This is a genomic window from Shewanella sp. Pdp11 (genome assembly GCF_002838165.1).
Lineage (GTDB): Bacteria > Pseudomonadota > Gammaproteobacteria > Enterobacterales > Shewanellaceae > Shewanella > Shewanella hafniensis.
Genome location: NZ_CP015194.1, coordinates 976,180 through 1,091,522, shown reverse-complemented (window position 1 = coordinate 1,091,522; position 115,343 = coordinate 976,180). Strand labels below are relative to the sequence as shown.

The 115,343-nt window shown below is 48.5% G+C and carries 80 protein-coding genes, 4 tRNA genes and 1 pseudogene (2 of these 85 only partly in view); 46 read left to right on the top strand and 39 right to left on the bottom strand.

Annotated features, from left to right (window positions below; translation table 11 throughout):
* The 5 genes from coaE to AYJ58_RS04855 all read left to right on the top strand — a co-directional run.
* A protein-coding gene (gene coaE, locus AYJ58_RS04875; RefSeq protein ID WP_063884698.1) for a dephospho-CoA kinase crosses the window boundary here: on the top strand, positions 1-256 show its 3' end. 362 nt of this gene lie to the left of the window's left edge; only the last 256 of its 618 coding nucleotides appear in the window; its start codon lies off the left edge, out of view; the stop codon is at positions 254-256.
* The gene (gene zapD / locus AYJ58_RS04870; protein ID WP_106649214.1) at positions 249-983 is read left to right on the top strand and encodes a cell division protein ZapD; all 735 of its coding nucleotides are present in this window, start codon (positions 249-251) and stop codon (positions 981-983) included. The genes coaE and zapD overlap by 8 nt, the downstream gene beginning before the upstream one ends.
* Before the next feature lie 73 nt (positions 984-1,056).
* Positions 1,057-1,266, top strand: coding sequence for a DNA gyrase inhibitor YacG (yacG, locus tag AYJ58_RS04865; RefSeq protein WP_006083355.1), 210 nt, complete (start codon positions 1,057-1,059; stop codon positions 1,264-1,266).
* Between the two features lie 79 nt (positions 1,267-1,345).
* The gene (gene mutT / locus AYJ58_RS04860; RefSeq protein ID WP_106649213.1) at positions 1,346-1,738 is read left to right on the top strand and encodes an 8-oxo-dGTP diphosphatase MutT; all 393 of its coding nucleotides are present in this window, start codon (positions 1,346-1,348) and stop codon (positions 1,736-1,738) included.
* Positions 1,739-1,968: 230 nt separating this feature from the next.
* Complete coding sequence (locus tag AYJ58_RS04855; RefSeq protein ID WP_106649212.1) at positions 1,969-2,505, top strand: thioredoxin family protein; 537 nt, start codon at positions 1,969-1,971, stop codon at positions 2,503-2,505.
* Positions 2,506-2,573: 68 nt separating this feature from the next.
* Here the strand turns inward: AYJ58_RS04855 and AYJ58_RS04850 are convergent, their stop codons facing one another.
* Together AYJ58_RS04850 and rhlB are read right to left on the bottom strand one after the other, a co-directional pair.
* On the bottom strand, positions 2,574-3,500 hold the full coding sequence (locus tag AYJ58_RS04850; RefSeq protein ID WP_106649211.1) for a Ppx/GppA phosphatase family protein: 927 nt from the start codon (positions 3,498-3,500) through the stop codon (positions 2,574-2,576).
* Positions 3,501-4,817, bottom strand: a complete 1,317-nt coding sequence (gene rhlB, locus AYJ58_RS04845) for an ATP-dependent RNA helicase RhlB (RefSeq protein ID WP_106649210.1) — start codon at positions 4,815-4,817, stop codon at positions 3,501-3,503. It abuts the gene before it with no gap.
* A gap of 152 nt (positions 4,818-4,969) precedes the next feature.
* On the opposite strand from rhlB, the gene trxA reads away from it, so the two are divergent.
* Both trxA and rho read left to right on the top strand, forming a co-directional pair.
* Entirely contained in the window at positions 4,970-5,296 is a 327-nt protein-coding gene (trxA, locus tag AYJ58_RS04840; RefSeq protein ID WP_006083360.1) for a thioredoxin TrxA, read from the top strand.
* A 209-nt stretch (positions 5,297-5,505) separates the two neighbouring features.
* Positions 5,506-6,771, top strand: coding sequence for a transcription termination factor Rho (rho, locus tag AYJ58_RS04835; protein WP_006083361.1), 1,266 nt, complete (start codon positions 5,506-5,508; stop codon positions 6,769-6,771).
* Between the two features lie 54 nt (positions 6,772-6,825).
* Here rho and AYJ58_RS04830 read toward each other — a convergent pair whose 3' ends face one another.
* Positions 6,826-7,752, bottom strand: a complete 927-nt coding sequence (locus AYJ58_RS04830; RefSeq protein WP_106649209.1) for a LysR family transcriptional regulator — start codon at positions 7,750-7,752, stop codon at positions 6,826-6,828.
* A gap of 134 nt (positions 7,753-7,886) precedes the next feature.
* Between AYJ58_RS04830 and AYJ58_RS04825 the strand changes: the two genes are divergently transcribed.
* Together AYJ58_RS04825 and AYJ58_RS04820 are read left to right on the top strand one after the other, a co-directional pair.
* Positions 7,887-8,909: a zinc-binding alcohol dehydrogenase family protein gene (locus tag AYJ58_RS04825; RefSeq protein WP_106649208.1), complete on the top strand. Its 1,023-nt coding sequence runs from the start codon at positions 7,887-7,889 to the stop codon at positions 8,907-8,909.
* Positions 8,906-9,190 (top strand): putative quinol monooxygenase, encoded by a 285-nt coding sequence (locus AYJ58_RS04820; protein ID WP_106649207.1) that lies wholly within the window; start codon positions 8,906-8,908, stop codon positions 9,188-9,190. Before AYJ58_RS04825 ends, AYJ58_RS04820 begins: the two co-directional genes overlap by 4 nt.
* A gap of 49 nt (positions 9,191-9,239) precedes the next feature.
* Here the strand turns inward: AYJ58_RS04820 and AYJ58_RS04815 are convergent, their stop codons facing one another.
* The 4 genes from AYJ58_RS04815 to AYJ58_RS04800 form a co-directional block, all read right to left on the bottom strand.
* A complete protein-coding gene (locus AYJ58_RS04815; RefSeq protein ID WP_106649206.1) occupies positions 9,240-9,971 on the bottom strand; it encodes a fumarate reductase iron-sulfur subunit in 732 nt (243 codons plus the stop codon).
* The gene (locus AYJ58_RS04810; protein WP_106649205.1) at positions 9,971-11,977 is read right to left on the bottom strand and encodes a fumarate reductase flavoprotein subunit; all 2,007 of its coding nucleotides are present in this window, start codon (positions 11,975-11,977) and stop codon (positions 9,971-9,973) included. Before AYJ58_RS04810 ends, AYJ58_RS04815 begins: the two co-directional genes overlap by 1 nt.
* A gap of 108 nt (positions 11,978-12,085) precedes the next feature.
* Complete coding sequence (locus AYJ58_RS04805; RefSeq protein WP_106649204.1) at positions 12,086-12,757, bottom strand: fumarate reductase cytochrome b subunit; 672 nt, start codon at positions 12,755-12,757, stop codon at positions 12,086-12,088.
* A gap of 172 nt (positions 12,758-12,929) precedes the next feature.
* Positions 12,930-13,652 (bottom strand): fumarate reductase cytochrome b subunit, encoded by a 723-nt coding sequence (locus tag AYJ58_RS04800; RefSeq protein ID WP_106649203.1) that lies wholly within the window; start codon positions 13,650-13,652, stop codon positions 12,930-12,932.
* A 384-nt stretch (positions 13,653-14,036) separates the two neighbouring features.
* Here AYJ58_RS04800 and prmA point away from each other — a divergent pair, with 384 nt between their 5' ends.
* The 6 genes from prmA to AYJ58_RS04770 all read left to right on the top strand — a co-directional run bounded on the left by prmA (position 14,037) and on the right by AYJ58_RS04770 (position 21,379).
* Complete coding sequence (gene prmA / locus AYJ58_RS04795; protein WP_106649202.1) at positions 14,037-14,918, top strand: 50S ribosomal protein L11 methyltransferase; 882 nt, start codon at positions 14,037-14,039, stop codon at positions 14,916-14,918.
* A 174-nt stretch (positions 14,919-15,092) separates the two neighbouring features.
* Positions 15,093-16,061: a tRNA dihydrouridine synthase DusB gene (dusB, locus tag AYJ58_RS04790; protein ID WP_106649201.1), complete on the top strand. Its 969-nt coding sequence runs from the start codon at positions 15,093-15,095 to the stop codon at positions 16,059-16,061.
* A gap of 16 nt (positions 16,062-16,077) precedes the next feature.
* Positions 16,078-16,383, top strand: a complete 306-nt coding sequence (gene fis / locus AYJ58_RS04785) for a DNA-binding transcriptional regulator Fis (protein ID WP_006083371.1) — start codon at positions 16,078-16,080, stop codon at positions 16,381-16,383.
* 331 nt (positions 16,384-16,714) lie between these two features.
* Positions 16,715-19,705, top strand: a complete 2,991-nt coding sequence (locus AYJ58_RS04780) for a UvrD-helicase domain-containing protein (protein WP_106649200.1) — start codon at positions 16,715-16,717, stop codon at positions 19,703-19,705.
* 227 nt (positions 19,706-19,932) lie between these two features.
* Positions 19,933-20,742 carry an iron-sulfur cluster repair di-iron protein gene (gene ric, locus AYJ58_RS04775; protein WP_106649199.1) on the top strand — a complete coding sequence of 270 codons (810 nt, stop codon included), beginning with the start codon at positions 19,933-19,935 and terminating at the stop codon, positions 20,740-20,742.
* 133 nt (positions 20,743-20,875) lie between these two features.
* Positions 20,876-21,379, top strand: a complete 504-nt coding sequence (locus tag AYJ58_RS04770) for an AlbA family DNA-binding domain-containing protein (RefSeq protein WP_063884684.1) — start codon at positions 20,876-20,878, stop codon at positions 21,377-21,379.
* 17 nt (positions 21,380-21,396) lie between these two features.
* Here AYJ58_RS04770 and AYJ58_RS04765 read toward each other — a convergent pair whose 3' ends face one another.
* From AYJ58_RS04765 to lptM, 7 genes are all read right to left on the bottom strand, one after another.
* The gene (locus AYJ58_RS04765; protein ID WP_106649198.1) at positions 21,397-21,975 is read right to left on the bottom strand and encodes a HupE/UreJ family protein; all 579 of its coding nucleotides are present in this window, start codon (positions 21,973-21,975) and stop codon (positions 21,397-21,399) included.
* Between the two features lie 106 nt (positions 21,976-22,081).
* Positions 22,082-22,831 carry an HAD-IA family hydrolase gene (locus AYJ58_RS04760; protein WP_106649197.1) on the bottom strand — a complete coding sequence of 250 codons (750 nt, stop codon included), beginning with the start codon at positions 22,829-22,831 and terminating at the stop codon, positions 22,082-22,084.
* Positions 22,831-23,751 carry a tyrosine recombinase XerC gene (gene xerC / locus AYJ58_RS04755; RefSeq protein ID WP_106649196.1) on the bottom strand — a complete coding sequence of 307 codons (921 nt, stop codon included), beginning with the start codon at positions 23,749-23,751 and terminating at the stop codon, positions 22,831-22,833. The genes AYJ58_RS04760 and xerC overlap by 1 nt, the downstream gene beginning before the upstream one ends.
* 57 nt (positions 23,752-23,808) lie before the next feature.
* Positions 23,809-24,438: a DUF484 family protein gene (locus tag AYJ58_RS04750; RefSeq protein WP_011848049.1), complete on the bottom strand. Its 630-nt coding sequence runs from the start codon at positions 24,436-24,438 to the stop codon at positions 23,809-23,811.
* Positions 24,435-25,262 carry a diaminopimelate epimerase gene (gene dapF / locus AYJ58_RS04745; RefSeq protein ID WP_106649195.1) on the bottom strand — a complete coding sequence of 276 codons (828 nt, stop codon included), beginning with the start codon at positions 25,260-25,262 and terminating at the stop codon, positions 24,435-24,437. The genes AYJ58_RS04750 and dapF overlap by 4 nt, the downstream gene beginning before the upstream one ends.
* A gap of 76 nt (positions 25,263-25,338) precedes the next feature.
* Positions 25,339-26,583, bottom strand: coding sequence for a diaminopimelate decarboxylase (gene lysA, locus AYJ58_RS04740; RefSeq protein WP_106649194.1), 1,245 nt, complete (start codon positions 26,581-26,583; stop codon positions 25,339-25,341).
* A gap of 57 nt (positions 26,584-26,640) precedes the next feature.
* The gene (gene lptM, locus AYJ58_RS04735; RefSeq protein ID WP_168825920.1) at positions 26,641-26,832 is read right to left on the bottom strand and encodes an LPS translocon maturation chaperone LptM; all 192 of its coding nucleotides are present in this window, start codon (positions 26,830-26,832) and stop codon (positions 26,641-26,643) included.
* A gap of 79 nt (positions 26,833-26,911) precedes the next feature.
* Here lptM and cyaY point away from each other — a divergent pair, with 79 nt between their 5' ends.
* The gene (gene cyaY / locus AYJ58_RS04730; protein WP_106649193.1) at positions 26,912-27,241 is read left to right on the top strand and encodes an iron donor protein CyaY; all 330 of its coding nucleotides are present in this window, start codon (positions 26,912-26,914) and stop codon (positions 27,239-27,241) included.
* 83 nt (positions 27,242-27,324) lie between these two features.
* Here cyaY and AYJ58_RS04725 read toward each other — a convergent pair whose 3' ends face one another.
* On the bottom strand, positions 27,325-29,736 hold the full coding sequence (locus AYJ58_RS04725; protein ID WP_106649192.1) for a class I adenylate cyclase: 2,412 nt from the start codon (positions 29,734-29,736) through the stop codon (positions 27,325-27,327).
* A gap of 202 nt (positions 29,737-29,938) precedes the next feature.
* On the opposite strand from AYJ58_RS04725, the gene hemC reads away from it, so the two are divergent.
* The 11 genes from hemC (at position 29,939) to AYJ58_RS04670 (ending at position 67,119) form a co-directional block, all read left to right on the top strand.
* On the top strand, positions 29,939-30,871 hold the full coding sequence (hemC, locus tag AYJ58_RS04720; RefSeq protein ID WP_106649191.1) for a hydroxymethylbilane synthase: 933 nt from the start codon (positions 29,939-29,941) through the stop codon (positions 30,869-30,871).
* Between the two features lie 4 nt (positions 30,872-30,875).
* Positions 30,876-31,616 (top strand): uroporphyrinogen-III synthase, encoded by a 741-nt coding sequence (locus AYJ58_RS04715; protein ID WP_106649190.1) that lies wholly within the window; start codon positions 30,876-30,878, stop codon positions 31,614-31,616.
* 60 nt (positions 31,617-31,676) lie between these two features.
* Positions 31,677-32,858 carry a uroporphyrinogen-III C-methyltransferase gene (locus tag AYJ58_RS04710; RefSeq protein ID WP_106649189.1) on the top strand — a complete coding sequence of 394 codons (1,182 nt, stop codon included), beginning with the start codon at positions 31,677-31,679 and terminating at the stop codon, positions 32,856-32,858.
* Entirely contained in the window at positions 32,855-34,021 is a 1,167-nt protein-coding gene (locus tag AYJ58_RS04705; RefSeq protein WP_106649188.1) for a heme biosynthesis HemY N-terminal domain-containing protein, read from the top strand. The genes AYJ58_RS04710 and AYJ58_RS04705 overlap by 4 nt, the downstream gene beginning before the upstream one ends.
* Positions 34,022-34,456: 435 nt before the next feature.
* Positions 34,457-58,762, top strand: a complete 24,306-nt coding sequence (locus AYJ58_RS04700) for a VCBS domain-containing protein (RefSeq protein ID WP_106649187.1) — start codon at positions 34,457-34,459, stop codon at positions 58,760-58,762.
* 91 nt (positions 58,763-58,853) lie between these two features.
* Positions 58,854-61,031 (top strand): type I secretion system permease/ATPase, encoded by a 2,178-nt coding sequence (locus AYJ58_RS04695; RefSeq protein WP_106649186.1) that lies wholly within the window; start codon positions 58,854-58,856, stop codon positions 61,029-61,031.
* Positions 61,028-62,410 carry an HlyD family type I secretion periplasmic adaptor subunit gene (locus AYJ58_RS04690; RefSeq protein WP_106649185.1) on the top strand — a complete coding sequence of 461 codons (1,383 nt, stop codon included), beginning with the start codon at positions 61,028-61,030 and terminating at the stop codon, positions 62,408-62,410. Before AYJ58_RS04695 ends, AYJ58_RS04690 begins: the two co-directional genes overlap by 4 nt.
* Before the next feature lie 27 nt (positions 62,411-62,437).
* Entirely contained in the window at positions 62,438-63,856 is a 1,419-nt protein-coding gene (locus AYJ58_RS04685; RefSeq protein WP_106649184.1) for a TolC family outer membrane protein, read from the top strand.
* Positions 63,856-64,464 carry an OmpA family protein gene (locus AYJ58_RS04680; RefSeq protein ID WP_106649183.1) on the top strand — a complete coding sequence of 203 codons (609 nt, stop codon included), beginning with the start codon at positions 63,856-63,858 and terminating at the stop codon, positions 64,462-64,464. Before AYJ58_RS04685 ends, AYJ58_RS04680 begins: the two co-directional genes overlap by 1 nt.
* Positions 64,465-64,483: 19 nt before the next feature.
* On the top strand, positions 64,484-65,191 hold the full coding sequence (locus AYJ58_RS04675) for a transglutaminase-like cysteine peptidase (RefSeq protein ID WP_106649182.1): 708 nt from the start codon (positions 64,484-64,486) through the stop codon (positions 65,189-65,191).
* An 8-nt stretch (positions 65,192-65,199) separates the two neighbouring features.
* Positions 65,200-67,119 (top strand): bifunctional diguanylate cyclase/phosphodiesterase, encoded by a 1,920-nt coding sequence (locus tag AYJ58_RS04670; protein ID WP_106649181.1) that lies wholly within the window; start codon positions 65,200-65,202, stop codon positions 67,117-67,119.
* A gap of 370 nt (positions 67,120-67,489) precedes the next feature.
* Here AYJ58_RS04670 and AYJ58_RS04665 read toward each other — a convergent pair.
* From AYJ58_RS04665 to AYJ58_RS04650, 4 genes are all read right to left on the bottom strand, one after another.
* A tRNA-Pro gene (locus tag AYJ58_RS04665) sits at positions 67,490-67,566 on the bottom strand.
* A 56-nt stretch (positions 67,567-67,622) separates the two neighbouring features.
* Positions 67,623-67,699, bottom strand: a tRNA-Pro gene (locus AYJ58_RS04660).
* Positions 67,700-67,731: 32 nt separating this feature from the next.
* A tRNA-His gene (locus AYJ58_RS04655) sits at positions 67,732-67,807 on the bottom strand.
* 53 nt (positions 67,808-67,860) lie between these two features.
* Positions 67,861-67,937: transfer RNA gene (locus AYJ58_RS04650), tRNA-Arg, on the bottom strand.
* A gap of 206 nt (positions 67,938-68,143) precedes the next feature.
* On the opposite strand from AYJ58_RS04650, the gene AYJ58_RS04645 reads away from it, so the two are divergent.
* The gene (locus AYJ58_RS04645; RefSeq protein ID WP_106649180.1) at positions 68,144-70,792 is read left to right on the top strand and encodes a sensor domain-containing phosphodiesterase; all 2,649 of its coding nucleotides are present in this window, start codon (positions 68,144-68,146) and stop codon (positions 70,790-70,792) included.
* 46 nt (positions 70,793-70,838) lie between these two features.
* On the opposite strand, the gene rep is transcribed toward AYJ58_RS04645, so the two are convergent.
* Positions 70,839-72,851: a DNA helicase Rep gene (gene rep / locus AYJ58_RS04640; protein WP_106649179.1), complete on the bottom strand. Its 2,013-nt coding sequence runs from the start codon at positions 72,849-72,851 to the stop codon at positions 70,839-70,841.
* Between the two features lie 235 nt (positions 72,852-73,086).
* Here rep and ubiK point away from each other — a divergent pair, with 235 nt between their 5' ends.
* From ubiK to AYJ58_RS04625, 3 genes are all read left to right on the top strand, one after another.
* A complete protein-coding gene (gene ubiK, locus AYJ58_RS04635) occupies positions 73,087-73,341 on the top strand; it encodes a ubiquinone biosynthesis accessory factor UbiK (protein WP_106649178.1) in 255 nt (84 codons plus the stop codon).
* A gap of 96 nt (positions 73,342-73,437) precedes the next feature.
* Positions 73,438-73,782, top strand: coding sequence for a hypothetical protein (locus AYJ58_RS04630; protein WP_106649177.1), 345 nt, complete (start codon positions 73,438-73,440; stop codon positions 73,780-73,782).
* An 83-nt stretch (positions 73,783-73,865) separates the two neighbouring features.
* Positions 73,866-74,213: a hypothetical protein gene (locus tag AYJ58_RS04625; RefSeq protein ID WP_106649176.1), complete on the top strand. Its 348-nt coding sequence runs from the start codon at positions 73,866-73,868 to the stop codon at positions 74,211-74,213.
* Here AYJ58_RS04625 and AYJ58_RS04620 read toward each other — a convergent pair.
* Positions 74,210-75,382: a winged helix-turn-helix domain-containing protein gene (locus tag AYJ58_RS04620; protein WP_106649175.1), complete on the bottom strand. Its 1,173-nt coding sequence runs from the start codon at positions 75,380-75,382 to the stop codon at positions 74,210-74,212. The two genes, AYJ58_RS04625 and AYJ58_RS04620, sit on opposite strands and share 4 nt — an antisense overlap.
* 480 nt (positions 75,383-75,862) lie before the next feature.
* Here AYJ58_RS04620 and creD point away from each other — a divergent pair, with 480 nt between their 5' ends.
* Both creD and AYJ58_RS04610 read left to right on the top strand, forming a co-directional pair.
* Positions 75,863-77,341, top strand: coding sequence for a cell envelope integrity protein CreD (gene creD, locus AYJ58_RS04615; protein ID WP_106649174.1), 1,479 nt, complete (start codon positions 75,863-75,865; stop codon positions 77,339-77,341).
* A 124-nt stretch (positions 77,342-77,465) separates the two neighbouring features.
* Complete coding sequence (locus tag AYJ58_RS04610) at positions 77,466-78,248, top strand: phosphatase PAP2 family protein (RefSeq protein WP_106649173.1); 783 nt, start codon at positions 77,466-77,468, stop codon at positions 78,246-78,248.
* A gap of 50 nt (positions 78,249-78,298) precedes the next feature.
* Here AYJ58_RS04610 and AYJ58_RS04605 read toward each other — a convergent pair whose 3' ends face one another.
* A complete protein-coding gene (locus tag AYJ58_RS04605) occupies positions 78,299-79,024 on the bottom strand; it encodes a substrate-binding periplasmic protein (protein WP_106649172.1) in 726 nt (241 codons plus the stop codon).
* Positions 79,025-79,214: 190 nt separating this feature from the next.
* On the opposite strand from AYJ58_RS04605, the gene AYJ58_RS04600 reads away from it, so the two are divergent.
* Positions 79,215-79,715: an Lrp/AsnC family transcriptional regulator gene (locus tag AYJ58_RS04600; protein ID WP_006083449.1), complete on the top strand. Its 501-nt coding sequence runs from the start codon at positions 79,215-79,217 to the stop codon at positions 79,713-79,715.
* Positions 79,716-80,083: 368 nt separating this feature from the next.
* Complete coding sequence (locus AYJ58_RS04595; RefSeq protein WP_106649171.1) at positions 80,084-81,448, top strand: sodium-dependent transporter; 1,365 nt, start codon at positions 80,084-80,086, stop codon at positions 81,446-81,448.
* 236 nt (positions 81,449-81,684) lie between these two features.
* Here the strand turns inward: AYJ58_RS04595 and AYJ58_RS04590 are convergent, their stop codons facing one another.
* From AYJ58_RS04590 to AYJ58_RS04570, 5 genes are all read right to left on the bottom strand, one after another.
* Entirely contained in the window at positions 81,685-82,548 is an 864-nt protein-coding gene (locus tag AYJ58_RS04590) for a Tim44 domain-containing protein (RefSeq protein WP_106649170.1), read from the bottom strand.
* Positions 82,549-82,745: 197 nt separating this feature from the next.
* Positions 82,746-83,438, bottom strand: coding sequence for a DUF799 domain-containing protein (locus tag AYJ58_RS04585; RefSeq protein WP_012197725.1), 693 nt, complete (start codon positions 83,436-83,438; stop codon positions 82,746-82,748).
* Positions 83,439-83,443: 5 nt separating this feature from the next.
* Positions 83,444-83,845 (bottom strand): DUF4810 domain-containing protein, encoded by a 402-nt coding sequence (locus AYJ58_RS04580; RefSeq protein ID WP_227257017.1) that lies wholly within the window; start codon positions 83,843-83,845, stop codon positions 83,444-83,446.
* Positions 83,820-84,122 (bottom strand): hypothetical protein, encoded by a 303-nt coding sequence (locus AYJ58_RS04575; RefSeq protein WP_014358111.1) that lies wholly within the window; start codon positions 84,120-84,122, stop codon positions 83,820-83,822. Before AYJ58_RS04575 ends, AYJ58_RS04580 begins: the two co-directional genes overlap by 26 nt.
* A gap of 9 nt (positions 84,123-84,131) precedes the next feature.
* The gene (locus AYJ58_RS04570) at positions 84,132-85,103 is read right to left on the bottom strand and encodes a CsgG/HfaB family protein (protein ID WP_012197728.1); all 972 of its coding nucleotides are present in this window, start codon (positions 85,101-85,103) and stop codon (positions 84,132-84,134) included.
* A gap of 252 nt (positions 85,104-85,355) precedes the next feature.
* Here AYJ58_RS04570 and AYJ58_RS21900 point away from each other — a divergent pair, with 252 nt between their 5' ends.
* Positions 85,356-85,520 carry a hypothetical protein gene (locus AYJ58_RS21900; protein WP_198555594.1) on the top strand — a complete coding sequence of 55 codons (165 nt, stop codon included), beginning with the start codon at positions 85,356-85,358 and terminating at the stop codon, positions 85,518-85,520.
* A gap of 58 nt (positions 85,521-85,578) precedes the next feature.
* Here AYJ58_RS21900 and AYJ58_RS04565 read toward each other — a convergent pair whose 3' ends face one another.
* The 7 genes from AYJ58_RS04565 to ilvC form a co-directional block, all read right to left on the bottom strand.
* Positions 85,579-85,839 (bottom strand): hypothetical protein, encoded by a 261-nt coding sequence (locus AYJ58_RS04565; protein WP_012197730.1) that lies wholly within the window; start codon positions 85,837-85,839, stop codon positions 85,579-85,581.
* A 1-nt stretch (position 85,840) separates the two neighbouring features.
* A complete protein-coding gene (locus tag AYJ58_RS04560; RefSeq protein ID WP_106649169.1) occupies positions 85,841-86,974 on the bottom strand; it encodes a pyridoxal-phosphate-dependent aminotransferase family protein in 1,134 nt (377 codons plus the stop codon).
* A 255-nt stretch (positions 86,975-87,229) separates the two neighbouring features.
* A complete protein-coding gene (gene ilvA, locus AYJ58_RS04555) occupies positions 87,230-88,840 on the bottom strand; it encodes a threonine ammonia-lyase, biosynthetic (RefSeq protein WP_106649168.1) in 1,611 nt (536 codons plus the stop codon).
* 1 nt (position 88,841) lies between these two features.
* On the bottom strand, positions 88,842-90,701 hold the full coding sequence (ilvD, locus tag AYJ58_RS04550; RefSeq protein ID WP_106649167.1) for a dihydroxy-acid dehydratase: 1,860 nt from the start codon (positions 90,699-90,701) through the stop codon (positions 88,842-88,844).
* Between the two features lie 57 nt (positions 90,702-90,758).
* Positions 90,759-91,016: an acetolactate synthase 2 small subunit gene (ilvM, locus tag AYJ58_RS04545; protein WP_006083459.1), complete on the bottom strand. Its 258-nt coding sequence runs from the start codon at positions 91,014-91,016 to the stop codon at positions 90,759-90,761.
* Positions 91,013-92,686 (bottom strand): acetolactate synthase 2 catalytic subunit, encoded by a 1,674-nt coding sequence (ilvG, locus tag AYJ58_RS04540; protein ID WP_198555592.1) that lies wholly within the window; start codon positions 92,684-92,686, stop codon positions 91,013-91,015. The genes ilvM and ilvG overlap by 4 nt, the downstream gene beginning before the upstream one ends.
* 755 nt (positions 92,687-93,441) lie before the next feature.
* Positions 93,442-94,920, bottom strand: coding sequence for a ketol-acid reductoisomerase (gene ilvC, locus AYJ58_RS04530; RefSeq protein WP_106649165.1), 1,479 nt, complete (start codon positions 94,918-94,920; stop codon positions 93,442-93,444).
* 260 nt (positions 94,921-95,180) lie between these two features.
* On the opposite strand from ilvC, the gene ilvY reads away from it, so the two are divergent.
* On the top strand, positions 95,181-96,053 hold the full coding sequence (ilvY, locus tag AYJ58_RS04525; protein ID WP_106649164.1) for an HTH-type transcriptional activator IlvY: 873 nt from the start codon (positions 95,181-95,183) through the stop codon (positions 96,051-96,053).
* Here the strand turns inward: ilvY and AYJ58_RS04520 are convergent.
* The 4 genes from AYJ58_RS04520 to AYJ58_RS04505 all read right to left on the bottom strand — a co-directional run bounded on the left by AYJ58_RS04520 (position 96,050) and on the right by AYJ58_RS04505 (position 102,906).
* On the bottom strand, positions 96,050-97,366 hold the full coding sequence (locus AYJ58_RS04520) for a hemolysin family protein (protein ID WP_006084442.1): 1,317 nt from the start codon (positions 97,364-97,366) through the stop codon (positions 96,050-96,052). The two genes, ilvY and AYJ58_RS04520, sit on opposite strands and share 4 nt — an antisense overlap.
* Positions 97,367-98,204: 838 nt before the next feature.
* Entirely contained in the window at positions 98,205-99,989 is a 1,785-nt protein-coding gene (locus AYJ58_RS04515; RefSeq protein ID WP_106651744.1) for a sensor domain-containing diguanylate cyclase, read from the bottom strand.
* Positions 99,990-100,034: 45 nt separating this feature from the next.
* The gene (locus tag AYJ58_RS04510) at positions 100,035-101,063 is read right to left on the bottom strand and encodes an ABC transporter substrate-binding protein (RefSeq protein WP_106649163.1); all 1,029 of its coding nucleotides are present in this window, start codon (positions 101,061-101,063) and stop codon (positions 100,035-100,037) included.
* A 694-nt stretch (positions 101,064-101,757) separates the two neighbouring features.
* Entirely contained in the window at positions 101,758-102,906 is a 1,149-nt protein-coding gene (locus tag AYJ58_RS04505; RefSeq protein WP_106649162.1) for a DUF1963 domain-containing protein, read from the bottom strand.
* Positions 102,907-103,120: 214 nt separating this feature from the next.
* On the opposite strand from AYJ58_RS04505, the gene AYJ58_RS04500 reads away from it, so the two are divergent.
* The 3 genes from AYJ58_RS04500 (at position 103,121) to AYJ58_RS04490 (ending at position 106,611) form a co-directional block, all read left to right on the top strand.
* A complete protein-coding gene (locus tag AYJ58_RS04500; RefSeq protein WP_106649161.1) occupies positions 103,121-104,647 on the top strand; it encodes a YifB family Mg chelatase-like AAA ATPase in 1,527 nt (508 codons plus the stop codon).
* Between the two features lie 109 nt (positions 104,648-104,756).
* Positions 104,757-105,659 carry an acyltransferase gene (locus tag AYJ58_RS04495; protein ID WP_106649160.1) on the top strand — a complete coding sequence of 301 codons (903 nt, stop codon included), beginning with the start codon at positions 104,757-104,759 and terminating at the stop codon, positions 105,657-105,659.
* A 7-nt stretch (positions 105,660-105,666) separates the two neighbouring features.
* Positions 105,667-106,611, top strand: coding sequence for an acyltransferase (locus AYJ58_RS04490; RefSeq protein WP_106649159.1), 945 nt, complete (start codon positions 105,667-105,669; stop codon positions 106,609-106,611).
* Positions 106,612-106,618: 7 nt separating this feature from the next.
* Here AYJ58_RS04490 and AYJ58_RS04485 read toward each other — a convergent pair.
* A pseudogene (locus tag AYJ58_RS04485) lies at positions 106,619-106,915 on the bottom strand (DUF523 domain-containing protein); the annotation flags it as partial.
* 366 nt (positions 106,916-107,281) lie between these two features.
* Here AYJ58_RS04485 and AYJ58_RS04480 point away from each other — a divergent pair.
* The 6 genes from AYJ58_RS04480 to AYJ58_RS04455 all read left to right on the top strand — a co-directional run.
* Positions 107,282-108,049 (top strand): GntR family transcriptional regulator, encoded by a 768-nt coding sequence (locus AYJ58_RS04480; RefSeq protein WP_006084449.1) that lies wholly within the window; start codon positions 107,282-107,284, stop codon positions 108,047-108,049.
* A gap of 51 nt (positions 108,050-108,100) precedes the next feature.
* The gene (gene prpB / locus AYJ58_RS04475) at positions 108,101-108,979 is read left to right on the top strand and encodes a methylisocitrate lyase (RefSeq protein ID WP_106649158.1); all 879 of its coding nucleotides are present in this window, start codon (positions 108,101-108,103) and stop codon (positions 108,977-108,979) included.
* A gap of 96 nt (positions 108,980-109,075) precedes the next feature.
* Positions 109,076-110,203, top strand: coding sequence for a bifunctional 2-methylcitrate synthase/citrate synthase (prpC, locus tag AYJ58_RS04470; RefSeq protein WP_106649157.1), 1,128 nt, complete (start codon positions 109,076-109,078; stop codon positions 110,201-110,203).
* An 80-nt stretch (positions 110,204-110,283) separates the two neighbouring features.
* Entirely contained in the window at positions 110,284-112,887 is a 2,604-nt protein-coding gene (acnD, locus tag AYJ58_RS04465; protein WP_106649156.1) for a Fe/S-dependent 2-methylisocitrate dehydratase AcnD, read from the top strand.
* A gap of 93 nt (positions 112,888-112,980) precedes the next feature.
* Positions 112,981-114,180: a 2-methylaconitate cis-trans isomerase PrpF gene (prpF, locus tag AYJ58_RS04460; RefSeq protein WP_106649155.1), complete on the top strand. Its 1,200-nt coding sequence runs from the start codon at positions 112,981-112,983 to the stop codon at positions 114,178-114,180.
* A gap of 433 nt (positions 114,181-114,613) precedes the next feature.
* A protein-coding gene (locus AYJ58_RS04455) for an EAL domain-containing protein (RefSeq protein ID WP_106649154.1) crosses the window boundary here: on the top strand, positions 114,614-115,343 show its 5' portion. It continues 3,797 nt past the right edge of the window; only the first 730 of its 4,527 coding nucleotides appear in the window; the start codon lies at positions 114,614-114,616; the stop codon falls past the right edge of the window.

Below are 115,343 nucleotides of genomic sequence, written 5' to 3'. Positions count from 1 at the left end.
AGATAGGTTAGTCAATCGGACTTTAGTGGTGGATATTTCACCTGAGTTGCAAATAAATCGCACCGTAAAACGTGACAATGTTGATGCATCTCAAGTTAATAACATCATTAGTAGCCAATGTAGTCGCAGCGAAAAACTCGCCAGAGCCGACGACATTATTGATAATCAAGGAGAGATATCAACCTTAAAACGAGAGGTGCTAGCATTGCACCAGCGATATTTACAACTTTCTGGTACTGATAACGCCCATGACTGAATTAGTTTACGAACAGCCCCTAAACGAGAAAATTCGCAGCTACTTGCGGCTCGAATACCTCGATAAACAGCTGCAAAGTAACCTAAGCCATGACCACCAACATAGATGTTTTTATCCGCTGTTTTCCCTCTGTGAATTGTCCGAACGCTGTGATTATCGTAATGAAGTATTAAAAGACATTGAACGGCACTTGCTGCAACTCAGCAAATGGCAAGAATTAGATCACGTCGACCACCAGCAAATCGACCTTTTTATCAATGCCCTCACCCAAGCCCGCGAACCGTTGCAAAAGCCCGACCGCTTCGGCAGCCAACTAAAACAAGACAGATTTATTTCCGCGCTACGACAACGCTTTGGCATGCCGGGCGCCTGCTGTAACTTCGATCTGCCGCAACTGCATTATTGGCTAGCTAAACCTTGGGAAGAAAAACAACAAGACTACCGCTCTTGGATAGCACACTTCGAACCTTTGCTCACCCCCATCACCCTATTGCTCCAACTCACCCGCAGCACAGCCCATTACGACAATGCCGTTGCCCATGCAGGTTTTTATCAGGGTGACAGTGCTCAAGCACTTGCTTTGGTGCGAGTCAAAGTCGATGCCTCCCACGGGTGTTATCCTACGATTAGCGGCCATAAAAACCGTTTTGCAATCCATTTTGTGCAGTTTGAACAACAACGCCACTCCGACCGTTCGATTGATTTCTTACTGGCTACCTGTGCATGAAGCCTTTACACTAATGGCCTGAAAGACATTCGTATTGGCGGCCGCTTTATCGCCGTTAACCAAGAGAACAATTATGCCATTGACCGTTAACTGCCCTATTTGCAAAGCCCCTGTCGAATGGGTGCCACAATCTGCATTTAAACCTTTTTGCAGCGAGCGCTGTAAGTTGATCGACCTCGGCGATTGGGCGTCAGAAAAACACGTCATCCCAGTCAAAGCCGAATTTGATCCAGAAGCATTTGATGAATTTGATCTCGATGAAGGCGATTTTTTTAAAGAGTAATTTGTGGGTTTACACACGAATCACTCAGCTCAAGCCTTTAATGCACTTACTTTTACCCACTCATTAATCGATAAATATTATGACTAAACGCATCCATGTTGCCGTCGGCATTATTACTAACTCGGCCGGTGAAATTCTGTTGGCAAAACGCCCAGATCATTTACATCAAGGTGGGAAATGGGAATTTCCTGGTGGTAAAGTTGAGACAGGCGAAACTGTCACTCAGGCATTGATCCGTGAACTCAAAGAGGAAGTCGCGCTCAATGTCACTGATAGTCAGCCATTTATGGCGTTGAGTTTCGACTATCCCGATAAACAAGTGCTACTCGATATCCATTCAGTCACAGAATTTAACGGCACAGCTCAAGGCCTCGAAGGTCAGCTTATCGCTTGGGTCACTAAAGCCGACTTAGTTAATTACGACTTCCCCGACGCTAATAAGCCTATTCTAGAAAAAATTCTCGCCCAGTAATCGAGCCATTTCGCTTATTATTTCAATACGCTCAGTCCCCGAATCGCAATTCGGGGATGTGCTTTTTCAATGTCTTAACTCCGCAAACCATGCAATCCTGTGATCGTTAAGCTTATAGATATTAGCAATGCGTGATCTTGCTTGCAGCAAATCAATTAATCGCTTTAATCGTATCCAGAATAATGTTTGAATCGAATTTCATTCTTTCTCTTCGATTTCGAGGGCGCATCATGCACAATAACGTTAAGGCATTCCTAGCCACTACCGCCTTATTTTTTAGTTGTCAGGTACTAGCCAATGGTGGCTGTGGATTTGAAGAACAACAACAGGGTTTAATTGCGACCTGCAGTGAGGAGAAACAAGAAGTGATTTTAACTGGCATAGTAGAAGCACAACATTTAGTCACAGATCTTAATGAGTTTGCTGAAGGGTATAAAACCTATCAAGTCGATACCACTGCAATCACCCCGCTTAAAAGCATCACTGAACCTACAGAAATTGTAGTGATCATTGGTACTTGGTGCCCAGATTGTCACCGGGAAACGCCGCGCTTTATCCGTATTATGGAAGAAGTCACTAATCCCAATATTAAAGTGACCTATATTGGTGTCGACCGAACGAAAAAAGATCCCGAAGGCTTAGCCGCAAAATACGACTTTACCCGCATTCCAACCTTTATTGTACTGCAGCAAGGTAAAGAAGTTGGCCGCATCGTAGAACGCCCAACGGTTTCCTTAGAAAAAGATCTCGCCGATTTATTGAAATAATCGCCACAGTACAAACATTAAAGGCCGCATCGCGGCCTTTAATGTTTGTATCATGTTTTAATAAAAAATTAGCTGACTTCGTCAATAATCCGCTGAGCTAACATCACTAAAACACCTTCACGTAACGCGCCGCCAGATAAGGCTAAATGCTCGATCCCCAGCAACTCAAACAAGGCCAATAAAATAGCGACACCCGCAGCAAAAGTCGGTGCTCGCTCACTGCAAAGCCCTGCAATCCCCATTAAGCTAATATCTTCTTGAGCGAGGATCTCAGCCTTCAACTGAGTAAGCACATCGAGTGTGATAGTTTCAGATAACCCTCGGTGAAGTAGCACTTCTACCACGGACTGTACAGCGCCGGAGGCACCAACGACACAATGCCAACCGAGATCACGTAGGGTTTGTCTATGCTCTGCTAATGCGATTAGCACTTGCTGCTTAGCATCATCGAAATCTAACTGTTGCAGCGGCAAGCTACTAAAAAATTGGCGATTATAAGTCACGCTACCGAAAGGCAAACTGGTTTTGAACAACACTTGATGCCCATCACCGATAATAAACTCAGTGCTCGCCCCGCCGATATCTATGACTAAACGGCGGCCTTGACCACAGGTGGTCGCCACCATGCCTTGATAGATAAGCTCAGCTTCACGCATGCCTGAGATGATTTCAATTGGATGACCAAGGAGTGGCAATGCACGCCGATTAAACTCATCGGCATTACTGATACTGCGAAGGGTTGCGGTAGCAATCACAGCCACATGATGTGCTTCAATCTTATGTTGCACCAACATCTGGGCAAACATACTCAAACAGTCGAGGCCGCGCTGCATGACATCGGGGCTTAAGTTGCCATCGTTGCCTATGCCTTCGGCGAGCCTCACCTTGCGTTTATATTTCGCAATAATATGTGGCTGACCACCACGCGTTTTGGCAATCAGCATATTAAAACTATTTGAGCCTAATGTTATAGCGGCATAAGCGGGTGTTGGCATTTACGAATGTCTACGTGTCCTATCATGACGAGGAGGGCGAGCACCACTGCGTTGCGCACCAGTTCGGCTTGCACCTGTACGATCACGCAGGTTTCGAGTGCCGCTCGGATGTTTACGGTGGATCTTCGCTGGCGTTGGAATATCGGCCAATAAAGCTTCACTGTCGTAATTACTCACTGGAATCGAATGATTAATATAGCTTTCGATTGCTGGCAAGTTTAGCGCGTACTCTTCACAGGCAAAGCTTATCGACATGCCCTTATTACCCGCACGACCCGTACGACCGATTCGGTGAACATAATCTTCACAATCATCAGGTAAATCATAGTTATACACGTGTGATACGTCAGAAATATGTAAACCACGAGCCGCGACATCGGTAGCAACTAATATATCTAACTCACCACTGGTAAACTGCTCAAGGATACGAATACGCTTTTTCTGTGGCACATCACCCGTTAACAAACCTACGCGATGTCCGTCACCTTCAAGCCAAGACCAAAGCGTTTCACAGCTGTGCTTAGTGTTAGAGAAAACGATGGCTTTTTCTGGCCAATCTTCTTCAATTAAGGTCAGCAGCAAACGCATCTTCTCTTCTTGCGAAGGATAGAAGATTTCTTCTTTGATGTTTTTGGAGGTTTTTTCTTCTGGAGTGATTTCGACTTTAACGGGCTCGTTCATGTGATCGTAAGCCAGCTCTTGTACTTTCATCGACAAGGTTGCCGAAAATAGCATATTAAGACGTTGATTTGCCTCAGGCATACGTCTAAACAAGAAGCGGATATCTTTGATAAAACCTAGATCGAACATACGATCGGCTTCATCTAATACCACTGCCTGAATTGAATTCAAGCCAATAATACCTTGGCGAACGTAGTCGATAATTCGACCCGTAGTACCAATCAAGATATCAACACCTTGATCTAATACTTTACGCTGAATGTCGTAACTTTCGCCGCCATAAACAATACCCACCTTCAAGCGAGTATGCCTAGCAAGTAAAATGGCGTCTTTAGCAATCTGAATCGCCAGCTCACGAGTTGGAGCCATAATGATGGCGCGGGGCTGATTAATCAGTCGACCTTCAGGTATCGGAGTCGATAATAAATGATTAAAAGTAGCAACCAAGAAGGCCATTGTCTTACCAGTGCCCGTTTGAGCTTGGCCTGCAATATCCTTTGACTGAAGTAATACTGGCAATGATAACGCCTGGATCGGCGTACAAAATTCGAAGCCATTCTCGGCAAGGGCCTGTTTAACCTCAGGATGTAGAGGTAGGTCGGCAAACCTTTGGGTAGATAGATGTGTTTCGCTCATAGCGCAAGCTTACCTGTTGAGGTTGCAATAAGATACTCGATCGTTTGAAATAGCCACATTGTAAAAAGGTAACTTGAAAAGCTATTTTTCAGCCCCAATATACATGGTAAGCCATTAACAAACCAGCAATGGCACCCAAACTGGAGAACATCATGAGCGATAAAATTATATACCTGAGCGACGACAGCTTCGAAAACGACGTATTAAAGTCTGATTTGCCAGTATTGGTAGACTTCTGGGCCGAGTGGTGTGGCCCTTGTAAAATGATCGCTCCAATTTTAGACGATGTGTCTGAAGAATATGCAGGCCGCGTAACTATCGCTAAATTAAACGTTGACCAAAACAATGTTTCTCCAGCGAAATATGGCGTTCGTGGCATCCCAACTTTACTGTTATTCAAGAACGGCGAATTAGCCGCAACTAAAGTTGGTGCGCTATCAAAAACGCAATTAAAAGAGTTTATCGACGCGCAAATCTAATTTGATGTCGTAATGAGTGACCTCCGGCACAAGCTATAAATTAATTGTGCCGGAATTTCCCTAAATTTCTGGACGCCCCGCTTTGTTAGTGCTACTTTAATAACCAGATTCTTTCTAATAACCTCTTCTCGCTCGTCAATCACTATCCTGAATTACATCCTTACTGATTGATCGCGGTAAGCTTTGTCGCGTAACACAAGACCCCCAAAATGAACTTAACTGAATTAAAAGACACGCCGATTTCTGACCTAGTCTCGCTAGCTGAAAATATGAAGCTCGAAAATATGGCCCGCGCTCGCAAGCAGGACATTATTTTCTCAATCCTTAAAGCCCACGCAAAAAGTGGAGAAGACATTTTCGGCGGTGGGGTATTAGAAATACTCCAAGACGGTTTCGGCTTCTTACGCAGCTCAGACGGTTCTTATTTAGCTGGTCCAGATGACATCTATGTCTCACCAAGCCAAATTCGCCGCTTCAACATGCGAACGGGTGATACCATTTTTGGTAAAATTCGCCCACCAAAAGAAGGCGAGCGTTATTTTGCCCTATTGAAAGTCAACGAAGTTAACTTCGATAAACCAGAAAACTCCCGTAATAAAATCCTCTTTGAAAACTTAACCCCACTCCACGCAGAAGAACGTATGCGTATGGAGCGCGGCAACGGCTCAACTGAAGATATTACCGCGCGTATTCTGGATTTATGCTCACCAATTGGTAAAGGTCAACGTGGTTTGATCGTTGCACCACCAAAAGCAGGTAAAACGCTATTACTTCAAGGTATTGCTCAAAGCATCAGCTACAACAACCCAGAAGTGGTGTTGATGGTATTGCTGATCGACGAACGCCCAGAAGAAGTAACAGAGATGCAGCGCCTCGTTAAAGGCGAAGTTATCGCATCAACCTTCGATGAGCCAGCCAGCCGCCACGTTCAAGTTGCCGAAATGGTGATTGAAAAAGCAAAACGTTTGGTTGAGCACAAGAAAGACGTCGTGATCTTACTCGATTCGATTACCCGTTTAGCCCGTGCCTATAACACTGTTATCCCATCATCGGGCAAAGTGTTAACTGGTGGTGTGGATGCTAACGCCCTGCACCGTCCAAAACGCTTCTTCGGTGCGGCACGTAACATCGAACACGGCGGCAGCTTGACCATTATCGCCACAGCCTTGGTTGATACGGGTTCTAAGATGGACGAAGTGATCTACGAAGAATTTAAAGGTACAGGTAACCAAGAGCTACATTTGTCACGTAAAGCGGCAGAAAAGCGCGTGTTCCCAGCCATTGACTTCAACCGCAGCGGTACGCGTCGTGAAGAAAAACTCACGACTCAAGAAGAACTGCAAAAAATGTGGATCCTGCGTAAGATCTTAAATCCTATGGATGAAGTCAGCGCAATGGAATTCTTAATCGACAAATTGGCAATGACCAAGACTAACGAAGAATTCTTTACCGCGATGAAACGCGCTAAGTCTTAATCTTCGCGAATCGCTAAAAAAGCCGCATCATGCGGCTTTTTTGTTTTTTGAATCCTAAGATTTTTGCACAGCCAGTATTTTTCCTAAGCTTTTATTCAAAGCCTGTGTACGCTGCCGCAACATTTCCCGCAGCAATAAGACGACAGGCGTGACATGCTCGCGCCCTGGGCACACTAAATACAAATCGACGGGCTCACCTTGATACTCAGGCAACAAACGCACTAATCGCCCTGAGATTAAGTCATCGGCCAGATCTAGACTCGACTTAAAGACCAACCCTTTACCAGCCACAGCCCAACGGCGAGCAATTTCCGCATCGTTAGCACTACGATTGCCCGTGACACGCACTTTGAATTCTTGGCCATCACGCCTAAATTGCCATTGATCGTGCGTTCGCTCATCTAACTTATAAAACAAGCAATTATGCTCAACTAATTGTTCTAGTGAATCAGGTACACCAAACTCGGCCAGATATTCAGGTGAGGCGCACAAGACACGATCAACACTACAGATAGGAAAAGCCACTTGGTTTGAGTCCTGCGGTTTGCCGTAACGCACTGCGACATCAATTTTATCGTGGTAAAAACTGCTGATGTTGTCGCCAAGGTGTAAACGCACTTGCAGCTGCGGGAAATCGAGCAAAAATTCATCGAGCCAAGGCACAAACAGATTACGACCAAAATCCGAAGAAACCGAAAGGCTTAAGGTGCCAGATATCTTACCTTTATCACTGGCGATGGCCTGTTCGCCGAGCGCTAAATCGCTTAGCGCACGTCGGCAATGAATAAGATAACGCTCACCTTGTACAGTCAAACGTAAGCTTCGGGTCGTGCGGATAAATAAGCTAGTATCAAGCTGTTTTTCAAGCCGTTTTATTGCGGCGCTGGCAGATGCCGCGGAGATATCCATCTCGGCCGCAGCGGCAGAAATATTGCCACAATCGGCGACCCGCACGAACAAAGCTAAATCATTAATCAACATGATTATCAAAAATCCTTTGAAAAAATTACAAACTTTATCCTGTTTATCTCTTGGCTAATATTCCACACAATGGCTACTCGATACAAGTAGACTCAAGCAAATAGACTCAAGCCAGTACACCCAGAGGAATTAACATGAAAGCCATTGGTTACCAAACTGCAGGTGCAATCACAGCACCCAATGCATTAGAAGACATCACGTTAGCCGAACCGACGGCAACGGGTTTTGACCTCTTGGTGGAAGTCAAAGCCATTTCCGTCAATCCGGTTGATACAAAAATCCGCGCATCCAGCTCGGCGCCAGCGAGCGAATATAAGATCATCGGCTGGGATGCGGTCGGTGTCGTCAAAGCAGTTGGCGAAAACGTCAGCCTTTTCAAGGTCGGTGATGAAGTGTGGTACGCGGGCGATATTAGTCGCAGCGGAAGTTATGCAGAATATCAATTGGTTGATGAACGAATTGTCGGCCATAAACCTAAGAGTTTAACCTATGCCCAAGCGGCGGCATTACCCTTAACCGGGATTACGGCATGGGAGATTCTATTCGACCGCCTAGGTCTACCCCTAGATGGTTCGGCAACTGACGCCCGCATTTTAATTATCGGCGCGGCCGGTGGTGTGGGCTCTATCATCACTCAACTGGCGGTAAAACTCACAGGGGCAGAGGTGATTGGTACTGCTTCTCGGCCTGAATCTGCCGCTTGGGTGCAAAAACTCGGCGCCGATGCGGTCATAGACCACACTAAATCGCTCTCGGGCGAACTTGCCAATATTGGCATTACTGATGTGACCCATGTGATTAGCTTGACCCAAACCGACCAACACTTCGATGAGATCGTACAAGTGCTTAAGCCACAAGGGAAACTGGCGCTAATCGATGATCCTAAAGGTCCATTAGATGTGATGAAACTCAAGCGTAAGAGCCTGTCATTACATTGGGAGCTGATGTTTACCCGTAGTCTTTATCAAACCGAGGATATGATTGCGCAACATCACTTGCTCAATCGCTTAAGTGCCCTTATCGATACAGGCGAGTTACAGAGTACGTTCGGCGAGCACTACGGCACCATTAATGCCCAAAACTTAATTAAGGCCCACGCTCAGATTGAGTCAGGCAAAGCTATAGGTAAAATTGTTTTAGAAGGTTTTAACCAATGAAAATAACGGTATTTGCCCAAATCATAGCGAATCAAGGCCAAAGCGACGCGCTATTTAAGATACTCAAGCAACTCGTGACGGACACGCATAACGAAGCTGGCTGCATCGAATACAAGCTGCATCACTCATTGGATGATGAAAATATCTTCTGGATGTACGAAATTTGGCAATCCCAAGCAGCATTGGATGAACATATGGCGAGTGCGCATTTCCAAGCATTTGTCGCCCAAACGGCAGACTTAATCAGTCGAGCTGACATCCATAAAAGCTACGCCTGTTAGTCAATAAAAAAGCGCCAAACACGTTGGCGCTTTTCATAATGATCACTTATCAAATCAGCGTCATAGCCATCTTGCGGCGTAAATAGGCGATTTGCTGCATGTGTGGTAAATCCTTAGGACAGTTGTCTTGGCAGCCGAGTAAAGTCATACAACCAAACACCCCATCCTGATTACCAATCACATGGTAAAAATCCTCCGCTGTGCGCGCATCACGGCTATCCATCTCAAAACGGGCAATTTTCATCATACCGACGGCGCCGACAAAGGTTTCACGCATTTGCTTAGTCGCGCAAGCTGAAACACACACGCCGCACTCAACGCAGCGCTCAAGCTCATACAGGCGCGCAGCTTCGTCTGGGTCCATTGGATCTTCGAGGCGATGCACGCTGATATCGTTAGATTTTGGATGCAACCACAGCTTTAAGCGTTCGGCGAGTTCACGCATAAATTTACCGGTATTGACCGAGAGATCGCCAATCAACTCAAAGCCAGGCAGCGGCATTAACGTGATTTCGCCCTTGGGATATTTAGCGGTTAAAGTGCGACAGGCCAGCGTTGGGAAACCGTTAATCACCATAGCGCAACTGCCGCAAATACCGGCACGGCAGACAAAGTCAAACTGCAATGAAGTATCTTGCTCTTCCCTGAGTTTATTAAGGGCGATAAATACCGTCATCCCCGGCGTTTCGGTAAGCTGATAACGCACCATTTTCGGCTTATCGTTTGGCTCCTGCGGATCATAACGAAAGATATTAAAGGTTAACTGGCGACCTTGGCTCATTATGATTTTTCTCCTAACGCATTGGCAGATGGGCTTTTTAAGGTATCACTCAAACGTTCATTATTAGGCTGTAAGCTTTCGGGTAATTCAAAGGGCATAAGCGCCCGCTGCCGTTGATAACGGTCCGCATCCTCACCTAGCTCAGCTAAAATATTGGCAATCTGCTGCTCACGTTTTTCGGTGTCGGGATGCACTATGGCGTTGTTGATGCCATAGCCACGATAGCCCGGCGGGAGTTCCATCTTCATCACATCGAGCGCTTCGTAATTCAGCACAGGTTCGAGCGCATCGGCATCGGGCCAACTGGCCAAGGTGCGATTTAGCCAATCACGGTCATTACGCTGTGGAAAATCCTCACGGGCATGGGCACCGCGACTCTCTGTTCGCGCCGCGGCGCCGCAGGCTACGGTTAGCGCCACTTTCAGCATACGCTTGACCCGCAGGGCTTCGACCAGCTCAGGATTGGCGTGACGTTTTTTACACTTAAGCCCGAGTTTACGAGAACGTTCCAGCAACACTTTAAGTTCAGCGACCGCCTTATCAAGCTCGGGGCCATTACGGAAAATCCCCACATAATCCATCATGATGCGCTGCATTTCACGTTTGAGGGCAAAGGCGCTCTCGTGGCCATCACCTTCGATCAGCAGATCAATTTCACTCTGCACCTGCTGCATAAAGCGTTCTGCAAGCTGAGTGTCAATCTCAAGGCTATTGTTCTCACAAAAATCGGCGACATATTTACCGATAATCATGCCGCCAACCACGGTTTCGGCCAACGAATTACCGCCTAAACGGTTAAAGCCATGCATATCCCAACAGGCAGCCTCACCGACACTGAACAAACCTTTAAGCTGTGGACTTTCACCCGTGGCATTGGTTCGAATGCCACCCATGGAATAATGCTGGGTTGGGCGCACTGGGATCCAATCTTTAGCGGGATCGATACCGAGGAAGTTTTCACAAATTTCCTGCACTTCACGCAGGTTGGTTTCGATATGTTTGCGACCTAACAGAGTGATATCCAGCCACAGATGCGGCCCATAGGGGCTATCGACGCCTTTACCTTTACGTATGTGCTCTGTCATGCGGCGTGATACCACATCCCGCGATGCCAACTCTTTCTTATCGGACTCATAGTCTGGCATAAAGCGGTAACCGTCTTTATCACGCAATAAACCGCCATCTCCACGGCAGCCTTCTGTGGTTAAAATGCCCACGGGCACGATAGCAGTGGGATGGAATTGTACCGCTTCCATATTGCCAAGGGTGGCAACGCCGGTTTCTAGCGCGAGCGCTTGGCCTATCCCTTCGCAGATAATCGCATTGGTCGACACTTCATAAATTCGGCCATATCCACCAGTGGCGATGGTGGTGGACTTAGCCACATAAGCCCTCAGTTCACCGGTTATCAAACAGCGAGCGATTACCCCATGGCAGCGCTTACCATCGTGAATAAGTGCCAACGCTTCGATACGTTCATGGACGGGAATATCCATAGAAATCGCTTTATTATCCATGGCATACAACAGCGAATGACCCGTACCATCGGCCGTATAGCAAGTGCGCCATTTTTTTGTGCCGCCAAAGTCACGGGCGTTAATTAGTCCATGGGCTTCCTGCGCCTCATGCAGCGTCACTTTTTGCGCGTTAACGATCACATCTCTTGGGCCAGCACTCACCCTCGACCAAGGTACGCCCCACGTCGCCAATTCACGCACCGCCTTAGGTGCACAGTGAGCAAACATCCGCGCGACATCTTGATCGCAGCCCCAATCGGAACCTTTTACCGTATCTTGAAAATGCACGTCTTCATCATCGCCCATGCCTTTTACGGCATTGCCTAAGCTCGCCTGCATGCCGCCTTGGGCAGCTGCAGAGTGGGAACGTTTTGCAGGAATGAGTGACAGGACTAAGGTATCGAGTCCACGTTCTTTGGACGCGATGGCGACCCTTAAGCCAGCAAGTCCGGCACCTACCACCAATGAATCGGTATAAATCAGTTTCACGCCTGCTCCTTAATCGGGTCATTTATTCTTATGTAGTTTGCGGTGTTCGACATTCTATTCACGATTAGCTTATTCATTGATTTACTTATTCATTAATTGCCGGCGGAATTAACTCGCATGGGGTAAAAATGCCAGCAGTGAAGCTATGCCTACTGTGATAAATAGCACGCTCACAATGGTCTTGATCTTACGTAATCGACTGCGGCTATTGAGATCCCGCGCCGCGCCCCATTTCAAAGCCACACGGTAAATACCAATTGCTGCATGTAACTCCACAGTAAGCAGCAAAGGCAGGTAAACCATCCACACCCCTTGGTTCCAAATACGGTCGGCGCTCCCTTGGGGGCCAATGGTTTCGGGAGCCGAGCCAATAAGCCACAGATGTACTGGCAACAGCAGTAAAATCACCACACCGGTAATAGCTTGCCAACGCCATAGACGCGTATCACTGTGGTTGATCACTTGCATTTGCTGCCGCAATGCCCTTTGCTGGCGCAAACTCATGGGTAACTTTTGCAGCGCAACTAACACATGCACTAACGCAAGAGCCGCGATACCCATTGCAATACCCGTCACCACCAAGGGATAACCGTGGCCATCGTCAGAAAGAAAGCTCAGCTCCATAGTGCGCGCTACCCAATTCATGGCATCGCTACCCAGTAAAATCGATGAGACTAAGACTAAGTGGGTCCACAGAAAAACCGCGAGGATGACGCCAGACAAGCTCTGACTTAAATCCAGCCAAGCACTCGATTTTTTAATAGTTAGTTTGATCGCCATCCTCTCGCCTCATACCGTTGACCTTATCGAGCCAATCTCATTAAGTCTTACTGCAAATTAATATCGCTCACATATCCACACGAAAACGTGAGCCAGATCAATTGAGTGCTGAATAATTAACCTAACGCTTAAATAATAGCAGTGAAACAAAATCCTGCTGCCGGCTCAAAACCTACTCAGGCACGAAAGGCTGTACAGGAATACCCAGCTCACTGCCGATAAATAGATATGAAACTAGGCTCGCAGTACCAAGGCATAGCAAGTAAATAATCAGCACCTTGGCGAATTTTCGCAGGCCTGAGCGTTTGGTGGTTATGCCCCACTTTACCGCGACGCGATACAGGCCAATCATGGCGTGCACAACCACAGCAGGCAGCAACAGCACATACAGCAACCAAGCATTATCGTGATACACCCGCTCAGCCGATAAATGCGGGCCAATTTCAGGATTCAAAATCATAGTGAAGAGATGAACAGGAACGAGGAAAAATAAGATAAAGCCGGTGATCAGTTGCCAAAACCACGCATGGGTATCCTTGTGGTTGATGCTACCCATGTGCAAGCGCAGGGCGCGCCATTGCCCGAGCTGCGCCGGAAAACGCCGCAGTGCCACCGCCGCATGTACTATCACCATCAATAACATAAACACCGAAAACACTTTAGTAACTATAGGGAAACCATGTCCTGTGCTGCTGAACATGCCACCTTCAAGCAACTGCACTACATGGTAAAAAGCCTCTTTACCCAGCAAAATGCTCGACTCAAAATGCATATGCAGCAATAAAAAGCCGCCGAGCATAATCCCAGTCGCACTCTGTAGCCTATCAGCCTTTGCTGACCAAGGATGACCTTGCGATGTACTCACCCTATTGTGAACTCGAGTTATGCTTGTCATCTTGGATTCACCTATGTCGTTTGTCGTTGGCACCTCTTGGCAAACTACACCATAGCAGTAACGCAGATCCGGCTTCAGCATCACAGATTTAAAGCGTGAGCCAACTCACCTGATTGAGTGCAACTCTTAGAACAAGATCACAAAAAACGCACCAAACCAAACAAAGGTAAAACTAATTAACCAATATATTTCATGGTGTTATACAAAAAATTAAAACTGACAATTCGCTTTCCAGCACCAATCGATGCGTGTTCGCTAACACTTTGTCTACGCAGACAAAAACGCTACACCGCGATAGTCAGTCGCAGAACCTTAAGCCATGGTTTACAATAGCGCGATATTTTGAACCCTTAGCGTTTGCACACTCAGCCACAGGATGCCCCCATGCCTTGGATCCAACTCCGAATCAACACCAATAGCGACGACGCTGAAACCATCAGCGACTTGCTCATGGAAGAAGGCTCAGTCTCTATCACCTTTGAAGACGGTAAAGACACCCCTATTTTTGAACCTAAACTGGGCGAAACCCCACTGTGGCGCGATACCGTTGTCGTTGCCTTATTCGATGCAGAAACCGATCTGACACCGACCATCGCCATGTTGAAAACCTTGCCTTTCCTCGGTGAGCACTTCAGCCATAAAGTCGAACAAATTGAAGATAAAGACTGGGTGCGTGAGTGGATGGATAACTTCCACCCCATCCAATTCGGCACGCGTCTGTGGATCTGCCCAAGCTGGCGCGAGATCCCCGATCCAACTGCAGTCAATGTGATCCTCGATCCCGGTCTTGCCTTCGGCACAGGTACTCACCCTACGACTGCATTGTGTTTAGAATGGTTAGACAGCTTAGATTTAAGCAATGAAGAAGTAATTGATTTTGGCTGTGGCTCTGGCATCTTAGCCGTAGCCGCACTGAAACTGGGCGCGAAAAACGTCACAGGTATCGATATCGACTATCAAGCCATCGACGCTTCACGTGCTAATGCCGAGCGCAATGATGTCGCCGACAAGCTAGCCTTGTACTTACCAGAAGATCAACCCGCCGATCTCAAAGCCGACGTACTGGTCGCCAACATTCTTGCCGGCCCACTGCGTGAATTAGCGCCTTTGATCGCAGAACGCGTAAAAACCGGTGGCAAACTTGCCCTTTCCGGTCTCCTCAAAGAACAAGCCCAAGAAATCTCTGACTTTTATAGCCAATGGTTCGATATGGACGCAGCGGCTCACAAAGAAGATTGGAGCCGCTTGACAGGCAAGCGTAAATAGCGCTAAAGGGTGGCGCAACATGCGCCACCGCTGGCTTCCAACTATTTAGCCTCTGACTTCTCGCCGATTAAAAGTCAAGAAAAAAAATTACCTCTAGGTCATTTATTGACCTTTTCACGGCCAACAAAAAGGGCTACTATAGCGCCCCTTTGAAGAGCTAAGGTGAAACATAAAATGCAGATTGGACCCTATCAACTGAACAATCAGCTGATCGTGGCACCAATGGCAGGTGTCACCGATCAAGCTTTCCGTAATCTTTGTCTTCGTTATGGCGCAGCCCTAGCGGTTTCCGAGATGCTTTCATCCAATCCTGAAGTTTGGGATACAGATAAAAGCCGCCAGCGCATGACGCATTCTGGCGAGGAAGGCATCCGCTCAGTGCAAATTGCTGGAGCCGATCCTGATTTAATGGCGCAAGCCGCATTGTTCAATGTTGAACAAGGCGCTCACATCATTGATATCAATATGGGTTGCCCCGCGAAAAAAGTGAATAAAAAGCTGGCTGGCTCAGCGCTGATGCAAAACCCGCCGCTGGTAAAAGAGATTTTACAAGCCGTGGTCGCCGCAGTGAATGTGCCCGTCACGTTAAAGATTCGCACCGGCTGGGAGCCAGAACACAAGAATGGTGTTCAAATCGCCCAGATTGCAGAGGATTGTGGCATCGCCTCGCTCGCCGTTCACGGCCGCACGAGACAATGTATGTACAGAGGCGATGCTGAGTACGACACGATCAAAGCAATCAAACAGAATGTCTCGATTCCTGTCGTCGCCAATGGGGACATCGACAGTCCGGAGAAAGCCCGCTTTGTGCTGGAATACACCGGTGCCGATGCCTTGATGATAGGACGGGGTGCTCAAGGACGGCCTTGGATTTTCAGAGAAATCCAGCACTACTTGGAAACGGGTAATAAGCTAGCGCCCATTGAGGTTGCCGAACAGCGTCAAGTGATGCTGGAACACCTCACCAAACTGTATGACTTATATGGTGAATACAAGGGTATCCGCTTCGCCAGAAAACATATGGGATGGTACCTAGACCAAGAAGCTCAGCGCCAATTTAGGGCTGACTTTAATCGGCTGGAAACCGCTGCAGAACAGTATTCCCTCGTGGAATGTTATTTTGATGAATTAGTACAGAATTAATAAAGAGCAGAATAGAATGTTTGATCAGACAACTAACACAGAAGTTCACCAGCTTACCGTTGGCAAAATCGAAACCGCAAACGGCACTATCAAGCCCCAGTTATTACGTGACGCAGTAAAGCGTGCCGTAACTAACTTCTTCGCACAGTTGGACGGTCAGGAAGCACAAGAAGTTTATGAAATGGTGCTAAGCGAAGTTGAAGCGCCTCTGCTTGACATCATCATGCAACACACTCGTGGCAACCAAACCCGCGCAGCAAACATGCTAGGTATCAACCGTGGTACTCTGCGTAAGAAATTGAAAAAATACGGCATGAACTAATCCTCAAGGATTAAGCTGTTGTATTGAAAAAGAAAAGGCCTGAAGAGATTCAGGCTTTTTTGCTTTCTGACACACAATCTTCTAATGTACGCCTTTCTAATGCGCGCCCTTCTTATGCACATAGTTACACAGTCACCATCATGCTTGGTTCACGCCAACTAAGACATGATTCACCAACACTATGAGCTTGGCTGCGTTTGATGACCAAAATCAATAGACAATCCACACCGACCCATAGCACAACCTTGACGCGAGCCATCGGGTTTTAAGTTATAATGCATTTAAAAATCAGCCTGTTAATTCTAAAACTTTTTTAGCCGTAGGTTTTACATTGTCATTGACTCACTCTGAACAAGATATCAAACACAGTTGGTTTGGCCATTTCTTTATTGGCAAAGCTGATGCGGTAAAACTCAGCGCCAGTGGTATTAGCATTAATCGCACTAAAGGCGGCTTTTTTGCTCACTCTCGCCGCGCTAACAAAGTTGCCGCTGACGAATGCTTTACCTGGCAGCAGCTCGACTCCCCGCCGGTTTTTACCTTAAGTCCGCTCGGATACTTGCTAGGTTTCACTGTATCTGGCAAAGCCTATCAACTGCCGTTTCTGAGCTATTTTGCGCAGCATCAATTTGGCAACGAAATCGCACTGCTTTGGGCGAATGCCAATGGGGCGCGCATTGCTGAGTTAGTGGCGAAAGTCGATAAAATACTGGCACACACTTATTTACGAGAATCGCGTTTAGCAATGATACAAACCAGAGTTGCGCGCGAATATCAGCGTTGGTTTCCTTGGTGTGAAAACCTGCCCTTGGCGGCAAATCTACACACTTTGTTAGCGAGGCTTAAGCAAATCCACCGCTGGACTCGCGCCGATGTAAAACAGCTGCGTGAAAATTACATTCAGTCTCAGCTCGTTAAATTTGCCGACTATTTTGAGCGTGTAGAATCTAACCCCTTAACCGAAAAACAGCGCCGAGCTTGTATTATCGATGATAACAATAACTTGCTATTGGCAGGTGCAGGCACGGGCAAAACCAGTGTGATGGTCGGGCGAGCGGGATATTTACTTAAGAGTGGTCAAGCAAAACCCGATGAAATACTGCTGTTAGCCTATGGCCGTCAAGCGGCTGACGAGATGGATGAGCGGATTAAAAACAAGCTTGGCACTGAGAATATCAAGGCGAGTACTTTCCACAGTTTAGGCTTAAAAATTATTGCCGATGTTGAGCGCGCTAAACCCAGTTTGTCCCCTTGGGCAGAAGATGACAAAGCCAAAGCGCTGTGGGTGCACAATACCCTTGAGACTTTGATTGAAGATGTGGCTTACCGTAAGCAGCTTTTCGAGTACTTCAGCCGTTTCTATTATGTTGAAAAAAGCCCGTTCGAGTTCGAGGTGGAAGGTGAGTATTTTCAATACTTGAATGATAACGATATTCGCAGTCTTAAAGGTGAGCGAGTCAAAAGCTTTGGTGAGCTCTACATTGCCAACTGGCTATTTAGCAACGGCATCGAATATGTTTATGAAGCTAAGTATGAGCATGATGTGCGCAGTATTGAATTTCGTCAGTATCAACCCGATTTCTATCTGCCTGAATATCAAGTTTATCTTGAATACTATGGTATTGATGAACACCACAATACCGCCCCTTATATCGATAACCAAAAGTACTTGGAATCGATGGCATGGAAACGCCAGCTACATCAACAACATGGTACTAAGTGTATTGAGCTATTTTATTACCAACATAAAAACGGGTCGTTAATCGGTAAGCTTGAGCAAGCTTTACAGATCTTTAAAGTGCAATACGCGCCCTTACCCGATGAAGCCATACTCGCCACCCTGCATGAACTAGGCCGCGTAACCGAATTGGCAAAAATGTTTAGTCAGCTGATTGGCCTATATAAAGCAACTTGCCTTGATGAACATGGTCTTGAGGGAGTATTTGCCCGCGCCGCCGATGCTCAGCAGACCCGTAAGGCATTCGAACTGCTTGAGCCCATCCTCACGCGCTATGAGCAACATTTAGCAATAAATGGCGACATTGATTTTGAGGACATGATTGGCAAAGCGCTGACGTATCTACAACGTGGGCAATTTATTAGCCCGTGGCGTTTTATTATGGTGGATGAGTTCCAAGATATTTCAGAACCACGTGCCCGCTTAGTGCGTGCCTTGAGGGATTCCAGTGCGCCACATTCTAAAGCGCAGGCGTCTTTATTTTGTGTCGGGGATGACTGGCAGGCAATTTATCGCTTTAGCGGTGCAGATGTGAGTTTAACCACGCAGTTTACTCGCTATTTTGGCCCAACCGCCCTAAGCAAACTAGATCTAACTTTTAGGTTTAACAGCAGTATTGGGAAGGTTGCCACCCAGTTTGTCAGCCAAAATCCCACACAATTGAGCAAGGATATTCGCTCCCTCACGCAGGTTACCTCCCCCGCAGTTTCAATAATACGCCGAGGAGAAAACGAACCTGCCAGTAAAGATGAGCCAAGCCCGAATGCACTGGAACAAGCATTAACGGCAATAAGTGCAAGGATAAGCGCCGGAAGTGACAAACTTAGCAGCGTACCGAGTGTCTATTTGCTGGCCCGTTTTAGGTTTCAGTTACCCGATAACAGCCAAGTTAACCAACTTAAAACTAAGTACCCCAACATGAAGATTGAGTGCCAATCTTTTCATGCTTCGAAGGGGAAAGAAGCCGATTATGTGGTGATCATGGGGATGAAGACGGGAATGCATGGCTTTCCGTCGATGAAAATTACGCCGCCGATACTGGATGCTTTTTTACCTAAAACTGAAGCATTTGAATTTGCAGAAGAACGCCGACTATTTTATGTCGCGTTAACGCGGGCAAAACACCGCGCCTATGTGACTGCCGATATGACAGATGTGAGTCCTTTCGTCACTGAACTGCTTACAAAAAGCTACGATATTGAACAAGATGAGTTCAACACCTCGTTAGTGCAAAGGTTATTTGAAGAAGTAAAATGCGTGCGTTGTAGCACGGGAACGCTTAAGCCTAGAACGGGGAATTTTAAATCGTTTTATTCTTGCTCACATTTTCCCTTGTGTGATCACAAGGAGCAAGGCTGTGAACTTTGCGCTAGCCCAATGACCCGCACACGCTTTGCTGGCTTTAAGGTATGTTTGAATGAGAACTGTGGTCATATAGCACCACTTTGTAGCCTCTGTGGCGGCGATATGCTGTTAAAGGATGGTCGATTCGGCCCCTTTTGGGCCTGTCGCAATTACCGCGGGCAAAACCTACCCAGTTGTACGAATACACTAAACAAGGCCAAGTTATCGCTCCCAAATTAAGTGATAAAAAGCGAAACACTTTGGCATTTTCGTCAATCTGTATTTCAAGGTTACGAGAGCCAATTTGCAACTCCAAGCTAAGGCGGCCACCTACTCCTTAAGAGATATTTCGCTCAATTAACTGTGATATCATCAGCAAATCCTGAGTATTTTAGTCGGGTTTAGTTGCTACGCATTAAAGCTGCAAATAATATGAATGTAAATTTATTGCTGCTTTGGAGCTATTTATGTCTGCTACTTCTACCCCAAAAGATGCACAAGCCACTGGCCATAGAGTGGATTCTCAACCTCGCCATGATGCACAACTTGGTCAAGGTTTTCCGCTTAGTGAGAGCACTCAGGATAACCACTGGCTAGAACAAAAAGTCGGTGAGTTGGTTGCCGAAGATTTTCGCCGCGCCCATGTGTTCAGCCAATTTGGTATCGATTTCTGTTGTGGCGGCGGTAAACCGCTGTCGATCGCCTGCGAGCGTGCAGAAATAGATCCCGCAAAAGTGGTTGCTGCACTGAATGCCGTAACACTGACTGGCAGCAAAGAAGATGAATTGAATCAATTACCCTTAGATCAACTTATTGAATATATAGAATCAACGCACCATCAATACGTGCGCGAAAAAGCACCGTTATTGGTCGAATACTCTGAGAAGATGGTCCGCGCCCACGGTGAGCACTATGCCGAAATAGTTCCCTTTGCGGGTTGGGTACGTGCTTTAGTAGAAGACTTGATGCCGCATTTAATGAAAGAAGAAAAAATACTGTTTCCGGCGATACGCGGTTTGAGTCAAGCAGAGCACATTGAAACTTGCTTTGGCCATATTGGTAATCCCATCAATGCGATGCAGCACGAACATGAAGAAGTCGGTTTGATCTTGCAAAAATTACACGAGCTCACGAACGACTTCACGCCACCGGAACATGCTTGCACTACGTGGCGTGTGTGTTATGCCACGCTAGCGGAATTTGAGGCTGATTTACATCAGCATATTCACTTAGAAAACAATATTCTATTTCCTAAGGCATTAGGCCTCGCTCAATAATCGATTGGCTGTTTCTGCTGTGATGTCCCTTCAATTTCGGATCATCCGCAGAATTTTGAGGCTGGACCTAGGTCTGGCCTTTCAATTGTTGGCGTGCTACAACAAGTTATGTGTCGCTGACGGATAAGCTGCCATGACATTTCAATCATTTGCACTCGATGATATTGCCAATTTGCACGAATCGGCCCAAGTAGAGTTTAAACTCGCCGGTGGCCGCGACGGCCTAGGTCAATTACCCGAAGATATTTGGGCGACTTATAGCTCCTTTGCTAACACCTTGGGTGGCGAGATCATCCTAGGCGTACGCGAAGAACGTGGCCATTTCAGCATTGAAGGCATTCCCAATCCGCTTCCTGTTTTACAAGAGTTTTGGGAAATCCTCGATAATCCTAGCCGCACTAGCCATAATATTTTGGCGATATCAGATGTGCAGATTATTGAAATTATGAATAAAAAGCTGATTCGTATCCGCGTACCGCTGGCACCAGAGCAGCTCAAACCTATCTATGTCGGCGGCGATCCTTACACAGGGAGTTATTTTAGGGTGGGAGATGCCGACATGCATGCAAGCCGTCTGCAGGTCAATCTACTGTTACGCCGCGCCCATCTTTGCATGAAGCAACTCAAGGCGCGTTAATCCGACATGTTATTACGTCAAAATCCAGCTAACAAATAACCGCCCATAGCCGCAATTGCTGCGCCCGTAACACGCATTAAGTTACGCTGCCCAGTCATCGGCTGCATTCCAAGGCCTATCATAACGCCGCCTAAATGGATCACTGCAGTGCCAAATAAAAAACCTAGGGCATACAAGACCGGGCTTGCCAATTCAGGCATTTCTGCGCCGTGGGCATGTCCGTGGAAAATCGCAAATACGCCCACAAAGGCCATGGCAAATAACAATGGGATTTGACGATCAAAAGCGATGGCAAGACCGAGTAACAATACCGAGAGGGCAATGCCGATTTCAACGAAGGGAACGGCAATGGCGTATAAGCCTAAAATCCCGCCCACTAACATAAAGGTGACAAACGCTAAGGGGACAGTCCAAATTGCGCGGCCACCCAGCTGGGTGCTCAACATGCCTACGCTCAACATAGCCAGCAAGTGATCGAAGCCCAATACCGGATGATTAAAACCCGACATGAAACCGCCACCCGAATGGATCTCATGGGCCGATACCGGCGCTGTCCAACATAAAGTGAGCAGTAATAACAACCCGATACGCACCATAACACAGCCTTAGTCAGTGACTTCAGTAATATTAGGCTTAACTCTAGTGCAAATTTAGGAGGCAAACCTTGATCTCAATCACCCTTAGATTAGCAAAGATGCAGATTCAACAGTGCTCGCGGGATTCGTTTGCGTCGATAGCCAGCACTTTGATTAACGCGTCGAGAGCATTAATTTCTAAATGGGGCAGCAAAGCAGCGATAGGTAAGGAATCGACTCGGCCAAAACTCGGATTCAACCACACAGACTGACACCCCGCCAGCCGCGCCCCGCGCACATCGGCATTCATGCTGTCGCCAACATGCAGTAAGTGTTGCGGTGCAATCTTTAACCGCGAGCAAGCTAATTCGAACATGTCTTTAGCGGGTTTCATATGCACGCCATTGCCAGGATGCAACACAAACTCAAAGGCATCGCCCAAACCAATTCGCTCGGCATCCACATTGCCATTGGTGATGCCGATTAATCTAAAATGCTGCGATAAGCGTTTAAGTAACAAGAGCACTTCGTCAGATACTTGAAAATGGCTGCGATGAAAATAAAAACACGCTAACCCTTGCTCGGCGCCGCGTTCGGCTTCAGTCGCCGAATACCCTAGCTGTATTAACCCTTGGCGAAGCGTAGCTAAGCGGGCGGCGCTGGTATCGTGGGCAAGCTCGCGATTTTGCTGCAACAGTTGCAGCTTTAGCCTGCGCCAATCATGGGGTTGCCACGCCTGCGACAATGGATAAGTCTGCAACAGAAACGTTGCCAGCTCGGCTTCGGCATTTAAAATATGCGGTAGATTGTCGTACAGGGTATCGTCGAGATCGAAACTGATCGCTTGAATATTTTGAGGTCTTAGATAACAACGCATTATTTATCCTGTGTTTTCTTCGCTCTAGGATGGGCGTTATCATACACCTTAGCTAAGTGTTGGAAATCCAAACTGGTATAAATTTGCGTGGTCGCTAGGTTCGCATGGCCCAATAATTCTTGCACCGCCCGCAGATCGGCGCTCGCTTCTAACATGTGAGTGGCAAAGGAATGGCGCAGTTTATGTGGATGCACGCGCACCGATAATGCCTGTTCTTGCCCCCATTTCGCCATCCGCGCTTGAATACTACGATGGGAGAGTCGCTTACCCTTTTCGGTCACAAATAAGGCGTCATCTTCACAGGGGATCTGCTTTCGGCAATTAAGCCAATTTTGCAGCGCAGTAATCGCTAAACGACCGACAGGGACGATACGTTCCTTATTGCCTTTACCTAAGACTCGCACTTCTTTCAAATCGTATTGCACACTGGATAAATTAAGCGCGGCGAGCTCCGCTAAACGTAAGCCACTAGAATAAAACAATTCCATCATGGCTTTATCCCGCAGACTCAGCGGATCTGTACCTTCAATATCCAGTAAATGACTGATGGCATCGACATCGATATTCTTCGGCAGCGGTTTGGCTTGTTTAGGAGCACTTAAGCCTTTCGCGGGATTAAGCTCAATCACGCCTTCGCGCAGCAAAAATTCACCCCATTGCTTTACCGCCGATAAACACAGGGAAAGCGAGCGTGGGCTTAAGCCTTTGCGGTGCAATTTAGACAATACTTGCTGCCAATGCTCGCGGCTCACATTGAGTAAATGCACGCCTTCAGGCAAGAGATCGCTTCCGCGATTAAGCTCAAAAAGATAATTACGTACTGTATGGGCCGACAACTGCCGCTCGGTACTCAAATAGCGTTCAAAGGTTTGTAACCATTGAGTATTAAGCGCCGACACTTCGCCTGTTTGCCTACTCATATCGGTTTCCTCATGGGTTTTGCTAAGCCTTGAGTGAGCACAATCGCTCGACAGCCATTACAGCTTAGCGAGCATGTGCGCCAGCAAACGCCGCAGTTGTTCCAGCAGCATATTATCCATATCGGGATGAAAATGGGTGGCATCTTGGCTGGCAATAGCAAAAATGACTGGGTTGTCTTCCGACAATTTCGTCAGTGCCACTGACCCCACTTCGCTACCAAATAGGCGTTTAGCCTCTTGCTGCGTGAGCCGACCAAAGTAGTGACCTTTATGCAGCCTTTGATCCCAAATTGCCTTCATATCGGTATCGAGCACACTGATTAAACGCACATGGCTGAAATTAAACTGTAATTTCAAACTGTCGGCCAACACTTCTTTGAGTGACACTAGATCGGCACAATTTAATAACTGAAAGGATAACTCGGTATTGAATTGGTAAATCTTCTCGTTGCGCGCCGCCATGGTTAACAGGCTAGTAATTTCTTCTTCCAACTGACTCACTCGCTGGCGCAGCATTTCTTGACGACGTTCCACCAAAGAGATGGCGCCGCGCTCCATGTGAGGCAAGCGCATCGCCAGCAGCAACTCGGGATAGCGATTAAAAAAGTCAGGATTATCCAGCAGATACTCGCGAATAATCAACTCATCGAAAGGCACATCCGTCTGCGGCATCAAGGGCTCTGTCATAACTGAATTTGTCCATCGTAAACGTGCTGCGCGGGCCCAGTCATCCACAAAGGTTTCCCCTCGCCTTCCCAGTTAATGGTTAAAGTACCGCCGGGTAAATCCACCCGCACTTGCTGGCCGAGCTTCCCTTGCACTTGACCTACAACTACAGCTGCACACGCGCCAGTGCCACAGGCCAAGGTTTCGGCCGCGCCGCGCTCATACACCCGCAGCTTAATGTGACCTGAGTCCACGACCTGCATAAATCCCACATTCACACCACGGGGAAAACGCTCATGCTTAGTGAGCATGGCACCAATTTCAGCAACGGAGGCACTCGCCACATCTTCAACGTCGAGCACGCAATGGGGATTACCCATAGAAGCCGCGCCACATAAAAAGGTTTGCAGCGGTGTTTGCAGTAAATAGGTTTTCTCAGCTTTCTTAGCTTTAAAGGGGATCTGACTCGGTTCGAGGATCGGCACGCCCATATTCACGGTAACTGTACCATCGCGTTCTAAGCGCAGAGTCATCTTACCAGACGAAGTACTAACACGGATTTTACTCTTGTTAGTCAGGCCTTTATTACGCACAAAACGGGCGAAACAGCGGGCGCCATTGCCGCATTGTTCTACTTCAGAGCCATCGGCATTGAAGATGCGATAATGAAAATCTAAATCGGGATCATAGGGCGGCTCAACCAAGAGTAGTTGGTCGAAACCTATGCCAAAGTTACGGTCGGCTAAACGGCGGATTTGCTCAGGCGAAAAGAACACGTTCTGCGTGACCCCATCGACCACCATAAAATCGTTGCCCAGTCCGTGCATCTTAGTGAATTGGATCAAGATACTTATCCTTTAAGCCGAGGCGCCGCTCATAAAGTATGAAACCAAGCGCCTGAATCAATATAATTTTTCTAGTTTACGGCAGGAGTTGCTCACCTTGCCAGAGCTGAGACAATTTTTCTCGCTCACGCACTAAGAAAGCCTGCTCACCATCGACCATCACTTCAGCCGCACGAGGACGAGTGTTGTAGTTAGAGGCCATAGCAAAACCATAGGCACCACTCGAACGCACCGCCAGTAAATCACCCGCTGCTAACGCGAGCTGGCGATTTTTACCTAAAAAGTCTCCGGTTTCGCACACTGGGCCAACAATATCAAACTCATAGACCTCTGAGTTCCTTGGCACGACTGGAATAATATTTTGCCATGCGCTGTAAAGTGCAGGACGAATCAAGTCATTCATCGCGCCATCGACAATCGCAAAACGCTTGTCGCTGTTTTCTTTAAGATACAGCACCTGAGTAACAAAAATCCCCGCATTGGCGGCAATCGCACGGCCCGGCTCGAAGATAAGCTTCAGTTGACGGTCGCCCAAACGCGCTAATATGGCGGCGGCATACACATCCGGATGCGGCGGCGTTTCGGTATCATAGGTCACCCCTAAACCGCCACCCACATCGAAATGTTCAATAATGATACCTTGCTCCGCCAGACGATCGATCAACGCTAGCATACGATCCATAGCATCGAGGAATGGTTTGATTTCAGTTAGTTGTGAGCCGATATGGCAATCGACACCTTTCACTTTTACATGTGGCAACGCATGGGCACGGGCGAAAACGATTTCAGCCTCATCCATAGCGATACCGAATTTGTTTTCTTTAAGGCCAGTCGAAATATAGGGATGGGTGCCCGCATCCACATCGGGATTAATCCGCAGGGACACAGGCGCGACTTTACCTAAACGCCCTGCGACCAGATTTAACTGCTCAAGCTCGGCACTCGATTCGACGTTAAAGCAATAAATGCCCAGATTAAGTGCCTGTTCCATTTCAGCCGCAGTTTTACCCACGCCAGAGAACACCACTTTGGCGGGATCGCCGCCCGCTTCTATCACTCTGGCTAACTCACCGCCCGACACAATATCAAAACCACTGCCTAAACGTGCCAGCACATTCAGTACGGCCAAGTTCGAATTAGCTTTAACCGCGTAACAAATCAAATGTGGATGATCTGCCACGGCGTTATTAAAGGCATGCCAATGGCGCTCTAGCGTGGCGCGGGAATAGATATACAGCGGCGTACCATAGGTTTGAGCTAAGTCGGCGACCTGGCAGCCTTCGGCGTGCAGGGCATTTTGTTGGTAGAGAAAGTGATCCAATGTCTGATTCCTTACTGCGCTTTATCGCTGCGATAGTGATGATAGTTATAGCTGCTATTATTGTTGTGTTTTTTGTACTTCGATGGCTCGAATTTCGGTTTTAATCTCTTCTACTTCAGGCTCAGGTTTAGACGCCTCAACCTTTTTAGGCTGATTCACCTCTGTGGCCGGAGATCGATAGAGGGGGCCCTTCTGGCCGCATGCAGTAATGAATAGGCTACCAAGCAATAACAATAAAAACAGTCTCATTTTTCTCAACATCTGTGCATCTGGTGACTAATGGCCTTATAATCGCACCCATCTTGACGAAAGCAAAGGACAGAAATGCATGGCCATGACAGATACAGAATTTCACCAGCTCGCCGATGACATGTTCCAAGCCATAGAAAATGCGATTGAAACTGCGATTGATGAGCAAGATGCCGATGTTGATATCGATGCCAGTGGCAACGTATTGCAATTAGAATTTGTTGATGGCTCTAAGATAGTGATCAACAAGCAAGAACCTTTGCATGAGATTTGGGTCGCCACGCGCTTTGGTGGATATCACTTTGGTTTTGTTGAAGGTAAATGGATGGACGGACGTAATGGCGGCGAGTTTATGCCATTCGTGCAAGAGTCTATCGCACGCCAAGGCGGAATTGAGCTTAGCTTTTAATCTAAGCCTGTCGTAGTGCAAAACCGTAATAGTACAAAACAATAATGGGAGTCTTGGCTCCCATTATTTATGTTAAAAACCAGCTAAAACTCAGTGTCTTGATCGCTAACATCGATACCAAACGGCGCTACAGTTAACTCCCCCGCCACTCGCACTAGATGGAAAAATTGCGGAATATTAAACCGCGCCCGTGAAGCATAATGCTCATCGAACACATAGTGATGGCTCACTTTATTTACCAACTCGGCCATGTTTGATCCCGCCTGCACGTAATGGCTTAGTTGATTTTCCTCATCGAGGATAAATACATCCAAGTTATCGACCCGTTGGCGTAGAAAATACTGAATCGCGCCTTTAGCCGCATAGTTTTGCACCACTTTAGGCATACTCGAAAAGGGATCGTCACCTAATTCAGGCCGCGGCAATAGTACAAGATGACTGCGGGATAACTGTTGATAAAATGACTTGGCATCGCTCAAGTCCTGATAAGCCATACCTAAAGGATTAAAAAAGATCCCATAGCGAGTACGACTTATCTGCAGTGGCTGCACTAAGGTGCTGGATTGCTGCACTTGTTGGCACAAACGCATGGTTTGTTTTAGTAGATTTTTCACTGCTAATTTAAGCTGTGGGCGTAACTTCTGTGAACAGCTGATCACATCCATATCCACGGGTAAGCTGGCCCGCCTGAGTCCCGGCGTCACAAAAGCTAAGGCTTGCAATACCGCCGTATCGCCTTCGAAACGATGGCACTGCCATTCACCCCAACTATTCAAGCAAATCGCATCTAACGCACCAAGCATATTGGCTTTTTTACGCCCGAGTGAGAACACGTTCGCATTCATCACATCGACCATCATTTCCTGTCCTTGCCATTCAATGGTGGGATCGCAGTCTAGATTAAGCACGAAAATCAGCTTACGAAAATGCCATGGCTGGCATAAGTCACGTTTAGATACCCGCCAATCGTGGTCGATAAAATTCAGTAACCGCTTAGAAGCTTCGGTAAGCCGTTTCGACTTTGCCTTACTCTGACCATATTCATGCCATTGCGTATCAGGGGTCGAAATTCCGTTTAGACATGCCCAGATCATTAAGGCGGATGGCGTTTTACCCTTACATATCGCCGACTCACCCAACAGATTTAGTGGCTGCGGCCCTTGGCGATAAAGATAATATTTCCGCTCGCGAGAGCTTGATACCATAGTCACTTCGGACTCGGCGACCGAGACACTCCACAGTAAATTCAGCTTAGCGATTTGGTCTTCATCTTGGCTAAAATAAGTGTGTAATTTACGAGTCAGCATGCCCAGCTCTTCAATCCGCAAGCCTTCATTAAGCTCATGGGTCGATGCAAAGCGCAGTAAAGTTTGGTAGCTTGCCAACAAAAGCTCATTCAACTGCTCGTTAAACCAATTGAGCTGACCACTGTGCCAATGCTCGCAATCGTCTAGGGTGCTGATCAAACTATCGGGCCATTGCCAATCCTGCACCAATTTTTGCAGTTTAGGATAACGCCAATCTTTGCCCTCTTGGGTTCGGCTCAAGTGCACGCCACATTTGAGATAAAAGCAGCGCCGTGCAATCTCAAGTCGACGGGTATCATTCTGCTTAAGCAAATAGGTTTCGATAATCTCGTAGATAGAGTAATAGGCATCATTCGATGTCGAAAAATCGCCAGCTAAAGTTTTCTGCCAGAGGCGATCACAAAGCACAGTTGAATGTGGATAATCGCTGGCATAAGCCTCGAGCAGCAATACTTTAATCAGCGCCTTATGGGGCTTTTCTAAGCCTTTATAGAGCTGCCATAACGAAGCGCCAAAGTACTCACTCGCAGGTAATTCATGTACATCGCCTAAAAACAAGAGGGCGGGATTAAGTTTAGCGTCTGGCCACCATGCAATCGTTTTACCCGCCAGACGAATTTGACTACGATAAAATTCTTCCAGTAATAACCAGTGCTGAGTACTACCACTGTGCTCATGGGCCATGGCAGACTGGCAACCACGCTGCGTTTGATCACCACAAAACTGTTGCGGATGAACTAAGTAAAAGTTCACCTCAAACTGATACTCGGCAAACCAAGCCGTCAATCTATCGGTTTTAATCCTGATCAGCGCTAACTCTTCAGGGCTTAAATCGGCTCTATGCACTAACCAAACATCGACATCACTCTTGGTATTTTGGCCAAAACTGCCAGTACTGCCCATGGCATATACGCCATCAAAGGCATTGATGTCCGCTTCTTGGATAATAAAAGGCAGCGAGAACACATCACAGGCTTGGGACTCTATCTCACCTTGTTGATACTCGTTAATACCACAAGGTGTATTGGCGGCATGATAGCCAGGATACTGAACGCTGTTCTGATGAATTAAAAAGGGGATCAAATGGAATAAGTGTTTTTGCAGCGGCGATAGTAAAGCCAAAGCGCGCGCAATGCGGACCTTGTTAAGTCTTTCAGCTATATCAGGAAACTGTATTTGCCGATCCATTCAAAAACACAACACTTAAGCACTTATGAGAAGTGTGCTCATGTTAACACTTTTGCAAACACGAGCAACTATATGTGAAGTGCATCACACTTTTATACTGTTGAGAACATCGCCGACTTCAAAGAATCGATACGGCTTCCTTACATAAACGATTTGCCAATGTTAGCATTGGCGTAACTAAGATCTTTGATGGAAACTAGGCATGTCTGAGAACCGCATCCGTATCGCAACCCGCAAGAGTCCGCTGGCCATGTGGCAAGCTGAATTTGTTAAAGCCGAATTAGAACGCATTCACCCAGGTATTGTGGTGGAATTGCTGCCAATGAGTACCAAAGGCGACGTTATCTTAGACACGCCGCTAGCCAAAGTGGGCGGTAAAGGGTTGTTCGTCAAAGAGCTTGAAGTCGCTATGTTAGACGATCTTGCCGATATCGCAGTGCACTCAATGAAAGACGTGCCCGTCGACTTCCCTGAAGGCTTGGGCCTTGAAGTCATTTGCGAGCGCGAAGATCCCCGCGATGCCTTTGTATCGAATTTATATAAATCGATCAGCGAATTACCATTAGGCGCAACTGTGGGCACCTCGAGCCTACGCCGCCAATGCCAACTGCGCGCATCACGCCCCGACCTCATCATCAAAGATTTACGCGGTAACGTGGGTACGCGTTTAGCTAAGCTGGATAACGGTGAATACGATGCCATTATTCTTGCTGCTGCAGGCTTAATTCGCCTGAAATTATCTGAGCGGATTGCTAGCTTTATCTCTGCTGAAGAATCCTTGCCCGCCAACGGCCAAGGCGCTGTGGGTATCGAATGTCGCACCAACGACGAACGCGTTAAGGCCCTACTGGCACCATTAGAACATTTAGAAACGCGCTACCGTGTGATTGCCGAGCGCGCGATGAACACGCGCCTAGAAGGTGGATGCCAAGTGCCGATTGGCGCATTTGCTGAAATCGATGGTGATGAGATGACATTACGCGGCCTAGTCGGTAACCCTGATGGTAGTGAAATCATCGAAGGCGTGATCACAGGTCCAAAAACCGAAGCGACACAATTAGGTGTTGCCCTTGCTGAAGAGTTACTCAGCAAAGGTGCCAAAAGCATTCTCGACGCCGTTTACGCTAAAGCCTAAGTCAATGAAAGTCTTACTGACGCGCCCCGAGGGGCGCAATCAGTCCATGGTCGATGCCTTGAATGAACGAGGCATTGCTCACTGGGTCACACCTCTGCTGTGTGTCGAAGCAACGCCTCCAATCGCAATGAATACCCCGCATCCCTTGGCACACGCCGATATGATTATCTGCATCAGCGCCAATGCAGTGACTTTTGCTGATAACGCCTTAACTAATGCGGATCCACACACCAAAGCTTGGCCTCAAGCTCAATACTTCGCCGTAGGACATGCGACTTGGGAAGCATTAGATCTGCTCGGTATTTCGGCACTCGAAGCCCCAGATGATTGCCAGCAAACCGAAGGGCTACTCACGCTCGCGCAGCTGCAAGAGATTAAAGATAAGCAGATTACTATCATACGTGGCGTCGGTGGGCGCGAAGCCTTAGCCGAACAATTGACTGAGCGCGGCGCAACAGTACGCTATTGGGAAGTGTATCAACGAGCTTGCCCGCCACTTGATGGACGACAGTTAGCACTACAATGGCAAGCCTTTGGGATAGACACTATTGTGGTGACCAGCGGTGAAGTACTGGATAACCTGATTAATTTAGTGCCAAAAGAGTTATTTGCATGGCTGCGCTCATGTCATATCATAGTCCCAAGTAACCGAGTAGAAGCTCAAGCTCACGCCTTTGGTATAACCCAAGTCACCAATGCCAATGCCGCCAACAGCAAAGCCGTGCTAAACGCCCTTAAACTCTAAGCGCTATTTAGCCCGATTTTACTCGAATTTCGGCAGTAGCATGTTTTCAAGGACTGTTAAATGGATAACAACAAGCACGACGCAAAGAGCCCAGAATCAGAGGCTACCGCTATTATTGTGTCACCGGAAACGACCGATGACATATCCGCAACATCGGCGTCATCCACAGAATCCCAAACAGCCAAAGCCACAACTTCAACTGCACCAAGCCAAACGCCAGCCTCCAATAGAAGCTCGTGGGCAATTCGCTTTGGAGTGTTATTAGCGCTAGGTTTAACCGCTTGCACTCTTGGTGGCGGTTTTATGCTGTACCAACAGATGCAACAGCAACTGCTAGCGCAGGATGCGAAAAATATCGCCCTGCAGGACCAATTACAGCAAGCACTATTGCAGCCAAATCAACGTATTGGCCAGCTTGAACAGCAGCAACTGAATGATGCTAAGACTTACCAAGAATTAACAAAATTAGCAGAAGACCAAAATCAGCTGCAGGACAGGGTCAATAAACTTGCCCAGCGCAGCCCAACACATTGGATGGCCTCTGAAGCCGAATATCTAGTGAATATGGCAGGCCGTAAACTTTGGTTAGAGAAAGATCCCCGCACCGCCACCGATCTATTAAAGTCGGCGGATGAAACCATCGCCGCGATGAATAATCCGGCGTTACTGCCGATTCGTAAGGCGCTGGCAAAGGACATCGCCGCCACGGCCAGCATTAAAACCACAGATATTGATGGCAGTGTGTTGGCGCTCGATGCCTTAATTGAACAACTCGATAAGCTGCCGCTCAATCGCGCCGACGCAGAAACCGATGCCCCAGAAGATACAACGATTACTGGCGATTTGAATGATTGGCAGAGCAATCTGGGCAAAACGTGGAAAGCGTTAACCCAGGACTTTATTACCATACGCCACAAAACCGCCGATGCGCCCGCTTTACTCGCACCAGAACAGCAATGGTATATGGTGGAGAATATTCGCCATAAACTGCTGCAATCCCAACTTGCGTTATATCGCTACGACAGAGCGACTTATCACCAATCATTGATGATGGCGCGCAAGTGGATCCAAAGCTATTTTGATACGCAAGATCACAAGACAGCTGAGGCCATCGCCGAAATCGATAGATTAGCAACCTTAGAACTTAATCCTATTACCCTGAAATCTTTTGCAGCTAAACCTCTGTTATTACAGCTGACGAGTTATGGCGAGCTGACCTCATCAGAGGATGCGCCGCTATGATCAAGATATTAATTTACTTAGGAATTGTGCTAATAGGACTCTGCATCAGCCCTTGGCTAGTTGGCAATACAGGTTATGTCTATATTGCTGCGGGTGACTACCAGATTGAGACCAGCTTAGTCTTTGGGATCATTGCGTTAATTGTATTTTATGCGGTGTTCCAAGTACTCGAATGGCTAGTGATTAGCGCCATCAATCTGATGCTGCGCAGCCGTTTTATTCCCCATCACTGGCGCCGCCGCTCGGCAAAAAAGCATACCTTAATGGGTGCACTGGCTCTGGCTGAAGAAGATTGGCCTGCAGCAGAACGCGCCATGATAAAAGGCGCTGACAATGGCGAACTCCCTGCGCTTAACTTACTGGCAGCGGCCCGTGCAGCTCAGTATCAACAAAAAATAGCCGAGCGAGATCAATATCTTGATCGTGCGGCAACACAACCCCTTGCCGCGAATGCCGTCGCAACCACTCGTACTCGATACCTCCTAAAACAAGGGGAATTAGCCCTAGCCCGCGCTGAGCTGGATAAGCTAGCACCGACGAGCAAGAGTAAAGCGCCAGTACTCAAACTTGCTCTCGAGTTATACCGAGCTCAAGAGGATTGGGATGCGCTCAAGCTGTTAATACCTATTTTAAAGAAACGTCAGATCCTCGGTGATGCTCAGTTGAATGAGCTCAATATCGCGACTAATTGCGCGTTACTCAAAGCCGCAGCCATCAAAGGCGAAGAAGCTTTAGAACAGTGCTGGCAGTGGTTATCCCGCAGTGAACGCAATCAATCTGAGTTTTTAGCGATTTACGCCATGGGTTTATGCCGCTTTAATCGCAAAGACCAAGCGCTGAAACTACTCGCGAAAAAATTACGCACCGCTCCCGAGCCAGCACTTTTACATGCAATTCCTGAAATCGCGACAGCCCAAGACACAGAGATCCGTAAACAGTTACTCAAACATGAAGTCACCCATGAGAATAATGCGGACTACCAGATGTGTTTGGCTAAGCTTTATCAGCAAACGCGGGATATGAAAGAAGCCAAAAGCTGTTGGCAGAATGTGTGCCGACTCGAACCAACAAAAGCCTCATGGCTGGCGCTTGCACGGATTCAAGAACAGTTAGGCGAGCAAGGTAACGCCAATCAAAGCTATCGCCAGGCGGTTAACCTATAGTTCAGCGACCCTAATAAAGATAACGCCGTGATTTGCACCGTGATGTAAATCGCGGCAGTTGTTATTCAAGAAAGTTCTTGCCTGATTTTGGCTCAAAAATGTGGTTTGCAAGCTCAGATTGCATCCTTTTCATAAAAAATTAACCTTCCAATCCCAATTAATTTGTTATAAATATACTTAAGTACAGAGTTGCAAAATACTAAATGCAGCCCTTTTTTTAAATATATCTACTACATCTAGTTACAAATCTGAATCCTGTCTTTTTTACTGCCAACATACCGCAAACCCCAGTCAGAGCAAGCAATGCAGACATGTCAAAAAATTGACTTGCGTTACTTTGTTAGCTAAAATTCGACCACTTGTATCACAATCCAGCACATATGTTGGATTTGTGCGTCTGTGGAATTAACACACTTTGGCTGTTGGGAGCTAATTATGGGATCGGTAATTACATCAAAGAAAGGTTTGCTTAAGTTAGTAAAAGGGCAAATCAATGTCGAAGTTGATGGTTCAAATCAACCCGCTAAGGATGGCGAACAACTCCCAAAAGGTGCTGTGCTCCATATTGACGAAAACGCGACCTATGAGATCACCTTCGACGATGGCACTAAGCTATCGAACGAAGTTGCCCCCAACGAACCCGCAGTAGCCACCAACGCCACTGACGCGGCCGCCTTAGATGAAATCCAAGCATTACAAGATCTTATTGCATCCGGTGAAGACCCAACTCAGAATCTTCCAGAAACCGCAGCAGGGAACACTCCAGGCCGTGACGGTAACTCTGGCTATGTCACTCTCGCTCGCAGTGGTAGCGAAGTCTTAGCCACATCAGGATATTCAACTACAGGTCAAGCACTAACAGGCACTACGGCCAATGATCCACAACTGACCATTGCTGCAGATTCCCCATCGGCACTCGCCAATGACAGCAATACGACCGATGAAGATTCCGTTGCCACAGGTAACGTACTCGATAATGACAGTGATGTAGACTCAAGCTTAAGTGTTGTGAGTTTTGAGGTCGACGGTACCACTTACGCAGCAGGTACCGAAGTGACACTCGAAGGCGGCACTTTAGTCTTGAACGCCGATGGTTCATATACCTTTACGCCCAATGAAAACTGGAATGGCCAAGTACCTGTTATTACTTACACCACCAACACTGGCTCTTCAGCAACATTAACCATCAATGTCACACCTGTCGCCGATGGGGGGCCTAGTGTCACTATCAATACAGATACAAACAATGATGGTTTTATTAGTAACGAAGAGCTAGCTGGCAATACTGAAATCAATGTCACTATTGGCTTAGATGGCACAGGTGCAAATGTAGGCGATACACTTACTGTTAATGGTGTTGACTACACATTGACTCAGGAAGATATCAACAATGGCTTTGTGAATCTCAACCTTCCAGCTCCTGGGGAAGGCGAAACGATTACAGTTGTCGCGACTATTACTGATAGTGCAGGTAACGTATCTCCAGAAGGCAGTGATTCAGCAATACTTGATACAACGGGACCAACAATTACTGTTGATGCGCCTGATGATACCCAAGATACTACACCGACTATCACAGGTTCGACTGATGCCCCACCGGGTAGCACTATTACGATTGTAGTGACAGATAGCACAGGTGCAGAGCAAACTATCACCACCACAGTAAACCCTGATGGCATCTATTCCGTAGATGTCACTAATCCACTCGCTGAAGGCGGCTATACCGCTGTAGCAACAGTGACAGATCCAGCAGGCAATACAGGTGAAGCCACAGATAATGGTAATGTTGATAACACAGCACCAAATATTACCGTTGATGTTCCCGATGTAACCAATGACACGACCCCTACAATCACGGGCACTACAGATGCCCCTCCAGGTAGCACCATAACAATTGTTGTCACCGACAGCACTGGTACTGAGCAGACGCTAACCACCACGGTTAACCCTGACGGTACTTATACTGTGGATGTTACCAATCCTGTCGCCGAAGGCCCTATTACAGCAACAGCGACAGTTACAGATCCTGCAGGTAATACCGGCACAGCCACCGATGACGGTAACGTGGATATCACAGCACCTAACATCACTGTAGATGCACCGGATAATACACAAGATACCACCCCTACTATTACTGGTTCGTCAGATGCAACGCCAGGTAGCACAATTACGATTGTTGTCACAGATAGCACAGGTGCAGAACAGACATTAACAACGACTGTTAATGAAGATGGCGCCTACGCAGTGGACGTCGCAACCCCTCTGGCTGAAGGTGATTATACCGCTGTAGCAACAGTAACAGATCCTGCTGGCAATACAGGTAAAGCCACTGATAATGGCAATGTAGACACCCAGATTGACCAAGATGGCGACGGCAACACCGTGGCGATCACCAGCATTACCGATGACACCGGCGCCTCGGGCAGCGACTTCATCACCAATGACAACACCTTAGTCTTCAACGGCACCGTCGATTTGGGTGACAACAGCATCTTGGCCGTCACCATCAATGGCGTGGTCTACACCACCGCCAACGGCTTGGTGATTGATGCCAGCGGTAACTGGAGTGTTGACCTGACTGGTACCACCTTGGCCGATGGCACTTACCCTGTCAGCGCCACCGTCACTGACCTGGCTGGCAACAGCAAGACCGTCACCCAAGACGTGGTGATTGATACTAAGATTGACCAAGATGGCGACGGCAACACCGTGGCGATCACCAGCATTACCGATGACACCGGCGCCTCGGGCAGCGACTTCATCACCAATGACAACACCTTAGTCTTCAACGGCACGGTCGATTTGGGCGATGACAGCACCTTGGCCGTCACCATCAATGGCGTGGTCTACACCACCGCCAACGGCTTGGTGATTGATGCCAGCGGTAACTGGAGTGTTGACTTAACCGGCACCACCTTGGCCGATGGCACTTACCCTGTCAGCGCCACCGTCACTGACCTGGCTGGCAACAGCAAGACCGTCACCCAAGACGTAGTGATTGATACAAGCTCTGCCAATTCATCGCCAACAGTAATCATTTCAGAAGACATCAACAATGATGGCTTTATTAACAATGACGAACTCAATGGCCAAATAAACATCGCAGTCACCTTAAGTGCAGGTACAGAAGTTGGCGACTCTCTAGTAGTAACGGACCAAGCAGGTAATGAGTTGTTCAACGGGATAATAACCCAAGCTATGTTAGACAATGGTTTAGCGCTAGCGATTGATGCCCCTGCGATTGGAACCAACTTAGTTATAAGCGCCGAAGTCACAGATAAGGCAGGAAATACTTCATCCGGACAAGATCAGGCTAGCTTAACCAATACTCAGAGTGACACTCTGGAAATAGCCGAAGACAGTATTGGTACTGGAAATGTGCTCACTAATGATGTTGGCAATACTTCCGTTGTAAGTTTCAGCCTTGATACGAACAAAGATGGAATCCAAGAAAACTTCACTGTTGGCCAAACAGCAGTGATTCTTGGAGTGGGTAGCATTACACTAAATGCCGATGGTAATTATAGCTTTACACCAGCGGCAAATTACGATGGTCCAGTACCAGACCTCACCTATGTCACTAACACTGGAGAGTCGAATACATTAACAATCAAGATCTCCCCAGTAGATGACTTACCTGTGATTGCTGGCGACGATGTTGGCGCGGTCACTGAAGATGCCACCGATCCAGTTCTGACTGACAGCGGCACCTTAACCATTACCGATGCCGACAGCGGCCAGGCGGTATTCCAAGCGGGCAACGGCACTCCAAGTGTTGGCGCGCTCGGCAGCCTGACTATCGATGCGGCGGGCAACTGGACTTACAACGTCGATAACGCCGACGTGCAATATCTGGCTGAAGGCGAAACTAAGGTCGAAACCTTTGTGGTGTTGAGCCAAGACGGCACTGAGCACACGGTCACCATCACCATTACCGGCACCAACGATGTGCCTGTGATTGCTGGTGACGATGTCGGCGCGGTCACTGAAGATGCCACCGATCCAGTTCTGACTGACAGCGGCACCTTAACCATTACCGATGCCGACAGCGGCCAGGCGGTATTCCAAGCGGGCAACGGCGTTGCTAGCAATGGCGCGCTCGGCAGCCTGACTATCGATGCGGCGGGCAACTGGACTTACAACGTCGATAACGCCGACGTGCAATATCTGGCTGAAGGCGAAACCAAGGTCGAAACCTTTGTGGTCTTGAGTGACGATGGCACTGAGCACACGGTCACCATCACCATTACCGGTACCAACGATGTGCCTGTGATTGCTGGCGACGATGTCGGCGCGGTCACTGAAGATGCCACCGATCCAGTTCTGACTGACAGCGGCACCTTAACCATTACCGATGCCGACAGCGGCCAAGCGGTATTCCAAGCGGGCAACGGCGTTGCTAGCAATGGCGCGCTCGGCAGCCTGACTATCGATGCGGCGGGCAACTGGACTTACAACGTCGATAACGCCGACGTGCAATATCTGGCTGAAGGCGAAACTAAGGTCGAAACCTTTGTGGTGTTGAGCCAAGACGGCACTGAGCACACGGTCACCATCACCATTACCGGCACCAACGATGTGCCTGTGATTGCTGGTGACGATGTTGGCGCGGTCACTGAAGATGCCACCGATCCAGTTCTGACTGACAGCGGCACCTTAACCATTACCGATGCCGACAGCGGCCAGGCGGTATTCCAAGCGGGCAACGGCACTCCAAGTGTTGGCGCGCTCGGCAGCCTGACTATCGATGCCGACGGCAACTGGACTTACAACGTCGATAACGCCGACGTGCAATATCTGGCTGAAGGCGAAACCAAGGTCGAAACCTTTGTGGTCTTGAGTGACGATGGCACTGAGCACACGGTCACCATCACCATTACCGGCACCAACGATGTGCCTGTGATTGCTGGTGACGATGTTGGCGCGGTCACTGAAGATGCCACCGATCCAGTTCTGACTGACAGCGGCACCTTAACCATTACCGATGCCGACAGCGGCCAGGCGGTATTCCAAGCGGGCAACGGCGTTGCTAGCAATGGCGCGCTCGGCAGCCTGACTATCGATGCGGCGGGCAACTGGACTTACAACGTCGATAACGCCGACGTGCAATATCTGGCTGAAGGCGAAACCAAGGTCGAAACCTTTGTGGTCTTGAGTGACGATGGCACTGAGCACACGGTCACCATCACCATTACCGGTACCAACGATGTGCCTGTGATTGCTGGCGACGATGTCGGCGCGGTCACTGAAGATGCCACCGATCCAGTTCTGACTGACAGCGGCACCTTAACCATTACCGATGCCGACAGCGGCCAAGCGGTATTCCAAGCGGGCAACGGCGTTGCTAGCAATGGCGCGCTCGGTAGCCTGACTATCGATCCGGCGGGCAACTGGACTTACAACGTCGATAACGCCGACGTGCAATATCTGGCTGAAGGCGAAACTAAGGTCGAAACCTTTGTGGTGTTGAGCCAAGACGGCACTGAGCACACGGTCACCATCACCATTACCGGCACCAACGATGTGCCTGTGATTGCTGGTGACGATGTCGGCGCGGTCACTGAAGATGCCACCGATCCAGTTCTGACTGACAGCGGCACCTTAACCATTACCGATGCCGACAGCGGCCAGGCGGTATTCCAAGCGGGCAACGGCGTTGCTAGCAATGGCGCACTCGGCAGTCTGACTATCGATGCCGACGGCAACTGGACTTACAACGTCGATAACGCCGACGTGCAATATCTGGCTGAAGGCGAAACTAAGGTCGAAACCTTTGTGGTCTTGAGTGACGATGGCACTGAGCACACGGTCACCATCACCATTACCGGCACCAACGATGTGCCTGTGATTGCTGGCGACGATGTCGGCGCGGTCACTGAAGATGCCACCGATCCAGTTCTGACTGACAGCGGCACCTTAACCATTACCGATGCCGACAGCGGCCAGGCGGTATTCCAAGCGGGCAACGGCACTCCAAGTGTTGGCGCGCTCGGCAGCCTGACTATCGATGCCGACGGCAACTGGACTTACAACGTCGATAACGCCGACGTGCAATATCTGGCTGAAGGCGAAACCAAGGTCGAAACCTTTGTGGTCTTGAGTGACGATGGCACTGAGCACACGGTCACCATCACCATTACCGGCACCAACGATGTGCCTGTGATTGCTGGCGACGATGTCGGCGCGGTCACTGAAGATGCCACCGATCCAGTTCTGACTGACAGCGGCACCTTAACCATTACCGATGCCGACAGCGGCCAGGCGGTATTCCAAGCGGGCAACGGCGTTGCTAGCAATGGCGCGCTCGGCAGCCTGACTATCGATGCGGCGGGCAACTGGACTTACAACGTCGATAACGCCGACGTGCAATATCTGGCTGAAGGCGAAACTAAGGTCGAAACCTTTGTGGTGTTGAGCCAAGACGGCACTGAGCACACGGTCACCATCACCATTACCGGCACCAACGATGTGCCTGTGATTGCTGGCGACGATGTCGGCGCAGTCACTGAAGATGCCACCGATCCAGTTCTGACTGACAGCGGCACCTTAACCATTACCGATGCCGACAGCGGCCAGGCGGTATTCCAAGCGGGCAACGGCACTCCAAGTGTTGGCGCGCTCGGCAGCCTGACTATCGATGCGGCGGGCAACTGGACTTACAACGTCGATAACGCCGACGTGCAATATCTGGCTGAAGGCGAAACCAAGGTCGAAACCTTTGTGGTGTTGAGCCAAGACGGCACTGAGCACACGGTCACCATCACCATTACCGGCACCAACGATGTGCCTGTGATTGCTGGTGACGATGTTGGCGCGGTCACTGAAGATGCCACCGATCCAGTTCTGACTGACAGCGGCACCTTAACCATTACCGATGCCGACAGCGGCCAGGCGGTATTCCAAGCGGGCAACGGCGTTGCTAGCAATGGCGCACTCGGCAGCCTGACTATCGATGCGGCGGGCAACTGGACTTACAACGTCGATAACGCCGACGTGCAATATCTGGCTGAAGGCGAAACCAAGGTCGAAACCTTTGTGGTGTTGAGCCAAGACGGCACTGAGCACACAGTCACCATCACCATTACCGGCACCAACGATGTGCCTGTGATTGCTGGTGACGATGTTGGCGCGGTCACTGAAGATGCCACCGATCCAGTTCTGACTGACAGCGGCACCTTAACCATTACCGATGCCGACAGCGGCCAGGCGGTATTCCAAGCGGGCAACGGCGTTGCTAGCAATGGCGCGCTCGGCAGCCTGACTATCGATGCGGCGGGCAACTGGACTTACAACGTCGATAACGCCGACGTGCAATATCTGGCTGAAGGCGAAACTAAGGTCGAAACCTTTGTGGTCTTGAGTGACGATGGCACTGAGCACACGGTCACCATCACCATTACCGGCACCAACGATGTGCCTGTGATTGCTGGCGACGATGTCGGCGCGGTCACTGAAGATGCCACCGATCCAGTTCTGACTGACAGCGGCACCTTAACCATTACCGATGCCGACAGCGGCCAAGCGGTATTCCAAGCGGGCAACGGCACTCCAAGTGTTGGCGCGCTCGGCAGCCTGACTATCGATGCGGCGGGCAACTGGACTTACAACGTCGATAACGCCGACGTGCAATATCTGGCTGAAGGCGAAACCAAGGTCGAAACCTTTGTGGTGTTGAGCCAAGACGGCACTGAGCACACGGTCACCATCACCATTACCGGCACCAACGATGTGCCTGTGATTGCTGGCGACGATGTTGGCGCGGTCACTGAAGATGCCACCGATCCAGTTCTGACTGACAGCGGCACCTTAACCATTACCGATGCCGACAGCGGCCAGGCGGTGTTCCAAGCCGGCAACGGCACTCCAAGTGTTGGCGCGCTCGGCAGCCTGACTATCGATGCGGCGGGCAACTGGACTTACAACGTCGATAACGCCGACGTGCAATATCTGGCTGAAGGCGAAACCAAGGTCGAAACCTTTGTGGTCTTGAGTGACGATGGCACTGAGCACACGGTCACCATCACCATTACCGGTACCAACGATGTGCCTGTGATTGCTGGCGACGATGTCGGCGCGGTCACTGAAGATGCCACCGATCCAGTTCTGACTGACAGCGGCACCTTAACCATTACCGATGCCGACAGCGGCCAAGCGGTATTCCAAGCGGGCAACGGCACTCCAAGTGTTGGCGCGCTCGGCAGCCTGACTATCGATGCGGCGGGCAACTGGACTTACAACGTCGATAACGCCGACGTGCAATATCTGGCTGAAGGCGAAACTAAGGTCGAAACCTTTGTGGTGTTGAGCCAAGACGGCACTGAGCACACGGTCACCATCACCATTACCGGCACCAACGATGTGCCTGTGATTGCTGGTGACGATGTCGGCGCGGTCACTGAAGATGCCACCGATCCAGTTCTGACTGACAGCGGCACCTTAACCATTACCGATGCCGACAGCGGCCAGGCGGTATTCCAAGCGGGCAACGGCGTTGCTAGCAATGGCGCACTCGGCAGTCTGACTATCGATGCCGACGGCAACTGGACTTACAACGTCGATAACGCCGACGTGCAATATCTGGCTGAAGGCGAAACTAAGGTCGAAACCTTTGTGGTCTTGAGTGACGATGGCACTGAGCACACGGTCACCATCACCATTACCGGCACCAACGATGTGCCTGTGATTGCTGGCGACGATGTCGGCGCGGTCACTGAAGATGCCACCGATCCAGTTCTGACTGACAGCGGCACCTTAACCATTACCGATGCCGACAGCGGCCAGGCGGTATTCCAAGCGGGCAACGGCACTCCAAGTGTTGGCGCGCTCGGCAGCCTGACTATCGATGCCGACGGCAACTGGACTTACAACGTCGATAACGCCGACGTGCAATATCTGGCTGAAGGCGAAACCAAGGTCGAAACCTTTGTGGTCTTGAGTGACGATGGCACTGAGCACACGGTCACCATCACCATTACCGGCACCAACGATGTGCCTGTGATTGCTGGCGACGATGTCGGCGCGGTCACTGAAGATGCCACCGATCCAGTTCTGACTGACAGCGGCACCTTAACCATTACCGATGCCGACAGCGGCCAGGCGGTATTCCAAGCGGGCAACGGCGTTGCTAGCAATGGCGCGCTCGGCAGCCTGACTATCGATGCGGCGGGCAACTGGACTTACAACGTCGATAACGCCGACGTGCAATATCTGGCTGAAGGCGAAACTAAGGTCGAAACCTTTGTGGTGTTGAGCCAAGACGGCACTGAGCACACGGTCACCATCACCATTACCGGCACCAACGATGTGCCTGTGATTGCTGGCGACGATGTCGGCGCAGTCACTGAAGATGCCACCGATCCAGTTCTGACTGACAGCGGCACCTTAACCATTACCGATGCCGACAGCGGCCAGGCGGTATTCCAAGCGGGCAACGGCACTCCAAGTGTTGGCGCGCTCGGCAGCCTGACTATCGATGCGGCGGGCAACTGGACTTACAACGTCGATAACGCCGACGTGCAATATCTGGCTGAAGGCGAAACCAAGGTCGAAACCTTTGTGGTGTTGAGCCAAGACGGCACTGAGCACACGGTCACCATCACCATTACCGGCACCAACGATGTGCCTGTGATTGCTGGTGACGATGTTGGCGCGGTCACTGAAGATGCCACCGATCCAGTTCTGACTGACAGCGGCACCTTAACCATTACCGATGCCGACAGCGGCCAGGCGGTATTCCAAGCGGGCAACGGCGTTGCTAGCAATGGCGCACTCGGCAGCCTGACTATCGATGCGGCGGGCAACTGGACTTACAACGTCGATAACGCCGACGTGCAATATCTGGCTGAAGGCGAAACCAAGGTCGAAACCTTTGTGGTGTTGAGCCAAGACGGCACTGAGCACACAGTCACCATCACCATTACCGGCACCAACGATGTGCCTGTGATTGCTGGTGACGATGTTGGCGCGGTCACTGAAGATGCCACCGATCCAGTTCTGACTGACAGCGGCACCTTAACCATTACCGATGCCGACAGCGGCCAGGCGGTATTCCAAGCGGGCAACGGCGTTGCTAGCAATGGCGCGCTCGGCAGCCTGACTATCGATGCGGCGGGCAACTGGACTTACAACGTCGATAACGCCGACGTGCAATATCTGGCTGAAGGCGAAACTAAGGTCGAAACCTTTGTGGTCTTGAGTGACGATGGCACTGAGCACACGGTCACCATCACCATTACCGGCACCAACGATGTGCCTGTGATTGCTGGCGACGATGTCGGCGCGGTCACTGAAGATGCCACCGATCCAGTTCTGACTGACAGCGGCACCTTAACCATTACCGATGCCGACAGCGGCCAGGCGGTATTCCAAGCGGGCAACGGCACTCCAAGTGTTGGCGCGCTCGGCAGCCTGACTATCGATGCGGCGGGCAACTGGACTTACAACGTCGATAACGCCGACGTGCAATATCTGGCTGAAGGCGAAACCAAGGTCGAAACCTTTGTGGTGTTGAGCCAAGACGGCACTGAGCACACGGTCACCATCACCATTACCGGCACCAACGATGTGCCTGTGATTGCTGGCGACGATGTTGGCGCGGTCACTGAAGATGCCACCGATCCAGTTCTGACTGACAGCGGCACCTTAACCATTACCGATGCCGACAGCGGCCAGGCGGTGTTCCAAGCCGGCAACGGCACTCCAAGTGTTGGCGCGCTCGGCAGCCTGACTATCGATGCGGCGGGCAACTGGACTTACAACGTCGATAACGCCGACGTGCAATATCTGGCTGAAGGCGAAACCAAGGTCGAAACCTTTGTGGTGTTGAGCCAAGACGGCACTGAGCACACGGTCACCATCACCATTACCGGTACCAACGATGTGCCTGTGATTGCTGGCGACGATGTCGGCGCGGTCACTGAAGATGCCACCGATCCAGTTCTGACTGACAGCGGCACCTTAACCATTACCGATGCCGACAGCGGCCAAGCGGTATTCCAAGCGGGCAACGGCACTCCAAGTGTTGGCGCGCTCGGCAGCCTGACTATCGATGCGGCGGGCAACTGGACTTACAACGTCGATAACGCCGACGTGCAATATCTGGCTGAAGGCGAAACTAAGGTCGAAACCTTTGTGGTGTTGAGCCAAGACGGCACTGAGCACACGGTCACCATCACCATCACCGGCACCAACGATGTGCCTGTGATTGCTGGCGACGATGTCGGCGCGGTCACTGAAGATGCCACCGATCCAGTTCTGACTGACAGCGGCACCTTAACCATTACCGATGCCGACAGCGGCCAGGCGGTATTCCAAGCGGGCAACGGCGTTGCTAGCAATGGCGCACTCGGCAGTCTGACTATCGATGCGGCGGGCAACTGGACTTACAACGTCGATAACGCCGACGTGCAATATCTGGCTGAAGGCGAAACTAAGGTCGAAACCTTTGTGGTCTTGAGTGACGATGGCACTGAGCACACGGTCACCATCACCATTACCGGCACCAACGATGTGCCTGTGATTGCTGGCGACGATGTCGGCGCGGTCACTGAAGATGCCACCGATCCAGTTCTGACTGACAGCGGCACCTTAACCATTACCGATGCCGACAGCGGCCAGGCGGTATTCCAAGCGGGCAACGGCACTCCAAGTGTTGGCGCGCTCGGCAGCCTGACTATCGATGCCGACGGCAACTGGACTTACAACGTCGATAACGCCGACGTGCAATATCTGGCTGAAGGCGAAACCAAGGTCGAAACCTTTGTGGTCTTGAGTGACGATGGCACTGAGCACACGGTCACCATCACCATTACCGGCACCAACGATGTGCCTGTGATTGCTGGCGACGATGTCGGCGCGGTCACTGAAGATGCCACCGATCCAGTTCTGACTGACAGCGGCACCTTAACCATTACCGATGCCGACAGCGGCCAAGCGGTATTCCAAGCGGGCAACGGCGTTGCTAGCAATGGCGCACTCGGCAGCCTGACTATCGATGCGGCGGGCAACTGGACTTACAACGTCGATAACGCCGACGTGCAATATCTGGCTGAAGGCGAAACCAAGGTCGAAACCTTTGTGGTGTTGAGCCAAGACGGCACTGAGCACACGGTCACCATCACCATTACCGGCACCAACGATGTGCCTGTGATTGCTGGTGACGATGTTGGCGCGGTCACTGAAGATGCCACCGATCCAGTTCTGACTGACAGCGGCACCTTAACCATTACCGATGCCGACAGCGGCCAGGCGGTATTCCAAGCGGGCAACGGCACTCCAAGTGTTGGCGCGCTCGGCAGCCTGACTATCGATGCGGCGGGCAACTGGACTTACAACGTCGATAACGCCGACGTGCAATATCTGGCTGAAGGCGAAACCAAGGTCGAAACCTTTGTGGTGTTGAGCCAAGACGGCACTGAGCACACGGTCACCATCACCATTACCGGTACCAACGATGTGCCTGTGATTGCTGGCGACGATGTCGGCGCGGTCACTGAAGATGCCACCGATCCAGTTCTGACTGACAGCGGCACCTTAACCATTACCGATGCCGACAGCGGCCAAGCGGTATTCCAAGCGGGCAACGGCGTTGCTAGCAATGGCGCGCTCGGCAGCCTGACTATCGATGCGGCGGGCAACTGGACTTACAACGTCGATAACGCCGACGTGCAATATCTGGCTGAAGGCGAAACTAAGGTCGAAACCTTTGTGGTGTTGAGCCAAGACGGCACTGAGCACACGGTCACCATCACCATTACCGGTACCAACGATGTGCCTGTGATTGCTGGCGACGATGTCGGCGCGGTCACTGAAGATGCCACCGATCCAGTTCTGACTGACAGCGGCACCTTAACCATTACCGATGCCGACAGCGGCCAAGCGGTATTCCAAGCGGGCAACGGCGTTGCTAGCAATGGCGCGCTCGGCAGCCTGACTATCGATGCGGCGGGCAACTGGACTTACAACGTCGATAACGCCGACGTGCAATATCTGGCTGAAGGCGAAACTAAGGTCGAAACCTTTGTGGTGTTGAGCCAAGACGGCACTGAGCACACGGTCACCATCACCATTACCGGCACCAACGATGTGCCTGTGATTGCTGGTGACGATGTTGGCGCGGTCACTGAAGATGCCACCGATCCAGTTCTGACTGACAGCGGCACCTTAACCATTACCGATGCCGACAGCGGCCAGGCGGTATTCCAAGCGGGCAACGGCACTCCAAGTGTTGGCGCGCTCGGCAGCCTGACTATCGATGCGGCGGGCAACTGGACTTACAACGTCGATAACGCCGACGTGCAATATCTGGCTGAAGGCGAAACCAAGGTCGAAACCTTTGTGGTGTTGAGCCAAGACGGCACTGAGCACACGGTCACCATCACCATTACCGGTACCAACGATGTGCCTGTGATTGCTGGCGACGATGTCGGCGCGGTCACTGAAGATGCCACCGATCCAGTTCTGACTGACAGCGGCACCTTAACCATTACCGATGCCGACAGCGGCCAAGCGGTATTCCAAGCGGGCAACGGCGTTGCTAGCAATGGCGCGCTCGGCAGCCTGACTATCGATGCGGCGGGCAACTGGACTTACAACGTCGATAACGCCGACGTGCAATATCTGGCTGAAGGCGAAACTAAGGTCGAAACCTTTGTGGTGTTGAGCCAAGACGGCACTGAGCACACGGTCACCATCACCATCACCGGCACCAACGATGTGCCTGTGATTGCTGGTGACGATGTTGGCGCGGTCACTGAAGATGCCACCGATCCAGTTCTGACTGACAGCGGCACCTTAACCATTACCGATGCCGACAGCGGCCAGGCGGTATTCCAAGCGGGCAACGGCACTCCAAGTGTTGGCGCGCTCGGCAGCCTGACTATCGATGCGGCGGGCAACTGGACTTACAACGTCGATAACGCCGACGTGCAATATCTGGCTGAAGGCGAAACTAAGGTCGAAACCTTTGTGGTGTTGAGCCAAGACGGCACTGAGCACACGGTCACCATCACCATTACCGGCACCAACGATGTGCCTGTGATTGCTGGTGACGATGTCGGCGCGGTCACTGAAGATGCCACCGATCCAGTTCTGACTGACAGCGGCACCTTAACCATTACCGATGCCGACAGCGGCCAGGCCGTGTTCCAAGCCGGCAACGGCACTCCAAGTGTTGGCGCGCTCGGCAGCCTGACTATCGATGCCGACGGCAACTGGACTTACAACGTCGATAACGCCGACGTGCAATATCTGGCTGAAGGCGAAACTAAGGTCGAAACCTTTGTGGTGTTGAGCCAAGACGGCACTGAGCACACGGTCACCATCACCATTACCGGCACCAACGATGTGCCTGTGATTGCTGGTGACGATGTTGGCGCGGTCACTGAAGATGCCACCGATCCAGTTCTGACTGACAGCGGCACCTTAACCATTACCGATGCCGACAGCGGCCAGGCGGTATTCCAAGCGGGCAACGGCACTCCAAGTGTTGGCGCGCTCGGCAGCCTGACTATCGATGCGGCGGGCAACTGGACTTACAACGTCGATAACGCCGACGTGCAATATCTGGCTGAAGGCGAAACCAAGGTCGAAACCTTTGTGGTGTTGAGCCAAGACGGCACTGAGCACACGGTCACCATCACCATTACCGGTACCAACGATGTGCCTGTGATTGCTGGCGACGATGTCGGCGCGGTCACTGAAGATGCCACCGATCCAGTTCTGACTGACAGCGGCACCTTAACCATTACCGATGCCGACAGCGGCCAGGCCGTGTTCCAAGCCGGCAACGGCACTCCAAGTGTTGGCGCGCTCGGCAGCCTGACTATCGATGCCGACGGCAACTGGACTTACAACGTCGATAACGCCGACGTGCAATATCTGGCTGAAGGCGAAACTAAGGTCGAAACCTTTGTGGTGTTGAGCCAAGACGGCACTGAGCACACGGTCACCATCACCATTACCGGCACCAACGATGTGCCTGTGATTGCTGGTGACGATGTTGGCGCGGTCACTGAAGATGCCACCGATCCAGTTCTGACTGACAGCGGCACCTTAACCATTACCGATGCCGACAGCGGCCAGGCGGTATTCCAAGCGGGCAACGGCACTCCAAGTGTTGGCGCGCTCGGCAGCCTGACTATCGATGCGGCGGGCAACTGGACTTACAACGTCGATAACGCCGACGTGCAATATCTGGCTGAAGGCGAAACCAAGGTCGAAACCTTTGTGGTGTTGAGCCAAGACGGCACTGAGCACACGGTCACCATCACCATTACCGGTACCAACGATGTGCCTGTGATTGCTGGCGACGATGTCGGCGCGGTCACTGAAGATGCCACCGATCCAGTTCTGACTGACAGCGGCACCTTAACCATTACCGATGCCGACAGCGGCCAAGCGGTATTCCAAGCGGGCAACGGCGTTGCTAGCAATGGCGCGCTCGGCAGCCTGACTATCGATGCGGCGGGCAACTGGACTTACAACGTCGATAACGCCGACGTGCAATATCTGGCTGAAGGCGAAACTAAGGTCGAAACCTTTGTGGTGTTGAGCCAAGACGGCACTGAGCACACGGTCACCATCACCATTACCGGCACCAACGATGTGCCTGTGATTGCTGGTGACGATGTCGGCGCGGTCACTGAAGATGCCACCGATCCAGTTCTGACTGACAGCGGCACCTTAACCATTACCGATGCCGACAGCGGCCAGGCGGTGTTCCAAGCCGGCAACGGCACTCCAAGTGTTGGCGCGCTCGGCAGCCTGACTATCGATGCCGACGGCAACTGGACTTACAACGTCGATAACGCCGACGTGCAATATCTGGCTGAAGGCGAAACCAAGGTCGAAACCTTTGTGGTCTTGAGTGACGATGGCACTGAGCACACGGTCACCATCACCATTACCGGTACCAACGATGTGCCTGTGATTGCTGGCGACGATGTCGGCGCGGTCACTGAAGATGCCACCGATCCAGTTCTGACTGACAGCGGCACCTTAACCATTACCGATGCCGACAGCGGCCAAGCGGTATTCCAAGCGGGCAACGGCGTTGCTAGCAATGGCGCGCTCGGCAGCCTGACTATCGATGCGGCGGGCAACTGGACTTACAACGTCGATAACGCCGACGTGCAATATCTGGCTGAAGGCGAAACCAAGGTCGAAACCTTTGTGGTCTTGAGTGACGATGGCACTGAGCACACGGTCACCATCACCATTACCGGCACCAACGATGTGCCTGTGATTGCTGGCGACGATGTTGGCGCGGTCACTGAAGATGCCACCGATCCAGTTCTGACTGACAGCGGCACCTTAACCATTACCGATGCCGACAGCGGCCAGGCCGTGTTCCAAGCCGGCAACGGCACTCCAAGTGTTGGCGCGCTCGGCAGCCTGACTATCGATGCCGACGGCAACTGGACTTACAACGTCGATAACGCCGACGTGCAATATCTGGCTGAAGGCGAAACCAAGGTCGAAACCTTTGTGGTCTTGAGTGACGATGGCACTGAGCACACGGTCACCATCACCATTACCGGTACCAACGATGTGCCTGTGATTGCTGGCGACGATGTCGGCGCGGTCACTGAAGATGCCACCGATCCAGTTCTGACTGACAGCGGCACCTTAACCATTACCGATGCCGACAGCGGCCAAGCGGTATTCCAAGCGGGCAACGGCGTTGCTAGCAATGGCGCGCTCGGCAGCCTGACTATCGATGCGGCGGGCAACTGGACTTACAACGTCGATAACGCCGACGTGCAATATCTGGCTGAAGGCGAAACTAAGGTCGAAACCTTTGTGGTGTTGAGCCAAGACGGCACTGAGCACACGGTCACCATCACCATTACCGGCACCAACGATGTGCCTGTGATTGCTGGCGACGATGTCGGCGCGGTCACTGAAGATGCCACCGATCCAGTTCTGACTGACAGCGGCACCTTAACCATTACCGATGCCGACAGCGGCCAGGCGGTATTCCAAGCGGGCAACGGCGTTGCTAGCAATGGCGCGCTCGGCAGCCTGACTATCGATGCGGCGGGCAACTGGACTTACAACGTCGATAACGCCGACGTGCAATATCTGGCTGAAGGCGAAACTAAGGTCGAAACCTTTGTGGTGTTGAGCCAAGACGGCACTGAGCACACGGTCACCATCACCATCACCGGCACCAACGATGTGCCTGTGATTGCTGGCGACGATGTTGGCGCGGTCACTGAAGATGCCACCGATCCAGTTCTGACTGACAGCGGCACCTTAACCATTACCGATGCCGACAGCGGCCAGGCGGTATTCCAAGCGGGCAACGGCACTCCAAGTGTTGGCGCGCTCGGCAGCCTGACTATCGATGCGGCGGGCAACTGGACTTACAACGTCGATAACGCCGACGTGCAATATCTGGCTGAAGGCGAAACCAAGGTCGAAACCTTTGTGGTCTTGAGTGACGATGGCACTGAGCACACGGTCACCATCACCATTACCGGCACCAACGATGTGCCTGTGATTGCTGGTGACGATGTTGGCGCGGTCACTGAAGATGCCACCGATCCAGTTCTGACTGACAGCGGCACCTTAACCATTACCGATGCCGACAGCGGCCAGGCGGTATTCCAAGCGGGCAACGGCGTTGCTAGCAATGGCGCGCTCGGCAGCCTGACTATCGATGCGGCGGGCAACTGGACTTACAACGTCGATAACGCCGACGTGCAATATCTGGCTGAAGGCGAAACCAAGGTCGAAACCTTTGTGGTCTTGAGTGACGATGGCACTGAGCACACGGTCACCATCACCATTACCGGTACCAACGATGTGCCTGTGATTGCTGGCGACGATGTCGGCGCGGTCACTGAAGATGCCACCGATCCAGTTCTGACTGACAGCGGCACCTTAACCATTACCGATGCCGACAGCGGCCAAGCGGTATTCCAAGCGGGCAACGGCGTTGCTAGCAATGGCGCGCTCGGTAGCCTGACTATCGATCCGGCGGGCAACTGGACTTACAACGTCGATAACGCCGACGTGCAATATCTGGCTGAAGGCGAAACTAAGGTCGAAACCTTTGTGGTGTTGAGCCAAGACGGCACTGAGCACACGGTCACCATCACCATTACCGGCACCAACGATGTGCCTGTGATTGCTGGTGACGATGTCGGCGCGGTCACTGAAGATGCCACCGATCCAGTTCTGACTGACAGCGGCACCTTAACCATTACCGATGCCGACAGCGGCCAGGCGGTATTCCAAGCGGGCAACGGCACTCCAAGTGTTGGCGCGCTCGGCAGCCTGACTATCGATGCGGCGGGCAACTGGACTTACAACGTCGATAACGCCGACGTGCAATATCTGGCTGAAGGCGAAACCAAGGTCGAAACCTTTGTGGTCTTGAGTGACGATGGCACTGAGCACACGGTCACCATCACCATTACCGGCACCAACGATGTGCCTGTGATTGCTGGCGACGATGTCGGCGCGGTCACTGAAGATGCCACCGATCCAGTTCTGACTGACAGCGGCACCTTAACCATTACCGATGCCGACAGCGGCCAAGCGGTATTCCAAGCGGGCAACGGCGTTGCTAGCAATGGCGCACTCGGCAGCCTGACTATCGATGCGGCGGGCAACTGGACTTACAACGTCGATAACGCCGACGTGCAATATCTGGCTGAAGGCGAAACCAAGGTCGAAACCTTTGTGGTGTTGAGCCAAGACGGCACTGAGCACACGGTCACCATCACCATCACCGGCACCAACGATGTGCCTGTGATTGCTGGCGACGATGTTGGCGCGGTCACTGAAGATGCCACCGATCCAGTTCTGACTGACAGCGGCACCTTAACCATTACCGATGCCGACAGCGGCCAGGCGGTATTCCAAGCGGGCAACGGCACTCCAAGTGTTGGCGCGCTCGGCAGCCTGACTATCGATGCTGACGGCAACTGGACTTACAACGTCGATAACGCCGACGTGCAATATCTGGCTGAAGGCGAAACCAAGGTCGAAACCTTTGTGGTCTTGAGTGACGATGGCACTGAGCACACGGTCACCATCACCATTACCGGCACCAACGATGTGCCTGTGATTGCTGGCGACGATGTCGGCGCGGTCACTGAAGATGCCACCGATCCAGTTCTGACTGACAGCGGCACCTTAACCATTACCGATGCCGACAGCGGCCAGGCGGTATTCCAAGCGGGCAACGGCGTTGCTAGCAATGGCGCGCTCGGCAGCCTGACTATCGATGCGGCGGGCAACTGGACTTACAACGTCGATAACGCCGACGTGCAATATCTGGCTGAAGGCGAAACTAAGGTCGAAACCTTTGTGGTGTTGAGCCAAGACGGCACTGAGCACACGGTCACCATCACCATTACCGGCACCAACGATGTGCCTGTGATTGCTGGTGACGATGTTGGCGCGGTCACTGAAGATGCCACCGATCCAGTTCTGACTGACAGCGGCACCTTAACCATTACCGATGCCGACAGCGGCCAGGCGGTATTCCAAGCGGGCAACGGCACTCCAAGTGTTGGCGCGCTCGGCAGCCTGACTATCGATGCGGCGGGCAACTGGACTTACAACGTCGATAACGCCGACGTGCAATATCTGGCTGAAGGCGAAACCAAGGTCGAAACCTTTGTGGTGTTGAGCCAAGACGGCACTGAGCACACAGTCACCATCACCATTACCGGTACCAACGATGTGCCTGTGATTGCTGGCGACGATGTCGGCGCGGTCACTGAAGATGCCACCGATCCAGTTCTGACTGACAGCGGCACCTTAACCATTACCGATGCCGACAGCGGCCAAGCGGTATTCCAAGCGGGCAACGGCGTTGCTAGCAATGGCGCGCTCGGCAGCCTGACTATCGATGCGGCGGGCAACTGGACTTACAACGTCGATAACGCCGACGTGCAATATCTGGCTGAAGGCGAAACTAAGGTCGAAACCTTTGTGGTGTTGAGCCAAGACGGCACTGAGCACACAGTCACCATCACCATTACCGGCACCAACGATGTGCCTGTGATTAATTCTGCATCAAATGCTACGGTATCTGAAGAGGGGCTACTTAACGGTATAATTGATGTTATTGGTAATTCTGATACTACAGATGATGTTTCGGCTAGCGGCACAATAAATATCAATGATATTGATAGTGATTCTTTAACTGTGTCACTGTCTGGACCTACAGGATTATTATCTGGTGGCCAAGCAATTCAATGGAGTTGGGATCCTGTCACGCAAATTTTAACGGGTTATATTGGTACTGCAGGTGAGGCTTCATATACCGAAATTATGACTGCAACACTGACGCCACCAGTTACTGGTAGTTCAGGAAATTGGACCTATGATGTCACGCTAAAAGGTCCTGTCGATCATCCAGATACTGAGACTGAAGACACCTTGTCAGTCAATATCGGTATCAATGTTAATGATGGCCATGGTGGTACATCAACTGGAAGTTTCAATGTCACCATTGAAGATGATGCTCCAGTCATATCACCAATTGCAGCCGTGCAAACCACAACAACAAGCATTCCTGATTCATTGGTGGGCTTATTCTCACTCACAGGTTACAGCGGTAATAATAGTTCATTAGATTTTAATGGATTTACTATCAGTGCAAGAGGATTCACTTCATCAACTGACTCAAATTTAATTGATGCCGAAATCTTTGGTAGCGGTAGCGGGATAGGTGTAAGTAGTGCTGGCGCCCCTTATCATAATCTCGCGAATGAAGTCGATTTCCGTAAATTTGCAGATGGAAGTTCTGCATCTGAAGAAATCATCATTACTCTCGATCCAGGAACTATTGCCTACGGCGTAAATATCCAGTTCTCCCACATGTTTGGTGGCGAACTAGAAGTCGGTGTCGTCGAGTTTTGGCGAGATGGCCAACTTATCGCAACTCAAACATTTAGCTCAGATGCCAGCAGTGGCGACTATGCCGCCAACTTCCAAGCCTTACAAGGCGGTTTTGACACTATGGTCATCAAAGCCCTTGATAATGGCCAAGGCCCAAGTAGCGGTGATAATAGTGACTTCACTGTTACCGCTATTGAGTTTTTAGGCACAACGACTCCACCAGCAATCGCCTTTGCTTCAGGAACAGTAAGCCCTGATTGGGGCGCAGATGGTAAAGGTTCGCTCACATTACAAGGTAGTGATGAAACCAATTTATTCACTGCAACAGGCAGTGCAATTACCATAACCCAAACGGCAAATACGCTGATTGGGGTCGATGCTGCTGGTCACTTGGTATTCAAACTTGAGTTTACCCCAGGTACAGGTCAATGGGACTTCCATCAATATCAAGAGATGTTACAACCTAGCGATGGTGATATTGATTTCAAAGTAAGAGCCACTGATGGAGACGGCGATCATACAGATGGTACTTTCTCTGTTATTCCACAAGTTTATGTTGATACAACGCCACCTTCTGCACCTGAGGTGCGCATCATCGATGATGTAAATGATGACGCGTATTTGACGAGTACTGAGATAGGTAGTAATGGTGTTCAAATACAGGTCAAAATTAATGCTAGTGACTTTAATTCTGGCGGCAGTGTACATCTAGAAATCGATAATGCAGGTAATAACAGTACAGTAGACCTCATTCTTGACAATGGCGTACTGAAATTTAGTAATGGTGCTCTAGCAACAGGTTACACCTATACAAATGGTGTTATTACTTGGACAGAGCCTACTCCGACTGCAGGTCAGGCAATCTCAGTCACCGCCACTCAAACTGATAGTGCGAATAATGAATCAGCTGAAGGCACGGACAATGCTACCGTTATTGATGCGACTGACGATCGTTATACCATCGACGAAGATCAGCAGCTAACGGGTAATGTTCTTACCAATGATCAACTCGGCAATCTGAGCATCACTAGCTTCAGAGTCATGTATAACGGTATGCAAACCAGTTTTAACGCTGGGCAAACCGTTACCTTGGCCGTGGGTAGCTTATTAATACAAGCTAATGGTGAATTCCAGTTTACTCCAAATGATAACTGGGCTGGCGAAATGCCAAGTGTCACCTACACAACAAATACTGGTTCCACTGCAGCACTTGATATCACTGTCTTACCTATAGCAGATAAGCCTGTCGTTAACGTTATTCTGACTGATAATGGCATACCGCTATACAGTAACTTTAAGACTTCAGGTATCACTACCGAACAATTCCGTACGGGCGATTTTACTACCGCACCATTTAATACTGGTACGCGCACTATTGATAATACTTCCGGACAAGATCAGTTGCTCGGTACTGGGGGGAACGATCATCTTGTCAGCGCAAATGGCGGCGGTGATCTACTCGACGGTATGGATGGTGATGACATACTCGTCGGCAGTGATGCCGTTCAAGGTGACTCTCTCTATGGCGGAACGGGAAATGATGTTCTTGTTGCTGGTCTAGGTAATGACGGGCTCTACGGTGATGCAGGAACAGATATCGCCGTACTTCTTGGCAACCGAGCCGACTACATAATAGAGAAAGGCGCAGGCTACTCTAGCAATGATCGTTGGTTCAACTTCTTTGTAACTGAAAATGGCATCGGTGTTACTAAGGCCCTGCATAATGTTGAGTATGTGCAATTCAAGGATGGCATATACGCGATCAATCAAATCACAGGTGAACTCACATTAGAACAGCCTACAGCTGTAGACTATCCAATCGAAATTAATGTGTCACTTGCGGATCGAGACGGTAGCGAAAGCATCGATAGCATTCAGCTCAGTGGTTTACCCGAAGGCACCTTACTCTACAGCAGTAACGGTACCTTAATGGGGACTGCAGATGCAGACGGTAATATTCTTCTAAATCATGGCAGCGTATGGAACAGTGCATCTTTAGATGTCAATCTGACAGGATTAACATTAAGGGTTCCTGGTGAATATGCAGGTCAAGTCAACCTCGTTGTCGAAGCAGTATCAAGAGAGTCAGGTACAGACCTGACCAATACTGCAACAGATGCAGATAGCGTCATTCTTAGCTACTTCAGTGGTCATGAAGGAGAGCCTGGCGATCAAAATCTTAACTTTGGTAATGAGCACAATATTGTGGTTGGCGACTTGGATGGCAGTATTATTCTGCCAGGCCAAAACTACAATATTGCCTTTATGGTCGATAGCTCAGGCAGTATTAACGCTGATACGCTAGAGACGATGAAATTGCAGTTGGCCCAGGTATTGGAAACCCTCATAGACAGTGCCGGTGGCCCACAAAGCGGCACAGTGAACATCTTCTTGGTTGATTTTGATACTCATGCTAAGGGCAGCATCAGTGTAGATCTTAGTGACCCCAATGCATTGAATATTCTTCAAGAAGCATTAGATGATATGAGCCGCGGCGGCGGTACCAACTATGAGGATGTATTCACTACCACGGCCAACTGGTTCGCCAATGGTGATGCCCAAAATAATAGTGGGGCTACTAATCTTGCTTTCTTTATAACTGACGGCAAACCGACCTACTATAATGCTGATGCGGGTGGTAACCCAAAGGTCTACGACACATGGCCGAACAATAATGATCGTAGCTTGTCACAAGTCATCGGCACTGGCTACGTATTCGGCCAAGTCTATACCGTTAACGGGCATGTAGTGATTGATGAAAATGGTAATGTGTTCCGCGTAGAAGAGGACTTCTACAGCGTGAGCCGGAGCCCTGTTGGAGCAATGCGCCCCGATGCCCAAGGTAACAACCAGTACTATGCTTTGTCTGGTAACGGTAGTGACACCAACACTGATACAGTTACAAATTCCCAAGCTGGCTTTGCATTACTCTCGGGCCTTGGAGTTACGGTTCAAGCCATCGGCATGGGCTCAAACATCAATGAGGCTGACTTATTACCTTATGACACTGATGGTAATGTTCAAACGAATATAGATGCTGATGATCTAGCCGATGCCATTCTTGGTGACCAAGTTAACGCCATTCCAGGCTCAGATCGTTTTGATGGTGGTGCTGGCGACGATGTCATCTTTGGTGACGCGATACACTTTGCCGGTATTAGCGGTCAAGGTTACGCAGCCATTAAAGCCTACGTTGCCGATAAACTCGGTATTAACGAAGCCAGTGATGCACAGGTGCACAGGTATATCAGTGAACATACTGACGAGTTTGACCAATCTGGAACAAACGATAAAGCAGACATCTTATTTGGTGGTGCCGGTAACGACATTCTCTTTGGTCAAGGTGGCAATGATTATTTAGATGGAGGAGCAGGCAAAGATACTCTCTATGGCGGCACAGGCAACGATACCTTGATTGGCGGTGCTGGCAACGATACTCTGATTGGCGGCCTTGGTAATGACGTTCTGCGTGGTGATGGCGGTGCCGATACCTTCGTGTGGCGCTATGCCGATGCCGATAAGGGCACAGACCACATTGTGGACTTCAATGTGAATGAAGATAAGCTCGACCTGAGTGATTTGCTCCAAGGAGAAACGGCTAATACATTAGATGAATATCTCAGCTTTAGATTAGATAATGGCTCTACCGTTATCGATATAGATGCAAATAAAGATGGAGTTATTGATCAACATATTGTGCTTGATGGGGTTGACCTCTATAGCCAATATGGTGCGACTGATAATGCGGGTATTATTAACGGTCTACTTGGTACCAATGGAAATGGTTCGTTAATTGTTGATACTCAGCCAGTCACACCAGAACCTGTACAAGGAATTGCGCCACTGGACACTAATCCACACCATAATATCATTCCTTAAATAAAATCAGTTCAGATGGCCTATAGAAATATAGGCCATCATGACCGATACTTGCCATAACCATATAAAAATCCAAAGGATAAGTAATTAGGTGTCAGCTGCAGCTTCTGAAAAAATTGACCAATGGACCATTTCAGCCTCGCAAAGAGTCTTAGTGGATCCGCTGCTGGATTGTTTAGTGTTACTCACTGAGCATTTTGGCAACCCATGCTCATGCGACTCGCTTGCGGCAGGTTTACCTTTGTCAGGTGCGGTATTAACACCCGATTTATTACCTCAGGCCGCGTCGAGGGCCGGCCTAGCGGCGAAGTTATCTCGAAAAGGCTTAAACGAAGTATCACCGATATTGCTTCCCTGTATTTTGTTATTAAAAGACAAGAAAGCCTGCATATTGCGTGAACTTGATGTTGAGTCAGATAAAGCGATTATTCAATTACCCGAGACAGGTGGTGAAGAGACGCTAACCATTGAGTCGCTCGAAGCCTTATATGTGGGATATTTATTCTTAGTTAAACAAGAATACCGTGGTGACATGGGCTTTGATGTTTATCTACATGATAATAAAACCCACTGGCTAGTCCAAACCTTAAAAGATTCTGCCCCCATTTATCGTGATGCATTAATTGCTTCTGTATTAGTGAATTTGTTCGCCTTAGTCTCGCCGTTATTTATTATGAACGTGTATGACAAAGTCGTGCCCAACCTTGCCTTTGAGTCCCTGTGGGTGTTAGCGATTGGTGCTTCTATTGCGTATCTGTTTGATCTTGTCATGCGCCAACTCAGAAGCTACCTGATTGATGTAGCAGGTAAAAAAGTAGACATCATAGTGTCTTCTCGCCTATTCGCTAAAGCGATTGGTATCCCCTTAGAAAAACGCTCCCCCAGTATTGGCGGTATGGCAAAACAATTAGGCGAATTCGATAACATCCGTGAAATTTTAACTTCGGCAACAATCACGACCTTAGTCGATCTGCCCTTTGCATTATTTTTCTTAATTATTATCTACATCGTTGCCGGCGATCTCGCGATTGTTCCAGTGATCGGTGGCGTTATCATTATTGGCTTTACACTTTATATCCAACCTAAACTCAAAGCCGCTATCGAAGAAGGCAATAAATTTTCAAGCCTGAAACATGGGCATTTAATCGAAAGTTTATCGGCGCTAGAGTCAATCAAAGCCAATGGTGCCGAAGGGATAGTACAAAAAAGCTGGCAACAGATGATAGGCCACAGTGCCAACTGGCAATTAAGGTCAAAAAAGCTATCTAACTCTGTCTCGAACGTGGCTAACTTCACAGTGCAATTTACCGTTGTTTGCGTCGTCATTTTAGGTGTTTATCGCGTGGCCGATAATGCAATCTCTATGGGCGGAATTATTGCAGCCGTTATGTTATCAAGCCGTGCTATTTCACCTATGGCGCAGCTTGCAGGCCTGATGACCAGAGCAAACCACACTGCCAGCGCACTGCGTCAACTTAATGAAATCATGACTCAAGAAGATGAGTTTGAAAATAAAGGGCATTTGGTTAGCAAACAAAGACTAATAGGTAAAATCAATGCTGATCATGTCGGCTTTGCTTACCCTGGTTCAGAAAAACCAGTACTCCATCCAATGTCACTGACCATAAATCCCGGCGAGCGTATTGCAATTATCGGCCGTAATGGCTCAGGTAAAAGTACCCTTGCCAAGTTATTGGTTGGGTTATTTCAACCGACAGCAGGAAGCCTGCGTTATGACGGTTTAGACTCAGCACAGATCCATCCGAGTGATTTACGCCGTAATTTTGGTTATTTGCCCCAAGATGTGACCCTTTTCCACGGTTCGATTCGGGACAATATTTTATTTGGTACACGCCAAGTCACTGAGCACCAATTAATCCGTGCCGTACAGCTTTCTGGAGTGAGTCAATTTACCAACCTAGAAGCAGAGGGGTTAGACCAACAAGTCGGCGAAGGAGGCATGTCGCTCAGTCGCGGACAAAGACAAACCGTTGCCCTTGCGCGTGCCACACTCAATGACCCTCCAGTGCTATTGATGGATGAGCCCACCGCCAGCTTGGATGCGCGCGCGGAACAACAATTTATTCGCTCAATGCAGAATGTCAGCAAAGACAGAACCTTAATTCTTATTACCCATAAGATGCATCTGCTGCAGCTCGTCGATCGCATTATCGTACTCGAACGCGGCCATGTGGTCGCTGATGGTCCCAAGGCAGAAGTGTTAGAAAAACTCAATTTTGGCCTCGTGAATGGAGAAGCTAAAAGATGAGTAAAAATCTAACCGCGAATGACTTAGACATGGTTGATGATGTCTACGGCGCCATGATGACTGACGCCCCTAGCGGGCACAGATTAATCATATGGGCACTTGCAGCTATGGTTGTGTGTTTTTTACTGTGGGCAGGGTTTGCTAAATTAGACAAGGTCACCACTGGTTCGGGGAAAGTCATCCCCTCATCACAAGTCCAAGTCATCCAGAGTTTAGATGGCGGCATCATGCAAGAGCTATATGTACAAGAAGGTGAAATGGTAACGAAAGGCCAACCTTTAGTACGTATTGATGATACCCGCTTCCGCTCTGATTTTGCTCAGCAAGAGCAAGAGGTTTTGGGCTTAAAAACCAATGCTATTCGTATGCGCGCGGAACTCGATAGCATTCTCATATCAGACATGACATCAGACTGGCGCGAGCAAGTGCTCGTTACTAAAAAAGCCTTGGTATTTCCTGAGAGCATCATTACCGCGGAACCTGCCTTAGTTAAAAGGCAGCAAGAAGAATACAACGGACGGTTAGATAATTTAAGTAACCAACTTGAAATCTTGGTCCGTCAAATTCAACAAAGACAACAAGAAATTGATGATCTTGCGTCTAAAACAACGACATTAACCACCAGTATGCAGCTGATCTCCCGTGAGCTTGAGCTCACTCGGCCGTTAGCTAAAAAAGGTATCGTTCCTGAAGTTGAACTACTCAAACTTGAACGTACTGTGAACGATTTGCAAGGCGAACTGAATTCAATGCGCCTACTGCGCCCGAAAGTTAAAGCGGCGATGGATGAGGCTATCTTAAAACGCCGTGAAGCCGTATTCGTCTATGCCGCCGATCTACGCGCACAACTCAATGAAACCCAAACCCGCCTTTCTCGTATGAATGAAGCACAAGTGGGTGCACAGGATAAGGTCAGCAAAGCGATTATCACCTCCCCAGTTAATGGCACCATTAAAACCACTCATATCAATACGCTCGGCGGCGTTGTGCAACCAGGTGTCGATATTATCGAAATAGTGCCATCGGAAGATCAGCTACTGATTGAAACTAAAATCTTGCCTAAAGATATCGCCTTCTTACACCCAGGGTTGCCGGCAGTGGTAAAGATTACCGCCTATGATTTTACCCGCTATGGTGGTCTTAAAGGAACAGTTGAACACATCAGCGCTGATACGTCTCAAGATGAAGAAGGTAATAGTTTTTATCTCATTAGAGTCAGAACTGCAGAATCCAGTTTAACCAAAAACGATGGCACACAGATGCCAATTATTCCGGGAATGTTGACTTCGGTTGACGTTATCACGGGGCAAAGATCCATACTTGAGTACATTTTAAATCCAATTTTAAGGGCTAAGGATACAGCGCTCAGAGAGCACTAAGCCTTTTTATAAACCGGGAGGTTGGTCATGAAGACTTCAGCAAAACGACAATTTCAATGTTCAAAGATAGCCATAGTGCTGTCATTAATTCTGTTACCTTTATCGGCTCAAAGCCAGACGTTAGAGCAAGCCGTTGCACATACGCTTGATACGAACCCTGATTTACGTGTTGCCTTCAACCGCTTTAAAGCGCGCGAAGAACAAGTTAATCAAGCAATAGCAGGTTATATGCCGACGATTGATGTCAGTGGCGGCTACGGCTACGAACAAACTGACAGCGTGTCGACTCGTAGACGACCAAATGTCGGCGATGTCGATAGCAAAGGAGTTGCAGAATTAAACCGCGGAGAGTTTGGTGTTAGCCTAAAACAAATGCTCTTCGATGGTTTCTATACTAGCAGTGAAGTTGATCGTTATAGCTTTGAAGCCAGTGCAGACCAATGGGCGCTGCTTGCTGCAGCTGAAGATATGGCGCTCGATGTCAGTAAAGTCTATCTCAACTATTTACGCACCGATGAAGTGTTAAAATTAGCCGAGAAAAACCTTAACAGCCATAAAGAAATTTATGACCAGATTAAACAACGTACTGACTCAGGTTTAGGCTCAATCGCAGATCTATCCCAAATCTCGGGACGTTTGGCGCGTGCTAATGCTAACGTTATTTCTGCTCGCAACAATTTACTTGATGCAAAAGCGCAGTACATCAGAATTGTAGAGTCGGCACCAGCAGACTTAATCTTACCTGTGCCCGATGCAGAGATGCTGCCAAAAGATCTAAGCTCTGGCATTATCGCAGCACAGGAGAATCACCCCATACTCAAATCTGCAGCAAATGATATTAGTGCCGCCGAGAATGAACGTTCATCAGTACAATCTAATTACTACCCTCAAGTTTCTTTGGAGCTGAACGGTAATTGGAATAATGATGTCGGCGGCGAAGATGGTATCTCTGGCGCTGGCGCATTCCGTAGTGATGTGGGTGGCTATAGCAATGATTTAATGGCCATGGTTAGAGTAAAATATAACTTATTCTCGGGTGGTAAAGATCTCGCCCGTGAGAAAGAAACAGCATACAAACTTGGTGAAGCCAAAGAAATCCGTCAACGCGCTCAGCGCGAAGTCGTTGAAGGCGTGAATTTGGCTTGGAACGCATTTGAATTACTGGCACCTCAAAAGCAATACATCCGAGACCATGTTATAGCCGCAAAGGATACCCAATCTGCCTATGCCCAACAGTTCAATTTAGGCCAACGCAGTCTTCTCGACTTATTGGATACCGAAAATGAACTCTTCGAGGCGCGTAAAGACTATTTACAGGCAGAGTATGATGAAATCATTGCTAAGTATCGCGTACTCAATTCTACCGGACGCTTATTAGACTCTCTCAGAGTCACTAGGCCCGATGCATGGCGTGGAGAGCGCAACTATGAAGGAGGAGCTAACTAATGAAAACTATCACATTTTTTCTCAGTGTCATTCTTTTAGCTGGTTGTTCAATGCGCGATACAGTTAATATTGACGAAATGACCACAACTCAAGCCTATGATCTATCAGATAAAGATAGAGATGGGGTCATTGAGGCCCGTGAACGCTGTAATGATACCGCTCAAGGGGCCGGCATTGACAACTATGGCTGTGGCAAAATCAAAGCGATTAATGAGCGTAAAGAGTTAAGCATTTTATTCCCAAATGATTCTGCTTATATTGCACCAGAGTACTATCCTCAAATTGAGGAGGTTGCAGTATTTTTACAACAATTCCCAACGACTAAAGTGACTATTGAAGGGCACACAAGTCGTACAGGAACTGATGAACGCAACTTAGTATTATCGCAAGAACGTGCCGATGCAGTGACAGCTGTGCTAGCCGAACGCTTCAGCATAGATAGAAGTCGATTAACAGCTATTGGATATGGCCCTAGCCGCCCAGTGGTGTTAGAGCGCACTCCTGAAGCTGAAATTCGTAACCGTCGTGTCGTGGCAGAAGTCACAGGTGATGATACGGCAACAGACATGAAATGGACGATTTACTCTGTCGATGACAACACAAAATAAAGGACCCACACATTAGGTTATGAGCGGCAGACTTAGTTATAAACATTCATTATTGCGAGTCTGCCGCTTTAGCCTAATAGCGTCAGCCTTAGGCATATGCTGCCTATATGCTGCCCCTACGCAAAACCTTGATGAAGGGAAGATCACTTCAACCCTAGAAAAACGTTATGGTGAGCGTGCGGGGATGCGAGCTCGGGCTTGGTTCAAAGTATTATCGGAAGCGAGTGCACTGGATGAAAAAGAAAAGTTATTAAAAGTGAATAACTTTTTTAACTTATTCCGCTTTATCGATGACAGTAAATTATGGGGTGAGTCGAATTATTGGGCGACACCGATGGAATTTATTGGCGTGAATGGTGGTGACTGTGAAGATTTTTCAATCGCAAAATACTTCACCTTGCTCCAACTTGGCGTTCAAGAGGACAAGATGCGGATCACTATGGTCAAAGCCACAACTGTGAATCAATATCACATGGTATTGGCTTACTATGAGACACCAGCATCGATCCCCTTAGTTCTCGACAATCTCGACCATGAAATAAAGCCAGCCACCAAAAGAAAAGATCTACTGCCCGTTTATAGCTTTAACGGTAAACAGTTATGGCTCAATAAAGAGCAAGGCCGAGGCGTACTGGCGGGTTCGTCAACACGGCTAGAAAAATGGAACGATCTTAACCATAGATTAGGTGTTGACCGTCTTAGGCAACCAAAATTAAAACTGGAGTAGCACCAAAAATGACACTGTTTAGACAGATTTATTCGCTGCTTTTTAGCCTATTCTTGCTCGTCGTTGCAAGCCTTGGTTATGTGCAATTTACTGAGACTCAGAGCTTTTTAACCAAGCAAATGGAGTCTGATCTAAACAATGCCAGTACTTCACTCGGTCTAATGCTTACTCCAGCACTCGAAGCCGGCGATACCGCAGCAGCAGAAACCTTAGTGAATGTCATCTTTGAAGGCGGCTATTATCAAAATGTAAAGCTGACATGGATGGTCGATGGTAAGCAACAAGAGTGGAATAATCCTTTAAGAATTGAAGATGTACCTCAATGGTTTATTAATTTAAATCTATTTAAAACCATCAAAAAACAAAGCACTATCACTTCTGGCTGGTTACAGCTCGCGCAACTTGAAATCACCGCTCATCCAGGATTTGGTTATCATGAGCTGTGGCGAATCATGTCCAATACGATCATTGCCTTCTCTTTGCTTTTCCTCGTTGCCATTTTTACCGCAAGAATTGGTCTAACGTGGATATTAAAACCGTTACATACTCTATCGGAACACGCGAAAAGTATTGCGGCACGTCAATTCGGCCCGGACATGGCCTTGCCTAAAACCACGGAATTAAAAGACTTAGTAACCGCGTTTAACAGTATGTCGGCGCAGTTAAAACAAGTATTCCATTCCCTCGATGAAGAAGTCGGCGCATTACGTAAGAAGAACCTTGTAGATCCTGCGTCAGGCCTGCCGAATCGCCAATATGTGGTGAGTCGTTTAAATGGTTGGTTGAGTGAACCTAGCAGTGGCGCGTTATTCCTCGCTAAACTCGACTGGCTCGAAGAAGTGCACAGTAAATATGGCTATCAAGTCCGAGATGAAACCATACGAATTTTGGCTGAAAAGTTTCAGCTGCAGTTAAACGAAATCACACCGTCTGTCATAGGTCGCATTGCCGCCTATGAATTTGCATTTTTAGTGACGGATGTTGAACACGATCAAATCAGCAGATATTTACAAACGCTTATCCGCACCATCAACCAAGAAATGTCGAAGGCGGGCTGTAAGCCTAATGAAGACTTTGCGATTGGTATTGCGGAGCGTATTGGGCAAATGAATGTGTCGGATATTTTGGCCCAAGCCGACAACGCCCTTCAAAAAGCGTTACAAGAAAATAAAACTTTCCATTGGTTTGAAACCACAGAGCAGCAATTATTCACCCGTGAACAGTGGCGGGATAACCTTAGCCATGCCATCAGTAATAAGAAGTTTAAGTTTAGATGGCAACCAATCCAGTTTTGCGATGGCGATGGCATAGCGCAACGGGAATTATATTGCCAATTAGAGCTCGGCGATCAACTCGCCCATGCAGGGCAATTTATGCCTTATATCGAGCTCTTATCTCTCGGTGCCCTGCTCGATAAATGTTTGATTGAAACTGTCTACGAGCAGAAACTATTAGAGCGTAGCTATGAACCGCTCGCGATTAACTTAACCCACCAAAGTATTAACGATCCGCAATTCCATGAGTGGCTCAATCACTTCTTACGCAATGCCGCATTTATTGAGCGGATCTGCTTCGAAATCCCTGAAGCGGGCGTCTATAGCGATCTTAAGTCGTGTCAGCACTTATGTAACATCATTCGTGATAATGGTGCTAAGTTCGGCATTGACCACTTTGGCCGTCAGTTTGGCTCTATGTCTTATCTACAGGAATTAAGACCTAGCTATGTGAAACTCGATCAATCCTTCGCCTACTATGATGAGACCCACCACAATAGTGAACTGTGCCGCGCGCTAATCAACGTAGCGAAAGGATTAGATATTCAAGTCATAGTGACGGGTATTCAAGAACAAGCTCAGCTAGAGCGCTTTAACGAGCTTAGAACAGATGCCTATCAGGGCTTTATCGCCCCTCCGTTGAATCTTGATTAAGCCAAATTAAGAAGTGATATTAAAAGTAAAAAGCTCCGTAAGGAGCTTTTTACTTTTCTAACGACAGAATGGCTATATCGATACCGTTGCACATCTGTATTGCCTACATAGAGTTTAAGCAAACGCATAAACAATTTCTATATGAAGCTACATTGCACAAATACAAAAAAGTCCCTGTGTATTGATTAAGAATGCTGAGACGTTTCGACTTATCTGTTCGATGCGTTGAATTTGGTCGATACGTTGAAAGCGCGAGGATTCGACCTCTGCTTTCTGGCAATAAGGCTTCCAATGCCAATCAAGACAAGCAAACCGTAGATGCAAAAAAGCCTCAGTTATTCACTAGGAATGCTGAGGCTTTTTCACTAATTGGTCGGTGATAGAGGATTCGAACCTCTGACCCTCTGGTCCCAAACCAGATGCGCTACCGGACTGCGCTAATCACCGTAAATATTTCACTATTTACTTAACTTACATTAAGCTCGCTAGCTAAGCGAAGAATGTGGTCGGTGATAGAGGATTCGAACCTCTGACCCTCTGGTCCCAAACCAGATGCGCTACCGGACTGCGCTAATCACCGAGAATATCAATCTTTATATAAAACAAATGAAATGGGGTGACTGATGGGGCTCGAACCCACGACAACCGGAATCACAATCCGGGACTCTACCAACTGAGCTACAATCACCACTGACTTTCACTTATCTTGCTAACCTAAAAGCTCACAACTCTGTTCGGAATTGGTGCGCCCAAAAGGATTCGAACCTTCGGCCTCACCCTCCGGAGGGGTGCGCTCTATCCAGCTGAGCTATGGGCGCTCGCCTTGGTTAGCGCCGCATATACTAGGGTCAAATCCCCTTTGAGTCTATAGCTGTTTTGCACTTTTTTTACTGACTGCTCAAGTTTTATCACATTAGCTGACTTTTAAAGCAAAATGCAGCCAAAATATGACTTGGATGTTACAGTATTTCATGCTAATTATAGTGTTTGGTAAATGCAACCCTATATTTAACTAGTGAGTATCATGTTTAAGGATGAAGATGAAACTGGCCAGCCTCGTATAAATGAAGCTGAACGCTTACGCAAAAAAATTATTCGCTTAAAACAATTAGCGCATAAGTATAAGCATGCTGAGATCATTCAAAACGCATTACTCGAAATATCCAATATTGCGACCCATGCTTCTTCACTCGAAGAATTCTATGTCGGCGTGCATAGCCACCTAAAACAACTCATCCCCGCTGATAATTTTTTTATTTCAACCCTTGATATCAGCACTGGCGAGCTTGCTATCCCTTTTTTCGCCGACGAAAAAGACGCGCATCCTGCAGAGCTTTATCCAGAACAATCATTATCAACATTATTACAACAGGGATTAACGGGCTACGTTCTTAGAACGGGTAAGGCTTTGTTATGTGATAATGACAAAGTCAATGAACTGATTGCCGCAGAGGAAATCGTTAACTTAGGTTCTCCCTGCCATTTATGGCTTGGCGTGCCCATTAAACACGATGACATAGTAACCGGTGTGTTAGCCGTACAAACCTACGACACAAATGTCAGCTATGGGGAAATCGAACTCGAGTTGATGACCTTCATTTGTCACCATATCTCAGGAGTAATGGAACGGCTCAAGCATCAAGAACAATTAGAACAAGCCATTCAACAAAGAACCAGAGAACTCAGCCAAGCCTATGATAAATTAAAACTAGAAGTCTATGAAAGACGCAGAGCCGAGCGCTTACAAAAATCACTGTTCGAAATTGCCGAACTAGCCAGTTCCAGTGCCGACAACCCAGACTTTTATGCCCAGTTACATAATGTCATTCGACATCTTATTCCTGCCAATAATTGCTACATTGCGCTTTTGGATGACACAGAAACACATCTCACGTTTCCCTTTTATGTCTCGCAATTAGCCAATAAGCACCCAGGAACTCGGCCGCTACAGGACGGCTTAACTGAATATGTGCTCAAACATAAGCGGCCACTGCTGTTAGATCAAAATAGTATCAATGCGTTAATCGCCGCTGGTGAGCTTTATTCCCAAGCACCAGAATTAAATCATACTCAGACTATGCATCAATGGATTGGTATTCCTCTCTTTATCCATGATCAAGTACGTGGTGCCTTGACGATTTACAGTTTTAGCATGACACAGAATTACCAGGTCAAAGACTTAGAATTACTGACATTTGTCTCGCAACACATTGGTTCTGCTATTGAGAAGAAACTGTCCGCTGAGTCCTTGCAGCGCAGTTATGAAGAGCTAGAAGAAAAAGTCATCGACCGTACGAAAGCGTTAGCCGAACTCAATCAAAACCTTGAGAAAGAAATTCAACAACGTCGCAGTATGGAAGCTAAGCTAGTTCACGATGCTAAACACGATGCACTCACAGGCTTGCCTAACCGCGCTATGTTTATGGAGCGCTTATCTCACGCGATTAAGCACGTCCGTCGCCACAGCTTAGAACAATTTGCCCTGCTCTTTATCGATCTCGACCGCTTCAAACAGATTAACGACACTATGGGACATTTAGAAGGCGATAAATTCTTAATTGAGACCGCAAGCCGCCTCAAGTCCTGCATTCGTGATAACGACACCTTAGCGCGCCTAGGTGGCGATGAATTCGTTATCTTGCTCGATAGTATTAACAACATTAACGATGCAAGAGATGTATCAGAAAGAGTGATCCAAAAAATATCCCAACCCTATCGACTCGGCACCATGGAATTTAACTCTGGCGCCAGTATCGGTATTACCATCAGTGGTAAGCATAAAGTCGATACCAGTGAATCTATGTTGCGTAATGCAGATACAGCCATGTATCAGGCGAAAGCCAACGGTAAGGGCTGCTATGTTATTTTTGATGATAACGCCCAACATCAAGCTATACAGGATGTCGAGTTAGAGACTGAATTTAGGCATGCATTACACAATGCCGAAATCGAACTCAGTTATTTACCTGTCGTCGATTTTAACACTGGTCAAGTGAATGCATTAGAAAGCCGTTTGTTCTGGCAACATCCGCAGCGCGGACTTTTGCAACAAGACCAACTCAGTGCGCTTGCTGAACAGTCACACCTTACTGTTGAGCTCGATAAATATACGATCAGCATCATAGATAGCAGCTATCCCCAACTCCTCAAGCAATATGATGAATCTGTTGAATTACATGTCATGCTTTCGAGCCAACATCTCAAGCATAAGCATGTACTGCGCAGTTTGAAAAACACTCTCAAGCAAACCCAGTTAAACCTGAGCCATTTGTGGTTATTCTTCAATGAAAAAGCCCTAGTGCAGGAAACTGAAAATCATATCAATGGCTTTGAATTGTTGCAGAAACTCGGAGTAAAACTCGGGATAAGCCATTATGGCAGCGGCTATAGCGCATTAAATAGCTTATTGTTTTTGCCGATTAAAGGCTTAAAGCTCGACGCCAATCTCACCAAACAGATACAAGCAGAGCAGCAGCTTAAGTTAATGTCCGCTTATCAAAAGACGGCATCAACCTTAGAACTGCAAACCTTTGTCGATGGCATTGATAACCCTGAACAAAAACGAATTTTCAGTGAACTGGGTTATCAACTGGGTCAAGGGGCCGCTTTAGCCGACACTTTTACCTTAAGTCACACTCAACCACAGAGCTGTGCTCAGCTCGAATATGCCTAAATAAAACCAAGCGATTGACTTTAAATAACAGTAAGTGAAACGCTCACTATTTTTTAAACATATCCCTTAAGCTAGAAATATTGGCTCGCCCCGTTTGCATCCGCTCCTGCTCAGTTTGCTGTGGTTTACGATTTTCCCACACCACATCGTCTTGAGGTAACTCAAGTAGAAAACGACTCGGCTCACAACGCATGGTTTCGCCAAATTGGCGCCTTTCACGGCAGAGGGTAAACCACAGTTCACGTTGAGCCCGAGTGATGCCCACGTAGGCTAAGCGACGTTCTTCATCGACATTGTCCTCATCTATGCTGGTTTGATGGGGCAAGATACGCTCCTCCACTCCCACCATAAACACAAACGGAAACTCTAAGCCCTTAGAAGCATGCAAGGTCATCAACTGCACCTGATCGCCACCTTCATCCTCACTATTGCGCTCCATCATGTCTCTGAGTGTCAGCCGAGTCACGACCTCAGGCAAGGTCATTGGCTCATCTAATTCATCACCTGCGAGCATCTCAGTGACCCAACGATAAAGCTCTGAGATATTCTTCATCCGCATTTCAGCGGCTTTGGCACTCGTGCTGGTTTCGTATAGATAATCTTCATAATTGATCTTACGGATCAAATGCTTCACTGCCTCGACAGGCTCACCACGCTCGGCATGATCCCCTGTCTCGACGATGAAACGCCCAAACTGATACAGGGATGACATAGCCGCAGGCGGTAAATGATGATTCAGTTCAGGCTCAAAAATCGCCGCAAACATAGAAATATGCTTCTCGTTGGCAAAATTACCTAAGCGTTCTAAAGTCGATGGGCCTATGCCACGTTTAGGCAAGTTAACGATGCGCAGGAAAGCATTATCGTCATCGGGATTCACCACCAGCTTTAGATAGCCCATGATGTCTTTGATTTCAGCACGGGCGAAGAATGACGTACCGCCACTCAATTTATAAGGAATACGGTTAGTCATCAGCGCGCGTTCGAGTAACCGCGATTGGTGGTTGCCGCGATACAGAATCGCATAGTCGCCAAATTGAGTACGGCCGACAAACTTGTGCCGCACAATTTCGGCGACCACACGCTCGGCCTCTTGCTCCTCGTTGGCGGCAAATAGCACCCGCAGCGGCTCACCATAGGCAAGCTCACTAAAGAGTGCTTTATCGTAAACATGGGGATTGTTCGCGATAAGAATGTTGGCAGCCCGTAGGATCCGTTGGCTAGAACGGTAATTCTGCTCGAGCTTAATTAACTTAAGCTGCGGAAAATCTTTACCCAATAATACGAGGTTTTGTGGCTTAGCACCGCGCCATGAATAGATAGACTGATCGTCGTCACCCACTACGGTAAAGCGCGCCCGCTCACCCACTAACAGCTTTACCATTTCATATTGGCTGGTATTGGTATCTTGATATTCATCCACCAGCAAGTATTGGATCTTGGTTTGCCAGCGGGTACGCACTTCTTCATGGTGTCGCAACAATAAGGTTGGCATCAGAATCAAATCGTCAAAATCTAAAGCGTTATAGGCTTTCATATGCTGGGCATAACGCTGATACAACATAGCAAATAAGTGCTGTTGCTCATCTTTAGCAATTTTGCGTGCGTGCTCGGGAATAATTAAGCCGCCCTTCCAGTTTGAAATCGTACTGGCGAGCGCTTTAAGTAAATCTTTATCTTCATCTAACTCATCTTGGGTTAACTCTTTGAGTAGCGCTAAGGTATCTTGATCATCAAACAGCGAAAAACCCGGTTTTAAACCTAAGACCTTATGCTCGCGTTTAATGATCTCAAGCCCTAAGGTGTGGAAGGTTGAAATCCACAATCCTCTGGCCTCTTTGCGTCCCATGGACTGAGCGACCCGCTCTTTCATCTCACGGGCAGCCTTGTTGGTGAAGGTCACCGCCGCTATATTGCGCGCCTTATAGCCGCACTTTTCGACCAAGTAAGCGATTTTATTGATAATAACGCGCGTCTTACCACTGCCCGCACCCGCCAATACTAGGCAAGGGCCTGAAACATAATGAACAGCATCGTTTTGGGCGGGATTGAGTTTCATCTTTGCGCAATATCCAAACAAGTCGACAGAAAAGGATGGGATCATAGCAGAATCGGCGGTTTTAAGGCTAACAAATCCCCGCTTGGTCTGAGCAGAACCCAACCCAATAGGCATGCTTGGCCGTGATATAAGCCTCAACAACGGCTTACAAAAAGTCATTACACGTTAGCTTTACTTTTGAAACCAAACACACTGGGTTACAATCAACTCATTCAGAGAAAAGGCGGACAAGATCATGATCAATCCAAAGAAAATCGAAGAAATGGCGAAACAACTGAGCGAAAGTTTGCCCAGCGGTCTGAAGCAATTTGCCGGTGAATTTGAAGAACGCAGCAAGCAAGTTCTGCAAAATCAATTGCTCAAGTTGGATATGGTTTCCCGTGAAGAATTTGATGTGCAGCAACATGTGCTACTGAAAACCCGCGAAAAATTAGAAGCGCTGCAAGCTCAAGTCAATGAGCTAGAAAAAAAGCTCAACGCTGCAGACTAACTTAGGTTATACCTGTTTAATAAAGCACAGTGGGCGAAAACGCAGCTGTGCTTTTTTGTTTTTAACGCTTTGAGCAGTGCGTCACTTGGGGGAACAATGCAGCAACTCGCCAGTTATATTCTTTCGATTCACGGATACCCAAGCTTAGTATCGGTAGTGAACCAGTCGAGTAAAAGCCATAGCTATCAAGATAACGACCTCACTATTCATGAAGTAGAAACGCTGTATCACTTCGATAATGGCGTGGTGATCTGCCAGCAAACCGAGCAAGATCAACTCATGCTTGAGACGACATCTGATAATGTTTGCGAAGACTATTGGATAAACTATCGAGTGATAGTATCAAGCGGAATCGTTATTTCACCGCAGCAGAAATCCTTCAGTAACCTGTGTCAACAAGGATTCTGGCTCAAAATGCAACGGGATCGTAGCTCAAGATAGACCTGTAAAATAGATCTACAAAATAGACCTGCAAGCCTGTGTGATTTAGACAAAGCATCAACAGAGGGAAGACGATAAGCGTGATGGAAACCGCTGTGGAGTTAATCACTTTTGAGAGCCTAATACGCTGGGCATTCCTCCTGCTCGGTGGCCTACCATTACTCACTTATCCCGGAGTGCTCCTCGCCAGTTTGATGGGACTGGCCAGTCAATCAAGCATTAAACCCGCTTTTATCACTCGATTGATGAATCAGTGTTTTCTATGGGGAAGCCTAGTTTATCCCGCCGTGTATATTCCCTGCTATCGCCTTGCTAGCAATAGCACTGCGACTTCATCCTTAATCATTGCAGCGCTGCCACTGCTGTATCTAATCTTACTGTATGGCTGCTTTCGCTTTATGGACATTCCAATTAAAACGACTGATGACTAGCACTTTTGTTGCCGTGCATATTTTTGCTTCAGGCCTTTATGATTTGCTTTAACTAACTTCCAGCGATCGCAACTGTTAAAGCGGGCGTATTCCTTGATGGCGATGTCAAATGCAGCACAGAAATCCTCATCTAAGCCATTCACCATCACGCCCTCTTCTAAGGTCAATTGCTGTAATAGCAATATGCCCGTTTGGCGATCGGCTTTCACATCCACGCAGCCAACAAAAGTGTCGCGCCACAGAATCGCTAAAGAATAATAACCATACCGACGCTTTTCAGCGGGCACATAGACTTCAATTTGATAATCAAAATCAAACCATTGTTTTAGTCGTTGCCGTTGGATTAATAAATTATCGAAGGGATTTAGCAGCCAGACTTTATTAGATAATGGCGCATTGAGCTGTAATGCACAGTGATAGAAGTAACTTTGGCCTGCAACCTTAAAACTGGCTAATAACCCCTGTGAGTGCATCTCTACCAGCTCTTGGGCAACCGCTGATTTTAATCCTTTACGTAGATAGGCAATTTGCGCCGCTGTGCCAAAGGCATGGGCATAGAGATAACGATCAATCAGATAACGGATAAACTCAGCCTCTGTTGGTGCTTCGGTATTAATACCTTGTGGTAACACCCGCGCAGTGAGATCGTAAACCTTCTGGAATTTTTCCCGCCGCACTACCATCAACTCACCACGCATAAAGAGCTGCTCTAGGGCTTTTTTCGCAGGTTTCCAATCCCACCAGGCACCATTTTTACCTTCACTGTGTTCAAAATCACTGGCCTTGAGCGGCCCTTCTGCAAGGATTCTCGCCCGCACTTCCTGCATCACTTTATCATCGGGTTCAAACCAATGCTTACCGCCATTTTGCAACTGTTGTTTACGTTGCAAACTAAACCGGTAATCGGCAATCGGTAAATAAGCCGCCGCATGGGACCAATATTCAAAAATCTCACCTTTAACCAAAGCCGAATCAAGCATCTTCGGCTGGTATCCAGGCATACGGCTATGCAATACATGGTGATGCGCCCGTTCAACCACATTAATCGAGTCGATTTGCACATAACTGAGGCGCGAGATAGTCTCAGCCACCGAAGTCTGTGGCTGCAATAATCCTTGCTGCTGCATCGTTAATTGCAGCCATTCGCGGGGTGAAAAGGGATTAGACATCTCGTTTCCTAAGGTAAAACCTGCAAACACTAAGCCCAACAGACAAAACTAAGATTCTAAAAAATGCTGATGTAGTTTGTATCTTTCAAATGAGCCCCTAAAATACACCGCAAACCAGCTCATGCAGCGCGCTATTCGGATAACATAAGCCATTTATAACTTAACGGCTATCGCTTTACAGCCTTGTGAGTTACACGTCTTTAAGCAAAGCTTCGAAGCACTGCTTAAGCACATTCGAAAAGAAGATGACTACGAGGCAAAACATCCCAGATTTGGCAAAGACACCCCACTCTCAGATTTATAAACGTGATTAATGAGTATGGATTTAGTGGTAATTGCCATAATTTTGCCACTATTGATCAGCAACTTGCCCGCAACTCTTACGGGGAAATCTGTTTTAATACCCGCCGTGATACCGAGCTAACTCAGCACAATCTTAGCGGTGAAGTCTCGGTCGTATTTCATAGGGAATGAAATCCAATGTTCAGTATTATTTTCTGGGTACTCACCCTACTTAGTTTGGCCTTATTTGGTGGCGCGGCCTATTTAGTGGTGCGCGCACTCCTCAAAAAATTTAATCAAAATCAAGGAATAGACATGGAATCGCCACAGGCACTGTCCTCACACAGTAAAGGGACGTCACTCGCTAAAAACACGACTCTATTGAAAGCGTTAACCATAGGCATGCTGTCGATCTTAGCTTTGATCCCATTAGGGATCATCATGGACATGACCTCAGATCGCGAAGCCCTGTACCACAGTGTTGTCGATGAAATTGGCCGTTCATGGGGCGAGCAACAAACGCTCTCAGGACCTGTGCTTGTCATTCCCTATAGCTATTTTGTGATGCAGGAAGAAGTCAGCGCCGATGGCAAAAATCGCCATCAAGTAAAGCGTACCTATCAAGATGAATTGGTCATACTGCCAAAAAAGCTCAAACTAGATTTAGATCTCAAACATGATTTCCGTACCCGCGGCATTTATCAATCCTTAGTTTATAACGCCACTTTGCAAGGCAAAGCAGATTTCAGTTTAAGTCATTATGAAATCCCCAACCTCATTGCCTTTGACAATAAAAATGCGCGTCTCGCCTTTGGTGTCTCATCAAATCAAGCCATTGATAAAGTGGATAAACTTGAATTGACGGGTGAGGAGGTCACGCTGTCAGGCTCGCTGATGTCGGGCACAGGTTTAGGCACCACTGGCGGTTTAGAAAAAGGCTTCAACCAAGGTGTACAAGTCGGTGAAGCGAGTGACTTTAGTGTGGACTTTGCGATGACACTGCGCGGCTCGCAGTCGATTAGTGCCTTACCGCTGGGCGAACAAACCCTGCTCAATATTCATGCGGATTGGCCACACCCGAGCTTCAAGGGATTATTACCAGCAGAACGTGATATTAACGCACAGGGTTTTACCGCAAGCTGGAATATCAGTCACTTAACCCGTAACTACCCGCAGGAGTTTATTAAGAGTAATCAATCGACCCTGACCGAAGTGTCGGCCAATGCGATTCTGTTCGAGCCCGTGACTCACTACGGCAAGATTGAACGCTCAGTGAAATACGGCCTACTGTTTATCGTACTGACTTTTATCATGTTATTTATTTTTGAGCTGGGGCAAAAAACCAGTCTTAGTACGATTCAATATGTGTTAGTCGGCAGCGCCATGGCCTTGTTCTATTTGCTCCTGCTGTCGCTATCTGAGCATTTAGCCTTCTTGCATGCCTATTTAATTGCCGCCTGTATTCCTGTGCTATCGGTATCCGCCTATGTCGGCAGCGCCACGGCAAGTATCAAGCGCGGTGCGATAGTGGGCATTATGCTGGTGAGTTTATATGCCGTGCTGTACTCGATACTGCAACTGGAAGACTACGCCCTGCTGATGGGCACAGGATTACTGCTCGTTGTCCTACTGATTTTGATGTTTGTCACAAGGCATCAACCCAAGAACACGGCGTAACAACGCCCTACCAATCCACCCTTGAAGACCCCCGACAGCGCCACTTTTTGCTGTCGGGATTTTTTTTGATTGGCAAAGCCATTGCCGCGTTGTAGCCTATGGCGTTTATCAAGAGGCTTATATTTTGACCCATAGCGCCTATCTTTTCCGCCGTTTAGGCTTTGCTTGGTTATTGCTGGCAAGCATTCCTGGCTTACTGTTACTGACCCAGAATCAGCTGTTCCCACTGATCGATCTGCACTCTCACTTAGCCCAAACTTTATATTGGATTACCATGACGGGCACAGCGCCCTATGGCGTAGCCACTGTGTTGTTTGTGCTGGCTATCGCCTATCGTCTTATGCCTAAAACCCTCTTTATGAATTTGTTTTTAGCTATAGGTCTCAGCCAAGTCATTAGCTTAAGTGTGAGCCATACGCTCAAATCCTATTTCAAAGAGCCCAGACCTAATCTGGTCTTTTTGGCTGAGCAAGCACTGCCTACGAACGAGCAGCTTTCACTCGATGCCTTTTATCAATTGGATAAACAGGGGCGCTCCGAGACAATATCCAATGCGCTCGATAGCTTAAAAGTGGCAGAGCCTGAGATGAGGCTCGACTCGCGCATCCACCAGCATTGGGAAAATGAAATCGGTTATTCCTTCCCCTCTGGACATACCATTTTTGCAGTGACGCTCGTGCTCACCGCCAGTTACTATCTGCTGCTCGCAGGCTTACCTAGCCTTGTAATAACATTATGGAGCTGGGGATTATTGATGGGATTAAGCCGCATGCTATTAGGAATGCACTGGCCACAAGATGTGCTGTTTTCGACCTTTTTAGCCGCCTTCATCAGCTGCTTGAGCGTGTTCTTAGTCAGTAAGCTGCGTCCACTCCCGCAAGCGCTCGTGAACAAGCCCAAACCCTAACCTCTGTTGTTGATCACCTCAACCGAGTCTCTCCAAATACTTAGGCCTAGCTAAGCACTGCCTAAGTATTTGGCCACTAAGGCCTGATAAACTCCATTAGCCTTAATTTTTGCCAACCCTTGATTAAACGTGTCCCGCGCGACTGAGTTGTGGAACACCATGCGATAGGATGTCGGTGGGAAAATAAAGTGATAGCTCAATGCTTGCTGGGTGTCGATATTGGGTTCAACAAACCTATTCAATTGGGTAAAGATATAACGGTCGGCAATCACAGTATTAATCCGGCCTAAGTACAACATACGATTCTGGCTTAATTGAGTATCGACTTCGCGATAAATCGTCTGTTGCGCTACGGCATTAAATTCAGCACCGAGCAACAAGCGAGCATTTTCAAAGGCTGCGATACTGTAGTTTTTAAGATCGGCAATACTTTTTATTTCAAGGTGTTGCGCAGCCAAGCTAATCGCCACATTGGTATAGTCGACATAATCATTAGACCAATAGCCATCGACACCATTTGCGGGATTCATGGTCATCACAGCATCTAATCTGTCTTTGTTGAAATATAAGATTTGGCGCTTACGAGAGTAAAATTTGAAGTTAACTGACTGGCCCATTTCCTTAAAAGCGGCCTTAATAATATCAATCTCAAGTCCCGATTCGGCATCTTCGATAATATAGGGTGGGCGATTTAACGCACTACCAATGGTTATCGAGGCAGAAAATGCATACGTCGGTAAGATTAATAGGCAGATTAACAGCAAACTCAAGCGCATACAGTGTCTCACTCTTATTAGTATCATAACTATAGCGGTTAATGCAGGGAGATCCAGACAGCGCGCCCTCACTCACAGTCAGTAAAGGTGATCACTCCCCCAACTTTTACAACCTGATTACTCAAGATTTTTGGCAAACTTGGCTAAGGCTGGCAAACTAGGGGCTGACCCAGCTAACCCTAAGCTTTCGATGACAGAAACTCACCCATACAAACTCGATCAACTCGATTTAACCATTTTGCGTTTACTGCAAACCCACGGCAGATTGTCCAACCTCGAACTGGCCAATAAAGTAGGCCTGTCGCCGTCCCCTTGCTCGCGCCGTGTTAAAGCCCTAGAAGAAGCGGGCTATATTGCCGATTATGCAACGCGTCTGTCGGCGGATAAATTCAACCTGCATTTGACCGCATATATCCATGTGCGGATGGAAAAACACACGCCAGCAATTCTTAATCAATTTGAAGCCAATGTACTGGCCTACGAAGAAGTCCAAGAATGCGCGCTGATCACAGGTTCTGAAGCCGACTACCAACTCAAAGTGTTAGTGCAAGATATGGCGCACTTTCGCACTTTCCTGTTAGATAAACTCACGACCAATGTGCATATCGCAGGTGTGCATTCCAGCTTTGTGTTGAAAAAGGTCAAAGACCACACGGCCATTCCCTTAAGCCATATCACCATTCAACCATAGGCTCAGTAAAAGATACGGCGTTCTGACACTCAATGTTGCGACATGACTCAGACTTATCCAGTCACAATCGCGGCTCAAGTAAAGTCATAGCATCAAAATACCCACTAAGCTTCTGCCATACGGTATTTTTTGACCATAAGATCACAATTCATTGCATTTTTATCATCGCAATTATTCACTAAAGTGAGCTCACTAGTCGTCGCCACTCGCAATATAGTCTCGAAAAACACAACAAGAAGAAATGTAACGCTAAATTACCAGCAAAATAGGAATATAAATTGCCGATTAACATCAAATTAACGCACTAAAATTGCGTTGAACTTCTTATTTATCCGCCTAAGATACGCCTTCTTTTTACGGGAGGCACAATGCAATCGGCCAATACAAGTTCGACTAACCACTTCAGCTCACGCTTAGGTTTTATCATGGCGGCAGCCGGTAGCGCCGTGGGTGTAGGTAACATTTGGGGATTCCCCACTCAAGCGGCCACCCATGGCGGCGGTGCCTTTTTACTGGTTTACCTGATACTGATTTTTATCCTAGGCATTCCCATGCTCATGGCTGAACTCATGATAGGTCGCCACGGACAAACCAACCCCGCCGATGCCATGGGCAAACTCGGCTTCAACACCCTAACTCGCAATTTAGGCAAGGCGATCGGTTTGATTTCCATCGTCACCGCGGGATTGATTTATACCTTCTACAGCATTCTTTCTGGCTGGTTTGCCAGCTACGCCATCGCCCCGATTGCCACAGCCTTTGGTTCGAACGATACCGCCGCTTGGTTAGTGGATTTCTCGCTGTCACGTAATCTGGTGTTCACGCTGATCTTCAGCACACTCGTGTTTCTGGTATTGCTGCAAGGCGTGCAAGACGGCATAGAAAAATGGTCGAAACGCTTAATGCCGCTACTGTTGATCATGCTGATCGCGGGCGTCGCCTATATCTTTACCCTTAATGGCGCGAGCGAAGGTATTACCGCACTATTAACGCCTAACTTTACCAAGGCACTGGCGCCAGATACCTTGATCAGTGCGCTCGGACAAACCTTCTTCTCACTCACCATAGGCACAGGTGCCATGATGGTTTATGGCAGCTATTTGAGCCAAAAAGAGAATATCGCTAAGCTGACCGTCTGGGTTGCCTTTACCGATAGCGGCATCGCCTTTCTCGCCGCCTTTTTAATCATCCCAGCCATGTATGTGGCCCAGCACAATGGCGTGCAGATTTTTAACGCCGAAGGCAAACTACTCGACTCAGATGCGCTGGTGTTTACTGTTTTACCCGCATTATTTTCGACCTTAGGTGACACGGCCAACCTCATCATTAGCGTGGTGTTTTTTATTCTGCTGATCATCGCCGGCCTGACTTCTGCCATTTCCATCGCCGAAGTCCCGACTAGCTATGTGATGCAAAAATTCAAACTCAGCCGCCAGCGCGCCACCTTGATCATCGGTCTATTACTGACCTCATTATCCCTATTACTGGCGGTATTTTTTGAGACGCTATTTAGCTTCACTATTATGCTCACCACCCAAATCGCCCAGCCGCTGGTCGCCCTCGGCATTGCGATTTACTTAGGTTGGATTTGGCGCCAAAGCCAGTTACTCAAGGCGATTCGTGGACAAGATGGTGTCGATACCACAGGACTCTTCTGGCGCATTTGGCCAAGATACGTGAAGTATGTGTGCCCAGTACTGATCATCGCGATTGCCATCAGGCAATTTGTATAACTCTTTAAAAAGCAAAAATCCCCGCTAAGTGCGGGGATTTTTATCTAGCAATAAATGATCTAATTAGCTTCTTTAAAATAATCATAAAGTCTTGCTGACGCCAATAGTGAATGCGATGACAGCTGTATCCTTCAATCATTAATAAAGTTGAACTGCTAAGGGAGGCTGGATTTGAGCTAAAGGGGGATATAAACAGCAGCCTTAAGAGATTAAGGCTGCTTTTGAAGATGGGCAGATTACTGTTCGATACCAACGATCAACCAAGGTGAATTGGCTTGCGTTACGTTACGCTCTAAATGCCAGATTTCCTTAATTTCCTCTTCTACGCCTTCAACGGTATCGCGATAGCGGCCGCTAAATTTAACACTCACTTCCGCAAGATTTGCATTGTGTGTGGCGCGGACAAGTTCTGCATCCAAAAACATCACTTCAGTGTGCTGCTCGCCCACTAACTCGCGGCGTTGGTTGCTGAGTTCATTGTAAAGATCAATAGAAACATACTCTTGGATTTTGCTTAAGTCGTTTTCATTCCACGCCAATTGCAAGGTTTTGTAATGACTACGCGCACCTTCCAAAAAGCCGGGTAAATCAAAACCGGCTGGCAAATCGAAAGGAACTGCGCTTGTCGCTTGACCAAAACCATTGCTGCCGCTGTTTGCATTGGTGGCAAAACCTGTTTGTTCAGTCTGTTGACGCTGCATATTCGGATTGGGTTGGCCAGCACCCGCATAGGCTGGTCTTTGCTGCGCCCCCGCTTTTGAGGCCATCACAGTACGGACGATTTTGAATAGTACGAATGCCAGCAAACCGATTATCAAAATATCCATGATTTGAATATTTTCAAAACCACCGCCCATAAACAGCGCAGCCAATAGGCCGCCCGCTAATAAACCGCCTAACATGCCGCCCATCATACCTTTCTTGCCCGGCGCGCCCGCTGGTGCCGTAGTCGGTGTGTTAGTCGCCGCTGGTTGAGCAGGCGCTGTTTGATGGCTCTTGCCAATAGATTTACTACCGCCGAACTTTTTCGCTTCTGCGACTGGACTAGCAACCAAGCTAACCGCAAAAATCATCGCAAACATAATTAATAACTTTTTCATTTATAAGATCTTTGTATGTATGACCAGAGGTGCAGGCATCATAGCGGGATGACATTATATGTCAACTATGAAAAAGCGGAGGCTGGTTTTTCATTCTTTTTGAGTTAATGAGTAAATATATTTAAGAGTTACATCTTAAGATGGATTGTTTCAAATTGAAAATAGGCCTTAAAGAGGGTTAAGGCCTGCTACATGTATTACTTAGTTTTTTGCTGAATAATTTTAATATCTTGATCTTTTAAATACTGTGGGTGGTAAGGCCCGACTGGTACGCTATAGATAAAACGAGCATTCGCTTGCTTAGCATAAGTCGTATAATCAGCCGATGCAGTATTAATGGCAGTTACAATTGCATTAGCCAATAGACCAACTAACCCGCCACTACCTGAATTACCAGACAAATCGACCACAACAGTACCAGTGTAGTTCCATAAGACTTCTGAGGTCTTCGTTGACTTGATTTCAGCTTCAATTGATACCGTCAAATTAGAGGCAACTACGGCATAAGATGTGTCCCATTTAACAATCTTTGTAAAGAGCACAGCATCAGCACCAAAGTACTCTTGAAACTTATTCAGTGGGATATCATAAACTAATTCACTGTCATAAATCCCTTGCTCTTTTAATACCGCGGCGGTCAGCTCATATGGAAATATGTAGTAACCATGAAAAGCAACTGGCATTTCAACTGTGGTTGAGTAGTAATCCTTTGCGTCAGCAGCTGTACTCAAATTGATTGGTGGCATGATCAATAATGATTTTGGTTTTTCGGTGTACATTCCAGGAAACTCAGTGCCTTTTGTCACATAAGTTGGTGAAACACAGGCCGTCAGCAATGTAGAAGCAAAAACGATCACTAAAACTGGTTTAAATAGATTAAACAGAGACATTGCACTTATCCTTGCGCGTTAGCTTTTTTTATCAGGTTATTCATAAATACTTCAGCTTCTGGGTAGAGCTTTTTCTCAAGCTCAAAGTACTCAACCGCTTTATTACTATCGTTTGCTTGTAGGTGAATAAAGCCTAAGTTGGCATATACTCCAGGCGGTACGCGCATTGATTTCTCACCAGATTTAGTGATAATATTTTCTAATGACGATTTCCATTTCAAAGCGTTTTCATCACCCGCATCACGTTTTAACGCGTAAAAACTTTCCGAATAATTACCATATTCGTACATCGGTTTTTGGGTTGCTGAGCAACCACTTAATAAAATAATAAACCCAAGTAAACTGACTAATTTCATTTTCATCAAAGCTATTTCCGTATTATTAAGGGACATAAATTTCTTTTTCATGACCATCGCCAAGCAAAAGCTCACGTTTAACGATGACCTGATTATTTCGTGTGATTACGATAAGATGTTTTCCTGGTAAAATACGGTATTGGTTTGCAATGCCAGTTTTAGTAACCGTGAATGCATGCACATTATCAATAGATACATCAACACCCTCAGCCGTGCCGGTAAAATATAAATATGATGCAGAAGCTTCTGATTTTACACCGCTGTTATACCCGCATCCAGATACAGCAAATAAGGCTGCACTGACGATAAGCAATTTAATTAAATTCATCACGAATCCTTATTTCATTTCTTGAATAAATAAGCCCGTGTAATCTTGATCTTTTATATATTGATCAAGATTGCCACTGACTATCGTACCAAAAGACACTTCTGACTCCGGTGTATTACCAAATGAAGCAGTCACTTCAATGGTCCCAATTGCTTTGCCTGGTAATGTAATGAACATACCTGTTTGTGGGTTTTTTACTTTTTTACCTTCTTTGATGATCTCAAATAGGGTACCAGGTGTGATGTTTTGCGAACTTCCTCCAGAGATAATTAAGCTACCTTCTTCATAAGATAAAATATATGACTGCCAAGGTTTGTCTAACATGTTTTCAATGATATTTGAGGCAAGATTAGTGATCGCAACATCTAACACTTTATCGTTCAGCGAGCTATCATAGCCAGCCTTGTCACCCACGCCCATCACAGAGCCAGCTTCTGAATAGGCGATACCTTTACCTTCTTCAGAGTAGATGATTAGACCCGTTGCAACATCTACAATGCGGATGTTCACTTTAGCATTTGCTTCTTGTTTTTTTACTCTTGAAAAAACACCTACATCGCTAACTTCTTTACGGCCAAACTCGGTGATAGAACCTACGATCAGATAATCTGCTGCATTTTTAAGTGTTGAGTTCCCTCCCATCGCAAGCTCTTTTTCAATTTTTCCAAGATCGGCTCTTTCGAGCATAATAAACTTGCCCGTTTGAAATAGTTTCGAAGACAAAATATCCATTGCTTGCTTACCGATACGATTATTGTCTTCATCAATGAAAAAGCCTTGACCGTACGTGGTCTCATTAGTGAATCGGCCAATGGCAACTTTGCGTTTTAATAACTTGGTATTTAAGGCCACTTCCGTTTGTGTCGCGCTTATTGCTGCAGCAGGTTGCGCAGTGGTGACGACTTGTTTCTTATTGACAGTTGCACAAGCGGTTGTTAGAGAAGCACACATGACAAAAATAAGCGGTAAGGCTTTGTTCATTATACTAATATCCTTATAAACTAATGGACATAAATATTATCACCTTGTCTATCACGGGTCTATCTGTGAATATTCAAATGGTGATTTTTTCACTTTATTCCGAGACCATAAGATATTTTTAGCGCGATATAAATTTAATAAGCACAGTTAGATTCTAGGAATAGTCACATTTCGGTTCCAAAAAGCTAAATTCTCGCTCGAAAGTATTGTGGGATTGACGGCTAAAAACATCCTGAAACTAGGCAAAGTATAATGCATACCGAAGGCTTAACGGGATTAAGCACTATCGTGGAAGTGACCGTTGGCGGCATGGATGCCGCCGTCGAGCCCTCAGGGATGAGTTCATGGCGTGTCACTGGAATGACAGTGCTTAATCAATATCACCTGCTGCCAAAAGTGACTTTATTAACAAAATAAAAAAATCCCCGCATTACGGGGATTTTCAATATTTCAAAGACAACTAACACTCACAGCGTTACACGCATTTTCCATCCGATGACTTATCGGAAGAAAGTGCTCGGCTGATGCCGCCAAAGATGACACTCAAGAAGCCGATACCGACATCTTTTTGTCGTTCATCGGCGCTGCCCGTATCGTGGCCACTCGCCTCTCGCATGCTTTGGTTATTGTTAGTTCCGCGTACAAAATCGCAGGACGCATTGCTGGTATTGTTCACCGAGCAGGCACTGAGTAAAGCGATCATTAGGCCGCAAAGGGCAAGGCGTAATCTTGGCATATTAGTTCAACACTTCTTCTAATGCCTTGAGGCATAAAGAAACATTCTCACGGCGGGCACCAAAGCCCATCAGACCGATGCGCCATGCTTTACCCGCAAGGGCGCCAAGGCCTGCGCCGATTTCGAGGTTGTAATCCTTCAGCAAACGAGTCCGCACTGCGGCATCATCCACACCAGCGGGGATATAAACCGTATTCAGTTGCGGCAAACGATAATCTTCAGCAACCACAAAATTTAGCCCTAACTTTTCCAGCCCAGCACGCAGCACTAAGTGCATTTCGTGATGGCGTTGCCATGCATTCTCTAAGCCTTCTTCGGCTAATAAACGCAGGGATTCGTGCAGAGCATAAAGCGCGTTCACTGGTGCAGTGTGATGGTAACTGCGCTTACCACCCGCGCTGGTCCAATAGGCCATCACTAGACTTTGATCGAGGAACCAACTTTGCACTGGGGTTTTACGATTCTTGAGTTTTTCGACGGCAGCAGGCGAGAAAGACACGGGCGATAAACCCGGTACACAGGAGAGGCATTTCTGGCTGCCAGAATAAATGGCATCTATGCCCCATTCATCGACTCTTAACTCGACGCCGCCAAGGGAAGTCACCGCATCGACGATTGATAAACAGCCGTATTGTTTGGCTAATGCACACAAGGTTTTAGCATCGGACAAAGCACCAGTAGAGGTTTCAGCGTGCACAAAGGCTAAAAACTTGGCATCGGGGTTGGCCTTAAGCGCCGCTTCAACCGCGGCTGGGTCGACGGGCGTGCCCCACTCATTGTCCACCAGCACTGCAATGGCGCCCATGCGCTCGACGTTTTGGCGCATACGCTCACCAAACACACCGTTACGACAGACAATCACCTTCTCACCCGGCTCGACTAGGTTCACAAAACAGGTTTCCATGCCCGCACTGCCCGGCGCTGATACCGCCATGGTCATTTCGTTTTTAGTTTGGAAGGCGTATTGGATCAGGCTCTTAAGCTCATCCATCATGCCCACAAACAGCGGATCTAAGTGGCCAACCGTAGGTCTAGACTGCGCCGCAAGCACTTCAGGATAGACATCCGACGGGCCTGGGCCCATCAAAATACGGCGAGGAGGATTAAAAGCGGTAAAACGCGGTGCTGGTAACATCATGTCTCCTTAATGCGTGCAGGTCAAGGTCTGAATATTAATTGGTTATTTATTAGCCGTTCTGTTTTAAGAAACTGCCCGTTAATCGATAACGGGTTAAGTCAGTAACTTAACAGTGACGTATTAATCGGCGGCTAGAGTATTAAGTCTACAAAACTACCACAAAAAAGGGCGCATGTGCGCCCCTCCTTTAGCCTAACTTCGATCTAAGTTGAGCTTAAAATGCCATCGCGCCGATGTTCTTCATCACTAACGCTATAAGACTTTGTTGCCGTTTCCCGCATTTAAAAACAGCTGATAGGCAGGGCTTTGGGTTTCCTCTTGATAGACAAAACCCAACTCAGTTAAAAACTGTTGGAACGGCAAGGCATCACTCGCGGGTACTTCAAATCCCGCCAGCACTCGGCCAAAGGCCGCGCCGTGGTTACGATAATGGAACAGACTAATGTTCCATTTACTCTGCAAGGTAGTTAAAAACTTCAGCAGCGCTCCGGGATGTTCAGGAAACTCAAAGCTAAATAAACGCTCCTCTAAGGGCTCGGGTGGATGACCGCCGACCATGTAGCGCACATGCAATTTCGCGGTTTCATCGCCGGATAAATCCTGCACTTCGAAACCATTGGCCTCTAAGGTAGCGATGATTTGTTCAAGTTCGCCTTGGCCTCGGCTTAAGCGAATGCCCGCAAACACCACGGCCAGATCGCGACTGCTGAAACGATAGTTAAACTCTGTCATCACCCGCTTATCGAGTAACTCACAGAATTTTAAGAAACTTCCCGGACGTTCAGGGACTTTCACCGCCAGTACCGCTTCTTTTTGCTCGCCGAGTTCGCAGCGCTCCGACACATAACGCAGACTGTGAAAATTCACATTCGCGCCACTCAAAATCGCGGCAACTTTCTCGCCTTTACCGCTGTCGCCACAGGCATTAGCGCTGACATATTTTTTAAGCCCAGCTAAGGACAAAGCCCCAGCCGGTTCGGCAATCGCACGGGTGTCTTCGAAGATATCCTTCACCGCGGCGCAGATTTCATCCGAGGTGACAGTCACCACTTCATCGACATACAGTTTCGCGACTCGAAACGGCTCAGTACCGATACGTTTAACCGCCACGCCATCGGCAAATAAACCGACTTGCGCCAGCGTCACCGGCTCGCCTGCTTCCATCGCCGCCTTTAAACAGGCGGCGTCTTCTGGCTCGACGCCGACAATTTTCACCTGCGGCATTACTGCCTTGTAATAGGCAGCAATACCTGCAATGAGCCCGCCACCGCCCACGGGTACAAATACCACTTCAAGATCGCGCTGCTGCTGCAACATCTCTTGGGCGATAGTGCCTTGGCCTGCGATCACCGCTTCATCATCAAAGGGCGCGATATAGACTCGGCCCTCTTCTTTAGCCATCGCCATCGCATAGCCATTGGCTTGATCGAAGGCTTGGCCGTGCAATACCACGTTGCCCCCTAAACGGCGCACCGCATCGACTTTAATATCGGGCGTCGTCTCAGGCATCACAATCACAGCATCCACACCGCGACTCGCCGCCGACATCGCCACACCCTGAGCATGATTACCTGCCGAGGCACATACCACGCCGCGCTGACATTCTTCTTTCGTCAGTTGGGCGATACGGTTATAGGCACCGCGTAACTTGAAGGAATGCACTGGCTGCATATCTTCGCGCTTCAAAAATACCTGACAACCTAAACGCGCCGATAACTTGTTCATGCTGGAAAGCGGCGTCACTTTCGCTATGTCATACACAGATGACAACAGGATCTTTTGCAGATAGCTTTGTGCCAACTGAAAATGGGCTAAATCGGTCCGAGCTTGCGATGCTGTAGACATAGAGGCAAGTGGCAACATATTAGTCCTCCAGTTTACTGCGATCGCGCACCGCGCCCTTGTCGGCACTGGTGGCGAGCATGGCGTAGGCCTTAAGCGCGAGTGACACATAACGCTGGCGACCTATGGGTTTCCACGCCATTGGGCCAAGACTGTGCATTTTTTCACGGCGAGCATTGAGTTCAGCATCGCTTATCGCCAGCTTGATGCTGCGCTTGGGGATATCGATTTCGATGCGATCGCCATTTTCAATCAAGGCGATAGTGCCGCCCGCGGCCGCTTCGGGTGAGACGTGGCCAATCGATAAACCTGAAGTACCACCGGAGAAACGACCGTCGGTGATCAGCGCACAGGCCTTGCCTAAACCGCGTGATTTTAAGTAACTGGTTGGGTACAACATTTCTTGCATACCTGGGCCACCTTTCGGGCCTTCGTAACGGATAACCACCACATCACCCGCTACGACTTCGCCGCCTAAAATGCCCGCCACGGCGTCATCTTGGCTTTCATAGACGCGCGCCGAGCCAACAAAGGTCAGATTAGATTCATCCACGCCAGCGGTTTTAACGATGCAGCCGTTTTCGGCCACATTGCCCGACAATACGGCAAGGCCACCTTCTTGGCTGAAGGCAAACTCGCGGCTACGGATACAACCTGCTTGCCTGTCGTTATCCAGTGATGGCCAGCGACAATCTTGGCTAAAGGCTTTAGTGGTCGGAATGCCCGCAGGTCCCGCCATAAAGAAGTGTTTTAATTTTTCATCTTGGGTCTGCATCACATCGTATTTCGCCAGCACCGACTTTAAATTGCCACCCTCATCAGCCGCCACATGGAACACATCGGTATGCAGTAATCCGGCTCTGTCGAGTTCGCCTAAAATCCCCATCACGCCACCCGCACGGTGCACGTCTTCCATATGGTATTTAGGCGTCGATGGCGCAACCTTACAAAGGTGCGGCACCAGGCGCGACATGCGGTCAATATCCGCCATGGTAAAGTCAACATCGGCTTCCTGCGCGGCGGCCAATAAATGCAATACGGTATTAGATGAACCGCCCATGGCGATATCTAAGGTCATAGCATTTTCGAAGGCTTTGAAGTTAGCGATATTACGTGGTAATGCCGATTCATCATCTTGATGATAATAACGTTTTGCCAGCGCCATCACGCGCCGACCCGCTTCTAAAAACAGCTCGCGGCGATCCGCGTGGGTTGCCAGCATAGAGCCGTTACCCGGCAGCGATAACCCTAGTGCTTCGGTTAAACAGTTCATTGAGTTGGCGGTAAACATGCCAGAGCAAGAGCCACAGGTTGGGCACGCGCTACGCTCGATTTTGGCACTGTCTTCATCGCTCACGTTCGAGTCGGCGCCCGCCACCATAGCATCGACTAAGTCGAGCTTAATGAGCTTATCCGACAGCTTAGTTTTACCCGCTTCCATCGGCCCGCCAGAGACAAACACCACGGGAATATTGAGGCGCAGCGCCGCCATCAACATGCCGGGGGTGATCTTGTCGCAGTTGGAGATACAGACTAAAGCATCGGCGCAGTGGGCGTTAACCATGTATTCCACACTGTCGGCGATAAGCTCGCGCGATGGCAGGCTATAGAGCATGCCGCCGTGGCCCATGGCGATACCGTCATCGACTGCGATTGTATTGAATTCTTTGGCGATACCGCCCGCTTCTTCGATAGCGCTCGCCACCAGTGAGCCCATGTCTTTTAAGTGCACGTGGCCCGGTACAAATTGAGTAAAGGAGTTAGCGATGGCGATAATTGGCTTACCAAAATCATTGTCTTTCACCCCTGTGGCGCGCCATAGCGCACGGGCACCCGCCATATTGCGGCCTTCGGTACTGGTAGCTGAACGTAACTTTGGCATTGACTGTATCCTTTATCTCAAATCGAAAATGGTATTCTTAATTCATATGGCGCAAGCTTAAGCATTCGCCGTTTGTTGCAAGCTCAGCGGTAACAATACCTTACATTGAGTCACATCAATCAGTTTATTCAGCTGATTACTTAAGAGCTCGATGGCACGTTCGCTATCGACCTCCATATCCAGCGACAGGCTCGCATCGTCGTTCATGCGCATCTGCATTTGGGTGATCGTAAAGCCGCGATGGCGAGTCACGCGCAGGACACGCTCAAGCACTTCGGGGCGTTGTTGAACCGTTAATTCCAGAGAGTGGATCATGTTTGTTTCTCCATTTCGTCCATCATATCGCTGTTTGATGCGCCGGGGGGCACCAGTGGCCAAACGTTAAAAGCATCGTCGATTGCAACGTGTAATAAATACGGGCCCTTAGCCGCTAACATTTCGGTTAAGGCTTCTTCCACTTCGTCGGAAGAAAAAATCGTTCGGCCGGGGATATCGAAGGCGGAGGCCAATTGCACAAAATCTGGGTTATCGGATAAATCCGTTTCGCTGTAGCGTTCTTCAAAAAATAGCTGCTGCCACTGCTTCACCATGCCAAGCTTTTGATTATCGATAAGCACTATCTTCACTGGCAGCTTACGGCGTTTGATGGTGGTCAGTTCCTGCACATTCATCATAAAAGAACCATCGCCAGACACAGTCACCACAGTCGCATCGGGACGGGCCACTTGCGCACCAATGGCGGCGGGCAAACCAAAGCCCATAGTGCCTAAGCCAGCACTGGACAGATGATCTTCAGGGCGACGGAACCACATATGCTGGGCCACCCACATTTGGTGCTGGCCCACATCACAACAAACAACATTGTCTTCGGGTAATTTATTGGCTAAACGGCGCAGCAGTGCGGGGGCGTAGATCAAACTGCCGGGGTGTTGATAATCCCATTGATGCTTACGGGATAAATGCTCCACCTCGGTCTGCCAAGGCGTGATGTTTATCGACATGGCTAAGGCAGGTAGGATTTGGCGTAAGTCACCAGCGATTGCCACCTCAGGCATACGCAGTTTGCCCAGTTCGGCGGCGTCGATATCTAAATGGATCACTTTGGCCTTGTCGGCAAAGCTCGCTAAACGGCCAGTGACTCGGTCGTCGAAACGGGCACCCACCACGATCAGCAAATCGCAATCCTGTACCGCTAAATTAGCCGCCTTACCACCATGCATGCCTAACATGCCTAAGTAACCGGGCGTGCCGTGGGCGATACTGCCTAGCCCTTTCAAGGTCGCGACCGAAGGTATGCCCGTCACTTTGATAAACTCACGCAGTTGATCGACCGCGCCCGCCATGCCGACACCACCGCCGACATACAACATAGGTTGTTTCGCCTCAGCCAACAGTGCACGGGCGGCGTCGATATCACTCATCTCGGCTTGGGGTTCGTTCATGACGGCCAGCAAAGGTGTGCGATATTCCAATTGGGCGATTTGGATATCCTTCGGGATATCGACCAGCACAGGGCCAGGGCGACCAGATGCGGCGATCTCAAAAGCTTGATACAAGGTTGGGATCAGGTCGTTGACGTCTGTCACCATAAAACTGTGCTTAGTGCAGCTCAGTGACATGCCCAGCACGTCGATTTCTTGAAAGGCGTCGGTGCCGATAACGGCGGTAGAAACTTGGCCTGTGATGGCCACCATAGGCACTGAATCTAACAGGGCATCGGCTAAGGAAGTGATCAGGTTAGTCGCGCCAGGGCCTGAGGTCGCAAAGCACACGCCAGTTTTACCGCTGGCTCTTGCGTATCCTACGGCGGCAAAGGCGGCGCCTTGTTCGTGACGGCTTAAGAGATGTTCAACAGGGCTGCCATAGAGGGCATCGTAGATTGGCATAATGGCACCACCAGGGTAACCAAACACTGTGGTGACTCCATGTGCTGCTAACACTTTGATTACCGCGTCTGCGCCTCTGATCATCTGCCCTGGTTCCATATTATCTCTCGCTACGTTAGTCCTGAATTGCCGAAAATCGACGCTAATTTTTTACTCTTTCGAAGCTTGGACCTCGCTCTAGGCCCTGAAACGAAGAACCCCCCGGTCCTTTCGGAGCGGGGGGTTCTTTCGAAACTTCTAACCTTTTAGGTCTATCAGTTTGCCATGCGCCGCCCCCGCTGTGATTTAATAATCACGACGGTAATAATCACGAGAATGAGCTTGGCAGCTTGGTTAAACATCAATATGGATTCCTAATCGGTGTTTCTAAAATTGGGGTATTGCATGAAAGTTAGTATCGCTTTGGGCTTTGCCCTACCGCGAGCTATTAGCTTTACCATAAAGCGACAGCCAAACACAATAAAAAATATCTTTTGTCAAAAAAAATTCAGCTTCCCTGCCGAGACAATGCAAAACAACAAAGTAAAACGTTAACTGTTGAGCCTCAGTCGGCGCGATGCGCCTACCGCTGGATTCATTCACTGAACGCCCATTCACCATCGAACGCTCACCGAAGATTCACTCACTAACTATTCACTCACTAAAAATGTCGTTTTTGCCCGCTCGACAACCCACTGAACAGGAAAAAATTGGTTTCCACTAAACTGATTTATCACTAAGCAAGCTCAAGATGCGCGTTTCACTATCTTGAGCTTGTTTGGGAACCGAGCTGAGACCCAAGTCCTTTAAGTCTCAACCCTCTCCCCCAATGCTGGGTTTAATTTAAGCTCAACTAAATCTCAGCTAAAACTCAATTAGGCCTCAACAATGCTCTTCATATCTGTCATGTAACCGCGAAGCTCAGCACCAACATATTCCACTGCCGTTTCACGAATAGCTTCGTTAACAGCGATCAGCATTAGGTTGTCGACACCGGTTGCGCTGTCTTTCAGGCCAGCACCTAAATACTCAGGTGACATGGCATTAACGTAATCGCGCAGCATAGGCACGGCGGCGTGATTGAACAGGTAGCAACCGTATTCGGCGGTATCTGAAATCACCACGTTCATTTCGTACAAACGCTTACGGGCAATAGTGTTGGCGATGAGTGGAGTTTCATGCAGTGACTCGTAATAAGCCGACTCTTCCACAATACCCGCAGACACCATAGTATCGAACGCCAGTTCCACACCCGCTTTGATCATAGCAACAAGGAAAATACCTTTGTCGAAATAGGTTTGTTCGTCGATATGCTCGCTCGATACAGGCGCATTTTCGAAACCTGTTTCGCCAGTTTCCGCTCTCCAACGCAGCAAGTTCGCATCATCGTTCGCCCAGTCTTGCATCATAGTGCGGGAGAATTCGCCGCTGATGATGTCATCCATGTGCTTTTCAAATAATGGCTGGAGGATTTCTTTTAAATCTTCTGCAATTTCAAATGCTTTAATCTTGGCTGGGTTAGACAAACGGTCCATCATGTTAGTGATGCCGCCGTGTTTCAGCGCTTCAGTAACCGTTTCCCAACCTTGCTGGATAAGCTTGGCCGCATAGCCTGGCTCAACGCCATCGGCGATCATTTTCTCGTAACCTAAGATGGCACCCGTCTGCAACATACCGCACAGAATAGTCTGCTCGCCCATCAGATCCGACTTCACTTCGGCGATGAAAGACGATAGTAGAACACCGGCTCTATCGCCACCCGTTGCGCTGGCGTAGGCTTTAGCAATCTCTAAGCCGTCACCGTTTGGATCGTTTTCTGGGTGAACCGCGATAAGGGTAGGCACACCAAAACCACGTTTGTATTCTTCACGCACTTCAGTGCCTGGGCACTTAGGCGCAACCATCACTACCGTGATATCGGGACGAACTTGCATACCCTCTTCAACGATGTTGAAGCCATGTGAGTAAGACAAGGTAGAGCCTTGCTTCATCAGTGGCATAACCGCGTTAACCACGTTGGAATGCTGTTTGTCCGGCGTCAGGTTAAGCACCAGATCCGCCGCAGGGATTAATTCTTCAAAGGTACCGACACAAAAACCGTTATCGGTTGCTTTTTGCCATGAGGCACGTTTCTGTTCAATCGCTTCAGGACGCAGGGCAAAAGAGATATTCAGACCCGAATCACGCATGTTCAAGCCTTGGTTAAGACCTTGAGCACCACAACCTAAAATAACAATATTCCAATCTTTTATGTAGTTACAGCCGTCGCTAAACTCAGAACGATCCATGAAACGACATTGGCCAAGCTGTGCTAATTGTTGACGTAAATTCAGAGAGTTAAAATAGTTAGCCATCTGATATACCACCTATAAGTCAGAAATTTTGGACGCAACCAAACTAACATAATGTTACGACTTGGTTGTGATTGAAATCACTATAACCCATGCTTATCATTGCTTAAAATGATATATTCGAAACTTCATATTGCATTATGCGCAACGTCAACGGCAATCATGGATCAGTAACACTGACAGTAATATCGGCGCCAATATGCAGCACCCAATCACGCCGTCACTCAAGCTAGGCTTAAGTTCAAACTAAACAGGATAAGCTCATGGATATTCGTACCCTCAAATTGTACCTGCACTTATGTGACAGTTTGCACTTCGCCAAGACCGCGGAGCAGATGCATGTGAGCCCATCGACCTTAAGCCGAGCCCTGCAAAGATTAGAAGAGGAAGTGAACGCTAAGCTGTTAGAGCGGGATAATCGCAGTGTGACCTTAACCCACGCGGGACGCGAGTTTAAGCTATTTGCCGAGCAGACTTTGAACCATTGGAGCACGCTCAAGCACAGTATCGATCTCAAGCAGGACGTACTGCGCGGTCGGTTAAATCTGTATTGCTCGGTCACCGCCGCCTACAGTCATTTACCGGGTTTATTGGATTTATTCCGCCAAGAACATCCCTTCGTCGAAATCGCCTTAACCACGGGAGATGCGGCGAACGCGCTGGCCGAAGTGCAGCAGAATCGCGCCGACATCGCCATCGCCGCCCTGCCCGATCCGTTTCCGAGCAGCTTGCACTTTGCCAAAATCGACGATGTACCACTGTCGATCATCGCGCCGACTATCCGCTGCGCGGTGCAGCAGCAAATTAGCCAAACGCCCATCGATTGGTCGAGTGTGCCCTTTATCATTCCCGACCACGGGCCCGGACGTCGCCGCGCCGATAACTGGTTCAAACAAATGGGCATCAGCCCTAATATTTACGCCCAAGTGTCGGGCCAAGAAGCGATCGCCTCTATGGTGGCGTTGGGCTGCGGCGTGAGTATGAGCCCAGAAGTGGTAATCAATAACAGCCCAGTGCGGGATCGCATTCAGTTACTCGCTTCTCCCGTTGCAATACCGCCCTTCGAGTTAGGTTGCTGCTGCAAAGTAAAGCGGCTCGACGATCCCATAGTCAATGCGTTTTTGGATGTGATTTAAACATCCGGCGAGTTGAGCTTATCGATAGGATCGATACGGGTCACCAATAGCTGATCGACCTTGTAAGAATCGATATCGACCACCTCAAATTTATAGCCCGCATAGTTCACGAAATCGGTACGCTTAGGGATTTTACGCAGCATATACATCATAAAACCGGCAATAGTTTCGTAGTTCTGATTGTGCGGGAATTCTTCGATGCCGAAGGCGCGCATCACGTCAGTAATCGGTGTTACCCCATCGACTAACCAAGAGTTGCTATCACGGGCGATGATCTGCTCTTCACTCTCGTGCAATGACCAAGCACCCATTACCGCGCGCTGCAAATCGTTGGTCGTAACAATCCCCACCACTAAGGCATATTCGTTCATAACCACGGCAAAATCGGCGCGGCTATTCTTAAAGTATTCCATCGCCTCTGACAGGCTCAAAGTATCGGGAATAATCAGCGAAGTGTGGACTAAGTTACTGCCTTTTAAGGTGATATTCTCGCCGTTGATCACACGGATCAGCAATTCTTTTGCATCCACAAAGCCTTTGATCATATCTAACTGACCATCGCAGACGAGGAACTTAGTGTGGGGATCTTCAGAAATCTTACGCTTGATATCTTCTTCGCTATCTTGCAGTAAAAAGTACACTAAGCTTTCTCGGGCCGTCATGGCCGAAGTGACAGAAACGGTTTGCATTTCAAACACATTTTCCATCATCTGTTGATCACCGCGATCTAATACCCCTGCTTCGGCGCCCGCGTTCATCACGGCATAAATGTCGTCAGAGGTGATGGCATCGTTACGCACGGTTGGGATTTGCAGCAGTTTAAAGATGCCGCTCGCCATGCCATTGAAAAACCACACTAATGGACGCAGTAGCACGATACAGAAAGACATAGGCCCAACAACGGCCAACGCGACAGGCTCGGGCATCGCCATCGCAATGCGTTTTGGCATCAAATCGGCCACCAGAATAAAGGCACTGGTGACGACAATAAAGGATAAAACAAAGCTCATTTGGCTCAACCAAGGATCGGTCAGCAAAGGCGACAGTAACTCATAGAAATAAGGCCGAAATGCCGACTCACCGACGATACCGCCCATGATGGCAACGGCATTAAGACCGATTTGTACCACAGTAAAAAAACTGCCGGGAACGGCTTGTAACTGCAGCACTTTTTCTGCACGGGCATCGCCCTCATCGGCCAGCTGACGTAAACGGATTTTACGTGAAGCGGCAAGTGCAATTTCTGACATAGAGAAGAAACAACTCGCGCCGATTAGGCACAATATAATCATCACGTTATCAAACAGACTCATGTAACACCTTTCATTTAACACTGGACTAACTAGGACCAACCCGCGCTTTATTGCTCGCGTGTCAGCTGAATTCATTTTATTTGGGCGCAGTTTGCTTTGTCTTGCTTAGTCTAAAAACCGTTCAACGCGACTGCGCCAGCCACTTGCTACCCTAAGATAAAAAAGCGCTTAAATTGCTCGCTTTAGGGTGTTCTCAGTATATCTGCAAATTCACGACTTAGGCGTGACTCGACTCTCGCAGCCAGCGAATAGCGCAAATGCGCTTGCATCATTTAAGTGACGTTTTGTGTCGAAGAGACTGAATATCCAGCATTTAATTATTTTATTCGACTCGACATCATTAAGATATCTAAGTGCGGCGGCTTTGATATTGAGCTGCTAGAACGTACATTTAAGCCAATGGAATTGACTATGCAATCGTGGCTTTCGCTTAGTTGCGTTACGAGAAATACGTCCAGAATGGCAGCATGGATGTCACTCAGAGTGCATCGCTAAATCGACTATGGGCGACAGATTATATCTCATCTGCCGCCTAATATTACCTCACCTTGAGATAATTTTTATCTTTACGGCAGATCTACAGCACAGTTTCATATAAATGTTATCAGTTAGTTATCACGATTAGAGGCTGTCTGTGACATAACGAAACTCAGCTGATTTAGCCTAAATATCGCCGGATGACTAAATGACGAACGCTGATGACCTAAACATTACTTAAGCATGGAGATAGGACTATTTGAGGCTTAACCCCAATAATTAAGCGCAGAGAGCACCTAATGATGGAGCAATACTCAACTGGTGCCGAGCAACAAAAGACTGCAATAGGTATAGGTTGCTATTAAATCACTTCAACTTCGACCCTATTACGCCCTTTATCCTTAGCGCGATAGAGACAAACATCGGCGCGGCGTAACACGTCAGCCATCTTAAGCCCCGAGACCTTATCTAATGGTAAAAACACGCTGCCAATACTGATCGTCACCACAGCCAAGGGAGAAGCTTGATGGGGAATATTGAGTTGCTCGACGAGATAACACAGCTGCGTGGCAATGGCCGTTAACTGTGCAGGCGTGACATGCTCAACAACTAAGGCAAACTCTTCGCCACCGATGCGCGCCAACAAAGCATTGTGCGGCAGGATATCGCACTGCGCTAAGGCATCTGCCACACGCTTAAGCACTACATCGCCTTCGAGATGACCGTAAGTGTCGTTGTAGGATTTGAAATAATCGACGTCCAACATAAACAGTCCAGCAGGAGTATCCGCCTGTAGTACGGTTTCTAATCTTTCGGTGAAGGGGCGTCTATTGGCTAAACCCGTTAACTCATCGGTTTCGGCCATTTCTTTCAATTGAGTATTGGCAGAAACCAGCGCTTGTTGCAGCACTATCATCTGCCGCTCTTTCTGCTCGCGCAGCAGTAACTCGTTCAATGCGGACGCAAACTGAGTCAGCATATTCTTTTTCTGGGCATTCCAGTTCAGTGGCCGCGACACCGTCGACAGCGAGAGCAATCCCAATAACTCCCCAGCATTTTTAATCGCAAAGGCGGCAATAGAGCAAATGCCCACGGATTTCATCACCTCATATTCCTGTGGTGAGAAGCCCTTTAACGCCTCAAGATCCTCAATCACTAAGGTCGATTCTGTCTCGAGTTTTTTAGCAAGCTGAGTAATGTTGTCCACCGAAATCCCTTGGACCTTGTTAGCATGTAACTCGCTGGTCCAAAAACTGCGGTAATAAGCATGCTGTTGATGAAATTCGAGAATGCTCACCCTCTCAACATCAAACAACTGACCGATTTTGTGGCACACCTCAGCTAAGGTTTTGTCTACATTGCAGGTGTCGATACTCAAAAATTGCAACGAAATCTCCGCCAACAGCTGATTCGATTGCGACTGCCAGTCCAGTTCTTTGGTCCGCTCTTTCACTAAGTCCGACAATAAATGCTGCTGTTGCTGTAACGCACGTTGATGGCGCTTATTGATAGCGAGGTCATTGCGTATCCTTTGGTACATGTCCTTAAGCGACAATGCCACATGAGCAATCTCGTCAGGACTGGCGGTCACCGTTTCGGGAACAGACAACTTTTTTAACGATTTTAGATTGATTTTATTAGTAAAATCTTCCAATGCCGACAGTCTATCTGTCACCATGAGTCGCACTAAGGTCAAGATCAAATAGATCATCAGCAGGGTCTTTAAACCATTGCCGAGTACGATAAAAATCAACTGCCGCCACAGCTCGTAGTAAAGCTGGTTGGTGTCTAAGCCTACGGTTAAAGTGGCGATCGGCTGGTCTTGATAAGTCACCGGATAATGAAACAGAGTTTGCGACTCATCATCGGTTAACAGCGGTTTACCCAGCTGCATAGTAACGCCGTCGATACTGTCTAAATGCACACTCGACACTAACGGCATCATCCCTAAACCAGAGAGCAAATCAGATAGCAGGCTGCGGTCGACATCCCACAGCGACTTCGCCACGCTCGGCAGAATAGATTCTGAATATTCGCGGATATCCGACGTGGCATTGTCGATACTATCCTGATAGTTCCAAATCAACTGCACCAGCATAGTTAACACGGCAAAAAATGAGCTCACCCCGATGATGGTCAGCGTCATCTTATGACTAATAGAATGATTTCGATGCTTCATGTACACCCGTTATTACGCCTTGAAGGGCAACTTATTCAAAATCTGAGACTGGAAAATCTGCGGCCAATCCCGAGCAACTAACATTTGATAAAATGCCGAATCAGGCAGTAAAACGCCGAACAAGGTGACATTGTCATAGGGAATATAGTGCTTATGCTGCTGATAATATTGCAACTCGACCAAAGCTAACGCGCCAGCCATAAAGTGCCCGCCACCAATAATGCTCACCGCGTGTTGGCGACAAAGCTGTAAAATCTCAGGTGACGTATTGATCGTACTGACAAATACATCTTTACCCGAGACTAAGCCTTTTTCCTTCAATGCTTTAAGCACTCCAATTGCCATACGATCACTGGCGGTCCAAATCACGTTTAGATCGGGATAACGGTTCAGCAGAGTGAGCGCTTGACCATAAGCTACTGCGTCACTCCATTGGCCATAAACCGTTTGAGTCAGAGTGGCATTGGGCTGCATAAAGAAATAATCGCTGGCACCTTGGGTACGAAGTACTGAAGCAGGCGTCGACTTATCGCCCGAAATCAACAAAACTTTAGCCTGCTTTCCCTCTAAGTCGTCCATTAAGCCCTTAGCGGTCGCCGAACCTATTGCGTAGTTATCGGGAATAATGGCGGGTAACAGATATTCTTGCCAATGGGGATCTTGCAGTAAAACATCACGTTCGCCGATAGAAATATCATTTAAAATCAATTGCACATAGATGGGATGGGAGTAAAGCGCTTGCAGCATTTTTATCGCGGATTGTTTTTCATTAACCAGAATAACGTAATTAGGTAACGCCTTTGTGGAAGCTAACAACTCATCGAGTTGGGTGATCATCTTGAAATGATTGCGATCGGAATGAATGATTTCGAGCTTAATATCGAGTGTCGTCGCCGCCTCCAGCATCAATTGGTCGACGTCCCCCCAAAAACTGTCATCGACAGCCCCGGGATTAAAAAATACGACATCGAGTTTAGCCCAAACTGCCCCACCAAATCCCGCAGTACAGATAAACACACACGCTAACATCCACGAACGCATAGGCGAGTTCTCCTCGACCATGTTCCCTCAAATGTCATCCTTCACCAGAGGTCACTTTATTATTATCGATTCACAACCTTGTTACCGCATCGCCGCCCAAAATGTTGCTAAAACCAGCAGCAGATGTTTCGATTAAACCACAAAATGATACAAAGTATACTTTATATGCTGACTATTTATTCCGACACCCTGTCTGTATAAGGAAATCGCGTGGATCCGTAGCAGAATATTTATGGGGATGTAAGTGGCGGCCTTATGGTCAGTCTTGCGACCTAACCACGGAGAAAATGACGGGGACTTAAAAGGAATACAAGTTAGAACTCAGACGTTAATGCAGCCTAGCGGTCGAGTTGAATCAAGGTCGTGGATAGGGGAACCATGATTTTCAGTGGAGGGTAAACCAAATGAGGCTGCTCAACGATGCCTTCATATAATGGCATAGGTTAACCAATTTCCATTAACTAATTGAAATAATTAAATATAATCATCAAACGTTCAATCTATTCAGTCGTAATCATTTCTCCCAGAATCAATCCTTTATAACTCATATTCACTCAAAGGCACTAAATTGTGCTTGTGACTCTTCTTTTAATCGGTCGCAACATACACCTTCAATCGTCTCGGTGTACTCCGATTGCTGTGTAACCCGCATCGCCAAACAAAAAGGTTGGCAGTAGCCAACCTTATCAATGAACTAATAATCATAAATGCAGTAAATGCGTTCAAATTGACCCGACGCGAGATCGTCCCGGTGGATAATAAAATTCAATTGCATAGAATGCTCACTGTAGACGACTTTGAACAGTACTAGATAATCTTTGGCATTGCCGCCTAATTCAGGCGCGGCGCGGAGTTCGGGGGCTTTATAGCGGCTATCACCATGGCCATTAATGCTGGCGATACCATCGTAATACGGCAGCGGCTGCTCGGGAACGAGCAATTCCTGCAGGTTGGATGACTGCCATTCAGGTAGTGCCGCCCACTGCGCTTGAGTGAAAATCTGCCCGGGAATTAACCCATGCTTATTCATTTTCATCAGATCAAAGAAATAGAGCTGATCTTGCCACTCAGATGCCAATTCATCATCCACAACCTCGATGGCTTCCATCAACCTCGCTTGCTGCGGTTCTGGTAGCGCTTGTAAACGTGCCTTGGCTAACCGCAATAAATGCGGGTTGTCACTGTTAATCATGTCAGTGGCTATTATCTTAATGCTGGCAATCCCCTGAAGTTGATAAGCCGCCTCATACTCATAGTTTGCACATACCGCATCGTCGAACTTAAGCTCGGCAATCGCTTTCCCAGAGTTCAGTTGCTGACCCTCAGCGACATAATAGACATGGCCGCGAAGCATTTCCGAGAATCGCCAGCGCTCCAAAAAGAACAACAATCGCCCCTCTCGAGGCAAATAAGATTGAAAAGCCTTCAGGTCGCTACAGTTGAGCTGCGCGATAAATTGCATGGGCACACGGAAGGCTTGCGCCGCCTCGTCCCAATCCCAATTATGCTCCTCATCAGTCTCCCAATCGTCCTGCCAGTCCTCCCGCCAATGCTCATTAATAAACTCGCGGGTATGGCCAAAGCTCTCAACATAGCCATCCAACATCTCCTCCCTTCCGACCAGAGTGACGGGGTAATCCATGCCGACAGGCAAATCCGGTAAACCACCCAGCCTACTATTGCCTAACTGAGCATAATCTTCGATTGCACAGGGATAGAGATCGACACTACTTCGAATAAATGCCGAAAGCGTATGGGCAAGATGCGGGTCTTTAAACTGCGCCAACTTTTGCTCGAGCTGCTGCTGACGAATGGGGGAATTTTCTGCTAACAACATATCCATATTGACCTCAGGACTCCAATGTTTGCTTTTTATCATTTCTATCAACTATTTGCTATCGTCCAATATGGCAATTTGCCAAAGCTATCACGGGAACGGTAAAGCCAGATTCAGCAGCTTACTGATGAGGCGAATGACCAAGTTAATCGAAAACCCCTAACGTCAATTACTGCTACACTCAAATTCTGTGCGAAATGAACAACAAAAGGATTTGTTTATGGCGATTGCCTGCGTCAATACCCGAGCCAGTTGTGGGGTCGAAGCGCCCCAAGTCACAGTTGAGGTGCATCTGAGCAACGGCTTACCGGCATTTAATCTGGTGGGATTACCTGAAGCGTCGGTAAAAGAAGCTCGCGAGCGGGTGCGCAGCGCGCTGATCAATGCGGGATTCGAGTTTCCAATGCGGCGGATAACCGTTAACCTCGCGCCAGCAGATTTACCTAAACAAGGTGGCCGCTACGACTTACCCATAGCCGTAGGCATATTGGCCGCATCAGAACAAATCCCCCTTAATAGCCTAAAAAATCTCGAGTTTGTCGGTGAACTGGCATTGTCTGGACACATACGTTATTGCCAAGGATTATTACCGGCGATTATCGCCGCAAAGCGCCAAGACCATACCTTGATATTGCCGCTGGATAATCGCCACGATGCCGAGTTAGTCGGCTATCCCAATGTGTTGTTTGGCTCGCACCTGCAGAGTCTGGCCGCTTATTTACAGGGACAAAACCAACTGCCGACGTTAGCGCCACAATTAGAATGGATAAGCCAAGAGACGCCCGAGTCCCATACTTGCCTGAGCGATGTGATTGGCCAATATCAGGCCAAGCAAGCACTCGAAATTGCCGCTGCGGGTAACCACAACCTCTTGATGCTAGGCCCGCCGGGTACTGGCAAGACCATGCTTGCCAGCCGCATGATGGCGCTATTGCCCGCGCTCAATTATGAGGAAGCGTTAGAAGTGGCGGCAATTCATTCCGTTGCTGGGCTCGACATTAAACCGCAGCATTTTTTACAGCGACCCTTTCGGGCGCCGCACCACACGAGTTCTTCGATTTCCCTCGTGGGTGGTGGCAGTATTCCAAAACCCGGTGAAATTTCCCTCGCCCATCGCGGTGTATTATTCTTGGATGAAGTGGCTGAATTTCCGCGTAAAGTCTTAGATTGCCTGCGTGAGCCGATGGAAACTGGCGAAGTGGTGATTTCCCGCGCCGCCGCTAAGCTGACATTTTTGAGTCGCTTCCAATTAATCGCGGCGATGAATCCCAGCCCGAGTGGCGATATCGATAGCCAACACAGATCGAGCCCCGAACAGATTCAACGTTATCTTTCGCGGCTTTCAGGCCCGTTTCTCGACCGTTTCGATTTAACCATTGAAGTCCCCAAACTCCCCGCGGGCACCTTAACTCAAGCCGCGCCGCAAACAGAGACCAGCCAAGATATCGCCAAACGAGTGAAACTAGCGCGTGAGCTGCAACTCGCCCGCGCTGGCGTGCTCAATAGTGAACTCACAGGGAAACAATTGAAACGCTTTAGCGGACTCAGTGACGCTGATTTAGTGTTTTTGGAGCAAAGCGTGGTAAAGCTTGGCCTCTCGGTTCGCAGTTTTCATCGTATACAAAGAGTTGCGCGTACTATTGCCGATCTTGAACAAGTGCCTAACACAGAACGCCGCCATATTGCCCAAGCACTGGGTTATCGCGCTATGGATAGATTACTCGCCCGCTTATCCCAGCAATATTGAGTTTTCGCGGGAACAAATGTTAACAAATGCACCGACCAGCAGTGCCTAAGATTGAGCCAAACGCCGACACCGAGTAACATAGGCCTCCAATTTTTGTCAGGGGGCTCGGATGGGAACGCTGTTTTCACAGATAAAAGGCTGTATCGCATTTTTAGGCTACGTTATAAATACCGTCTTTTGGACTATCCCAATCGTGTTGATCAGTTTTATAAAACTGATACCTATCAGTCCATTAAGGACTGCGACGAGCCATGTGCTCGACTTTTGTGCCAGCGCTTGGATCAGTGTAAATGGTGTGATTGAGCGCTGCTTGCATCCCGTTAAGATTGAACTGAGTGGTGACACCGACTTTTCCACTAAAGAGTGGTACATGGTAATTGCCAACCACCAGTCTTGGGTCGATATCCTGATCCTGCAGCGGATTTTTAACCGAAAAATCCCTTTCTTAAAGTTTTTCCTCAAGCAAGAGCTGATTTTTGTACCTGTATTAGGCCTAGCTTGGTGGGCACTCGATTTTCCTTTTATGCGTCGTTATAGCACAGCACAGTTGCGTAAGAATCCCAAGTTAAAGGGCAAAGACATTGAAATTACACGTAAAGCCTGTGCTAAGTTTAAGGCTAAGCCTGTGAGTGTGATGAACTTTGTCGAAGGCACGCGCTTCAGCAAGGCTAAGCATCAAAAACAAAACTCACAGTTCCAACATTTGCTAAAACCTAAAGCGGGCGGAATGGCCTTCGCGCTATCAGCCATGGGTGAACAGATCCACAAGCTCGTCGATGTCTCCATTTACTACCCAGACGCAGTGCCGAGCTATTGGGACTACCTGACAGGCAAGTTACCAAGCGTTAAAGTACACATCAAGGTCTCCGATATTGATCCTGCAATGCGCGGCGATTATATGAATGACCGCGATTTTAAAATTAGCTTCCAAGAACAACTGAATCAACTCTGGCTCGCTAAGGATCAAGTGTTAAGCCAACTCGCTAGCCAAGCGGATAAGGAAAAAAGGTAACCCCATTATGTTGAATTTCTTGCCCGGGCCAGTGTTGTTTATAATCAGTTTGAGTCTACTGATTATTAATACCTTAGTGTGGAGTTCGCTTATCAGTCTTGGCGGATTAGTGAAAATCGTAATGCCTACGCAAGGTACACGTAATGCAGTGTCCACCGTCATGAATCGTTTTATGTGGGCGTGGGCCTGCTGCAACGGTGGCATCTTGTATTTGATCGCTAAAATTGAGTGGGATGTCGAAGGCCTAGAAGGACTCGATAAAAACAGCTGGTACTTACTGATCAGCAACCACCTCAGTGGCTTCGATATCGCCGCGCAAACTTATGTGTTACGCAACCATATTCCTATGTTGAAGTTCTTCCTCAAAAAAGAACTCATCTATGTGCCTATCATGGGCCTAGGATGTTGGGCGCTGGATATGCCATTTATGAACAGAACCAGCCCGGCAAAACTCAAGAAGAATCCGAAGCTTAAGGGCAAAGATTTAGCGACCACACGCCGCGCCTGCGAAAAGTTTAAAAATATGCCCACCTCGATCATTAACTATGTTGAAGGCAGCCGGTTTACCCGTGATAAACATCAACGCCAAAACTCACCTTATCAACATTTGTTACGTCCTAAAGCAGGTGGAATCGCTTTTACCCTATCGGCCATGGGTGAGCAATTTACTAACCTGCTGGATATGACAATTGTCTACCCAGATGCGCCTGACGATATTCTGTTTGGGGTGATGAACGGCAAGGTCAGCAAGATTATCGTGCGGATCAACGCCCTGCCCGTGCCTCAAGTTGATCCAACGCGTTATTTCTCTGAATCTGAATATCGCGTCGAGTTCCAACGCTGGTTAAACCAAGTGTGGGCGGAAAAAGATCAACAAATTCATGCGTTACTGCAAACAAATCAAAATGTCGCGGATAGCGCCACCAGCACTAATCACACTCAAGCAAGCTAGCTCGTCTCTAGCTTTGCTCTAGTTCAGCAACGCATGTCGCTGCAGCGGATAACTCCAATTCATTGAATACGGTTATTCCTGCGGCGCTGAGTTTTTCAGCCGTTAATCCTTGTCCCGCAATTAACTGTTTTACAAATTGACCATCGTAAATCTGCCTATTACCACAGGATGGACTGCGGGCTTTTAAAATCGCCACTTTAATCCCGTGTTGCTGCGCCAGCTTAAGCGCGAGATCGGCTCCTAGACTAAAAGCGTGGGTCACATCCTCACCTTGGGCAGTTAAGATGCGCAGTCCAATCCGCTTGCCCGAGTAAACAACTGCTCACTAACACTTTTTCCTCTGTCATCCCCAAATGTCTCATTCCGCCCATAGCATAACGCGAAGGATAAACATGCCAAATGTATTTGGACGATTTTCCCCAAACCATCAACATCCGCAACGAAGTCGGAAAATGAAAACCACATCATTGTTGACAATTTAATATTTAAAAATTCATAACCTAAAATATTAAAAACGAATAAATTTAAATAAAACTATAAAAATCAGAACAATAAATAAAAATCAATTAGGATGTAGACTTACGTCTAAGTAAACACATTGTTGACAATCCACCAAGGGAGGGCTATTTTTTACCCATTGTCGACAATCCTATTAATAGTGATGCGCTCTATGTTGAAGCAAGACACGACGTTCGTTTCTGATGACACTCAAGTTCCCCACCTGCATAAGGTCAAATCGACCTCAGCAGATAAAACGTCGACCACACTCGCCGATCAAATTTTGGTGCAGATCCAAACCAGCATCATCAAGGGCGAACTACCTGCAGGCAGCAAGATTAACGAGCAAGCACTGGCCGAAAAATACGGCATCAGCCGCGGCCCGACCCGCGAAGCCCTGCAAACCTTAGAAAGACAACGCTTAGTGGTGCGTGCGCCCCATGTGGGCGCCCGCGTCGCACAACTGACAGTGAGCGAACTAAACGACTTATATCAACTGCGTAGCGTACTTGAAGGCATGGCCTGCGAACTGGCCGCCAGTCGTATCACCCCAGAACAATTAGCCAAGTTAGAAGATCTACTCGCAACGCAAGAAGCGGCGCTCGCCAAGGGCGATACTTACTTCCAAGAGGAAGGCGATGTCGATTTTCACTACCAAATTATTCAAGCCAGCGGTAACAAGCATCTGCAGGAAACCTTAGTCGGCGGCCTGTACCACCTGCTACGTATGTATCGCTACCAGTGCACTAATAAAAATCGTCCCGTGAAAGCGATTGCCGAGCACAGACGCATAGTCGAAGCCATTGCCCAGCGCGATGGTGAGTTGGCCAGTTTGCTGATGCGCCGCCATATCGAACAGGGGCGTAAAAATACCGAATTACGCTTAATTGAATTGCAAGCCAATGCAGCCGCAAAAGAAACCTTAGCCAACATTAGCTAAGTTCTTACGGCTCAATATGCCCACTTCCCATAAATGGAAAAGGATAAGACCATGACCCAAAGCGCAGGATTACGTTTTCGCCAAGCTCTTGCTAAGGCTAAACCGTTACAAATCGTTGGCACCACCAATGCCTATTTTGCCTTGATGGCAGAGCAAACTGGCTTCCAAGCCTTGTATCTTTCGGGCGCTGGCGTTGCCAATGCTTCCTACGGTTTGCCTGACTTAGGTATGACCTCAATGAACGACGTGCTGATCGATGCCGGTCGTATCACCTCAGCCACACAAGTGCCTTTATTGGTAGATATCGATACTGGCTGGGGCGGCGCATTCAACATTGCTCGTACCATCAAAGAATTCGAAAAAATCGGCGTCGCCGCAGTGCACATGGAAGACCAAGTGTCGCAAAAGCGTTGCGGCCACAGACCTAACAAAGCGGTCGTGAGCATTGAAGAAATGGTGGATCGCATTAAAGCGGCGGTCGATGCCCGTACCGATCCTAACTTTGTGATCATGGCGCGTACCGATGCGGTTGCCGTTGAAGGCTTAGAAGCCGGTATCGAACGCGCAAAAGCCTATATTGCCGCCGGCGCTGACATGATCTTCGCCGAAGCCTTAACTGAGCTAGACCAATATCGCCACTTTAAAGCGCAAGTCAAAGCACCGATTTTGGCCAACATGACTGAATTTGGCCAAACCCAATTGTTCAATAAAGAAGAACTCGCCGAGGCGGGCGCCGACATGGTGCTTTATCCACTCGGTACTTTCCGTGCAGCCAACCAAGCGGCACTGAACGTGATGCAAGCGCTGATGAATGATGGCCATCAACGTAACGTGCTCGACACTATGCAGACCCGTAAAGACTTGTATCAATACTTGGGCTATCACGCCTTTGAAGACAAGTTAGATCAACTATTTAGCCAAGATAAATAACCGACAAGCTGCCGCCCTACATCAGCAGCCTTAACCAATAAACGCCAGTGCTCGGCGCTGGCAATAATCAAATAGCGTTAACGGAAGGATTACATTATGTCAGAAGGTAAAAAGTTAAGCGGTGCAGGACTACGTGGCCAAAGCGCAGGCGAAACCGCATTAAGCACAGTGGGCGTGTCAGGCTCGGGCCTCACGTACCGCGGTTATGATGTGAAAGATCTCGGTGAAAACGCCACCTTCGAAGAAGTCGCCTATCTCATTCTTTACGGCGAGTTGCCCACTCAAGCCCAGCTTGATGCCTACAAAACCAAACTCAAAGGCCTTCGCGGTCTGCCGCAAGCCTTAAAAGAAGTATTAGAACGCATTCCTGCAGACACTCATCCTATGGATGTGATGCGTACAGGTTGCTCTATGCTGGGCAATTTAGAAACCGAGCACAACTTTAGCGAACAGAGTGAAATCACCGATCGCCTATTAGCCGCCTTTCCATCAATCATCTGTTACTGGTATCGCTTTAGTCACGACGGTGTGCGTATCGACACTGAAACCGATGACGATCAAATTGGCGCCCACTTCCTGCATTTATTACACGGTAAAGCGCCGTCTGAACTGCATGCAAAAGTGATGGACGTATCCTTGATTCTTTATGCAGAACATGAGTTTAACGCATCAACCTTTACCGCTCGCGTCTGTGCTTCCACCCTGTCAGACATGCATTCATGCGTCACTGGTGCCATTGGTTCACTGCGCGGCCCGCTGCATGGCGGCGCAAACGAAGCGGCGATGGAACTCATTCAAGACATGAAAGATGAAGCCGATGCGCGCGACATCTTAATGGGTAAACTGGAGCGTAAAGATAAAATCATGGGCTTCGGCCATGCGATTTACCGCGACAGCGATCCACGTAATGCCATCATCAAAGAATGGTCAGAAAAACTGGCGGCAGCCAACGGTGACGACCGCCTATATCGAGTATCGGTTGCCTGCGAAGCCCTGATGTGGGAACAGAAAAAGCTCTTCTGTAATGCAGATTTTTTCCACGCCAGCGCGTACCACTACATGGATATTCCGACTAAATTGTTTACGCCTATCTTCGTGTGTTCACGGGTAACAGGCTGGGCGGCGCACGTGATGGAGCAACGTTCTAACAACCGCATCATCCGCCCGAGTGCCGATTATGTGGGCGTGGCACCGCGCAAAGTGGTACCGATTGCCAACCGTTAAGCAAAACTGACCCCACTTGGCGCGAGATTTCACTCAACGTGATGCTCGCGCCAACTTCATTTTCCGAAATGGATGATGTTATGAGCACTGTTATGAACACCCAATATCGCAAGCCCTTACCAGGCACCAAACTCGATTACTTCGATACCCGCGAAGCCGTGGAAGCCATTGCGCCAGGCAGCTACGCCAAGCTGCCTTATACCTCGCGCGTGCTGGCGGAAAACTTAGTCCGCCGCTGCGATCCAGCGGACTTAACCGCCTCGCTAAAACAGATTATTGAATCTAAGCAAGAGTTGGATTTCCCTTGGTTTCCTGCCCGCGTGGTGTGCCACGATATTTTGGGGCAAACCGCCTTAGTTGACCTTGCGGGTCTGCGTGATGCGATTGCGGCGAAAGGGGGCGACCCAGCTAAAGTGAACCCAGTGGTGCCAACTCAATTAATTGTCGATCACTCACTCGCTGTCGAATTTGGCGGTTTCGATAAAGACGCCTTTGCTAAAAACCGCGCCATCGAAGACAGACGCAACGAAGACAGATTCCACTTTATTGATTGGACGCAAAAAGCCTTTAAGAATATCGATGTTATTCCTCAGGGTAATGGCATCATGCACCAAATTAACTTAGAACGTATGTCACCTGTAGTGCATGCACGCGACGGTGTTGCCTTCCCCGATACCTTAGTTGGCACCGACAGCCACACACCACACGTTGATGCACTGGGCGTTATCGCCATAGGTGTCGGCGGACTAGAAGCCGAAAGTGTGATGCTGGGCCGCGCCTCCTATATGCGTTTGCCGGATATTATCGGCGTCGAGCTAACCGGCAAGCCGCAGCCTGGCATCACGGCGACCGATATAGTATTAGCGCTCACCGAATTTTTACGCGCACAAAAAGTGGTGTCTTCTTACTTAGAGTTCTTCGGCGAAGGCGCCGCGGCGCTGACACTCGGCGATCGCGCCACCATTTCGAACATGACGCCTGAATTTGGCGCCACCGCCGCCATGTTCTATATCGATCAGCAAACGCTGGATTATTTGACCTTAACCGGCCGCGAAGCCGAGCAAGTCAAACTGGTTGAAACCTATGCAAAAACTGCAGGTTTGTGGAGCGATGACTTAAAACAGGCCGAATATCCACGCGTATTACACTTTGACCTCTCGTCAGTGGTGCGCACCATTGCTGGCCCGTCTAATCCACATGCTCGGGTGCCAACCTCAGAATTGGCCGCACGTGGCATTAGCGGCGTAGTCGAAAACGAGCCGGGCCTAATGCCAGATGGCGCAGTGATCATCGCCGCCATCACTAGCTGCACTAACACCAGTAATCCACGTAACGTAATTGCCGCCGGCCTGATTGCCCGCAACGCCAACGCCAAAGGCTTAAGCCGTAAACCTTGGGTCAAAACCTCACTGGCCCCCGGCTCCAAAGCGGTACAACTCTATTTAGAAGAGGCCAATTTATTACCTGAGCTTGAGCAACTTGGCTTTGGGATCGTCGGCTTTGCCTGTACTACCTGTAACGGCATGAGCGGCGCACTGGATCCTGTTATTCAAAAAGAAGTCATCGACCGCGACTTGTACGCCACTGCCGTATTATCCGGTAACCGAAACTTCGATGGCCGTATTCATCCCTATGCTAAACAAGCCTTCTTAGCATCGCCGCCATTGGTGGTGGCCTATGCGATTGCTGGCACCATACGTTTCGATATCGAAAAGGATGTGCTGGGATTAGATAAAGACGGTAACCCAGTCAAACTTATCGACATTTGGCCATCGGATGAAGAAATCGATGCCGTGATTGCCAAAAGCGTTAAACCTGAACAGTTCCGCAAAGTGTACGAGCCTATGTTCGATTTAGCCGTCGATTACGGTGAGCAAATAAGCCCGCTGTACGATTGGCGTCCGCAATCTACATATATTCGTCGCCCACCTTACTGGGAAGGCGCATTGGCCGGAGAGCGCGCACTCAAGGGTATGCGACCACTGGCGGTGCTGGGTGACAACATCACCACAGACCATTTATCGCCGTCGAACGCCATTATGATGGACAGCGCCGCAGGCGAATACCTGCACAAAATGGGCTTGCCGGAGGAAGACTTTAATTCCTACGCCACCCACAGGGGGGATCACTTAACCGCCCAGCGCGCAACCTTTGCCAATCCTAAGCTTAAAAACGAAATGGCGCTGGTTGATGGCAAAGTGCAACAAGGCTCACTGACGCGTATCGAGCCAGAAGGTCAAGTGACCCGTATGTGGGAAGCGATTGAAACCTATATGGAACGTAAGCAGCCGCTGATCATCATAGCGGGCGCTGATTACGGCCAAGGTTCGTCCCGCGACTGGGCTGCCAAAGGCGTGCGTTTAGCGGGCGTTGAGGCCATTGTTGCCGAAGGTTTCGAGCGCATTCATCGCACTAACTTAGTCGGTATGGGCGTGTTGCCGCTGGAATTTAAAGCCGGTGACAATCGTGCAACTTATGGAATAGATGGCACAGAAGTGTTCGATGTCCTAGGCACGCCAGCGCCAAGAGCGGACTTAGCTGTCGTTATCACCCGTAAAAACGGTGAGCGCATCGAAGTGCCGGTCACCTGTCGTCTCGATACCGCCGAAGAAGTGTCTATCTACGAGGCGGGCGGCGTATTGCAGCGTTTTGCTCAGGACTTTTTAGAGTCGAATCTGAAGTAAAACTCGCTTTAAACAGGTGGCGACTCCACACGTGAATCGCCACCTTTGATATCGACACTAACCTGTATCGCTATTCCCTTTGGAGTTAATAGCATGAGTAATCATCTTTTCCCGCCCCAAATCAAAGTCGCCGCAACCTATATGCGTGGCGGCACCAGTAAGGGCGTGTTTTTCCGCTTGCTGGATTTGCCCGCAGCGGCACAAGTGGCCGGCCCCGCCCGTAATGCCCTGCTGCTGCGGGTGATTGGCAGCCCAGACGCTTACGGCAAGCAAATCGATGGCATGGGCGGCGCCACCTCGAGCACCAGTAAAACCGTGATTTTATCCAAAAGCACTCAGGCCGATCACGATGTGGATTACCTCTTTGGCCAAGTGGCTATCGACAAACCCTTTGTCGATTGGAGCGGTAACTGTGGCAACCTGACCGCCGCCGTTGGTGCTTTCGCCATCAGCAATGGCTTAATAGATGGCGACCGTATTCCACAAAATGGCGTCTGCACAGTGCGTATTTGGCAGGCCAATATCGGCAAAACCATTATCGCCCATGTACCCATAACCCACGGTGAAGTGCAAGAAACCGGTGATTTTGAACTCGATGGTGTGACCTTTCCTGCCGCCGAAGTGCAAATCGAATTCATGAACCCTGCCGCCGACGAAGATGGTGACGGGGGGAGCATGTTCCCTACGGGCAATGTCGTCGATGTGCTAGACGTGCCGGGGATTGGCAGCTTTAACGCCACCATGATCAATGCGGGCATTCCTACCATTTTTATCAATGCTGAAGACTTAGGCTACACAGGCTCTGAGCTGCAGGATGATATCAACGGGGATAACGCCGCGCTGGCTAAGTTTGAAACCATTCGCGCCTATGGGGCTGTGCGTATGGGCTTGATTAAACATATAGATGAAGCCATTACACGCCAACATACACCTAAGGTTGCCTTTGTCGCTAAGCCAAAAACGTATGTGTCATCGAGCGGTAAAACGGTCAATGCAGATGATATCGACTTATTAGTGCGCGCCCTATCTATGGGTAAGTTGCACCACGCCATGATGGGCACTGCCGCCGTCGCGATTGGTACTGCAGCAGCCATTCCCGGCACCTTAGTCAACTTAGCCGCAGGTGGCGGTCAAAAAAGCGCGGTACGCTTTGGTCATCCCTCTGGCACCTTGCGCGTCGGCGCAGAGGCGTCACTCGTTGATGGCGAATGGACAGTCGTTAAAGCCATTATGAGCCGCAGCGCCCGCGTACTGATGGAAGGTTTTGTGCGCGTACCGAGCGATTGTTTCTAATCGTTTATTTAGATTTTGACCTCGGTTATGGCCATAACTGAGATGCACCCGCTATAGCCTTAAAATAGTTCAACCAAAGACCTTGCTTCTCCCCCTTCCGGCAAGGTCTTTTTCTATTCGCCCTCGTGACTTTAGTGACCCCACGCACTGATTTTCACCGTATTTGTCGCAGCATAATATGTTGGCCTACCTTAAACAGTGCTAAGATTCTTAGGCTTAAACACCAGAAAACAAACTCGGCATAATCAGCACAAAGACACTAAAACAGCATATTTGAGCTATCGCATGATCGGTGATAGAATCGCGCCCATCGATTTTGGTTGTTTTTAAACCAAGTCAGCAATTTAAGCTAAAGTTTTTACAACAAAATGGCATTTAAGGTCTAGGATAAGAACTAAACTAAATAGAAATCTAATCAGGATGGGTCCGTTTTTTGGTAGGGGAAAATTTGAGTCAACTAATCCACAAGCTAGTGCTAGGCGCGCTTTGTATCCTAAGTTTGTGGGGGATATCGTGCAATGGATTAACGCAACCATTGAGCGCGGCTTTCACACAGCTTAAATTTGAACATATTCGCAGTGAAGATGGTCTCGACCAGAATACGATTACCAGCCTGTTTATGGACAGTGCTGGCATGTTGTGGATTGGTACTCAAGATGGTTTGCATGCCTACAACGGTCATAACTTCACCATTTTTACCCACTCTCCCAACGATCCTAGCAGTATTTCTGATAGTTATATCTCTGACATTATTCAAGATTCCGAAGGCTATATTTGGGTTTCCACGTTCAGCCAAGGGGTCAATCGACTCGATTTGAGTACAGGGACCTTTGAGCATTTTGGCCAAGAACAAGGTTTGACCGATCCCCGCACCACCAAACTCAGCATAGTGGGTAATACACTCTGGATTGGTACTAAAGCAGGACTATTTTCCCTATCGACTAAAACCAAACGCATTACCCAGGTCAGTTTAGGTAATAGCGTCGAGCCCTATATCACTAGCTTAGCCAATGTTGAAAACACTTACCTGCTGGCAGGTACCCAAGATAGCGGCACCTTTGCCGTCAGTGCAAATACCATCACTCGCTTAAACGTGCCGCAAAATGTCACTACCTATCAAATTAAAGCGAACTCGGCCTACTCGATCACTTTAGCCCTAGGTG

What these genes read in the sequence shown, in the direction of transcription:
- AYJ58_RS04855 (WP_106649212.1), top strand. Translation starts at nt 1,969, where the DNA reads ATGCACAATAACGTTAAGGCATTCCTAGCCACTACCGCCTTATTTTTT.
- AYJ58_RS04685 (WP_106649184.1), top strand. Translation starts at nt 62,438, where the DNA reads ATGAAGACTTCAGCAAAACGACAATTTCAATGTTCAAAGATAGCCATA.
- prmA (WP_106649202.1), top strand. Translation starts at nt 14,037, where the DNA reads ATGCCTTGGATCCAACTCCGAATCAACACCAATAGCGACGACGCTGAA.
- AYJ58_RS04515 (WP_106651744.1), bottom strand. Translation starts at nt 99,989, where the DNA reads ATGACGCTGACCATCATCGGGGTGAGCTCATTTTTTGCCGTGTTAACT.
- AYJ58_RS04705 (WP_106649188.1), top strand. Translation starts at nt 32,855, where the DNA reads ATGATCAAGATATTAATTTACTTAGGAATTGTGCTAATAGGACTCTGC.
- prpF (WP_106649155.1), top strand. Translation starts at nt 112,981, where the DNA reads ATGAGTAATCATCTTTTCCCGCCCCAAATCAAAGTCGCCGCAACCTAT.
- ubiK (WP_106649178.1), top strand. Translation starts at nt 73,087, where the DNA reads ATGATCAATCCAAAGAAAATCGAAGAAATGGCGAAACAACTGAGCGAA.
- trxA (WP_006083360.1), top strand. Translation starts at nt 4,970, where the DNA reads ATGAGCGATAAAATTATATACCTGAGCGACGACAGCTTCGAAAACGAC.
- prpB (WP_106649158.1), top strand. Translation starts at nt 108,101, where the DNA reads ATGACCCAAAGCGCAGGATTACGTTTTCGCCAAGCTCTTGCTAAGGCT.
- AYJ58_RS04725 (WP_106649192.1), bottom strand. Translation starts at nt 29,736, where the DNA reads ATGGATCGGCAAATACAGTTTCCTGATATAGCTGAAAGACTTAACAAG.
- AYJ58_RS04580 (WP_227257017.1), bottom strand. Translation starts at nt 83,845, where the DNA reads ATGAAAAAGAAATTTATGTCCCTTAATAATACGGAAATAGCTTTGATG.
- AYJ58_RS04590 (WP_106649170.1), bottom strand. Translation starts at nt 82,548, where the DNA reads ATGAAAAAGTTATTAATTATGTTTGCGATGATTTTTGCGGTTAGCTTG.
- AYJ58_RS04585 (WP_012197725.1), bottom strand. Translation starts at nt 83,438, where the DNA reads ATGTCTCTGTTTAATCTATTTAAACCAGTTTTAGTGATCGTTTTTGCT.
- AYJ58_RS04560 (WP_106649169.1), bottom strand. Translation starts at nt 86,974, where the DNA reads ATGTTACCAGCACCGCGTTTTACCGCTTTTAATCCTCCTCGCCGTATT.
- zapD (WP_106649214.1), top strand. Translation starts at nt 249, where the DNA reads ATGACTGAATTAGTTTACGAACAGCCCCTAAACGAGAAAATTCGCAGC.
- AYJ58_RS04490 (WP_106649159.1), top strand. Translation starts at nt 105,667, where the DNA reads ATGTTGAATTTCTTGCCCGGGCCAGTGTTGTTTATAATCAGTTTGAGT.
- AYJ58_RS21900 (WP_198555594.1), top strand. Translation starts at nt 85,356, where the DNA reads ATGCATACCGAAGGCTTAACGGGATTAAGCACTATCGTGGAAGTGACC.
- AYJ58_RS04520 (WP_006084442.1), bottom strand. Translation starts at nt 97,366, where the DNA reads ATGAGTCTGTTTGATAACGTGATGATTATATTGTGCCTAATCGGCGCG.
- AYJ58_RS04700 (WP_106649187.1), top strand. Translation starts at nt 34,457, where the DNA reads ATGGGATCGGTAATTACATCAAAGAAAGGTTTGCTTAAGTTAGTAAAA.
- AYJ58_RS04510 (WP_106649163.1), bottom strand. Translation starts at nt 101,063, where the DNA reads ATGCGTTCGTGGATGTTAGCGTGTGTGTTTATCTGTACTGCGGGATTT.
- ilvY (WP_106649164.1), top strand. Translation starts at nt 95,181, where the DNA reads ATGGATATTCGTACCCTCAAATTGTACCTGCACTTATGTGACAGTTTG.
- AYJ58_RS04830 (WP_106649209.1), bottom strand. Translation starts at nt 7,752, where the DNA reads ATGTTGATTAATGATTTAGCTTTGTTCGTGCGGGTCGCCGATTGTGGC.
- mutT (WP_106649213.1), top strand. Translation starts at nt 1,346, where the DNA reads ATGACTAAACGCATCCATGTTGCCGTCGGCATTATTACTAACTCGGCC.
- rhlB (WP_106649210.1), bottom strand. Translation starts at nt 4,817, where the DNA reads ATGAGCGAAACACATCTATCTACCCAAAGGTTTGCCGACCTACCTCTA.
- dusB (WP_106649201.1), top strand. Translation starts at nt 15,093, where the DNA reads ATGCAGATTGGACCCTATCAACTGAACAATCAGCTGATCGTGGCACCA.
- lptM (WP_168825920.1), bottom strand. Translation starts at nt 26,832, where the DNA reads ATGAGACTGTTTTTATTGTTATTGCTTGGTAGCCTATTCATTACTGCA.
- ilvD (WP_106649167.1), bottom strand. Translation starts at nt 90,701, where the DNA reads ATGCCAAAGTTACGTTCAGCTACCAGTACCGAAGGCCGCAATATGGCG.
- acnD (WP_106649156.1), top strand. Translation starts at nt 110,284, where the DNA reads ATGAGCACTGTTATGAACACCCAATATCGCAAGCCCTTACCAGGCACC.
- AYJ58_RS04645 (WP_106649180.1), top strand. Translation starts at nt 68,144, where the DNA reads ATGTTTAAGGATGAAGATGAAACTGGCCAGCCTCGTATAAATGAAGCT.
- AYJ58_RS04760 (WP_106649197.1), bottom strand. Translation starts at nt 22,831, where the DNA reads ATGCGTTGTTATCTAAGACCTCAAAATATTCAAGCGATCAGTTTCGAT.
- AYJ58_RS04565 (WP_012197730.1), bottom strand. Translation starts at nt 85,839, where the DNA reads ATGCCAAGATTACGCCTTGCCCTTTGCGGCCTAATGATCGCTTTACTC.
- AYJ58_RS04680 (WP_106649183.1), top strand. Translation starts at nt 63,856, where the DNA reads ATGAAAACTATCACATTTTTTCTCAGTGTCATTCTTTTAGCTGGTTGT.
- creD (WP_106649174.1), top strand. Translation starts at nt 75,863, where the DNA reads ATGTTCAGTATTATTTTCTGGGTACTCACCCTACTTAGTTTGGCCTTA.
- yacG (WP_006083355.1), top strand. Translation starts at nt 1,057, where the DNA reads ATGCCATTGACCGTTAACTGCCCTATTTGCAAAGCCCCTGTCGAATGG.
- ric (WP_106649199.1), top strand. Translation starts at nt 19,933, where the DNA reads ATGTCTGCTACTTCTACCCCAAAAGATGCACAAGCCACTGGCCATAGA.
- AYJ58_RS04715 (WP_106649190.1), top strand. Translation starts at nt 30,876, where the DNA reads ATGAAAGTCTTACTGACGCGCCCCGAGGGGCGCAATCAGTCCATGGTC.
- AYJ58_RS04570 (WP_012197728.1), bottom strand. Translation starts at nt 85,103, where the DNA reads ATGAACAAAGCCTTACCGCTTATTTTTGTCATGTGTGCTTCTCTAACA.
- AYJ58_RS04575 (WP_014358111.1), bottom strand. Translation starts at nt 84,122, where the DNA reads ATGAATTTAATTAAATTGCTTATCGTCAGTGCAGCCTTATTTGCTGTA.
- AYJ58_RS04675 (WP_106649182.1), top strand. Translation starts at nt 64,484, where the DNA reads ATGAGCGGCAGACTTAGTTATAAACATTCATTATTGCGAGTCTGCCGC.
- AYJ58_RS04770 (WP_063884684.1), top strand. Translation starts at nt 20,876, where the DNA reads ATGACATTTCAATCATTTGCACTCGATGATATTGCCAATTTGCACGAA.
- AYJ58_RS04800 (WP_106649203.1), bottom strand. Translation starts at nt 13,652, where the DNA reads ATGACAAGCATAACTCGAGTTCACAATAGGGTGAGTACATCGCAAGGT.
- AYJ58_RS04630 (WP_106649177.1), top strand. Translation starts at nt 73,438, where the DNA reads ATGCAGCAACTCGCCAGTTATATTCTTTCGATTCACGGATACCCAAGC.
- xerC (WP_106649196.1), bottom strand. Translation starts at nt 23,751, where the DNA reads ATGAGTAGGCAAACAGGCGAAGTGTCGGCGCTTAATACTCAATGGTTA.
- AYJ58_RS04805 (WP_106649204.1), bottom strand. Translation starts at nt 12,757, where the DNA reads ATGGCGATCAAACTAACTATTAAAAAATCGAGTGCTTGGCTGGATTTA.
- AYJ58_RS04670 (WP_106649181.1), top strand. Translation starts at nt 65,200, where the DNA reads ATGACACTGTTTAGACAGATTTATTCGCTGCTTTTTAGCCTATTCTTG.
- AYJ58_RS04750 (WP_011848049.1), bottom strand. Translation starts at nt 24,438, where the DNA reads ATGACAGAGCCCTTGATGCCGCAGACGGATGTGCCTTTCGATGAGTTG.
- AYJ58_RS04820 (WP_106649207.1), top strand. Translation starts at nt 8,906, where the DNA reads ATGAAAATAACGGTATTTGCCCAAATCATAGCGAATCAAGGCCAAAGC.
- AYJ58_RS04815 (WP_106649206.1), bottom strand. Translation starts at nt 9,971, where the DNA reads ATGAGCCAAGGTCGCCAGTTAACCTTTAATATCTTTCGTTATGATCCG.
- ilvA (WP_106649168.1), bottom strand. Translation starts at nt 88,840, where the DNA reads ATGTTGCCACTTGCCTCTATGTCTACAGCATCGCAAGCTCGGACCGAT.
- AYJ58_RS04620 (WP_106649175.1), bottom strand. Translation starts at nt 75,382, where the DNA reads ATGTCTAATCCCTTTTCACCCCGCGAATGGCTGCAATTAACGATGCAG.
- AYJ58_RS04765 (WP_106649198.1), bottom strand. Translation starts at nt 21,975, where the DNA reads ATGGTGCGTATCGGGTTGTTATTACTGCTCACTTTATGTTGGACAGCG.
- AYJ58_RS04605 (WP_106649172.1), bottom strand. Translation starts at nt 79,024, where the DNA reads ATGCGCTTGAGTTTGCTGTTAATCTGCCTATTAATCTTACCGACGTAT.
- AYJ58_RS04825 (WP_106649208.1), top strand. Translation starts at nt 7,887, where the DNA reads ATGAAAGCCATTGGTTACCAAACTGCAGGTGCAATCACAGCACCCAAT.
- AYJ58_RS04600 (WP_006083449.1), top strand. Translation starts at nt 79,215, where the DNA reads ATGACAGAAACTCACCCATACAAACTCGATCAACTCGATTTAACCATT.
- ilvG (WP_198555592.1), bottom strand. Translation starts at nt 92,686, where the DNA reads ATGGAACCAGGGCAGATGATCAGAGGCGCAGACGCGGTAATCAAAGTG.
- AYJ58_RS04500 (WP_106649161.1), top strand. Translation starts at nt 103,121, where the DNA reads ATGGCGATTGCCTGCGTCAATACCCGAGCCAGTTGTGGGGTCGAAGCG.
- cyaY (WP_106649193.1), top strand. Translation starts at nt 26,912, where the DNA reads ATGGCCATGACAGATACAGAATTTCACCAGCTCGCCGATGACATGTTC.
- fis (WP_006083371.1), top strand. Translation starts at nt 16,078, where the DNA reads ATGTTTGATCAGACAACTAACACAGAAGTTCACCAGCTTACCGTTGGC.
- ilvM (WP_006083459.1), bottom strand. Translation starts at nt 91,016, where the DNA reads ATGATCCACTCTCTGGAATTAACGGTTCAACAACGCCCCGAAGTGCTT.
- AYJ58_RS04690 (WP_106649185.1), top strand. Translation starts at nt 61,028, where the DNA reads ATGAGTAAAAATCTAACCGCGAATGACTTAGACATGGTTGATGATGTC.
- AYJ58_RS04505 (WP_106649162.1), bottom strand. Translation starts at nt 102,906, where the DNA reads ATGGATATGTTGTTAGCAGAAAATTCCCCCATTCGTCAGCAGCAGCTC.
- rep (WP_106649179.1), bottom strand. Translation starts at nt 72,851, where the DNA reads ATGAAACTCAATCCCGCCCAAAACGATGCTGTTCATTATGTTTCAGGC.
- AYJ58_RS04710 (WP_106649189.1), top strand. Translation starts at nt 31,677, where the DNA reads ATGGATAACAACAAGCACGACGCAAAGAGCCCAGAATCAGAGGCTACC.
- ilvC (WP_106649165.1), bottom strand. Translation starts at nt 94,920, where the DNA reads ATGGCTAACTATTTTAACTCTCTGAATTTACGTCAACAATTAGCACAG.
- AYJ58_RS04495 (WP_106649160.1), top strand. Translation starts at nt 104,757, where the DNA reads ATGGGAACGCTGTTTTCACAGATAAAAGGCTGTATCGCATTTTTAGGC.
- prpC (WP_106649157.1), top strand. Translation starts at nt 109,076, where the DNA reads ATGTCAGAAGGTAAAAAGTTAAGCGGTGCAGGACTACGTGGCCAAAGC.
- rho (WP_006083361.1), top strand. Translation starts at nt 5,506, where the DNA reads ATGAACTTAACTGAATTAAAAGACACGCCGATTTCTGACCTAGTCTCG.
- AYJ58_RS04595 (WP_106649171.1), top strand. Translation starts at nt 80,084, where the DNA reads ATGCAATCGGCCAATACAAGTTCGACTAACCACTTCAGCTCACGCTTA.
- AYJ58_RS04625 (WP_106649176.1), top strand. Translation starts at nt 73,866, where the DNA reads ATGGAAACCGCTGTGGAGTTAATCACTTTTGAGAGCCTAATACGCTGG.
- AYJ58_RS04850 (WP_106649211.1), bottom strand. Translation starts at nt 3,500, where the DNA reads ATGCCAACACCCGCTTATGCCGCTATAACATTAGGCTCAAATAGTTTT.
- hemC (WP_106649191.1), top strand. Translation starts at nt 29,939, where the DNA reads ATGTCTGAGAACCGCATCCGTATCGCAACCCGCAAGAGTCCGCTGGCC.
- AYJ58_RS04480 (WP_006084449.1), top strand. Translation starts at nt 107,282, where the DNA reads ATGTTGAAGCAAGACACGACGTTCGTTTCTGATGACACTCAAGTTCCC.